This window comes from Brevibacterium sp. 239c (assembly GCF_900169365.1).
In the GTDB taxonomy this organism is placed as follows: domain Bacteria; phylum Actinomycetota; class Actinomycetes; order Actinomycetales; family Brevibacteriaceae; genus Brevibacterium.
Genome location: NZ_FXZH01000006.1, coordinates 1 through 115343, shown reverse-complemented (window position 1 = coordinate 115343; position 115343 = coordinate 1). Strand labels below are relative to the sequence as shown.

97 protein-coding genes (1 of these 97 running past the window's edge) are annotated in these 115343 nt (G+C 62.8%); 53 read left to right on the top strand and 44 right to left on the bottom strand.

Annotated features, from left to right (window positions below; genetic code table 11):
* Positions 1–590, bottom strand: the start of a protein-coding gene (locus BSP239C_RS07620; RefSeq protein WP_101571514.1) for an acetate--CoA ligase. Its footprint begins 1336 nt before the window's first position; the window shows 590 of its 1926 coding nt (coding positions 1–590); its start codon is at positions 588–590; its stop codon lies beyond the left edge, outside the window.
* 238 nt (positions 591–828) lie between these two features.
* Here BSP239C_RS07620 and BSP239C_RS07615 point away from each other — a divergent pair, with 238 nt between their 5' ends.
* Complete coding sequence (locus BSP239C_RS07615; protein WP_101571512.1) at positions 829–1575, top strand: hypothetical protein; 747 nt, start codon at positions 829–831, stop codon at positions 1573–1575.
* A gap of 39 nt (positions 1576–1614) precedes the next feature.
* On the opposite strand, the gene BSP239C_RS07610 is transcribed toward BSP239C_RS07615, so the two are convergent.
* From BSP239C_RS07610 to BSP239C_RS07595, 4 genes are all read right to left on the bottom strand, one after another.
* Positions 1615–2583, bottom strand: a complete 969-nt coding sequence (locus tag BSP239C_RS07610) for an NAD(P)-dependent oxidoreductase (RefSeq protein ID WP_101571510.1) — start codon at positions 2581–2583, stop codon at positions 1615–1617.
* A gap of 24 nt (positions 2584–2607) precedes the next feature.
* On the bottom strand, positions 2608–5382 hold the full coding sequence (locus BSP239C_RS07605) for an alpha/beta fold hydrolase (RefSeq protein WP_101571508.1): 2775 nt from the start codon (positions 5380–5382) through the stop codon (positions 2608–2610).
* 7 nt (positions 5383–5389) lie between these two features.
* Positions 5390–6418: a 3-oxoacyl-ACP synthase III gene (locus BSP239C_RS07600; protein WP_101571506.1), complete on the bottom strand. Its 1029-nt coding sequence runs from the start codon at positions 6416–6418 to the stop codon at positions 5390–5392.
* A gap of 125 nt (positions 6419–6543) precedes the next feature.
* Positions 6544–7629: a hypothetical protein gene (locus tag BSP239C_RS07595; protein ID WP_101571504.1), complete on the bottom strand. Its 1086-nt coding sequence runs from the start codon at positions 7627–7629 to the stop codon at positions 6544–6546.
* 167 nt (positions 7630–7796) lie between these two features.
* Here BSP239C_RS07595 and BSP239C_RS07590 point away from each other — a divergent pair, with 167 nt between their 5' ends.
* On the top strand, positions 7797–8600 hold the full coding sequence (locus tag BSP239C_RS07590) for a 3-oxoacyl-ACP reductase (RefSeq protein WP_219618859.1): 804 nt from the start codon (positions 7797–7799) through the stop codon (positions 8598–8600).
* A gap of 11 nt (positions 8601–8611) precedes the next feature.
* On the opposite strand, the gene BSP239C_RS07585 is transcribed toward BSP239C_RS07590, so the two are convergent.
* The 3 genes from BSP239C_RS07585 to BSP239C_RS07575 all read right to left on the bottom strand — a co-directional run bounded on the left by BSP239C_RS07585 (position 8612) and on the right by BSP239C_RS07575 (position 11381).
* Positions 8612–9181, bottom strand: a complete 570-nt coding sequence (locus tag BSP239C_RS07585; protein WP_101571502.1) for a dienelactone hydrolase family protein — start codon at positions 9179–9181, stop codon at positions 8612–8614.
* Between the two features lie 118 nt (positions 9182–9299).
* Positions 9300–10883: an FMN-binding glutamate synthase family protein gene (locus BSP239C_RS07580; RefSeq protein ID WP_101571500.1), complete on the bottom strand. Its 1584-nt coding sequence runs from the start codon at positions 10881–10883 to the stop codon at positions 9300–9302.
* Positions 10884–10958: 75 nt separating this feature from the next.
* Entirely contained in the window at positions 10959–11381 is a 423-nt protein-coding gene (locus BSP239C_RS07575; RefSeq protein ID WP_101571498.1) for a TM2 domain-containing protein, read from the bottom strand.
* A gap of 159 nt (positions 11382–11540) precedes the next feature.
* On the opposite strand from BSP239C_RS07575, the gene BSP239C_RS07570 reads away from it, so the two are divergent.
* A complete protein-coding gene (locus BSP239C_RS07570) occupies positions 11541–12800 on the top strand; it encodes an MFS transporter (RefSeq protein ID WP_101571496.1) in 1260 nt (419 codons plus the stop codon).
* Between the two features lie 32 nt (positions 12801–12832).
* Positions 12833–13711, top strand: a complete 879-nt coding sequence (locus BSP239C_RS07565) for an enoyl-CoA hydratase-related protein (RefSeq protein WP_101571494.1) — start codon at positions 12833–12835, stop codon at positions 13709–13711.
* A 65-nt stretch (positions 13712–13776) separates the two neighbouring features.
* Here the strand turns inward: BSP239C_RS07565 and BSP239C_RS07560 are convergent, their stop codons facing one another.
* A complete protein-coding gene (locus BSP239C_RS07560) occupies positions 13777–14475 on the bottom strand; it encodes an NUDIX hydrolase (RefSeq protein WP_101571715.1) in 699 nt (232 codons plus the stop codon).
* A 253-nt stretch (positions 14476–14728) separates the two neighbouring features.
* Here BSP239C_RS07560 and cls point away from each other — a divergent pair, with 253 nt between their 5' ends.
* Positions 14729–16225, top strand: a complete 1497-nt coding sequence (gene cls / locus BSP239C_RS07555) for a cardiolipin synthase (RefSeq protein ID WP_101571492.1) — start codon at positions 14729–14731, stop codon at positions 16223–16225.
* A 171-nt stretch (positions 16226–16396) separates the two neighbouring features.
* Here cls and BSP239C_RS07550 read toward each other — a convergent pair whose 3' ends face one another.
* Both BSP239C_RS07550 and BSP239C_RS07545 read right to left on the bottom strand, forming a co-directional pair.
* Positions 16397–16801, bottom strand: a complete 405-nt coding sequence (locus BSP239C_RS07550; protein ID WP_101571490.1) for a hypothetical protein — start codon at positions 16799–16801, stop codon at positions 16397–16399.
* Between the two features lie 182 nt (positions 16802–16983).
* Positions 16984–18006 carry an agmatine/peptidylarginine deiminase gene (locus BSP239C_RS07545; protein WP_219618858.1) on the bottom strand — a complete coding sequence of 341 codons (1023 nt, stop codon included), beginning with the start codon at positions 18004–18006 and terminating at the stop codon, positions 16984–16986.
* A 182-nt stretch (positions 18007–18188) separates the two neighbouring features.
* Here BSP239C_RS07545 and BSP239C_RS07540 point away from each other — a divergent pair, with 182 nt between their 5' ends.
* The 3 genes from BSP239C_RS07540 (at position 18189) to BSP239C_RS07530 (ending at position 21658) form a co-directional block, all read left to right on the top strand.
* Positions 18189–19364 (top strand): CaiB/BaiF CoA-transferase family protein, encoded by a 1176-nt coding sequence (locus BSP239C_RS07540; RefSeq protein WP_101571486.1) that lies wholly within the window; start codon positions 18189–18191, stop codon positions 19362–19364.
* 229 nt (positions 19365–19593) lie between these two features.
* Positions 19594–20385, top strand: coding sequence for a DUF5819 family protein (locus tag BSP239C_RS07535; protein WP_101571484.1), 792 nt, complete (start codon positions 19594–19596; stop codon positions 20383–20385).
* Positions 20375–21658 carry an HTTM domain-containing protein gene (locus tag BSP239C_RS07530; protein WP_257930118.1) on the top strand — a complete coding sequence of 428 codons (1284 nt, stop codon included), beginning with the start codon at positions 20375–20377 and terminating at the stop codon, positions 21656–21658. Before BSP239C_RS07535 ends, BSP239C_RS07530 begins: the two co-directional genes overlap by 11 nt.
* A gap of 395 nt (positions 21659–22053) precedes the next feature.
* On the opposite strand, the gene clpB is transcribed toward BSP239C_RS07530, so the two are convergent.
* Together clpB and BSP239C_RS07520 are read right to left on the bottom strand one after the other, a co-directional pair.
* Complete coding sequence (gene clpB, locus BSP239C_RS07525; RefSeq protein ID WP_101571482.1) at positions 22054–24654, bottom strand: ATP-dependent chaperone ClpB; 2601 nt, start codon at positions 24652–24654, stop codon at positions 22054–22056.
* Between the two features lie 167 nt (positions 24655–24821).
* Entirely contained in the window at positions 24822–26399 is a 1578-nt protein-coding gene (locus BSP239C_RS07520) for a Na+/H+ antiporter (RefSeq protein WP_101571710.1), read from the bottom strand.
* A 158-nt stretch (positions 26400–26557) separates the two neighbouring features.
* On the opposite strand from BSP239C_RS07520, the gene BSP239C_RS07515 reads away from it, so the two are divergent.
* Together BSP239C_RS07515 and BSP239C_RS07510 are read left to right on the top strand one after the other, a co-directional pair.
* Positions 26558–27337, top strand: coding sequence for an enoyl-CoA hydratase (locus tag BSP239C_RS07515; protein ID WP_101571480.1), 780 nt, complete (start codon positions 26558–26560; stop codon positions 27335–27337).
* A 77-nt stretch (positions 27338–27414) separates the two neighbouring features.
* On the top strand, positions 27415–28347 hold the full coding sequence (locus BSP239C_RS07510; RefSeq protein ID WP_101571478.1) for an NAD(P)-dependent oxidoreductase: 933 nt from the start codon (positions 27415–27417) through the stop codon (positions 28345–28347).
* 19 nt (positions 28348–28366) lie between these two features.
* On the opposite strand, the gene BSP239C_RS07505 is transcribed toward BSP239C_RS07510, so the two are convergent.
* The 8 genes from BSP239C_RS07505 to BSP239C_RS07470 form a co-directional block, all read right to left on the bottom strand.
* Complete coding sequence (locus BSP239C_RS07505; protein ID WP_101571476.1) at positions 28367–29179, bottom strand: SDR family oxidoreductase; 813 nt, start codon at positions 29177–29179, stop codon at positions 28367–28369.
* Between the two features lie 2 nt (positions 29180–29181).
* Positions 29182–30882, bottom strand: a complete 1701-nt coding sequence (locus BSP239C_RS07500; RefSeq protein WP_101571709.1) for an FAD-binding dehydrogenase — start codon at positions 30880–30882, stop codon at positions 29182–29184.
* A 211-nt stretch (positions 30883–31093) separates the two neighbouring features.
* Entirely contained in the window at positions 31094–32032 is a 939-nt protein-coding gene (gene pheA, locus BSP239C_RS07495; protein WP_101571474.1) for a prephenate dehydratase, read from the bottom strand.
* Positions 32029–32847: a glycosyltransferase family 2 protein gene (locus BSP239C_RS07490; protein ID WP_101571472.1), complete on the bottom strand. Its 819-nt coding sequence runs from the start codon at positions 32845–32847 to the stop codon at positions 32029–32031. Before BSP239C_RS07490 ends, pheA begins: the two co-directional genes overlap by 4 nt.
* A gap of 75 nt (positions 32848–32922) precedes the next feature.
* The gene (locus BSP239C_RS07485) at positions 32923–33801 is read right to left on the bottom strand and encodes a DUF5926 family protein (protein WP_101571470.1); all 879 of its coding nucleotides are present in this window, start codon (positions 33799–33801) and stop codon (positions 32923–32925) included.
* A 57-nt stretch (positions 33802–33858) separates the two neighbouring features.
* A complete protein-coding gene (locus BSP239C_RS07480) occupies positions 33859–34776 on the bottom strand; it encodes a GTP pyrophosphokinase family protein (RefSeq protein WP_101571468.1) in 918 nt (305 codons plus the stop codon).
* A gap of 121 nt (positions 34777–34897) precedes the next feature.
* A complete protein-coding gene (locus BSP239C_RS07475) occupies positions 34898–37315 on the bottom strand; it encodes a helix-turn-helix transcriptional regulator (protein ID WP_219618857.1) in 2418 nt (805 codons plus the stop codon).
* Between the two features lie 364 nt (positions 37316–37679).
* Positions 37680–38471: an exodeoxyribonuclease III gene (locus BSP239C_RS07470; protein WP_101571464.1), complete on the bottom strand. Its 792-nt coding sequence runs from the start codon at positions 38469–38471 to the stop codon at positions 37680–37682.
* Between the two features lie 135 nt (positions 38472–38606).
* Here BSP239C_RS07470 and BSP239C_RS07465 point away from each other — a divergent pair, with 135 nt between their 5' ends.
* Positions 38607–39431, top strand: a complete 825-nt coding sequence (locus BSP239C_RS07465) for a thioesterase family protein (RefSeq protein ID WP_101571462.1) — start codon at positions 38607–38609, stop codon at positions 39429–39431.
* On the top strand, positions 39428–40201 hold the full coding sequence (locus BSP239C_RS07460; protein ID WP_101571460.1) for an SDR family oxidoreductase: 774 nt from the start codon (positions 39428–39430) through the stop codon (positions 40199–40201). Before BSP239C_RS07465 ends, BSP239C_RS07460 begins: the two co-directional genes overlap by 4 nt.
* Before the next feature lie 325 nt (positions 40202–40526).
* Here the strand turns inward: BSP239C_RS07460 and BSP239C_RS07455 are convergent, their stop codons facing one another.
* From BSP239C_RS07455 to BSP239C_RS07435, 5 genes are read right to left on the bottom strand one after another with little or no spacing between them, the layout of a single operon-like run.
* Positions 40527–41120: an alkaline shock response membrane anchor protein AmaP gene (locus BSP239C_RS07455; RefSeq protein ID WP_226830934.1), complete on the bottom strand. Its 594-nt coding sequence runs from the start codon at positions 41118–41120 to the stop codon at positions 40527–40529.
* Positions 41117–41686, bottom strand: a complete 570-nt coding sequence (locus BSP239C_RS07450) for a DUF6286 domain-containing protein (protein WP_101571458.1) — start codon at positions 41684–41686, stop codon at positions 41117–41119. Before BSP239C_RS07450 ends, BSP239C_RS07455 begins: the two co-directional genes overlap by 4 nt.
* A complete protein-coding gene (locus BSP239C_RS07445) occupies positions 41683–42051 on the bottom strand; it encodes an Asp23/Gls24 family envelope stress response protein (RefSeq protein WP_101571455.1) in 369 nt (122 codons plus the stop codon). Before BSP239C_RS07445 ends, BSP239C_RS07450 begins: the two co-directional genes overlap by 4 nt.
* 4 nt (positions 42052–42055) lie before the next feature.
* Positions 42056–42238, bottom strand: coding sequence for a hypothetical protein (locus tag BSP239C_RS07440; protein WP_101571453.1), 183 nt, complete (start codon positions 42236–42238; stop codon positions 42056–42058).
* Positions 42239–42252: 14 nt separating this feature from the next.
* Complete coding sequence (locus BSP239C_RS07435; RefSeq protein ID WP_101571452.1) at positions 42253–42720, bottom strand: Asp23/Gls24 family envelope stress response protein; 468 nt, start codon at positions 42718–42720, stop codon at positions 42253–42255.
* 162 nt (positions 42721–42882) lie between these two features.
* Between BSP239C_RS07435 and BSP239C_RS07430 the strand changes: the two genes are divergently transcribed.
* From BSP239C_RS07430 to BSP239C_RS07420, 3 genes are read left to right on the top strand one after another with little or no spacing between them, the layout of a single operon-like run.
* On the top strand, positions 42883–43446 hold the full coding sequence (locus tag BSP239C_RS07430) for an RNA polymerase sigma factor (protein ID WP_101571450.1): 564 nt from the start codon (positions 42883–42885) through the stop codon (positions 43444–43446).
* A complete protein-coding gene (locus BSP239C_RS07425) occupies positions 43443–43937 on the top strand; it encodes a hypothetical protein (RefSeq protein ID WP_101571705.1) in 495 nt (164 codons plus the stop codon). The genes BSP239C_RS07430 and BSP239C_RS07425 overlap by 4 nt, the downstream gene beginning before the upstream one ends.
* The gene (locus BSP239C_RS07420; RefSeq protein ID WP_101571448.1) at positions 43930–44268 is read left to right on the top strand and encodes a hypothetical protein; all 339 of its coding nucleotides are present in this window, start codon (positions 43930–43932) and stop codon (positions 44266–44268) included. The genes BSP239C_RS07425 and BSP239C_RS07420 overlap by 8 nt, the downstream gene beginning before the upstream one ends.
* A gap of 157 nt (positions 44269–44425) precedes the next feature.
* Here BSP239C_RS07420 and BSP239C_RS07415 read toward each other — a convergent pair whose 3' ends face one another.
* Complete coding sequence (locus BSP239C_RS07415) at positions 44426–44701, bottom strand: GlsB/YeaQ/YmgE family stress response membrane protein (RefSeq protein WP_101571446.1); 276 nt, start codon at positions 44699–44701, stop codon at positions 44426–44428.
* Between the two features lie 287 nt (positions 44702–44988).
* On the opposite strand from BSP239C_RS07415, the gene pyrE reads away from it, so the two are divergent.
* From pyrE to BSP239C_RS07395, 4 genes are all read left to right on the top strand, one after another.
* Positions 44989–45555 carry an orotate phosphoribosyltransferase gene (pyrE, locus tag BSP239C_RS07410; protein WP_101571444.1) on the top strand — a complete coding sequence of 189 codons (567 nt, stop codon included), beginning with the start codon at positions 44989–44991 and terminating at the stop codon, positions 45553–45555.
* 167 nt (positions 45556–45722) lie between these two features.
* Positions 45723–46604 (top strand): ABC transporter ATP-binding protein, encoded by an 882-nt coding sequence (locus BSP239C_RS07405; RefSeq protein WP_101571442.1) that lies wholly within the window; start codon positions 45723–45725, stop codon positions 46602–46604.
* Entirely contained in the window at positions 46604–48241 is a 1638-nt protein-coding gene (locus tag BSP239C_RS07400) for an ABC transporter permease (RefSeq protein WP_101571440.1), read from the top strand. The genes BSP239C_RS07405 and BSP239C_RS07400 overlap by 1 nt, the downstream gene beginning before the upstream one ends.
* Positions 48238–48867 (top strand): TrmH family RNA methyltransferase, encoded by a 630-nt coding sequence (locus tag BSP239C_RS07395; RefSeq protein ID WP_101571438.1) that lies wholly within the window; start codon positions 48238–48240, stop codon positions 48865–48867. The genes BSP239C_RS07400 and BSP239C_RS07395 overlap by 4 nt, the downstream gene beginning before the upstream one ends.
* 335 nt (positions 48868–49202) lie before the next feature.
* On the opposite strand, the gene BSP239C_RS07390 is transcribed toward BSP239C_RS07395, so the two are convergent.
* Together BSP239C_RS07390 and BSP239C_RS07385 are read right to left on the bottom strand one after the other, a co-directional pair.
* On the bottom strand, positions 49203–50351 hold the full coding sequence (locus tag BSP239C_RS07390) for an acyl-CoA dehydrogenase family protein (RefSeq protein WP_101571436.1): 1149 nt from the start codon (positions 50349–50351) through the stop codon (positions 49203–49205).
* Positions 50352–50390: 39 nt separating this feature from the next.
* Positions 50391–51584 carry an acyl-CoA dehydrogenase family protein gene (locus BSP239C_RS07385; RefSeq protein ID WP_101571434.1) on the bottom strand — a complete coding sequence of 398 codons (1194 nt, stop codon included), beginning with the start codon at positions 51582–51584 and terminating at the stop codon, positions 50391–50393.
* Positions 51585–52067: 483 nt separating this feature from the next.
* Here BSP239C_RS07385 and BSP239C_RS07380 point away from each other — a divergent pair, with 483 nt between their 5' ends.
* The 15 genes from BSP239C_RS07380 to BSP239C_RS07310 all read left to right on the top strand — a co-directional run bounded on the left by BSP239C_RS07380 (position 52068) and on the right by BSP239C_RS07310 (position 74285).
* On the top strand, positions 52068–54608 hold the full coding sequence (locus BSP239C_RS07380) for a LuxR C-terminal-related transcriptional regulator (RefSeq protein ID WP_101571703.1): 2541 nt from the start codon (positions 52068–52070) through the stop codon (positions 54606–54608).
* Positions 54605–57202, top strand: coding sequence for a LuxR family transcriptional regulator (locus BSP239C_RS07375; protein WP_180958948.1), 2598 nt, complete (start codon positions 54605–54607; stop codon positions 57200–57202). The genes BSP239C_RS07380 and BSP239C_RS07375 overlap by 4 nt, the downstream gene beginning before the upstream one ends.
* Before the next feature lie 353 nt (positions 57203–57555).
* On the top strand, positions 57556–58929 hold the full coding sequence (locus BSP239C_RS07370) for a sugar transferase (protein ID WP_101571429.1): 1374 nt from the start codon (positions 57556–57558) through the stop codon (positions 58927–58929).
* On the top strand, positions 58926–60095 hold the full coding sequence (locus tag BSP239C_RS07365) for a glycosyltransferase family 4 protein (protein WP_101571427.1): 1170 nt from the start codon (positions 58926–58928) through the stop codon (positions 60093–60095). The genes BSP239C_RS07370 and BSP239C_RS07365 overlap by 4 nt, the downstream gene beginning before the upstream one ends.
* Positions 60092–61270, top strand: a complete 1179-nt coding sequence (locus BSP239C_RS07360; RefSeq protein ID WP_101571424.1) for a hypothetical protein — start codon at positions 60092–60094, stop codon at positions 61268–61270. Before BSP239C_RS07365 ends, BSP239C_RS07360 begins: the two co-directional genes overlap by 4 nt.
* Entirely contained in the window at positions 61248–62456 is a 1209-nt protein-coding gene (locus BSP239C_RS07355) for a glycosyltransferase (protein ID WP_101571701.1), read from the top strand. Before BSP239C_RS07360 ends, BSP239C_RS07355 begins: the two co-directional genes overlap by 23 nt.
* Complete coding sequence (locus BSP239C_RS07350; protein WP_101571422.1) at positions 62453–63895, top strand: Wzz/FepE/Etk N-terminal domain-containing protein; 1443 nt, start codon at positions 62453–62455, stop codon at positions 63893–63895. The genes BSP239C_RS07355 and BSP239C_RS07350 overlap by 4 nt, the downstream gene beginning before the upstream one ends.
* 56 nt (positions 63896–63951) lie before the next feature.
* Positions 63952–65862 (top strand): polysaccharide biosynthesis protein, encoded by a 1911-nt coding sequence (locus BSP239C_RS07345; RefSeq protein WP_257930117.1) that lies wholly within the window; start codon positions 63952–63954, stop codon positions 65860–65862.
* Positions 65859–66986, top strand: coding sequence for an aminotransferase class V-fold PLP-dependent enzyme (locus BSP239C_RS07340; RefSeq protein WP_101571418.1), 1128 nt, complete (start codon positions 65859–65861; stop codon positions 66984–66986). Before BSP239C_RS07345 ends, BSP239C_RS07340 begins: the two co-directional genes overlap by 4 nt.
* Entirely contained in the window at positions 66983–67681 is a 699-nt protein-coding gene (locus BSP239C_RS07335) for a PIG-L deacetylase family protein (RefSeq protein ID WP_101571416.1), read from the top strand. Before BSP239C_RS07340 ends, BSP239C_RS07335 begins: the two co-directional genes overlap by 4 nt.
* Positions 67678–68988, top strand: a complete 1311-nt coding sequence (locus BSP239C_RS07330; protein ID WP_101571414.1) for a lipopolysaccharide biosynthesis protein — start codon at positions 67678–67680, stop codon at positions 68986–68988. Before BSP239C_RS07335 ends, BSP239C_RS07330 begins: the two co-directional genes overlap by 4 nt.
* Positions 68978–69985 (top strand): glycosyltransferase family 2 protein, encoded by a 1008-nt coding sequence (locus tag BSP239C_RS07325; RefSeq protein ID WP_145997420.1) that lies wholly within the window; start codon positions 68978–68980, stop codon positions 69983–69985. Before BSP239C_RS07330 ends, BSP239C_RS07325 begins: the two co-directional genes overlap by 11 nt.
* Positions 69982–71013: a hypothetical protein gene (locus BSP239C_RS07320; RefSeq protein WP_101571410.1), complete on the top strand. Its 1032-nt coding sequence runs from the start codon at positions 69982–69984 to the stop codon at positions 71011–71013. The genes BSP239C_RS07325 and BSP239C_RS07320 overlap by 4 nt, the downstream gene beginning before the upstream one ends.
* A gap of 3 nt (positions 71014–71016) precedes the next feature.
* Entirely contained in the window at positions 71017–72027 is a 1011-nt protein-coding gene (locus BSP239C_RS07315; protein WP_101571408.1) for an LCP family protein, read from the top strand.
* The gene (locus BSP239C_RS07310) at positions 72024–74285 is read left to right on the top strand and encodes a helix-turn-helix transcriptional regulator (protein WP_101571407.1); all 2262 of its coding nucleotides are present in this window, start codon (positions 72024–72026) and stop codon (positions 74283–74285) included. Before BSP239C_RS07315 ends, BSP239C_RS07310 begins: the two co-directional genes overlap by 4 nt.
* On the opposite strand, the gene BSP239C_RS07305 is transcribed toward BSP239C_RS07310, so the two are convergent.
* The 5 genes from BSP239C_RS07305 to BSP239C_RS07285 form a co-directional block, all read right to left on the bottom strand.
* A complete protein-coding gene (locus BSP239C_RS07305; protein ID WP_180958947.1) occupies positions 74275–74739 on the bottom strand; it encodes a VanZ family protein in 465 nt (154 codons plus the stop codon). The genes BSP239C_RS07310 and BSP239C_RS07305 overlap by 11 nt on opposite strands.
* Before the next feature lie 37 nt (positions 74740–74776).
* Entirely contained in the window at positions 74777–76081 is a 1305-nt protein-coding gene (locus BSP239C_RS07300) for an NAD(P)/FAD-dependent oxidoreductase (protein ID WP_101571404.1), read from the bottom strand.
* 160 nt (positions 76082–76241) lie between these two features.
* Positions 76242–77963 (bottom strand): ABC transporter permease, encoded by a 1722-nt coding sequence (locus tag BSP239C_RS07295; RefSeq protein WP_101571402.1) that lies wholly within the window; start codon positions 77961–77963, stop codon positions 76242–76244.
* Entirely contained in the window at positions 77960–78976 is a 1017-nt protein-coding gene (locus tag BSP239C_RS07290) for an ABC transporter ATP-binding protein (protein ID WP_101571400.1), read from the bottom strand. Before BSP239C_RS07290 ends, BSP239C_RS07295 begins: the two co-directional genes overlap by 4 nt.
* A complete protein-coding gene (locus tag BSP239C_RS07285; protein WP_101571398.1) occupies positions 78973–79797 on the bottom strand; it encodes a TetR/AcrR family transcriptional regulator in 825 nt (274 codons plus the stop codon). The genes BSP239C_RS07290 and BSP239C_RS07285 overlap by 4 nt, the downstream gene beginning before the upstream one ends.
* 88 nt (positions 79798–79885) lie before the next feature.
* Between BSP239C_RS07285 and BSP239C_RS07280 the strand changes: the two genes are divergently transcribed.
* Both BSP239C_RS07280 and BSP239C_RS07275 read left to right on the top strand, forming a co-directional pair.
* Positions 79886–80227 carry a helix-turn-helix transcriptional regulator gene (locus BSP239C_RS07280; RefSeq protein WP_101571699.1) on the top strand — a complete coding sequence of 114 codons (342 nt, stop codon included), beginning with the start codon at positions 79886–79888 and terminating at the stop codon, positions 80225–80227.
* A 52-nt stretch (positions 80228–80279) separates the two neighbouring features.
* On the top strand, positions 80280–80768 hold the full coding sequence (locus BSP239C_RS07275) for an SRPBCC domain-containing protein (protein ID WP_101571396.1): 489 nt from the start codon (positions 80280–80282) through the stop codon (positions 80766–80768).
* Between the two features lie 135 nt (positions 80769–80903).
* Here BSP239C_RS07275 and BSP239C_RS07270 read toward each other — a convergent pair whose 3' ends face one another.
* Positions 80904–82223 carry an MFS transporter gene (locus tag BSP239C_RS07270; protein ID WP_101571394.1) on the bottom strand — a complete coding sequence of 440 codons (1320 nt, stop codon included), beginning with the start codon at positions 82221–82223 and terminating at the stop codon, positions 80904–80906.
* 199 nt (positions 82224–82422) lie between these two features.
* Between BSP239C_RS07270 and BSP239C_RS07265 the strand changes: the two genes are divergently transcribed.
* Positions 82423–84303, top strand: a complete 1881-nt coding sequence (locus BSP239C_RS07265; protein WP_101571393.1) for a BCCT family transporter — start codon at positions 82423–82425, stop codon at positions 84301–84303.
* A gap of 183 nt (positions 84304–84486) precedes the next feature.
* Positions 84487–85509, top strand: coding sequence for a class II fructose-bisphosphate aldolase (fbaA, locus tag BSP239C_RS07260; protein WP_096157663.1), 1023 nt, complete (start codon positions 84487–84489; stop codon positions 85507–85509).
* Between the two features lie 143 nt (positions 85510–85652).
* Here the strand turns inward: fbaA and BSP239C_RS07255 are convergent, their stop codons facing one another.
* A complete protein-coding gene (locus tag BSP239C_RS07255; RefSeq protein ID WP_101571391.1) occupies positions 85653–87191 on the bottom strand; it encodes a sodium:alanine symporter family protein in 1539 nt (512 codons plus the stop codon).
* A gap of 349 nt (positions 87192–87540) precedes the next feature.
* Between BSP239C_RS07255 and BSP239C_RS07250 the strand changes: the two genes are divergently transcribed.
* The 4 genes from BSP239C_RS07250 to BSP239C_RS07235 all read left to right on the top strand — a co-directional run bounded on the left by BSP239C_RS07250 (position 87541) and on the right by BSP239C_RS07235 (position 93357).
* Complete coding sequence (locus BSP239C_RS07250) at positions 87541–89172, top strand: ABC transporter substrate-binding protein (protein ID WP_101571389.1); 1632 nt, start codon at positions 87541–87543, stop codon at positions 89170–89172.
* A 248-nt stretch (positions 89173–89420) separates the two neighbouring features.
* Positions 89421–90512 carry an ABC transporter permease gene (locus BSP239C_RS07245; RefSeq protein ID WP_096157660.1) on the top strand — a complete coding sequence of 364 codons (1092 nt, stop codon included), beginning with the start codon at positions 89421–89423 and terminating at the stop codon, positions 90510–90512.
* Positions 90512–91600 (top strand): ABC transporter permease, encoded by a 1089-nt coding sequence (locus BSP239C_RS07240; protein WP_226829658.1) that lies wholly within the window; start codon positions 90512–90514, stop codon positions 91598–91600. Before BSP239C_RS07245 ends, BSP239C_RS07240 begins: the two co-directional genes overlap by 1 nt.
* On the top strand, positions 91600–93357 hold the full coding sequence (locus BSP239C_RS07235; protein WP_096157659.1) for an ABC transporter ATP-binding protein: 1758 nt from the start codon (positions 91600–91602) through the stop codon (positions 93355–93357). Before BSP239C_RS07240 ends, BSP239C_RS07235 begins: the two co-directional genes overlap by 1 nt.
* Before the next feature lie 134 nt (positions 93358–93491).
* Here the strand turns inward: BSP239C_RS07235 and BSP239C_RS07230 are convergent, their stop codons facing one another.
* Complete coding sequence (locus tag BSP239C_RS07230) at positions 93492–93731, bottom strand: hypothetical protein (RefSeq protein WP_096157658.1); 240 nt, start codon at positions 93729–93731, stop codon at positions 93492–93494.
* Between the two features lie 165 nt (positions 93732–93896).
* On the opposite strand from BSP239C_RS07230, the gene BSP239C_RS07225 reads away from it, so the two are divergent.
* Complete coding sequence (locus BSP239C_RS07225; protein ID WP_101571387.1) at positions 93897–95180, top strand: ISL3 family transposase; 1284 nt, start codon at positions 93897–93899, stop codon at positions 95178–95180.
* Between the two features lie 826 nt (positions 95181–96006).
* Here BSP239C_RS07225 and BSP239C_RS07220 read toward each other — a convergent pair.
* The gene (locus BSP239C_RS07220) at positions 96007–96669 is read right to left on the bottom strand and encodes a TetR/AcrR family transcriptional regulator (protein WP_096158891.1); all 663 of its coding nucleotides are present in this window, start codon (positions 96667–96669) and stop codon (positions 96007–96009) included.
* Between the two features lie 346 nt (positions 96670–97015).
* On the opposite strand from BSP239C_RS07220, the gene BSP239C_RS07215 reads away from it, so the two are divergent.
* Entirely contained in the window at positions 97016–97597 is a 582-nt protein-coding gene (locus BSP239C_RS07215; protein ID WP_101571385.1) for an NADPH-dependent FMN reductase, read from the top strand.
* Between the two features lie 196 nt (positions 97598–97793).
* Positions 97794–98555, top strand: coding sequence for a 3-hydroxyacyl-CoA dehydrogenase (locus BSP239C_RS07210; protein ID WP_101571383.1), 762 nt, complete (start codon positions 97794–97796; stop codon positions 98553–98555).
* A gap of 21 nt (positions 98556–98576) precedes the next feature.
* Here the strand turns inward: BSP239C_RS07210 and BSP239C_RS07205 are convergent, their stop codons facing one another.
* The 4 genes from BSP239C_RS07205 to BSP239C_RS07190 form a co-directional block, all read right to left on the bottom strand.
* Positions 98577–99245: a response regulator transcription factor gene (locus BSP239C_RS07205; protein WP_101571381.1), complete on the bottom strand. Its 669-nt coding sequence runs from the start codon at positions 99243–99245 to the stop codon at positions 98577–98579.
* Positions 99242–100612 carry a sensor histidine kinase gene (locus tag BSP239C_RS07200; RefSeq protein ID WP_101571379.1) on the bottom strand — a complete coding sequence of 457 codons (1371 nt, stop codon included), beginning with the start codon at positions 100610–100612 and terminating at the stop codon, positions 99242–99244. Before BSP239C_RS07200 ends, BSP239C_RS07205 begins: the two co-directional genes overlap by 4 nt.
* A 106-nt stretch (positions 100613–100718) precedes the next feature.
* Complete coding sequence (locus BSP239C_RS07195) at positions 100719–102761, bottom strand: sensor histidine kinase (RefSeq protein ID WP_101571377.1); 2043 nt, start codon at positions 102759–102761, stop codon at positions 100719–100721.
* Positions 102758–103687: a hypothetical protein gene (locus BSP239C_RS07190; protein WP_101571375.1), complete on the bottom strand. Its 930-nt coding sequence runs from the start codon at positions 103685–103687 to the stop codon at positions 102758–102760. The genes BSP239C_RS07195 and BSP239C_RS07190 overlap by 4 nt, the downstream gene beginning before the upstream one ends.
* A 168-nt stretch (positions 103688–103855) precedes the next feature.
* On the opposite strand from BSP239C_RS07190, the gene BSP239C_RS07185 reads away from it, so the two are divergent.
* Positions 103856–104617 (top strand): response regulator transcription factor, encoded by a 762-nt coding sequence (locus BSP239C_RS07185; RefSeq protein ID WP_257930116.1) that lies wholly within the window; start codon positions 103856–103858, stop codon positions 104615–104617.
* Positions 104618–104671: 54 nt separating this feature from the next.
* Here BSP239C_RS07185 and BSP239C_RS07180 read toward each other — a convergent pair whose 3' ends face one another.
* On the bottom strand, positions 104672–105706 hold the full coding sequence (locus BSP239C_RS07180; protein WP_101571373.1) for a nitronate monooxygenase: 1035 nt from the start codon (positions 105704–105706) through the stop codon (positions 104672–104674).
* A 301-nt stretch (positions 105707–106007) separates the two neighbouring features.
* On the opposite strand from BSP239C_RS07180, the gene BSP239C_RS07175 reads away from it, so the two are divergent.
* The 7 genes from BSP239C_RS07175 (at position 106008) to BSP239C_RS07135 (ending at position 114631) form a co-directional block, all read left to right on the top strand.
* Positions 106008–107573 carry an acyltransferase gene (locus tag BSP239C_RS07175; protein ID WP_101571371.1) on the top strand — a complete coding sequence of 522 codons (1566 nt, stop codon included), beginning with the start codon at positions 106008–106010 and terminating at the stop codon, positions 107571–107573.
* Positions 107574–108128: 555 nt separating this feature from the next.
* Complete coding sequence (locus BSP239C_RS07160) at positions 108129–109391, top strand: PLP-dependent aspartate aminotransferase family protein (protein ID WP_101571370.1); 1263 nt, start codon at positions 108129–108131, stop codon at positions 109389–109391.
* A 205-nt stretch (positions 109392–109596) separates the two neighbouring features.
* Complete coding sequence (locus tag BSP239C_RS07155; protein ID WP_101571368.1) at positions 109597–111537, top strand: sensor histidine kinase; 1941 nt, start codon at positions 109597–109599, stop codon at positions 111535–111537.
* Positions 111525–112169: a response regulator transcription factor gene (locus BSP239C_RS07150; RefSeq protein WP_009881760.1), complete on the top strand. Its 645-nt coding sequence runs from the start codon at positions 111525–111527 to the stop codon at positions 112167–112169. The genes BSP239C_RS07155 and BSP239C_RS07150 overlap by 13 nt, the downstream gene beginning before the upstream one ends.
* A 1-nt stretch (position 112170) precedes the next feature.
* Entirely contained in the window at positions 112171–113109 is a 939-nt protein-coding gene (locus tag BSP239C_RS07145; protein WP_101571366.1) for a hypothetical protein, read from the top strand.
* A 161-nt stretch (positions 113110–113270) separates the two neighbouring features.
* Entirely contained in the window at positions 113271–114044 is a 774-nt protein-coding gene (locus BSP239C_RS07140) for an SDR family oxidoreductase (protein ID WP_101571364.1), read from the top strand.
* Positions 114045–114085: 41 nt separating this feature from the next.
* Positions 114086–114631 (top strand): DUF421 domain-containing protein, encoded by a 546-nt coding sequence (locus tag BSP239C_RS07135; RefSeq protein ID WP_257930115.1) that lies wholly within the window; start codon positions 114086–114088, stop codon positions 114629–114631.
* Between the two features lie 181 nt (positions 114632–114812).
* Here BSP239C_RS07135 and BSP239C_RS07130 read toward each other — a convergent pair whose 3' ends face one another.
* Positions 114813–115151, bottom strand: a complete 339-nt coding sequence (locus BSP239C_RS07130) for a hypothetical protein (RefSeq protein ID WP_101571362.1) — start codon at positions 115149–115151, stop codon at positions 114813–114815.
* Positions 115152–115343 lie beyond the last annotated feature (192 nt).

The window sequence follows — 115343 nt, the reverse complement described above, 5'->3', positions numbered from 1 at the left end:
TTCTTCTCGGCAATGCTGATCGCCTCGTCGACCATGGGTTTGTACTCGAGGACACGGCTCTTCTCAACCCCGCACGAAGTGGAGATCACGGCCTTCGGGGAGGTGTCGTCGATGCGAACGGCCAGCTCGTTGGGGGCGAATCCGCCGAAGACCACCGAATGGATCGCGCCGATGCGGGCGCAGGCGAGCATGGCGATCGCAGCCTCGGGCACCATCGGCATATAGATGATGACGCGATCGCCCTTGACTACGCCCCTGTCCGACAGGGCTCTGGCGAAGCGGGAGACCTCGTCGAGGAGCTCCGAGTACGTGATCGTGCGAATCGTGTCGGTGACGGGCGAGTCATAGATGATGGCTGCCTGATCTCCACGCCCGGCGGCCACATGCCGGTCGACCGCGTTGAAGCACACGTTGAGCTCGCCGTCGGGGAACCAACGATAGATCGGGGCGTTCGCGGCGTCGACGGCGCGAGTCGGCTCGGTGACCCAATCGATGTGGGTCTTCGCCTGGTCGAGCCAGAACTCCTCAGGATCGGCATCGATGGCAGCGATGACATCGTCGTAGCTGGGGGACTGTGCGATCGTGTTCATAGCTCCATTGTGACTCATGGCACAGCTGAGTGCAGGGATGGGATGGGCCGATTTCCGGGTCAGCGATGGTTGCGCAGGAGGCAGATTTGGTCTATGCAGCCGGATCCGGTCCCCGTGGCAGAAACCGAATTCGAAGTTGGACAGCAGCTGGTCGGCCGTTCGGACTCCGTCTGCATACATTGTGAGGAAGCGGCGCACTAACCCCAGATTGTGTGCGCAGACAAGGCACAATGGGGGCATGAGATATCTTGTTGCCCTGATCATCGGCATTGGCGCCCTGTTCGGCGTCAACGCGTTCGCAGACCTCTTCTCCATGCCACGCCCGTGGAATTCTCTGGCGATGGGCGCCACCGTCGGAATCACGATGGTCATCGTCCTCCTGATCTGGGAAGTCGTTAAGCCCAGCAATAAGGATGCCGCACCGGCGAAGCCTGCGATGAGTGAGGAGGAGCGTGCGAAGGCACGCGCCGAGCGTCGCTCTCGATTGGCCGCCGAGGCGGGTGTGAGTCTCGACGACACTGATTCCGGCAAGGGCACCACGGAGTCGAAGGCAGATGATGCGGAGACCGAGTCGAAATCTGCCGGTCAGGATGATGCAACTGAAGCGAAGCCGGCCGAGGGCACTCCTGCGGCGGCTGCCCCGCCGAAGCGTTCGGTCAGTGAGGACGAAGAGTCGCCGGAAGCTGACGAGTCCTCGATCGAGGCGGAGCCGGAAAACGGCGGCGAATCACGATACGAGGAGAACACAGGAGACTTGGGTCAGGATCAGCCGGACCAAGATGAGCCGGACCTCCGTGCGGCCGGCGAGCCAGAGACGCTTGCGCCCGATGAGTATGACGAAGAGGCAACGGGGTCATCACTGGAGAGTCCTCCCACCGGAGAACCGGGAATCTCCGTCGACGCACTTGAAGATGCCGAATCGGCAGACACCGATGGAGCCGCCGATGACGATCCCGTCGACGACGAGACCGACTCGACGCGCTGACCAATCCGACGCGCTGAGCGCCGATAGCGCTGAGCGACCCTACTGCGTGTAGTGAGCGGCGAGGAGTTCAAGCCCCTCTTCGATGCTGACCCGCGGCTTCCACCCAAGAACCTCGTAGGTGCGGCGCTGGTCGAACCAGTGCGCCGTTGAGAGCTGCTCCGCCAAGAACTTCGTCAGGGGCGGTTCATCATCATGCTCGCCCAGATCCCATACCTTCTCCACGACCGAACCGGCCACCAGCGCGGGGCCCACGGGGATGCGCATCTTCGGCGCGTGAGCGCCACCGGCGATCGCGATCCGTGACATGAGTTCCCCGATGGGGCGCGGCTGACCGTTTGTGACCACCAACGACTCGCCGTGCGTGGTGGCCACGGCATCAACGGCGGCAACGATCGCCTCGACCGCATTGTCGACGAACAGGGCATCGACGAGCGGGGCCCCTGACCCGAGCACCGGCATTCGGCCGGCACGAGCGCGATCGATGACGCGCTCCGTCAGCTGCGTGTCACCAGGACCCCACATGAGGTGCGGGCGCAGGACGAGGACCTTGAAGTCTGTTGAATCGGCTTCCAGAGCAATGAGTTCACCGGCGGCCTTGGTCCGCGCGTACTCACCACGTGCCAGATCGGGGGAGGCAGGACCGGCACCTTCGCCGATGATCGAGTCACCGGTATGGGCCACCGACGGCGACGAGATGTGCACCATTCGCTTCACGCCAGCCGCCTGAGCGGCATCGACGAGAGTGCGGGTGCCGCCGATGTTCACGGCCTCGAACTCACTGGGGTCGCCCATCATGGACACCTTCGCCGCCAAGTGCACAACAGCCTCGGCGCCGGTGAGGGCCTGAGCCATACTGCTCGGGTCGGTAACCGACCCGATGACGTCGTGGGCGCCCGACACAGAGGAGGGGCGACGCTGCAGAGTCGTGACCTCGTGGCCTCCTGTCACAAGCGCACGAGCGACGGACGAACCCAGGAGCCCGGAGGCTCCGGTGACTGTGATCTTCATATGGACTCCTCAGACGGGCGAGATTCAGACCTTGGTGCGCACCGAACCGCCGGACAGGACATGATCGGCCCAATTGGCCAGGCGGGATCGGTCGATCTTCGAATTGTGGCGGATGTCGGTCGGGAACGTGGGAGCGACGAGGACAGCGGTGAGGTCGTGCCCCACGACCTCTGCAACCAGCTCACGCAGCCGAGACGTCAGGTCCAACGGAGCCAGACCTGGCGCGAGATCGGTTCCTTCAGCGTCGAGGACGGCCACCAGCGACTGTGTTCCCGCCGGGCCGATGCCCACGATCGACGAGCGGCTGACCTGCGCATCGGAATCGATGAGCGCCTCGAGACCGCCAGGTCCCACCGGTCCGAGAGGTGTGGTGACCACATGCTGCAGACGGCCTTCGAGCCAGACTCGTCCCTCGGCATCGATATGGCCGATGTCGTTCGTCCGGTGCCAGGTCCGACCGTCGAGGTCATCGCGAGCCGAGTCAGCCGTGGTGGCCCAGAGGTTGTCGTAGCCGGACTTGATGTGGGCGGCGCTGACGACGAATTCACCCAAACGGCCCTGCGCAGCGCTGCCCTGTTCCAGTACGTCTGCGGACGCACCGGTGTCATCAATCGGTGCCAATGCCAATTCGACGCCGTCGATGGGGCGGCCCACGCACACGCCGAGGTTGGATGTGGCATCGGCGGCGGCCACACCGGCACGGTCGATGTCGGTGAGCAAGAGGCCCTCGGTCATCCCATACGGCGAATGGATGCTCGCGTTCGGGAACACCTCGGCGATGGAATCCATCAGCTCCATAGGCACGGGCGCCCCTGCGGAGAGCACAAGTTCGACCCGTGCGCACGCGGCCTTCTGCTCCTCATCCAGCTCAGCAGCAGTGGCCGCGACGTTCTTGTACGCGGCAGGGGAGGCGAAGACCATGGTCGAATGACCGGCGATGATCGCATCGGAGATGGCGCCGGCGGTCAGCGTCTTCGGTTTGGTCACGGACATGTCCGGAGTCACCGAGGTGGCTCCGATGGCCGGTCCCAGAAGGGCGAAAGGTGGGAAGCCGGCGACCAGGCCGGTGCCTTCGCGCACGTCGAAGACTCGGGTCAGCACCGCCGCGAGTGCGGAGATGTCGCCGTGGGTGTAGCGCACACCCTTGGCCGGTCCCGTCGACCCGGAGGTGAAGAGGATCGCCGCATCGTCGGTGGCTGCCGGGAGGGGCAGCTGCGCGTGGTGGGTGGTGCGCGAGAGCGCGGTCAGGCTGGTCTCGACCTTGAACAGCTTGGCCGCCACCGTGCCCAGAGGGGACACCGAGATGCGGCGGCCGGGCCAGTTGAAGGCACGGGCGAGACCGAGTCCCGGCAGCTCTCCGATGATCCACTGCGGATCCGCCGAGGTGGTCGCCCGGGTCATGCCCTTCGGTCCCAGACCGGCGTCGGCGACGACGGCGACCGCGCCGATCTTCAGACAGGCGTAAAGGGCTGCGGTGAGGTTGTTGCCGGGCGGGACGAGCATGGAGACGCGATCGCCGGGGCGCACGCCGAGTTCGAGCAGTCCGTTGGCGATGCTCGTCGTCACATGCCAGAGGTGGCGCCAGGTGATCTGCTGCGCCGGGTTCTGGGCGAAGTCCACCGAGGCGATCGATTCGTCATCGTGGCGTGCGTCGAGGATCGCGGTCACCCCGCGCGCAGGGGCCGCGGCAGACTCGTCCTTCGAAGCGGGTGCGCGCTTTGCTGTGGCCTCGTTGTCTGCGGCCGATGAATCCGAAGCGGCGTCGGCTCCAGCACCGCGAGCAGGGAACTGTGTCCGCAGCCAGTCAGTGACGACACCGGCCACATCGTAGTCCTCGCTGACCAGGTGTGAGCCCAGCTCGAAGCGGTGCACATCGGCCTGGGACAGACGCTGACGCAGGTCACGCAGATAGCGTTCCAGGAAGACCGGGTCCTTCGGTCCCCACACGAGGAGCGCAGGATGATCGAAGGCCGCGATATCGGCGCCCACACGCTGCAGCTCGGAATAGGACGGGTGGTTCTCATCGACGGGGATGTCGGCGACGAAGCCGCCGATCCCGTGGCGTCGGGAAGAATTCTCATACGGGGACCGGAAGGCGTCCTTGATCTCGGGATCGAGATCGCCGAGGCTCATCGTCACCCGCAGGAATCCGTCCGTGACCACGGTGGCAGTCGGGAGCATGGGCCCGGCCAGTGTGGCTCGCAGCGGTGCAGGGATCGGCGCATCCTCAGGTTGGCGGACGGCCGTGTTGAGGCTGATCGAAGCGGAGACGAGGTCGGTGTTGCGTGCCGCCCATCCCAGGGACAGGACGCCGCCCCAGTCATGTCCGATCGTCACGATCGGATGATCGGAGGACGCGGCGCTGTCTGTGGGTGCGGCACTGCCGGCTGCCTCGGCGAGGAGGGGCGTGACGACGGCGTCGAAGTCGTCGATGCGCTGGGACATGCGGCGCACCTCGGCGCCGTGGGGAGTCGGCAGCGACTCATGGGCCAATCGTTCGGAGTAGCCCATGTCGAGCTGATCGGGGGCGATGAGCCGCCACACGCGACCGCCGGCGCGAGCCGTGTCCACGGTCGCCTGGGCAAGGTGTCGCCACAGGTACGACCAGGTCGGGTTGCCGTGCAGGGCAAGGATCGTGCCGCTCGGTTCGAGCCCTTCGGCACGGAGTACCTCAATGGTGTCGAGGACGTGGAAGGAATGCGGTCCCGCGGGTGTCGTGGCCTCGACGATTCGGGACCAGGCGGGGTCCCACTCGGGCAGCTTCGGGGGAGCCTGAGCCGGCCGTGCAGGAAATCTCATTGAACCTCTACCACTCGATTTCGGTCATTGCGGTGTTGAGCCCGGATCCGACTCCCATACACAGGATCCGATCGCCGGGTTTGAGGCTTGATGCCTCACGGGCGAGCGTGATCGGCAGGGATGCCGGTCCCACATTGCCCAATTCGGGATAGGTGACCGGAATTCGCTCGGAGTCGAGATTCGCGGCCTTCTTGATCGAGTTCACGTGTACGTCGGAGACCTGATGCATGACGTAGCGATCCATCTCGCGCCAGTTCCAGCCGTCCTCATGGGCTTCCTCCCACGCGGCGACGACGAGTTCCATACCACCGGCCAGCAGACCCTTGGTGTCGGTGAACATGCCGTTATGATCGCCCACGCACAGTGCGTGATGCTGGGTCGCGGCGCGGGTGATGCCGCCGAGGATGCGGTGGCCTTCCGGGTGTTTGTCCGCCGGTCCCAGGACCGCGGCGGAGGCGCCGGATCCCAGTGTGAGGGAAGCGAACTCGTTGAGGTATTCCTCACGGCTGATGCCCTCTCGGGTGAGCCGTCGCAGGGTAGCCTCCTGGACTCGGGAGGCGTCTTCGCCAGCGACGACGAGGGCGTATTCGATCTGCCCCGCGTCGATCATGCTCGCGGCCAGGGTCATGCCGTTGACGAACCCGAGGCAGGCGTTGGCGATGTCGAAGTTCATCGCCTGAGAACCAAGACCGATTCCGGCGTGAACGCCGACGGCTACGGAGGGCTCTAGGTGTTCACGCGTGACAGAGGTGTTGACCATCAGTCCGATGGAGTCGGGGGAGACCCCCGACTCTTCCAGGGCCTTCTTACCTGCGGCGATCGCACCGTCGGCGAACTGACTCGGCTGATCCCAGTTGCGCCGGGCATAGACACCGGCGACACGCTGGAGGAGTCCAGTGGGCAGGTTGAGGGTGGACAGGGTATCGGCGAGGCGCTCGTCGAATTCTTGAGAGGTCACTTCGTTCGGGGCGAGGATCTCGGTCAGGCCGAGAAGCGCCACGTTCGAGTGCCGGAATGTTGCGTTGCCATTCGCCAATTGAGGTTCTCATCCCTTTGCGGGTTGTGCGTCGTCTGCTGAGGGCCGATGCGACGCACCTTTGAGGCGTGCCACGACGGAGGAAGTCCGGAGACTATCTTATATCCCTCAGGCTGAATAGTTACTTAACGAGTGAACCAGGTGAAACCGTCGTAGGCCATTCCGGTCGCGCAGAGGACCGCGATCCCGGCCAAGATGATCGACGTCACCGTGTGCGAAACCTTCGAGGACTGGAAGCGAACGGCCCGCGAATGGGACATAGGACGGTCGGTGACGAAGCGTCCGAACTGGACGAAGATGCGCCAGTCCATGACGTCGATGAGGGACTTCGCCGCCAGTGTGAAGACGATGATGCAGCCGATGCCCATGAGGAGCAGGAAGATGAAGCCCATGAACCCGAATTCGCGGAAGAAGTCGACGACGCGGTCGGCGATGGCAGTGGCGAAGCCGGTGAACCCTTCGCTGAAGGGCAGCGCGTCGAAGGAATCGGTGATGCGGCCCAGAGTGAAGCCGTCGCGTTCGGTCCGCTCTGCGCCGATGAACATGGCGACAGCGGCGGCCAGGGCCACGAGGAGGTTGATGATCGTGATCGTCGAATTGTCGGGCCAGAATTCGAGGGACTTCAGCGTGTAGGTCGACGCCAACGCCACGCAGATGATGGCGCCGGCCAGGGCGCCGACCGTGGCGGGAAGGAGCAGATTGTTGAAGAACACGAACGCGATGACGGCGATGAGGGCGGCGCCGAAGATATAGGTGAACACCGCCAGCGTGTCACCGTTCGAAGAGGTGGCCGCGCGACGGTTCGCTTCGACCATCTGCCCCGACTGCCCGATATTGTCCCGCAGTTCTGCTTTCGTGGCACGCGTATCGGTGTCGGCTCCGGTCGCGGGCAGCACGCGGGTCTCGTCCTCGGGTATGCCGTAGAAGCGGTTGGGCTGATCATAGGCCTGCGTCGACTGGTTGTACGCCCGAGTCGACGGGTCGTAAGAGCCGCCTCGCGGTCGAGCCCCCGGGCCGGTGCCCTGCTGGCCATAGCCCGGCTGACCGTAGCCGCCCGGGCCGTAGCCCTGCTGCTGTGGCGCCTGTCCGGCCTGGGGTCGACGCTGCGGAGCCGGCTGCCATCTGCCGATCCGAGACGCGATGAGGTAGACGATGAGGACGACGAGTGCCGCGAGGACTCCGATTGAGATGCTGGCGCCGAGCTCGCTCATGAGGGACTTCCTGGGGATGGACAATGATGGTCGTGTGCTCAGTCTATGGAGGAACGGAGCGGTAATCACGTTCACACAGATGTCGTGCCGCGACTGTAGGGTGAGATCACGACCTGACCCGAGCTCTCAAGCAGTGGGGTCCGCCCAGCATTCGAAGGAGAATCGCGATGAGCAACGCCCAGGCATTCACAACAGCGGCCATGCCCCTTGACCAGCAGATCGTCCTTGTCACAGGTGCCGGACGCGGAGTGGGATCATCGATCGCGAAGGCCTTCGCACATGAGCAGTCAGCGCTCGTCATCAACTACCGCTACTCCGCTGAAGCAGCCGAGGAACTCGCCGAGGCGGTCCGTGCTCGCGGTGGGCGTGCAGTGGCGATCGAGGCCGATGTCACCGACTCACGCGCCGTCGACGCCCTGTTCGCCGCCGCGCACGCCGAATTCGGCGCTCCTGTGTCGACGGTGGTCAACAATGCTCTCGTCGACTTCTCCTTCAACGGAGAGGAGCGGCAGCCGGCAGACGAAATCGACTTCTCCGATTTCACCGACCAGTTCCGTGGAGCCGTCGGGGCCGCGCTCAACACCGTGCAGGCAGCGATGAGTGGATTCCGCGAGATCGGATCGGGACGCGTCATCAACATCGGGTCCAACCTCGTGCAGAACCCCGTCGTGCCCTACCACGACTACACCGCGGCCAAAGCCGCTCTGCTGTCGCTGACCAGGACCTTCGCCAAGGACCTCGGACCCTCGGGAGTCAGAGTCAACATGGTCTCCGGTGGGCTGCTGCGCACGACCGATGCCTCCTCGGCGACTCCGGAAGAGGTCTTCGACCAGATTGCGGCGCAGACTCCGCTGGGCCACGTGACAACTCCGGAGGAATTCGCCTCGGCGGTGGTGTTCTTCGCATCCCCGGCTTCGCGGGCGGTGACGGGACAGAACCTCGTCGTCGACAACGGTCTGGTGATGGGCTGAGGCGACTGGGGTCACACTCGGTCGAGGAACGCCAGACTGCGGTCGAGGAGCAGCTGTGCGCTGTCCTCACGGTAGTCATCGACCAGTGGGTCGCTGAACAGATGGCTCCCGCCGGGGTAGAGGAAATACTCCGCCCGTGCTCCCGCTCGCGCGGCCGACTCCATCAGAGTCTGCGGCGCACCTGAGTCTCTCCACTCATCATCGACGGAGAAGTGGATCTGGACGGGCACATTCCCCTGCCACCGAGTCGGCTTGGGGAAGCCGCCGCCGTGGAAGAGGAGCGCACCGCGTGCACGCGAATCGTTCTTGCCCATCTGCTGGGCGATGCCGGCCCCGAGTGAGAGACCGGCGAAGACGATCTCATCCGGCAGATCAGCACATGCCGCGGCAACCCGGTCGACGAGCTGCGAGAACCCGACCTCCTGTGAGTGACCGACCCCCGCCTCGGCGGTGGTGAACGTCCGTCCTTCGTAGAAGTCGGGGGTGACGACGGTGTGCCCGGCGGCGGTGTAGCGACCGGCGATGGCTTCCATACCGGGAGTCTTGCCCAGTGCGGAATGGAGCAGAACGAGGGTTGTCATGGCTGTCTCCTGTTTCGTCAGTTGAATGCAGCCGAGCCGCATCGCGACAGGAGCCGCAGCGGCTCGGCTGCCTCAGTGGCCGTGGCTCGACCGATCCAGCGGCCGTGGCTCATGTGTCTCAGCGGCTGTGACCGTGTGGAATGGCGAAGGAATCGGCGCGTGCCGTCGCCCAATCATCGGCCCACGAATCGGGAGCCCCGTTGAGCAGTTCGCCGGGCTTGAGCCAGTCGTAGAGTCTGGCATAGGACCACGACTCGGACGCCGAGACATTGCGGCGCAGCATGGTCGGCTCCAACTCATCCGGGTGCGTTGCCCCCATCGAAGCCATCAGGCGCACAGCCTCGGCGACGGTGCCCTCGTGGTAGTTCTTCACTCGGGTCGACTTATCGGGCACATCGATGGCACGTGCCCGGCGAGGATCCTGCGTGGCCACGCCGACGGGACATTTGCCCGTGTGGCAGGCCTGGGCCTGGATGCAGCCGACGGCCATCATCATGGCGCGGGCGGAGTTCGTGAAGTCCGCGCCCTGGATGAGGCGTTTGACGATGTCGGAGCCGCTCGCGATCTTTCCGGATGCGCCGATCTTGATCCGGTCGCGTAGACCCGAACCCATGAGCGCGTTGTGCACGATCATCAGGCCCTGCGTCAGCGGCAGGCCGACATGGTCCTCGAACTCCAGGGGTGCTGCGCCCGTGCCGCCTTCGGAACCGTCGACGATGATGAAGTCGGGGGTGATCCCGCTTTCGACCATCGCCTTGCAGATGGCGAGGAATTCGGTGCGCGAGCCCACACAGAGCTTGAAGCCGGCAGGTTTACCGCCGGAGAGCTCACGCATCTTCGCAATGAACTGCAGGAGTTCGATCGGTGTGGAGAACACGCTGTGGTTCGGTGGGCTGATACAGGTCTTGCCGACGGGGATGCCGCGGATCTCCGCGATCTCTTCGGTCACCTTCGGGCCGGGGAGGACACCGCCGATGCCGGGCTTCGCGCCCTGTGAGAGCTTGAGAGAGACCATTTTGACCTGTGGATCCTGGGACTTCTTGGCGAAGATGTCCGGATCGAAAGTACCTTCGGGGGTCCTGGCGCCGAAGTAGCCGGTGCCGATCTCCCAGATCAGATCGCCACCGAATTCCTGGTGGTAGGGCGAAATGGATCCTTCTCCGGTGTCATGGGCGAAGCCACCCATGGCGGCACCCTTGTTGAGTGAGCGCACCGCGTTGTGGCTCAGTGATCCGAAGCTCATGGCCGAGACGTTGAGCAGGGAGATGTCATAGGGCTGGGTGCAGTCCTCACCGCCGATGCGCACGCGTGGGGGAGTCGGAGAGTTGGTGATCGGAACCGCGGAATGCATGAGGGCCTCATAGCCCGTGCGGTTGACGTCGTGCTCGGTGCCGAAAGCATGCTCGGAGTGCTTGCCCTTGGATCGTTCGTAGATCGTCGTACGGGTATCGCGGCTGAACGGGCGGCCGTCCCAGTTGCGTTCGATGAAGTACTGCTGAATCTCGGGACGGATCGATTCCAATAGGAACCGTGCATGGCCGGCGATTGGATAGTTGCGCAGAATCGAATGTTTCTTCTGGGTCACGTCCCAGGCGGCAAGGGCGCCGAGCCCGAGGGCTGAGACGGCTGCGGCGGCACCAGCCATCTTCCTTCCAGTCGAGTGACCGGTGACCAGATGAACCCTGGGGAACTTATTTTGCATTGAGCCTCCTCGGTCGGTACTTGATGCGAGCCTAGACCGAGAACGCGGGGATTTCAGGAAAGGGTGGGCTAAATTTCAGAACAGCTGCGCCAGCAGTGCCGGGAGCAGCGAATCGAGCTGGAGCGAATAGCCGACGATGAGGAGGAACCCGGTGGTGATCCACGCGGCTTCCTTTCCGGTCTCATAGCCACGCAGGTGAGCACGGTTATAGCGAAGACCGCCGGCCATGACGATGACGAGGTCGACGATCCACCACAGGCCCAGCCCGCCCAAGGTCAGAAGCTTGAGCCCGCCGGTGGCGAAACGTCCCGTGTAGAAACGGTCGGCGCCGAGGAATCCTAATGCCAGTGACAGGATCCAGGTGACGAGGAAGGAACGGTTGGCGCGCTCCGGTGCGGCTTCGGCCTCAGCATCCGGTCGGTTCCGCCAGTCCGGTTGGTCCCGTTGGGCAGAGGAGTCGATGGGAGGCAGGTCGGGGGCCAGAGATGGCACGGACATGGTGTGCTCCTTCTCGTGCTTGCCGCTCTCCGTGATGCGATCGAAGCGATGCGGAGAGCCGGGGGATGGGCGTCAGGTGGGGGACCTGAGTACAGCCTAGGAAACCCATGGGTGTGAGCGCATTGGGGTTTTCCCCAATGTCGACATAGCGTTGGTTCCATGAGCACAGGTGAACCGAGCGCGACGAGTACTCGGCGAACCATCGTTGCAGTCTTCTTGGCTGGAGTCTCGGTCTTCCTTGTCCTCTACGAGACGCAGGGGCTTCTCCCCGCCATCCGCGGTGCCTACGACGTCGACGCTCCGACTGCGAGTCTCACGGTCTCGGCCACCAACGTCGCCATGGCGGTCTTCCTCATCCCGTTCTCCATGCTCGCCCCGCGTATCGGGCATGCCAGACAGATCGCCGGCGGCGTGGTCCTGGCCGCGCTGCTGGCACTCATTCTGCCCTTCATGCCGAGCCCCGAACTGCTCATCGCCGTCCGCTTCCTCCAAGGTGTGGCGATCGCTGCGGTACCGGCCACCGCGATGGCCTATCTGTCGCTGCGCCTGCCGGCGGCGGCGCTGCCCGGAGCGATCGGCGTCTACATCGCCGGCAACACGATCGGTGGACTCTCCTCGCGGCTGCTGACCGGCCTTGCCGCGGAGATCCTCGGCTGGCACGGCGGACTGGCGTTCACCGCAACAGTGTCCCTGCTCTTCGGACTCATCGTCGTCTGGCTGCTCCGCCATGACCTCTTCACGACGTCGAAGTCCGAAGCCGCTCGGGCGGCTGCCGAGGCTGAGCCGAAGTCCTCGCCAGCCGCGCAGCCCTCGGCTGATGCGCACACCGCATCACCACCTCGGCGAGCGATCATTCCACTGGGATCGGGGCTGTGGCGGATCTATCTCACCGGATTCCTCTGCATGCTCGTCTTCGGCGGGTCCTTCACGATGCTCGGCACCCGGCTGCAGCAGGATCCCTGGCGACTGAGCGAAGGCGCGGTCGCCCTGTTCTTCCTCATCTACCTCGTCGGCACCGTCGTCACCACGTATTACGGCCGACTGGCCACAAAACTCTCGCGCACCTCGCTGACGCTGATCGGGATGGTCACGGCGCTCATCGGTGCCGGGCTCACCCTCGTGGACTCCTTGAGCGTGATCATCATCGGCATGTCCCTGCTCACCGGGGGCTTCTTCCTCGGGCACACGGGAGCATCCGCGGCAGCGAGCGCCTCCCGTCCCGGAATCGACTCCACTCGCTCGGCGGCCATCTACCTCACCGTGTACTACCTGGGCACCAGTTTGGGCGCGTGGCTGTCGGCGGTCCTGTTCACCGATTTCGCGTGGCCGGGTGTGGCGTTCATGTGCATGAGCGCCCTGTTCGCGGTTCTGATCTTGACCCTGACCGGGGCTTCGGTAGGGTTCAAGAAGCGCAGCTGATCAAACGTTCAGCTTAAGAACCGGAGGACCTCATGCCCCACGCAGCACATTCGAATGTCACCTATGCGATCGAGCGGGGCGTCGCCCATGTGGAGATCGACCGCGCTGAGAAGCTCAACTCGCTGACTAGAGAGGTGTTCGAAGACCTCGTCGAGGTCGGCCTCGCGCTCAAGGAATCGACTGAGGTCAGGGCTGTCGTGCTCTCCGGTCGAGGACGTGCCTTCAGCGCCGGTCTGGACTTCACCGAAATGTCCCGGCTCGCCGACGAGGGCACCGCCACCACCGAGACCGGTACCGAGACCTCGTCCACCGCCGAGGCGGGTGCGGGGAATGCCTCATCGACCGGTGGCACCGTTGACGTGGGTGAGCGCCTCGGGTCCGCTCGCGCACTGGCTCAGAAGGCCGTGCACGTCTGGTCTCTGATCGAGGTTCCCGTCATCGCCGGGCTCAGAGGCCCGGCCCTCGGCGGCGGAATGCAGATTGCTCTGGGTACCGACATCCGCATCGCCGGTCCTGACGTCCAACTCTCGTTGATGGAGATCAAATGGGGGATCATCCCGGACATGTGCGGAACTCAGCTGCTGCCGCGCCTGGTCGGTCCCGGAATGTCGAAGAAGCTCATCGCCACCGGTGAGGCCGTCGGAGCCGAGGAGGCACTGCGGATCGGGCTTGTCGAAGAACTGGCCGAGGACCCAGTTGAGCGAGCACTCGAACTCGCCGGCGATATCGCTGGGAAGTCACGCTCGGCTCTCGTGTGGGTGAAGAAGCTCGTCGACCTCTCCTATGAGGCCGATCTGACCACGGGCCTCGATGCGGAGCAGGAGGCGCTCGCCTCACTCATCGGCACCGACGAACAGCGCCAGGTCGTACAGGAACGTCTGGCCGCCATGGCCAAGCGATCGAAGGGCTGACGAACAGTGGGCTGACGAACAGTGGGCCGGCGGGCAGCGGTTCAGCTGTGACGTTGGGCTGCAGTTCAGCCGTGTTTGCCGGGGAACTCCGGGCGGACCGGGTCGATGTTCCGGTCGGATCCGACCGCCTCGGCGACGGTGGCGAAGGTGTCGAGTTCGCGCAGGAGCACAAGTGTCGGACGCATCAGTTTGAGACGTTCCTCGGCCTCGGCGGTGAGGAGTTCGCGCACCGACATCCATTCGCTCGAATGTGCCTCGGTGGTCTGATGATGGGCCGACTCAAGGACGCCGCCTGCGAGCACGTAGAAGTAGGTGTCGAAGCGTTTCGGCCGTCCGACCGGGGTGACCCAGTTCGCCCACGGCTTCAGCCCGGAGGGATCGAGCACGGCTCCGGTCTCCTCTTCGACCTCACGCACGGCGGTGGCCAGCAGGACGCGCCACCCATCGCTCACCTCGGCGATGGTGGAGTCCTTCCACGCCGCCTGATGACTCTGCGGGTCGGGGACCTCGATGGATGCTGCGGTCTGCTCATCGATGGGATCGACGCGACCGCCGGGGAAGACGACGACACCGGCGGCGAAGTCCATCGTCGACACGCGATGCTGGACGAAGACCTCGAGTCCGGTGCTGCCATCGCGGATCATGAGCACGCTCACGGCGGGCTTGATCGGCACCGCGCTCGGATCGGGCACATCGGGGCCGCGGCTGGAGGAGTCGGCGAGGTCCGAACGGTCGGACCCCTCGGGGGAGATATCTCGAATCACTGTCAGCACCCTCGCTTCTGTGTCTGGTCGTCACCTCCCATTATGACGCTGAGGACTGCACCGGGCGGAGGCGGGGTGCGGTGGGGCCCGGTCGGGGAGGTGCCGGGGCGATCAGCTGAGCGAACATGCGGCAGGATACGATGGAACCAGAGCAGAACGACGGCGAATTTCTCAGGTCGACTTGAGCGCTGGAGTTTAAGAATCGGCGCACGGCACCGGGCGTCGAGAGCCCGCAGACCGGAAGAGTGCGGAAATGAGCGGACTGGAGATCTATCCTTTCTTCACGATCGACCAGGCGTGGCCCAACTGGCTGATATTCACGCTCCTGACTGTCGATATGATCATCCGCATCGTCGCTCTGGGCTGGATTCCGCACAACCGCAGACCTTCTGTCGCCCTCGGCTGGCTGCTCGCGATCTTCCTCCTCCCCTACCTCGGAATTCTCGCTTTCCTGCTGCTCGGCTCCGCCAAGCTGCCGAAGCGGCGGCGGGACAAACAGCTGCTTGTCAACGACATCTTCCGTGATCAGACCGATGACCAGGCGATCATCGGCGACTTCGCCCACATGCCCGAGCCTCTGAGCACAGCGGCACAGCTGAACTACGATCTGGGTGCTCTGCCGATGACGCATGGCAACTCCTTCGAGCTCCAGACCGACAACCACGCGTGCATGGAGGCGATGGCCGATGAGATCGACGCGGCCACGAGATTCGTCCACTTCGAGTTCTACATCGTCGCCATCGATGACACGACGAGGCGGCTCCTCGAATCGCTGCTGGCCGCGCATGAGCGCGGGGTGGAGGTCCGAATCCTCATCGACCATCTGGGCTCACTGGGATATCCGGGCTACTCGGAACTGGTCAAAAGGCTCAACTCCTCCGGAGTGGCATGGCGTCGAGCCCTGCCGATCCGCCCCTGGAAGGGCGAGTACCAGCGGCCCGATCTGCGCAACCACCGGAAGATCCTCGTCGTCGACGGATCCGTCGCCTTCACCGGCTCCCAGAACATCATCGACCGGTCCTATAATAAGCGACGCAACCGGCGGAAGGGCTTCCAATGGATGGACCTATCGCTGAAATGCACCGGCCCAGTCGTCGATGAACTCGATGCTGTCTTCATCACGGACTGGTATTCGGAGACTGGAGAGTTCTTCGAAGAATCGTCCGAAGGGGAACTTCAGGCTCCGCAGAACGGTGGCATCCAGGCGCAGGTGGTGCCCTCGGGGCCAGGATTCGAAGATGAGAACAATCTGCGCCTGTTCAACCACCTCATCTACAACGCGAACCGCAGCGTCGTCGTCTGCTCACCGTACTTCGTGCCCGACGAATCGCTCATGCATGCGCTCACGACCGAGGCCCGGTCCGGAGTCGACGTGCGCCTGTATGTGGGAGAGACAAGCGATCATTGGGTCACGCAGCGGGCCCAGCAGTCCTATTACGCCGATCTGGTGCGGGCCGGAGTCCGGATCTTCTTGTATCACGCACCTACCGTCCTGCATTCGAAGTTCCTTCTCATCGACGATGAAGTCTCGATCATCGGGTCTTCGAACATGGATGAGCGCTCGTTCGCAATGAACATGGAGGTCACCATGTTCATCGTCGACAAGGAATTCACCCAGCGCATGTATGACCTCGAAGCGGAGAAATATACTCCGAACTCTGTCGAGCTCGACGCAGACGAGTGGAACGATCGACCGCTGCTGAACAAGTATGTAGAGAACGTCGCCAGGCTCACGAGCTCGCTGCTGTGAGTTCGTGATCGCGTGATGGACTGCGCCGGAAATGACAACGTTCCCGCACACTGATCCAGTGTGCGGGAACGTTGTCGCCTACCGCCGACGGCTGCAGGACAGTCGCCGAGCGGGTCAGCCGCCTATCTGCGTAGGCGAGAGCCTCGGTGCGAGGGTCTCAGATAAAGATATTCAGGCGTCTTCGGAGAGCCCGGATGGGCCTTCGTCGTCGAAGTCGCGCATGGGATCAGCGATGACATCGTCCTTGACCTCTGGGCCACCAGCGGACTTGCTGCCTGATGTGCCGGCGGACTTATTGCCTGCAGCGCTTGCGCCGGTTCCGGCGGCTCCGGTGCCGGTTGAACCGGATCCTGCTGCGGAGTTGACCTTGTCGGCTGCGGTCTGGACAGCATCGGCGACGGCTGGCGACTTGTCGCGAATCGACTGGTTGGCCTTTTCGACGGTGTCCTGCACTCGCGGATCGGTCCAGAGATCCTGGGCCTGGGCCTTGAGCTTTTCGTAGCTCTGACGCCCGGTGCGTGATCCGAGTACGTAACCGACTCCCAGACCAGCCAGGAGAATCAAACGCTTCTTCATCTTCCTGCTCTCCTTTTCAGCTTGCCGTGACTGCATTCGACACTGTCGAGTGCTCAGACCAACGTTGAGCGTCGGTCGATTGCCTCGGTATTGTGCCCTGGTTCTCCACCTTATACTGCAGATGGTTCCGGAGTGAAAGAATATCGTCTCAGATTTGTGGAGTGGATACAGTTTTTCGGCGCTCAGCTCACCGTCGGCTGCTGCTGGGTGATGCAGTGGATTCCGCCTCCCCGGGCATAGAGTTCGCGCGCATCGACGCCGACGACCTTGCGTCCCGGGTACACCTTCTCAAGCACGGACACCGCCTCGGCGTCCATCGGGTCGTCGAAGGTGCAGGCGATGACCCCGTTATTGGTGACGAGGTGGTTGACGTAGGAATAGTCGACCCAGCCCTCATCATCGCGCAGCACCTCAGGAGCGGGAATCGCCACGACCTCGAAGGGCTGTCCCTCGGCAGTGGTCTCCGCGGTGAACTGGGTCTTGAGCGCCTGAGAGAATTCGAAGTCCGGGTGTTCGGGATTGCGCTGATCGTGGATGAGGACGACCCCGGGGCTGGGCATGGCTGCGACGATGTCGACGTGACCGCGGGTGCCGAAGGTCTGATTGTCGCGGTGGAGGCCGTGCTCGAGCCAGATGACCTTCTTGGCCCCGATCGTGCGGGCGAATTCGGCTTCCACATCGGCCTCGGTCAGGTCGGGGTTGCGTCCCGGATCCAACTGCACGCTGCGCGTGGCCAGCACGGTGCCCTGCCCGTCGACGTGGATTCCGCCGCCTTCGTTGCGCAGTTGGGAATCGATGATCGGGACCCCGGCCTGGTTCGCAACGTAGCGGCCGATGTGCTGATCGTGATCCCACGTCGCCCACTCCTGAGCGCCCCAGCCGTTGAAGACCCAATCCACTGCGTGCAGCGCTCCGTCGTCGTCGACGACGAAGCTCGGACCGATATCGCGCATCCAGGCGTCGTCGAGTTCGGCATTGACGACGGTGATCGGATGAGTGATCCCCTCGCCGAGGTGGTGGCGGGCATTGTCTGTCTGCGACGTCGAGACGACGACCGTCACCGGGGTGAACTCGCTGGTGGCACGTGCCACTGCGGCCCAGGTGCGGCGGGCCGCCTCGGCCTCTTCCTCGGTGTCGCCTAAGGCGTAGCCGGAGGACGGGAACGCCATCCAGATGCGATCGTGGGCAGCTGTTTCCGCGGGCATGTGAAACGTCATCGTTCATCCCTTCGAGTCTGACTGGTTTGTCCCGAGTGTAGCGAGGTTCTGCGCTTGGAGGTCAACGGATTCCGCACCACCCCGGGCGGTGAAAGATGAGCCCGTATAGTCTGGCGTGGAGGACAGAGCGCCTGGAAATGAGGGCTTTGACGCGCCATGGGAGGCAACACGTGGAACAGCAGGATCTGCAGGAATTGTTCGGTCGGACTGGGACCGGTCCGCTGGCGGGAGTGGTCGTCGCCGACTTCTCACGGGTGCTGGCAGGGCCCTACGCGACGATGATGCTTGCCGACCTCGGTGCCACGGTCATCAAGGTCGAGGGCAGGGCCGGTGACGATACACGGCACTGGGCGCCACCTCGGCGAGGCGATGATGCGACGTATTTCCTCACGGCGAATCGGAACAAGCAGTCCGTGGTCCTCGATTTCAAGGACGAGGAGGAGCTGGGCCTGGCACAGGAGCTGGCGCGGCGAGCCGACATCCTGGTGGAGAACTTCAAGGCCGGGGGACTGGCGAAGTACGGGCTCGACTATGACACCGTCAAGAGCGAGAACCCGAGCATCATCTATGCCTCGGTGACCGGATTCGGGCGCGACAACCCGCAACCCGGCTACGATCTGCTCATCCAGGGACTGTCCGGTTTCATGAGCGTCACCGGATCGCAGGAATCGGGCCCGGTGAAGGCCGGTGTGGCCGTCGTCGACGTGTTCACCGGTCTGCACACGACGGTCGGAATCCTCGCGGCGCTGGCCCACCGCAAGGACACCGGCGAGGGCCAGCTGGTGGAGACGAACCTCTTGTCCTCGGCGCTGTCGGGGCTGGCGAACCAGACCTCGGCGTATGTGGCCGGCGGCGTCGTTCCGCAGGCCATGGGCAACGCCCATCCGAGCCTCTACCCCTACCAGCCGATGCCCACGGCCGAGGGCCAGATCATCATCGCCGTCGGCAACGACAACCAGTTCCGGTCGCTGGCCGGTGAGCTGGGCCATCCCGAATGGGCCGAGGATGAACGCTTCGCGAACTTCTCAGACCGCAACGAGAACCGCGCCGAACTCGAGCCCGAACTCATCGAGGCATTGAGCCAGAAGACGAACCAGGAATGGTTCGACATCCTGTCCGCAGCCGGCCTGCCGTGCGCCCCGATCAACACAATCGCCCAGGGCGTCGACCTGGCCGCCTCGATGGGACTCGAGCCCGTCGCCGAGGCGGGGGCCGGGGATCGTGTGATCCCGACGGTGGCCAACCCGATCCGCATGTCCGAGACGCCTCCCAGCTACGATCTGGCACCACCGCAGTTGGGGGAGAGCACCGAAGCGGTCAAGGACTGGCTGCGCATCCGACGCTGAGAGCAGTCATTTCACCGTCATAGGCTCAGTCATGTCGGCAGTCATGCCTTCGGTCATGTTCTGAGTCGTGTTCCGAGCTATGTCCAGTGGTGTCCGGGCTGAACTTCCGGATTCACTGACGTACCCTAGAGTCTGTATGAATGCACCCTAGTCACTGGGGAGATCCTGAGCAGTCCAATTCTGGTCACGGCGGATTTCGCGTAGTGGCGCACCAGATTCCAGGACTGAGATGGACACAGACAAGACTGAGACGAAGGCCGTCAAGCGGCCGGTCGTCAAACGCGTGCTGATGGTTGTGGCCATGCTGCTGACCGCGTTTCACCTGCTCGCAAGCTTCCTTTGGATCGCTCCGTCGTCGACGGCGCGGGAGGTGATTCCGGGGAACCTTCTCTCCGAGTACATGATCCCACTGTGGGGCCAGTCGTGGAGCGTCTTCGCTCCCGAGCCGATCAACGGTGACTACTACTTCGATGTTCGCGCGGTCGTGAAGACTCCTGACGGTGGTGAAGAGGTCACGGATTGGGTGCGCGCCACCGACGTCGAACTCGACCATTCGACCTACAAGCTGTTCCCACCCCGCTCGGCCGGGCTGGGTGTCGGGGTCGCCTCTGACATCAAGGGGTCGTGGGAGGACCTTCCCAACGACCAGAAGGCGATCGTCAAGCTCGATTACTTCAAGGGCTCTGACTCCGTTGACCGCCTGACGTCGAAGTTGGGAGAGTACGACGATCCCGATAACGCCGTCACCGGATACCTGAAGAGCGAGCACCTGGCTACGGCCTATGCGACGCAGGTGGCCAAGGCGATCTGGGGTGAGGACGTCCAGCGCGTCCAGTACCAAGCGGCCCGACAGAATGTTGTGCCGTTTGCGCAGCGCAACAACGGCGACGCGAAACGGCCGAAGATCCAGCCGGTGCCGGTCGGGTGGCGAGCACTGGTGACCGAACCACACCAGTCCGATGAGGAGTTCGCGAAGTACTTCTGTGCCTCCGACAAAGTGAGGTGCGCAGGTGAGCAGTGACAGGAACACTCGGGTCAAAGGTGAAGAGATCGACGTGGACGAAACAACCTCGGAGAAGGCCGTGTCCAAGAAGAAGCTGAGCTCTGAGTCGGGGGCGACCTCTGATTCGTCGACCTCTGATTTGGCGACCTCTGATTCGGCGGCCGATTCCCATTCGGCGACAGATTCCCATTCGTCGACAGATTCCCATTCGGGTGCGACTTCCTCTTCGGGAGTGGATTCCCATTCGTGGGCGGACTCGAACGAACGTATTCCAGTCACTTCCCGCGTACTGGGCAAGATCTCTCAGGGCTGGGATTGGCTAGAGGAGATGCTCACCGGTCGCTTTCACGCGACCTACGGCCTCGCGGTGACCCGTATCCTCATCGGCTTCACCGGACTCGGGCTTCTGCTGACGAACTTCAACGCCCGGCACTATGCCTTCGGCGTGGGCAGCGCCTGGAACGGCGAGATCGCTGAACCCAAGAGCGACTTCCCGAACATCTGGCTGTTCTCACTCTTCCACCGTGCAGTGACGAATCCGCCGCTGTTCACCGCCATGATCCTCGGTCTGGCCATACTCGCCGTCGTCATCATTCTCGGCTGGCGGACTCGCATCGTTCTGCCGTTCTATCTTGTTCTGTGGGTCAGCTACATCGAGCTCAACGACGGGGCCGGCGATCAGGGCGACAATGCGTATCGCATGTTCATGATCGCCATGCTCTTCGCCGACACCACCCGCCGGTGGTCACTGGATGCCAGGCGCAAGAAGAAGCAGAACCTGAAGTTCCCCGAGACCGATGGCGGCAGCTTCCGCTGGGTCCTCATCATGGCCAACAACTTGGCGATCGTCGTGCTGGCCTTCCAGGTCTGCGCGATCTACATGTCGGGTGGTCTGTACAAGGCCGGCGGCGCTGCTTGGCAGCACGGATTCGCGGTGTACAACCCGTTGCACACCCAGCAGTTCGGAACCTGGCCTGTGCTCTCGGATCTCATGACCGCCTGGGGGCCGATGGTTGTGGCCATCTCCTGGGGCTCGGTTCTGTTCCAGTGCGCGTTCCCATTCATGCTGTTCAACAGGTACACGCGAATCGTGGGGCTGGTGGGTATCCTCTCCTTCCACCTGGGAATCGCCCTGTTGATGGGGCTGCCCTGGTTCTCGCTGACGATGATCGCCGTCGACGCCATCTTCATCCGTGATCGCAGCTTCGAAAAGGTCCACAGACTCGTGAGCCGCTGGTGGACGTCGACGACCGAGGGCATGGAACGCGCGAAGGTGAAGTCCTCGAGCTGACCGAGTACGCGCTGTTCGGTCGTAGCACCCACTGTTCGTGAGCGCCCACTGTTCGTGAGCGAAGTCGGAATATCAACTGTCGAAGTCAGGCTGAGCTGGTTTGCAACCAACTCAGCCTGACTTCGACAGTTGCGAGGTGCCTGCACACCCCGCTTCGGCTGCGCACACGACCGATCCGCGCCGTCACAACGCCGCGTCCAGGCGCTGCACCCCACGCGCCCCAGCGCATCGACGGCGCCCTAACTGCTCGCGGAGTGCATCCCGTCTGCTTCAGTCTGCGGAACAGTACACAGGTTGCAACCCGTGTACTGTTCCGCGAACTGAGGCGTTTCTGTAGTTTGAACGCCGTCAGAGGGCACCAACGCTACGGGCGCCTCACAGCACCCCGCGGAGTATCACCGCTTCGGGCGCAGCTCCAGACCGGTGGTCTCCGGGTCCTCGGGCAGGCCGATGACGATGTCATCGCCGTCCTGCACATCTCCGGAAAGCAGTGCGCGGGCCAATTTGTCCCCGATCTCGCGCTGGACCAGCCTGCGCAGCGGCCTGGCACCGAAGGCGGGATCGTAGCCCTCGAGAGCGAGCCAGTCCTCGGCGGAATCGGTGACCTCCAGCGTGATGCGCCGTTCGGTCAGGCGAGACGCCAGCCGTTGGATCTGCAGGTCGACGATCGAGGACAGCTCCTCGGTGCTCAGTGCGTCGAAGAGCACGATGTCATCGAGGCGGTTGAGGAACTCGGGCTTGAACGTCGAATGCACGATTCCCAGCACCGCGTCCTTCTGCTCCTGGGTGCTCAGTGACTTGTCGACGAGGAACTGTGACCCCAGGTTCGAGGTCAGGATGAGGATCGTGTTCCGGAAGTCGACCGTGCGCCCCTGACCATCGGTGAGTCGACCATCGTCGAGGACCTGGAGCAGGATGTCGAAGACACTCGGGTGTGCCTTCTCCACCTCGTCGAGGAGGACGACGGAGTACGGGCGACGGCGCACAGCCTCGGTGAGCTGGCCACCCTCGTCGTAGCCGACATAGCCTGGAGGGGCACCGACGAGTCGCGAGACTGTGTGCTTCTCGCCGTACTCGCTCATATCGATGCGGATCAGGGCCTTCTCATCGTCGAAGAGGAAGTCCGCGAGGGACTTCGCGAGCTCCGTTTTGCCCACGCCGGTGGGGCCCAGGAACAGGAACGACCCTGTTGGACGGTCCGGGTCGGCGATGCCGGCACGCGAGCGACGGATCGCATCGGAGACCGCGCCCACAGCACTCTTCTGGCCGATCAGACGTTTGCCCAGCACATCCTCGGCGCCCAGCAGCTTCTCGATCTCACCCTGCATCAGGCGTCCCGCCGGGATGCCCGTCCAGGAGGAGACGACCTCGGCGATGTCGTTGCTCGAGACCCGGTCGCTGACCATCGGATCGGTCTCGGTCTCCGCATTGGCCTCCTCGGCTTCGGCGAGGTCGATTTCCTTCTGCACGGCAGGGATCTCGCCGTAGAGAAGACGTGAGGCGGTCTCCAAGTCGGTGTCGCGCTGAGCCTTGTCCGCCTGCGAACGCAGCTCGTCGAGCTTCGTCTTGAGCTCACCGACCCGGTTGAGGCCGGCACGCTGGGATTCCCAGGTGGCCTCGAGCCCGTGCAGCTCCTCTTCCCGATCGGCCAGATCTGCACGCAGGGCGCTGAGGCGCTCGATCGACGCCGTGTCCGTTTCCTTCGACAGGGCCATGTCCTCCATCTTCAACCGGTCCACGGCGCGACGGAGCTCATCGATCTCGACCGGTGCCGAGTCGATCTCCATGCGCAGGCGGGACGCGGCTTCGTCGACGAGGTCGATGGCCTTGTCCGGCAGCTGGCGGCCTGTGATGTAGCGATTGGACATCGCGGCGGCTGCGATCAGGGCGCCGTCGTTGATCGAGACCTTGTGGTGGGCCTCGTAGCGTTCCTTGAGTCCGCGCAGGATCGCGACCGTGTCCTCGACACTGGGTTCGCCCACGTAGACCTGCTGGAATCTGCGTTCCAGGGCCGGGTCCTTCTCGATGTTCTCGCGGTACTCATCGAGGGTGGTGGCACCGACGAGGCGGAGTTCACCGCGGGCGAGCATCGGCTTGAGCATATTGCCCGCATCCATGGCGGAGTCTCCGGTGGCGCCGGCACCGACGACTGTGTGGAGCTCATCGATGAACGTGATGATCTGGCCATCGGCGTTCTTGACCTCCTCGAGGACGGCCTTGAACCGCTCTTCGAATTCGCCGCGGTACTTCGCACCGGCGACCATGGCTGACAGGTCCAGGCTGATCACGGTCTTGTTGCGCAGTGACTCGGGCACGTCGCCGGCCACGATCCGCTGGGCCAGTCCTTCGACAACGGACGTTTTGCCGACGCCGGGTTCGCCGATGAGGACCGGGTTGTTCTTCGTCCGGCGCGACAGGACCTGGATGACCCGTCGGATCTCCTTGTCGCGTCCGATGACCGGGTCGAGTTTGGCCTCCCGGGCCGTGGCGGTGAGGTCGACGCCGAACTTCTCCAGGGACTGCATCGTGTCCTCGGGATTCTCCGAGGTGACCTTCTTGCCGCCGCGCAGTTCGGGCAGTGCCGCCAGCAGGGCTTCACGATCGGCACCGCTGTGACGCAGCGCCTCACCTACGCCGTCCTTGCCTGCGGCAGCCGCGAGCAGCAGGTGCTCTGTCGAGACGAAATGATCGCCGAGGCTCGTCATCTCCTCCTGCGCGAGGTTCATCATCTCGAGGCCGGAGCGGGAGAGTCCCGGCTGGGCGACGGTCTGCCCGCTGACTGTGGGAAGGTCGTCGATAGTCTTGCGGACCGCGGTCAGGACGGTCCGCGGATCGGCACCGACCTTCGTCACCAGGTTCGAGGCCAGCGAGTCCGGCTGATCCAGCAGTGCTGCGACCAAGTGGGCAGGTTCGACCTGATTGTTCCGCCTGGCCACGACGTCGTTGATCGCTGACTGCAGTGTCTCGCGTGATTTGGTTGTCATCTGTGCGTCCATGCGCATCTCCTTCACAAGTGTTCCGTGAACAGTAATTGCTCTCGAAGAGTCCAACACCAACAAAGTTGAGTCTATTCCACTCAACTTTAGAATATTCAGAGAATCGACGTCACCTCAGCACGCGTCTCACGGCACGCACATCGCGATGCTGACCCGTAGCGCCCGTGTCACCGCAGCAAAACGGACTGGAGATCGAACCGACGCAGCACCCTGTCGGCGATCTCCGGATCGGTACCGCGTTCGCGTCGGGCCTTGAGCACTTCCGTGCGGGCGGACTGCAGTGCCTTGGTCTGCACCTTCGCCATGACCTCCCGGTGCTCCCGCAACGTCGTCGCCTGTTCAGAACTCGCCTGATCATCTGAGGTTCCCAGCAGCTGGGCATACAGGACCTTGAACCTGGCTCGCAACGGTTCGGCAACCTCATCGGGCAGGGAGTCGTCGTTCTTGATCTGGTGGAGGGCCGCCTTGTACGCCCGCGCCGCGATGTCCTTCGTGGCTTGGCGTTCCTTCTCCGCCTCATCGTCGATGCCGAGGACGTTGACGATAGTGGGGAAGGTGAGCCCCGCCAGCACCAAGGTGACCAGCAGGATCAAGGCTGCCGCGACGAGGATGTAGGAACGGCCGGGGAACGGTTCGCCGGCCGCGGTGGTCGCCGGAATCGACAGGGCCAGTGCGATCGTGGCCAATCCGCGCATCCCACCCCAGGTCATCAACGTGGCATCCCTGATGTTCAACGGCGCCGCATCCGGATCGTCTTCTCTGCTCTTGTTCTCCAAGACGGTCCCGATGAGCAGCCAGCCGAATCGCACTGCGATGACGATGACCGCGATGCCCAGACCGACGAGAACGGCCCGGCCTAGGTCGGCATGTTCGGATTCGACGACCATGCGCAGGTCGAGGCCTATGAGGCCGAAGGCGATGCCGGTGATGAGCATCTCGAGGACCTGCCACGTCGATGCCTGGGTGACGCGTTCGGCAGAGTTGCCTTCGACATCGCGCCGGCGCACCTCGAGCGCAGCCACGACGACGGCGATGACGCCGCTGGCGTGGAGGTGTTCGGCGATGAGGTAGACCCCGAAGGGCAGCATCAGCATCAGCGAGGACCGGGCGATCGTGTGGTCGATCTTCTCCATCACCCACCACACGATGAACACGACGACGAGGCCGACGGTGATGGCGACGACAGCGGAAAGCAGGAAGGACAGAACCAGATGTCCGAAGTTCACCTCGGTGCCGGACATGGCCGCGGCCATCGCGGTCTGGAAGATCACCAGGGAGGCCGCATCGTTGAACAGTCCCTCGCTCTGCAGCGTAGACATGATCCGCCGAGGTATCGACACGGTTCCAGCGACCGCATCGACGGCGACAGGGTCGGGTGGAGCGAGCATGGCTCCCAGTGCCACCGCGGCGGCGATGGTGATTCCGGGGATCAGGAGGACAGCGGTCCCGGCCACGGCCGCCACCGTGACCCCGACGAGCGCGACGGCCATGCCCAGGATCGTGCGCCAGCGGATGGCGAAGAGAGCCCAGGAGGTCTTCTGTGCGGCCGCGAACAGGAGGGGCGGCAGGAACAGGGGCAAGATGAGTTCGGGTTCGATGGTGATGTCGGCGAATGTGGGGATGAAGGCGCCGGCGATGCCGATGACGACCATAAGTGCAGGCCAGGGGAGACGCAGCTTCTGTCCCAGGCCAACGACCACGCTGGTCGCGGCGCCGAATCCGATGATCATCAGCAGGGTCGTCATGGCCGTCTCCTCGGTCTGGGTGGCATGTGCCGCGCACCGCAGCATTGGCATCGATGTCAGAGAACATCGTCTGCTCGAGGGGCGCCTTGCAAGGACTTCGAAAGAAATCCCTCTCAGGTTTCCGCGCCGGACCAACGATATTTTGGCAGAATGCTGTTATGTCTGACTCAATTGTATTCTCACTCTCCGACGACGCGGTCGCGACGATTGTGATCAACGAACCGGAGACTCGGAACGCGCTGTCGCGTTCGGTGATGAATGAGCTCATCGACACCCTCGCCGAGGTGAGGCGGCGCACCGATATCCGTGCAGTCATCCTGGCCACCGCAGGACACGTCTTCAGCTCCGGCCATGATCTCAAGGAGATCAGCGGGGCGAAGCTGGAAGTGCAGCAGGAGACCTTCGCCGTCTGTTCACAGCTGATGCAGCTCATTCAGTCGATCCCGCAGCCGGTCATTGCCCAAGTCCAAGGCGTGGCGACGGCGGCAGGGTGCCAGCTTGTCGCCAGCTGCGACCTGGCGGTGGCGGCGCAGTCGGCTCGGTTCGCGACACCGGGTGTGAAGATCGGTCTGTTCTGCTCCACGCCCATGGTGGCTCTGACTCGTGCGGTGCCGGCGAAGACGGCGATGCGGATGCTGCTGACCGGAGACTTCCTCAACGCCGCCGATGCCCTGACCCACGGTCTGGTCTCCGATGTGGTCGCCGATGACGAGTTGGAGGCAGCGACCGTAGAACTGGCACGGAAAGTCGCGTCCGCCTCGTCGGCTACAGTGGCAGTAGGCAAAGCAGCGTTCTATGAACAGCGTGATCTGCCTGTGGCTGACGCCTATGCGCACATGTCAGAGGTGATGGCGCGCAACGCCGTCGCAGCCGATGCACAGGAGGGGATCGACGCTTTTCTCAGCAGAAGAGAGCCTCAGTGGCAGCATCGAAACTGACAGTGTGATTTCCTATGACTGTGGACTTCTTCGGAACCACCGGATGAGACGGGTCAGACGATGATGGAGGATCAGACGTGGCGGTAATCGTGACCGGAGCCAGCGGCTTCATCGGTGGCGCCATCGCCCGTGCCCTGGCGACCAGGGATGAGACGGTCTATGCGCTGGGGCGACGCGACCCGGAGATCCCGGGTGTGAACTTCCAGGCCTGGGACCTCACCGAACCTGCGTCCGAGGCGGTGAAATCACTGGCGGCGAAGACCACAGCGGTCTTCCACTGCGCGGGCATCGCCGAAGTCAGTGCCGACGACGATGAGCTGTACAAGGTCAAGGTCACCGGGACCAGGAACGTGCTCGACGCATTCGCGAAGGCGCGCATCGTGCACATCTCCTCGACGACCGTCTACTCCACGAACACGCCTCATACGGATCTGTGGGAAGAAGCCGGCCCCAAGGACCCCAACGACTTCCACGACGCCTATTCCAAGACGCATGCCCTGGCAGAGCAGCTCGTGACACGGATCCGTCCCGACGCTGCCATCCTTCGCCCCGCCGCGGTCTATGGCCACGGCGAGACGATGCTCATGCCGTATCTGAGCCGAGTGGCGAAGAAGGGAGTCCTGCGACTTCCCGGCGGCGGCAGGCAGAAGATCACCCTGACCCACATCGACAACCTGGTGCGCGCGGCGATCGCCTGCGTCGACGTGCCGTCGGCCTCGGGCCCGTTCAACATCGGCGACCCGACCCCGTACAAGCTCAAGGACGCCGTCTCCACTCACTTCGCGCGCATGGAGTACGAGCCCGTCGTCATCGAGGCGATCGCGAAGGACAAAGCGCTGTTCACCGCGAAGCTGGGACTGAAGATCAAGACGTTCTTCAAACGGGGCAACCGCGCGGAGCTCTTCCTCGTCGAGTACCTCCAGCACGATCGCACGTACAACCTGACTCGTCAGCAGCGAGTGCTCGGAATCTCCACGACACAGTTCCTCCTGCCCTCACGATTCCAATAACCGCACAGCTACGCAGAGTTCACCGCTTGAGTCCGTGCTGGCCGGCGACGATCCGTGACATCAATCCGCGTGGGAGTGCGCGTTTGAGCAGGAACGGCAGTGGTGACCGGCTGCCCACAGCATAGAACTCGCGAGGCCTGGCCGCTTCGATGACCGTGACGATGGTCGTGGCGACGGCCTCGGGTGAGATTCCCTGCCGTTCGTTCTCGTCGAGGTGTTTCAGCATCGTGGTCACATCGTCGGTGTAGACGGAATCGGGGGAGAGGTACTTCGTCCGTCGGTTGCCGATCCCGGTGGCGATGGATCCGGGTTCGACGACGCTGAGCCACACTCCGAATGACGAGAGTTCCTGGCGCGCGGCCGTGGTGAATCCGCGCAGGGCTGCCTTGGATGCGACGTAGGAGCTGCGATGTGCCAGGGGGAAGCTGGCGAGCATGGAACCGACCATGATGATCCGACCGCGACGCCGCGTGCGCATGCCAGGCAGGACGAGTTGGCTCAGGCGGACCGGTCCGAAGACATTGATTTGAAAGAGCCGATTGATGGCCTCGGACGGCAGCTCCTCGAGGGGGCCGGATTGGCTCTCACCGGCGTTGTTGACGAGGACGTCGACGTTCGCGACTTCAGCGCCCAATGCTTCGACGCTGTCGGGATCGGCCAAGTCGAGCCGAAGATAGCGCACACCGGGAGTCCGCTCGGACTGCGGGATCCGCTCCGGGTCGCGACTCGTGGTCAGAACCGTGCACCCTCTGTCTGCCAACATCTTCACCAGTGCAGCGCCGATCCCTGAAGTGCCGCCGGTGACGAGCACCGTGAGGTTCGTGTTCGCCATTTTCAGCGCTCCGTTCGTTCCACGTCAGTTGCCTCGTACCCGCCGGCTTCCGAACGTCCCGCCACAGCTCGTCCGGCTCGCATCCCGGAGAAGATGCACCCGCCCAGGAAGGTTCCCTCCAGCGCGTTGTAGCCGTGCATTCCTCCGCCGCCGAAGCCCGTGACCTCACCGGCGGCGTAGAGTCCGGGAATCGGTGTGCCGTTTCCCCCGATCACCTGAGCGTCGAGGTTCGTCTCCAAGCCGCCCAGAGTCTTGCGTGAAAGCAGACTCAGTCGCACCGCGATGAGTGGTCCGTGACCAGGGTCGAGGATCTTGTGCGGTTTCTGAACCCGCACGATCTTGTCGCCGAGGTAGTTCCTGGCATTGTGGATGGCCTGGACCTGCGCATCCTTGGAGAATTTATGATCCATCTGCCGATCGCGTTCGACGATCTGGTGGACTAGGTGGTCATGATCGATGACGGGCCCCCTGGCCCGCTCATTCATTCCGACGACCAGTTCTTCGGTGGTGTCGGCGACGACGAAGTCGGGACCGAACCTCTTGAACGCTTCGACCGGGCCGGGAGCATCGGAGGATCGGGCGCGGTCGAGGGTCACACGCCAGTCCTTCTTCGTGATGTCGGGATTCTGCTCCGAGCCTGAGAGCGCGAACTCCTTGCGGATGATCGACTCGTTGAGCACGAACCACGAATAGTCATGCCCGGTCGAGAGAATGGTCTTCATGGTCCGGTTCGTGTCGAATCCGGGATAGTTCGGGGCCGGGAACCGATTGCCTTCAGCATCGAACCACAGTGATGAGGGTCCCGGGATGATGCGGATGCCGTGGTTCGGCCACACGGGATTCCAGTTCTCGATGCCCTCTGTATACGCCCAGATCCGATCCCGATTGATCAGGCTCGCACCCGCATCCTCAGCGATGGAGAGCATCCGACCGTCGACATGAGCGGGCACTCCGGCGAGCATCGTCTGCGGGAATTCGCCGAGGCGTTCGACCGGCCAGTACTGGCGCATGAGTTCGAAATTGTGTCCGATGCCGCCGCTGGTGACGATGACTGCGGGGGCGCGGAGTTCGAAGTCTCCGACCTCGTCACGGTTCGATGCGAGACCCCTGCCGGTGTGGCTGGGGGCGAGCGTCCGCCCGCGAACCCCGACGACCGAGGGGCTAGCACCAATGCCGCTGTCCTCGACGAGGAGCTCATCGACACGATGCCGGAATCCCATCGTCACGAGACCCGCGGATTCCGCCCGCTCCACTGGCTCGCGGAAGATCCGGACCACCTCGGGGCCGGTGCCCCAGGTGAGGTGGAACCTCGGCACGGAATTCCCGTGTTCGGAAGCGCCCGACCCGCCGCGTTCTGCCCAGCCGACGACGGGTGTCAGGCGCAGCCCTAGGTCATGGAGGTAGCGGCGCTTCTCCCCGGCGGCGAACTGCAGATAGGCCTCGGCCCACTGCCGGGGCCAGCGATCCTCATCCCGGTCGAATCTCGCCGAGGTGGCCCAATCTTGGCGCGCCAGTTCGAGCGAATCGCGGACACCGAGCCGGCGCTGCTCGGGGGAGTCGACGAGGAAGAGCCCGCCGAGAGACCAGAACGCCTGACCACCCAGGTTCGCCCGATTCTCCTGGTCGAGGATGAGTACCCTTTTGCCGGCGAGGCTGAGCTCATGGGCGGCGACGAGTCCGGCCAGACCTGCCCCGACGACGATGGCGTCATAGGCTTCGACCGGGTCAGGGCCATGACCCGTGTCAGAGTTGAGCGCCTCGTCGCGGGCAGTGGTCGGAGAGGTGGTTCCCAAGGCGACTCCTTCGTCGATGTGTGGGTGGGGCCCGGTGCTGCGAATCCTGGGGGTCGTGCGACCCGTGCCTACTCAGACTACTGCCCCCGGGACTGCTGCCTCCAAAGTCTGCAGGAGAGTTTCAGCCGTTGAGCGTCGAATCCAGCCAGGCAGCAGCAGCGGCGAAGGAATCGTCCGTCGTCGTGGGGTCCAACGGCACCGTGGTCATGGAGGCACTGGGGTAGCTGCCGAGGAAGCTCAGACTCCGCGTCACGCGGTGGACTCCCTGCAGCGCATCGGCCATTCTGGACTCGTGCACATGGCCCAGCAGATCGATCGAGAACTGGTAGAGCCCGAGCCCGTCACCGGTGGGCCGAGATTCGATGCGCGACATGTTCACACCCCGACTGGAGAACTGCTCGAGCATCTCCAGCAGGGCACCGGCGCGATCTGATCGCAGTGAGGCCACGATGGTGGTCTTATCGGATCCTGTCGGCGCGGGAACAGCACCGGGACGAGTGACGACGACGAAGCGGGTCTCAGCGTCCTGACGTTCTCCGATGTCATTGGCAAGGACCTCGAGGCCATAGCGTTCGGCGGCCAGAGCTGGGCACACTGCCGCCACATGGTCGGCGGCGTCATTGGCCAGATCTCGTGCAGCCGCGGCCGTTGACGAGGTCGGGAGGTAGACGGCATCGGGGAAGTTCGCAGCCATGAAGGAGCGGACCTGCGCCTCGCCGTGCGGGTGGGACCCGAATGAGGTCACTGTGCTGGGGTCGGTTCCCGGCTTCACCGCCAGGACGAAGCGCACGGGCACCACCACCTCGGCGATGATCTGCAGCTTGCCATGATCGGTCAGGGCATCGATCGTGGCGGGCACCCCGCCTTCGATGGAGTTCTCGATCGGCACGACCGCGGCCAGGCAGTCGCCGTCGAGGACGGACTCCAGGGCGGCGACGGCATTGCGCATGGGCTGGGTCGACGCGCTCGAGCGCAGGTCCTGGGCGTCGAGGTACTGCAGCAGTGCGGCCTCGGTGAATGTGGCTTCGGGACCCAGATAGGCGTAGCGATCGGCGCTCACTTCGAGGCTCCCTTCGAGCTGTGCGAACTAGGGCCACTCAGCGTCGTTCCACGCGGTTTCTTGGCCTGCAGGCGGCGAGTGACGATGGCACGTGCGACGTCGCGGTACTGGGCGGCACGGTGCATCTGCGCCTTGAGATCCTTGCCGGTGACGCGGTGGTGGAGGTCGCATTCGACCTCTTCGACACGCAGTCCGGCGTTGACGACGTCGATCGTCATGGCTGCTTCGACTCCCCATCCGGCGGCGAAGGGCAGTGCCGCGTCGAAGGCCTCACGGCTCAGGCAGCGCATTCCCGACAGAGGCTGGGTCGCTTCGAACCCGCTGAGTTCGGCGATGCCCTTCTTCGCGAGTCCGACGACGAAGCCGAATCCGCCGCCCTTGCGTTTCTGCGCGGGCAGGATCGCGATCGTCATATCGGCGTCACCGGCAAGGACAGGTGCGGCGAGCGGGGCCGTGCTGATTGCCGAATCTTCGAGGTCGCCGTCGATGAAGAGGAGGGCGCGGTGGTCCGGATGCTGGTCGGGATCCGAATCGGAGATCTCACGATTGCGGATCGCAAACGCGCCGGTCATCATGGCCGCGGCCTTGCCCTTGTTCTTACGGTGGGTGACCACCTCGGCGCCGGCCCGGCGAGCCAGAACTCCGGTGTCATCGGAAGACCCGTCATCGACGACCATGATGATGTCGACACCGGGAATCTGCTTGGTGCTTCTCACGGTCGCTGCGATCCGGTCGGCCTCGTTCATCGCGGGGATGATGGCGGCGATCGCTCGTGGGGCCGTCTCCGAGGACGGGGTGTTCGACTCTTCGGGCATGGAAACTCTTCTCCTGTCCGCCGTCGCCGCCGGCGAGCTCGCGCAGGGGCTCACCGGCGGACGTGACGACAGAACTCAGTGGATGGTCAGCTGACGAGCGACGATGCCTGAACGCGCACGGCGTGCCTCAGTGGTCAGAGACTCACCTGAGTTCAGGGTCGCATCGAGGCGCTTGCCGAACTCGGCGATGGGCTCTTCGATGTCGTCGACCTGTGTGCCGAATTCGAGTTCCCAGACGGGCACGATGATTCCGTGGGCCCGGAAGTATCCCAGGAAGGTTCCTGGGCCGCCGAGGTCGTTGAGGCCCTCGACCTGCAGGCTCGCGAGAGCGTCGACGATCGAATCCTCGCCCTCGGCACGAGCCCAGCGGACGTAGGTGCGGCCTGACATCTCGGTCCAGTATGCGGACTTCACCGAGGCGATCTTCTCCGTCGGTGAGATGGAGTCGTTGGCCTGTTCGAGAGCTGCGGCGACATCGGAATCCGTTTCGGCCTCTGGCAGCTTCCAGTATTCGAAGGTTTCGAGTACGCGGATGTCGAACGGGTGGTCGGTGTCGAGGATGTCTTGGAGACGCGGACCCTGACCTGGCTCGGTGGTCGCTTCGATCGTGGTCCTAGGCGTCGCCTCGGCGGCGGCGAGGATGCCGTGGGCGACGTCGCGGGAGGCATCGGTGGAGGACACCGGCACCTGCATGCCGGCCAAGAGCGCACCGTCTTCACGGTGCCAGGCTTGCCACGCGGCGGGCAGCAGCGAGGTGATGGTGATCTCCTGACCACCGAATTCCTCTTTCAGCTTCGCCGAGGCGGTCGCCGCCGGCACCAGCTCCCGCAGGCAGATGAGGTCCGCCTCGAATGGCAGGCCCTCGAACGGACGTGCAACGAAGGCCGTGGCCTGTGCACGTGCCAAACGCTTGGCAATGAGATCTTCCTTGGAACGCTTCGACTTCTTACCCATGGGAGACAAGTCTAGTCGGTCTGGCGACTCAGGACGCATCCCGTTCGCCGAGGTGAATCAGCGTTGCCCCGCGACCGGGATGAAGTAGCGGGTGGTGTTCGACTCATCCATCGTCACCTGCAGTTTGTCTCCTGGGTGCGGAAACGCTGACTTCTCGGGGTTCTCCGGTGTGAGTCCCAAGTTCTCCAGGCGGATGATCCCGTGCCGACCAACCTCATCGGCGGCGAGGACATAGGAATGATTGAGCTCACGGATGGTGACCTCGATCGACGGGACGTCGGCTGCGGCATCGAGATTCTGTATAGTCCGCGGTGGTGAGGAGTTCCCCATCCCCAAATAGGCTCCGACGTCGTCGGCGATATAGCCGGCAACCACATCGGCCTGGGCCAGGAGGCCGGAGAGGACGACGGAGAGCCGCTCCTGCTGGGCATCAGACTTCAACGCCTGACCGGGTTTGAACAGATGTTCCTCGGCGAGCACGCACCACGCATCCTGCATGACGGTGCGCAGCTGCAGTTCCACGAGCACAGACGGCTCGGCATCGAAGGGGACCTCGACGATGAGATGGCGCCCGCGGTAACCGGACGGTTTGGGCTGGGCGGAGTATTCGCGCACCTCGGCGACGGAGAGATTCGATTCGTCATTGCTGTCAGTGAGGAGATCCCAGAGCGCGCTCTGCTCGCGCTCGGTGCGGCACACGGCGCGGGCACCGACGACATCGATGACCTGGTTCTCGACCTCGACGGCTTCGTGGATCTCGTCATTGGCATCGGCAAGCTTCCGGCGCAGCTTCTCTCCGGCCCGGAGCCGATCTTTGATCCGACCGTGGCCGACGGTGACTCTGTCTCCCGACAACAGCGCGGAGCCCGAGCACGCGGCCTCGACCCAATCATTGACCGTCTCCAGGGCGGCCCTCCACGTCGACTCACGCCTCTCGTAGGCTTCGTCGACCAGTTCGCGGACTGTTGCTGACATCCTCGTCACCTTCCTAGCTCCTGATTCAACTTCACCAGAAGACGAGGTGGATGTCCATGCTTTCCTTGCGAAGCTTTCTTCGCTAATGCGCAGCGCTGTTCTCCGGAACCCTGCTCAGTGGTCAGCTCTCGGCGGGGAGGTACCCGTATTCGTAGCCGCGAGCCAGCGCATCCCGGCGATTGCGGACGCCGAGGCGCGCGTAGAGATTCGACAGCTTGTTCTTCACCGTTCCTTCGACGAGGCTCAGCTCAGTCGCGATAGCGGACACAGATGACTGGGTGTCCAGCAGGGCCAGAAGCTGCCTCTGCGATGGGTTGAGCAGGGCATGACCAGCGCGGATGTGCAGTGTCTCCCCGAGGTTCAGCAGTCGTTGGCGAAGCTCCTCGCCGGGAGTGGACCCTTCGCCGGGGTTGGGCCTCTCGTCGGGATTCGACCCCTGACTGGGCCAGCCGATGGACCCATCGCCGAAGCCGGCGCTGTCGGAATGGGGCTGGCCAGCGGAGCCGAGTGAGTCAGCGGAGTCGGGCACCTCGGTGGCGCGGCGACCCGGCGCGAAGACTGGTGCGAGCAGGTCCCACTCGGCAGCCTGAGAGCTGCGCTGGAGCAGCTGATCGCGCAACGACTTCGGAATCAGTGCCACCGGGATGAGGCTGGCGGTGATCCTGCAGTACTCGAGCGCGTCGACGAACGCGGAATCCGACTCGACAAGTTCTCCCTTGCCCAACAGACTGGCGGCCTGGACCGCCTGGGCAGAAGCCTTCGCATGCAGGTCGACCGGCTTCTGAGACAGGACCCGGTTCGCCAGGTGCGCCGCGGTGCTGTGTTCCCCGATGGTCAGATGGAGCTGGGCTCTGGCCAAGATGATGTAGGGCGCTTCGGACTCGGCGTCGAGGAGGACGTTCTGGGCGAGGTGAGTCTGGCCCTGCGCGAGATGGATGCAGACGAGGATGTGCTGCAGCGTGTGGCGGAGGATTCCGTCGGGCGGCAGGGATGAGCGGTTGGTGTCGATGACCTGCTGCAGACGTTTGCCCTCGATGCTCACCTCACTGCCCAGAATGCCCAGCAGCGATCTGTACTGAATGACGCCGATCCACGAGTGATGACCCAGCGAGGGGTCGGCCAGCCGCTCGGAGTATCGACGTGCCGCGTCGAGGTCCAGAGAGTCCATGGCGCGGATCATGCGCGCCAGAGTGTAGGCGGCGAGCGCGTGAGGGCTGCTGAACCGAGTTCGGTCCTTGAGTTCGTCGAATTGGTGCAGGTGAACGTCACTCGATGGCCCATTGCCGAGCATCGCGTGCGCCAGGGCACTGTAGGCGTGCGCCGGAAGCAGCAGATAAGGCGAGGATGCGGTTGCGAGCTCTGTGATGATGATCGACCGACGCAGCTGTTGGACACTGTCGGTGAGGTCGCCGACGAACATGGCGGTGATCCCATATTCGAGGTGGAATCGTGCTTCGCAGAGCCGACTGGGAGCCGACTGGAAACGTCGATCATCGCTGATGAGTTCCTGGGCGAATCGGGCCAGCTGAAGGCCCTGGACGGACCGACCGAGCAGCCTCTGGCGCCGCATCGACGCGATGGCCATGGTCATGATGTCATCGACGGTGAAGTCGCCGTCCTTGATTCTCTCCATCTGCGAGTCAAGGGCCGGGACAGCAGCATGCTCGAAGTTGACCTCGTTGAGGACGGTCAGAGCATCGCTGACTCCGAGGTGCCGTCTGACTTCCTCGACCTGCAGACAGTCGCCCATGGCTTCGGCCAACACTGCCGAGTTCTGCGCCTGGGCCTCAGGGACCTTCGAGAATGCCTCGATCGTCGCGTCGAAATGGTCGACCATGAGCGCATGACCCCGGTTCGCCCAGAGATCGGACAACGCGTTCCAGTCCCCGGCATCCGCGACCCGTCGGAGTGCCTCGGCGAAGCCCTCGGAGTGATAGGCGGCCGGAGCATTCAGCCATTCGGCTGCGCTCACCCCCAGTGAGCGCCGCGACCGTGATTCGCTGTGTCGATCTCTGTCATCGTAGAGCCGCCTCAAGATCGTCCTCATAACCGCCGGGATCGTGTGCTGGCCGGTGCGGTCCAGAGTGGGGAGCAGCAGACCCTCTTCGGCCAGATGCGCAGAGAGGTCCGCGATGTCGAACGGATCAGAACCTTCTGGCGCAGCCGGGACGGGGAACGACCCCAGGCATGGCATGGCACCGGCGGCGATAGCGAGGGTGTCTGCGTTGATGTCGCGCATGAAGGAGAGCAGATGGGCCAGCCGCAGCTCGGGACTGTCCGGTGCCTGATGTCTGATCTGAGCCAGCACGTCGGCGGCGAGGAGATCCGAATAATGGTCGGCATCGACGCTCGAGAGGCCATGCCCCATTGCATCGGCGCCCTGCAGAACGGCTTGGCCCGCGAGGAGGTGGCCAGACGTCTGCAGAAACAGGGCCTTCCATACGTGCTCAGGCAGATCGGGTGCGAATTCGGTCAGGCGGGTCGCGAATGAATGAGCGGTCGTTTCGCGTTCGCCGGGAAAGATTCCATCAGTGGGCAAGGGGGGTGTCGGGGGAGGGGGAACGCCCTGGTCGGCGGAGTTATACATGGTTGGGGACCTCTGGCAGTGGGGATTCAGGGATTATCTACCACTAAGTAATGTATCCGATCTCTATGCTCGAATTCTGGTTACTCAATGTAGCGTCGCTGTGATTTTCACTAAGTCTGTGTTCAGCGATGTCTTTGCTCGCTAATGGGAAATGAGCGGCGACACGTTGTTCTTAGGATCACTGGTGAAGTGGTGTTTCGTCAATGCTGCTCTGCGGCGGAGAGAGGGGATCGCGGAGACAGCTGTGGGGTCGAGGCTCGACCGGGGAGGGCGCCCGGTCTGTCTGGGGCCGCTAACGCGGTGCTGAAGCCGCGGCTCACACCTCGTAGTCGACGATGACGGGAGCGTGATCGGACGCACCCTTGCCCTTGCGCTCCTCACGGTCGATCTCTGCGCCCGTGGCCTGCGCTGCCAGGGACGGTGAGGCGAGTTCGAAGTCGATGCGCATGCCCTTCTTCTTGGGGAAGGCCAGCCGCTGGTAGTCCCAGAAGGTGTAGACCCCAGGGCCGGGAGTGAACTGCCTGGTGACCTCCGTGAGTCCTGCGTCCAGGAGAGTGTTGAAAGCCTGACGTTCAGGTTCCGAGACGTGGGTGGCTCCCTCGAATTCCTCCATGTCCCAGACATCTTCATCCAGAGGTGCGACATTGAAGTCCCCGCAGAGGACGAGTTTCTTATCGGGATCATCGCCGAGCTGTGCAGCGATATCGGCACTCAGTGCCCGATACCATTCGAGCTTATAGGCGTAGTGCGGATGGTCGACTTCGCGACCATTGGGCACATAGAGCGAATACACTCTGACTCCGCCGCAGGTGGCCGACAGGGCACGGGCCTCGACCACGGGCTCTTCACCGAACGAAGGGATGCCGGCGAACCCGATCTCGGGATCCTCAATGCCCACTCGAGAGGCGATCGCCACACCATTCCACTGATTGAGGCCGTGGAAGCTGACCTCATAGCCCCGGGATGTGAACAGGTCCCCGGGGAACTGCTCATCCTTGCACTTGAGTTCCTGGATGGCCAGGACGTCGACGTCTGAGCGATCCAGCCAAGCACCGATTCTGTCATGTCGGGCGCGGATCGAGTTCACATTCCAGCTCGCGATTCTCACGCTCCCACCCTAAGCTGTCCCGGCCGCAGGCCCAAGCTCAGAGCACAAACCAAACTCAGCAGGCCGGAGCCGGCAGATGACGCACTCACCGGCCCCATCACCTCGGCGCCGGTGAGGTACCGATAATCTGGGGTCATGCCTGAAGCACTCAATGAACACCTCGGTCACGATGGTGCCGCCTGCCCCGACTCCTACTATGTGCGCACGGCGCCGGAGACCTTCGTCTCGACGCTGCACAGTCAGGGCGCGTGGCAGCCGGGTGAGCAGCACCTGGCCCCGGCCGCCGGGCTGGTGTTGGCAGAGATCGAACGCCGGCTGCCCTCGGACAAGATGGTCTCGCGAGTCAGCTTCGACATCCTCGGCGTCATCCATTCGGGAGAATTCACCATCGACGTCAATGTCATCCGACCTGGCCGGACCATCGAACTCATCGAAGCGAGCATGCGTCACGGGGAGCGCACGAGCGTCCACGCCCGGGTCTGGCGCCTGCTCCCCAGTGACACGATGAGTGTCCTCGGCGACGAATGGCCGACGCTGCCGGAGCCCGAAGATGCTCCCGAGACCCCATTCACCGGACGGTGGGGCGGAGGATTCATCGCCTCCCTTGACGGCGGCCAATTCCCGGATGCCCGTCCCGGTTTCGCCCGGACCTGGCTCCGAACCCCGTATCCCCTCGTCGATGGTGAGGACGACCCCGCAACCGCTGCGTTCGTGAAACTCATCGACACAGCCAATGGTCTGGCCGTGAGAGAGGATCCGAAGACGACGTTCTTCCCCAACGTCGACCTGACCATCCACCTCACCCGGGTCCCCGAGTCCGGCTGGGTCGGCTTCGACACGAAGGTTGCGTTCGGGCCCACCGGGAGTGGCGCGACCACGAGTGTGCTCAGCGACATGAACGGGCCGATCGGAACCGCGGCGCAGTCGCTGACTGTGCGCGTGGGCCAAGGCGCGAAGTGACGCGACCGCGCGCACTGATCACCGGTGCCAGCTCCGGGCTGGGGCGCGGTTACGCACTCAGTCTCGCCGCCGAGAAGTATGACCTCGTTCTCGTCGCCCGGGATGAGCGCCGCCTGCGAGAGCTGGCAACGAGCATCGAAACCGAGAACGGCACCGTCGCCGAGGTGGTGGTGGCCGATCTGTCCACTCGAACCGGCATCGACGCCGTCCGCACCGTGATCGAGACCTCGCCCGTCGATCTCCTCATCAACAACGCCGGGTATGGCCTCAAGCAGGGTCTCCTCGAATCGGAGATGTCGGAACTGCACGACCAGGACATGGTGCTCACCGGGGCGGTGCGCGAACTCTCCCTGGCAGCGGTCAAGGAGATGCGTACCAGGGGCAGGGGCGGTCTGATCAACGTTTCATCGATGGCGGCCCTGACCACGATGGGACAGTACGCAGCGTCGAAGATGTCGACCCTGGTCTTCACCGAAGCCCTCGCCGGCGAACTGCGCGGCACCCCGGTCACGGTCACTGCCGTGCTGCCCGGATTCATCAGAACCGAATTCCATGAACGCCTCGGCGTCGAACGGCCGGGCCCCGGCTGGATCTGGCTGAGCGTGCAGCAGGTCGTCACCGCATCCCTGCGCGATGCGCGACAAGGCAAGGTGGTCTCCATCCCCGGCGTGAGCTACGGATTGGCGGCACGAATCGCCTGCTTCGTTCCCCGCCCTCTGGTGCGCTGGGGATCGGCCGGATTCTCTCTCAGCAGGCGAGACGATTGCTGAGCTTGCAACAGTGGATTTGCGACGCGCAGCATGAAGTTGAGTCTTGAATTATTTTGAGCTGGCCCTCTGACCTGGGATTATATCGGGTCTGAGGGGTCGCTGAACTTCCCCATCCCGATTCAGACAGGGCAGAACAATCTTTACAAGTAGGATCGAAGTGTGATCCAATAATGGTGTTCGCCCGGTGGGGATCGGGTGAACATAACGGACGTATGGGGATGCGTCCGGGTACTCGAGGGGAGTGCTGCGAGGACCCCGGGATGTCGCGATTACGCGCCCCGGGGTCTTTGTCATTCACATCTGAGACCCTGCCGTCTGAGCTTCGTCACAGCTGAACACTGCGCTGCTTTCTCTGACGTGACCTGGCGATGCCGATCTCCACTCCCACGGCGGAAAGCGGAACTCCGAGAGCCTGACTGCAGTTGTGGGTCACGCGATCGGAGATGTCGGCGACGACCGCATCGATATCTGCTCGCTCATCGACGTCGACATGGAGGAGCAGCTCGGGGCTGCGGGCTGTTCCTCGCAGAATGGCCTGGGCATCCACGACCTCGGGAGTGAGCTCGAGATCGTCGACCACAGCCGCAGCGATGACATTGGCATTGACCGTGGTCACTCCGGTCCGAGCATCTTCCTGCATGCGCAGCGGCTTTGCAGAATCTTTCCGCGGCACCTGCGCAGCAAGCCACCGGATGCCGATGACCACGAGGAGGACTGCCACCACCAGAGCGATGACAGCCGAGAACGGCAATGCGAGGACGGCGGCGACCGGCTGCAGCTGACCATCGGGGGTCAGCCCGGGTGCAAGGGCGGGGGCCAGGCCGAGGCTGATCGAGAGTACGGCGACTCCGACGATGAGGCAGAGCAGACCGACGATGATGAGGCCGGTCCTGTTGGCGCCTGCTGCCATGCGTCTCATGCTTGCCTCCTCTGTGCGCGCACCTTGACTGTCGGCGTTCGGTCGAATGCAATCTGGCTGAAGCGCTGCGAGACAGCGGCGTCGACCTCAGCACGGATCTGGTCATTGTCACGCACCGGGGTGGAGAAGGTGATGTTCGTCGACGAAGCGTTTGATGCAGCGCGCACGCTCGAGACCCCGTCGACGGAGTCCGCGGCGGCGGCCGCCAGGTTCGACAGTGCCGAGGTCGGCAGAACGACTTCGAGGCGTCCGATGTGCTCGGTCGCCTCGGCCCGGTAGCCGATGATGCGCTTGGCGCCGGGAGAGATACCAGCGATCGTGAAGATCAGGCCCAGGATCAGCAGGGCGGCTCCCACCGCGATGACCGCTGCGGTACCCCACTGTGCGGCGCCGAGGTCGGTGAACCCGGAGAACCCGGACGTAAGCGCCGAGTCACCAGAGCCGCCGACTGCGATTGCGGCGATCGCTGCCCATCCGAGGCCCACTGCAAGGGCCAGGATGATGAGGGAGACGATGACGGCAGGCATGATGCGTGCAGGGCGTGACCGAAACAAGCGTGGACTCATTGCAGATTCCTCACTGAGCTTCCGGACCCCGAGGTGTGGGGTTTGAGCCATTTGACCGTGACATCGACCTGACGGACGTTGACCCCGGTGAGTGCTTCGACATCGGTGCTCAGACGACGACGGACCGATTCGGTCGCCTCGGTGATGGGGGACGGGTACGCCAGGCCCAACTCGACCTCGAGGGTGCAGCTGCGACCCGACAGGGTCACATCCACGCTGGGGCGGCTGTCGAGGTCAGCGTTCGAACCGAACCTGAACAGGCCCGACTTCGCGCCGCCGACCCCGGGCAGGCCCTTGAGGATCTGGGAGGCCGTCTTCTCGATGACCCGGTCAGCGATCGTGAGGCCACCACGTGATGAAGCCACGATGCTACCTCCGGGTCGTCGATCGCGAACTGAGCGCGCTGAGATCGAGGCGCCCGTCGAGGACGAGGCCGATGACCAGGCCAAGTCCGCCGCAGATGGCAACGATGAGGAATGCGAGGAATCCTCCGAAGTACGCAACGATGCCCAGCGTCAGACCGACAAGCAGGCCGACGAGTGTTTTCGACATGACAATCCTTCGTTTCAGTTGAGTTCGACGGTGTCGCCGGAACTCTGCTGGTCATCGTCATCGCCCGGGAGGTGGACGTCGGTGACCTCGATGTTGACCTCGACGACCTGCAGGCCGGTGCCCTGCTCGACGGCGCGGATGACGTTGCGGCGGATCGCCTCGGCGACCTCGACGATTGAGGTGCCGTACTCGACGACGATGGTGAGGTCGATCGCGGTCTGCTTCTCACCCTTCTCAACAGAGACGCCGCCGGAGACGTTGGTCTGCGAGCCGGGGATGCGGTCGGTAAGGGTGTCGAAAGCGCGGCGGGCCGCGGTTCCCATGCTGTAGACGCCGGGAACCTCACGTGCAGCGATGCCGGAGAGCTTGGCGACGACGTTCTCGGCGATCGTGGTGTCGCCCATGTCGGTGATGAGAGGGCTGCGCACCGAATCCTCGGCCGTGGACTGCTGGGAAACGGTGGACTGCTTGGCTTCAGGCATTTCTATTTCCTTATCGTTTCGATTGCGCTTTCATCAGTACAGACGCGGACTGGCTGCGATCCTCACGCACGTGTGCAGAAAAATTCCTGTGCCGACTCCGAAGGGACATTCCGGGGCGCGGTGTTCGTCCTTATTACGGTTGCAGTCGCATACGATGTGGATATGACAAGGCACGATGATCGGTTCGATATCGTCACCCTCGTCGTGCGTGCGAGAGAGGGCGATATCGATGCCTTCGAAGCGTTGGTTGATCGATATGAGACGAAGCTCCTGCGATTCTGCCTGCGTACGCTCGGTGACCGACATGATGCGGAAGACGTTGTGCAGGACACGCTGGTCCAGGCGTGGAAGTCGCTGAATGCTCTGTCCGAGCCAGCCGCGTTCGGAACATGGATCTACCGACTGGCATCGAACAAGTGCACCGACCTGTTGCGCAGGAGGATGGCCAGGCCCTCGGATGTGCAGGACCCCGACGATATGAGCATCCACGCGGACGGGCGGGTATCGGTGGAGAAGTCCGTCGAGGCGCGTACCGCTCTGCAGCATTTCTCAGCCGTTCTCCAGACGCTCTCATCGGAACAGCGAGTAACCTGGGTGCTCCACCAGATGGAAGGCCTCAGCTACGCCGAGGTGGCCAAAACTCTGGGCATCAGCGAAGGCAGTGTGCGTGGCCGTATCCACAGGGCCCGCACTGCCATCATGGAGGGGATGGAAGGATGGACATGAACGAACATGTCAGCTCCGGCACTGAACCCGATCCGACGAGCTCCGAGTCCCACCAGGAGACAGACGACCAGCTTCGCGGTGTCATCGACGAATACATGAGCACGTTCCAACCCGAACCTGAAGACACCGCGGGTGTTCGTGAGCGCATCCTCCAGCTGGTCAGAGACGACCTGTACCGGGGCCCCTCCACCCATCTGCAGACCGAGCATGGGCATCCGTTCGCAATCTCCACCGCCTCGGTGCGGTCGATTGTGCGCAACGCCGTCGACTCGGTGGACGGGATCCGGGCCCGCAGCGTTGATGTCGAGCCCGCCGGTGTTCCCGAAGGCAGTGCGGCGACGGTGTCGTTGACAGTGGCCATGCGCGCCGGCATCTCCTTCGCCTCCACCGCCGATGTGATTCGCCGATCCGTATCCGCCGCGATCCTGGCCGAATTGGGGATCCCCGCGGCACGGATCGATATCAATGCTGAGGATGTGTACGTTGACTGAACGTGACGAGGAGATTGTGGAGTCCCTGCGGCTCGCGGACTCTGTGACCTCGATCGACGGTGTCAGGGCGCTGGCCCCGGGACTTCATGCCCTGGTCGCCACCGCCACAGCCAAGGTGCTGCGCCGCACCGGCGGTGAACCTGTGGGTGTCGATGTGACTCGGGGCGGTGACAGAGTGAAGGTAAAGATCGATGCCCACCTTGACCACACCCGCTCGGTCGCCGAGGTTGTCGATGAGATCTTCTCGGTCGTCGAGGCCGACATCGCACGCGGGGCCGTGGAGGCCGGCGGACGACTCGACATCGATCTGCGCGTCGTCAGCAGGGGCTGAGCGCAGCGTCGCCTTGTCGCCTGTCAGGCGGCTGGGTGGTGTGCTTCGGTGCGGTTCGTGAATAGCAGAGTGCCGGAGCCCGCTGACGGGTTCCGGCACTCTGTTCGGGCTCAAATGGTGTTGAGTCCCGCACGTTTCAGCGTGTGATCAAGCGTGATCAGTCGACCTTCTTCTTTCCCATCTTGTTGGTGATGAAGCCCCAGATGACGAGCACGATCAGCGAACCGCCGATTGCGCACAGCCAGGTGGAGAGCGAGAAGAACTTGTCCATTTCGGCGCCGAAGATCGCACCGCCGATCCAACCTCCCAGCATGGCGCCGATGACGCCGATGATGAGTGTGGCGATCAGGCCGCCGCCTTGCTTACCGGGAAGAATCGCTTTTGCGATGGCGCCGGCAATGAGTCCGAGTACCAAATATGCGATGAAACCCATGGGGCTCACATCCCTTCCATAGAGTTGCTGATCGGGTCTGCAAAGTCGACCTGTCATTAATCTTAGAGCCGATTCTCGTGAAACTGACAGTATCGCCCGATTCTTTATGACATCGGTACAGACGGTGGAAGTGATGAAACCTCACGGACATGTGCGATTCGAGTGCAGTGATCCCTGTCACCGCCACCTCGGCGAGGGAGCGGGTCGTGCTTGGTGACTTCGACCCGCCCCGCGCGGGAAGACGGCCCTGGTCTGCACAGCGGAGTGGGCCGTTTAGACTTGGGGGCATGACCGACAGTGCAGACACCCGCCGACAGTTGCTCGACCTCATCGACGAACTCGCCGTGGTTCGTGGCAAGGTGACCCTCTCATCAGGCAGGGAAGCTGACTATTATCTGGATCTGCGCAGGGTCACCCTCGACCATCGATCCGCTCCCTTGATCGGTGATGTGGTGCTCGACCTCCTGGCGGCCGAGGGCCTCCTGGAGAAGGTCGATGCCGTCGGCGGTCTCACGATGGGTGCTGACCCGGTCGGCACCGCAGTCATGCACCGCTCCGTCGTTCGCGGCACTCCGGTGGACTCCTTCGTCGTCCGCAAAGAGGCGAAGAAGCACGGGATGTCCCGTCGCGTTGAAGGCCCGGATGTCAAAGGCAAGCGGGTCGTGGCGGTCGAGGACACCTCGACCACGGGCGGTTCTGTGCTCACCGCGGTCGAAGCTCTCAAGGAGGCCGGCGCCGAGGTGGTAGCTGTGGCCGTGGTCATGGACCGCGACACCGGCGCCAAGGAACGGGTCGAAGCAACAGGAATTCCGTATCTCACGGCGATGACGACAAGTGATCTTGGGCTGGACTGATTCGTTCGTCCAAGCTTCTCGGACGGATCTCTGCCCGTCGATCACCAGCTGGGACTCGACTGGCAATTCTGTCGAAATCACGGTCCTGGTTTGAAACATCGTGGTCGAATCAACACGATAGATGAGACACTCCCACAGTACTGCTTCAGGAAAAGTAAGGATGACGCGTGCTCACACTGAAAGAGGTTTCCCTGCGCAAGGGAAAGCGAACTTATCTCGACGAGGTGAGTTTCACCGCGCAGGCAGGCCGGATCACCGCAATCGTCGGAACCCGTTCGGCCGGCCGGACCGAGCTGGTCCGCGTCATCATGGGGCTGATCTCGCCCGATGAGGGCACCGTCAAGCTTGAGGATTTCGAACTCGACTTCGGCGATCGTCAGAACTTCGGCTATCTGCCCTCCGAACGCGGGGGCTACCCGAACATGCGCGTGATCGATCAGATCGTCTACCTGGCACGTCTGCACGGCATCACCCTCGGCGCTGCTGAGCGCAATGCGCTGACTCTGCTGTCACGTCTAGAGCTGGCCGATCGTGGCTATGCGCCGTTGAAGAATCTCAGCGGCACGGAGATCGCCCGCGTCGACATCGCAGCGACCTTGGCCGCCGACCCCGACGTCGTCGTCATCGACGATGCCTTCTCCGGGCTCGATTCCGAGTCAACTGAACTTGTGATGTCCCTGCTGCGCGCCCACGCTGCTTCCGGGGTGCCTGTCATCCTGGCCACCGACAGTTGGGAGGCCGCGCAGGCCTATGCCGACGACGTGGTCATCCTCAACCAGGGTCGGACCAGCGTGTCCGGCAGCGTGGAGGAGCTGCGGGCGGACGTGAAGTACCGTGTGGAGCTCGCCGACGCCGAGGCGGCCGCCAAATCATTGGAGAAGCGCGCGGGCATCAGCGATGTTGCGGTCCTCGACTCCGCAGACAACGTCATCAGCTTCCGGGCTGCCGATGCCGGCTCCGCAGCGCAGACCGTGGCAGCACTGAATGGTGTGAAGAGTTTCGAGAGTGTTCGCCCGACATTGGCCGAGCAGTACAAGGAGGCTTTGTGATGGCAGGCAAGGACGAAGGCCTAGACGGGGACTCCCCGGAACCGCAGGTCTCGAAGGGCACCGCGGGCGAGAACATCGATGATCTGGGCATACCTGTCGGCGATGACGTCACAGCGACCGAGGACGATGCCGACTCGCGACAGAGCACAGAAGCGAAGTCGGCTCAGACCGCGAAGTCGGGCAAAAAGGCCAAGGGCGCGAAGTCGGCGACAACCGCCAATGGCGCCAAGGGTGCCAAGCCCGCAACGACGGCTGACGACGCTGACGACTCAGACTCGGACGCAGTGCCAGCCGATGACGGCCTCGACGAGGTTCCGTTCGAACTTGCCGAGGACAGGCCCTCGGCCGATGAACTTCCCGAGACCGGACTGGTCTCCGAGTTCGTCGACGTGAACAAGAATCAGGCCGCCTGGCTGGTGTCGAACCGGGAGAGCACGACCGCACTGCGCAGCCCTCTCTTCCTGGTCACCGGTGCCGTCATCGTGCTTGGGATCCTGGCAGCGATCATCTCCGGCGTTGTCGGGGGATCCGACTCGAAGTCTGGCACCCCGAGCATGGCCATGGTCGGTGTGGGTGAGCAGGCTGCCATGTACGAGCAGCAGCTGGGTGTGAAGATCACCGACGTCAAGGACGCTCAGTCCGCAGAGAAGCTGGTCAAGGAGGGCAAGGTCGACGCGGCCTTCATCCAGGACCCCAGCGGACAGGCAGAGCCGACCATCATCGCTTTGGACGAACAGCCCGAGGAACTGCTGGAGAAGCTTGCGCCGAAGACTGAGGCGACGCTGCTGAACTCGCCGGCAGTCGGCGACGAGGTCGCCACTCCGGTGCTGTGGGCCATGGCAGTGTTCGCGTTGCTCGTGGTGGCCACACTCGGCACCGCGCTCTATCAGAACCTGCGTCTGGAGAAGCGCAACCGGATCACTGAGATCATCGCCGCCACGATCCCGCCTCGCGCCTCGGCGTCGGGTCGGATCACGGGCATGCTCTCCCTGACCGTTGTGTATCTGGTCGTCGCGATCGTCGTGGCCGAACTCGGTCTCTCCATCACAGGCAAGACATCATTGGCATTCGCCATGCTGCCCGGCCTGGGCTGGTTCGCACTGACGCTGCTGTTCACCGCATGGACCATCTACGCACTCCTCCTGTGGGCGTCGACCGTGGCGGGCAGCAAGGGACGCAAGACCTTCGTGTCGATCATCGGCGTCATCACCGTGGCCGGCTTCATCGCTCCCGTCATCGTGGGAGCTTCGGGACTGGTCGCCAAGGTGCTGTCGTGGACCCCGTTCACTTCGCCACTGGGAATTGCCGGACGCTTCTTCGGCAGTCCACCCGCATGGTGGGAGGGCCTCGTTGCCGCCGCCATTGCTGCGGTGGTCGCACTCATCATCCACTCGTTGGCCAGCAGCGCCTACGTTCGCGCGGTGCTCACCGGCGGGGGACGCGGCGGCAAGACCGTGAAGATGAGCAAGCGTGCGCAGAAGGTCTCCGTCGGCTCCGCCGGTGAGAAGAAGACTGACGTCAAGGATGCTGCCGCAGATTCGGACTCCGACGACGCGATCGATGCGGACTCCGACGACACCTCGGCGAAGGCAGCGAAGACTGACGAGTCGGCGGATGAAACCGATGACAAGAAGTGACTGAAGACAGTACGCCACAGGTAGGGGTCGGTCCGTGGACCGGCCCCTGGCCTGTGTCTGAGCACTTTGATCCCGAGCTGCTGCGCGAGGGCGATCGTCGCAATGTCGTCGATAAATATCGTTACTGGAAGCTGGACGCGATCGTCGCCGATCTCGATACGACACGGCACGAGTTCCACGTCGGTGTGGAGAACTGGCAGCACGATCTCAACATCGGTTCGGTGGTCAGGACGGCCAACGCTTTCAACGCCGCCGCGGTGCACATCGTGGGCAGACGGCGTTGGAATCGTCGCGGTGCGATGGTCACCGACCGGTACCAGCACATCATCCATCACCCGAGCATCGACGACCTCCTGCAGTGGTGTTCTGACAATGACGTGCCGCTGATCGGAATCGACAACTTCCCGGACTCGGTGCCGTTGGAGACCTATGACCTGCCGCGGCGCAGCCTGCTGCTGTTCGGGCAGGAAGGGCCGGGCCTGAGCGAGGAAGCGCACCAGGCGAGCACTGCGGTGCTTTCGATCGCACAGTACGGTTCAACGCGGTCCATGAACGCGGCCGCAGCGGCAGCGATCACCATGCACTCCTGGGTCCGCCGTCACGTCTACGACCAGCCGGTGGCCTAAGTCCTACCAACGTGATGAGGGCGGCCGACGGGTGGGCAAGCAGCCCGTGAGTCGAACGTCGACGGGTGGGCAGGGCTGTGCTGTGCCTCCGCCGGCACTTTTGGCCCCAACGGTTGGTAAGTTCTGGTCGATCCCAGCGCTTGAATCGACCAGAACTTACCAACCGTTCGGTGGTTCATCGGTGCGGCTGCGGCAAAAGTGCAGGAAAGGACGAAGAAGGGGCGTTCCGCGTTGCTTCCAATACTGGAAGCAACGCGGAACGCCCCTTCTACTCTGCAAAGACTTCGACGCCCGACGTCAGCGAATGCTCTGCGCCTCGGTCGGGTCTTCCTGCCTCAGCTGAGGTCGGCTGCGTGTGGCTCGATGAGCCCACCGATCTCTGCCAGTTCGGCAGTCAGCGAATCAGCATCATCGAAGGTGCGGGAGATGACGGTCAGTCGCTTCGCATAGTGACCGATCGGGTACTCCATCGTCATGCCGATGCCGCCGTGCATCTGGATCGACTCCTGGCTGATCGTGCGTGCCGACTGGTCGATGATCATCTTGGCCGCGATGACATCACGGTGACGGTCCTTCTCGGAGCCGGCTTCCTCGTTCGTGACCGCCAGACGGGAGTAGAGTGCCATGCTGCGTGCATACTCGAGGTCGGCGTAGAGGTCGGCCGCACGGTGCTGCAGTGCCTGGTTCGTGCCGATCGGGGCACCGAACTGCTCACGGGTCTTGAGGTACTCGGCCGTCATCGTCAGCGAGGCTTCCATCACGCCGACTGCTTCGGCCATGATCGCAGCGTTTGCGGTGTCGAGCAGTTCAGCCACGACGGCATGCGCATCGGCAGCGCCGAGACGCTGGGCCGGCGCATTGTCGAACTTCACGCTCGCGCTTCCCTGACCGTCGGCCTGACGGTGAGCGACACGGCTGACCCCCGAAGCGGATGCCGCGACGAGGAACAGTCCCAGTTCACCGTTCTCCGAAGCGGTGACGATGAACTGGTCGGCGACGTCTCCGCCGAGCACACCGTTCTTCTCACCGCTGATCGTGAAGGCGCCGTCGGCGCCCGCCGAGGCGGTGGTGGAGGGTGTATCGACCGCGTAGCGCAGGCCGGGCTCGAGGGCAGCGAATGCGAGGAAGGTCTGGCCTTCGCAGACTGCGGGCAGGATCTCCTGCTTCTGCTCTTCGGAGCCTGCGGCGGCGATCGCGTTGGCGCCCAGCACAGCTGTGGCCAGGAACGGTTCGAGCACGAGTGCGCGACCGAATGCTTCCAGGACCACGGCAACCTCGGCGAAGGTCATTTCGGCTCCGCCGTAGTTCTCCGGGATAGCCAGGCCGAGCAGGCCCATCTCTGCGAACGCCTCCCACTTCTCGCGGGAGACGCCCTCCTCGCTGTGCAGGATGGCCTCGCGGGCCTGGGTGTCGTACTCGCTGCGCAGGTACTTGTTCAGAGTGCTGGCGAGTTCTTGCTGAATGTCGTTGAGTTCAAGATCCATGATTGTCCTCTTCTAAGATGTCCTGGGGTTGTGGAAACCTCAGAGACCAAGCAGTGCTTTCGAAATGATTCCGCGCTGGACCTCGGACGAGCCACCGTAGATGGTGACCTTGCGGGTGTTGAAGTACGCGGGCAGGGCGTCGACAGCTCCGAGCGGAAGGTCTGAGAGGCCCTCACCCTGGGTGCGGTCAGTGACGAAGTCGAGTCCCTGCGGGCCGAGGACGTCGACGAGGAGTTCGCTGATGTCCTCCTGCAGCTGTGAACCCTTGAGCTTGAGTACCGAGGAGCGTGGATCCGGCTTGTCGGACCCAGCGGCCTGGGTTGAGAGGATCCGCAGCTGAGTCATTTCGAGAGCGGTGAGCTCAGCTTCGATCCGGGTCAGGCGGGCGGAGAACAGCGGGTCATCCAGCAGCGTGCCGCGTGCCGTCTTCGTCACCGCAGCGTAGGCCTTGGCACGGGCGAGATTGACCTTCGAACCGCCGATGCGAGCAATGCCGGTGCGCTCGTTGCCGAGCAGGAACTTCGCGTAGGTCCAGCCCTTGTTCTCTTCGCCGACGAGGTTCTCGACAGGAACCTCGACATTGTCGAAGAAGACTTCATTGACCTCATGGCCGCCGTCGATGAGCTGGATCGGGCGGACCGTGACGCCGGGCGTCTTCATGTCGATGAGCAGGAAGGAGATGCCCGCCTGCTTCTTCACGTTCGGGTCGGTGCGGACCAGGTTGAACATCCAGTCGCCGTACTGGCCCAGGGTCGTCCACGTCTTCTGTCCGTTGACGATGTACTTGTCTCCGTCGCGGACTGCGGTGGTTTTCAGGGAAGCGAGGTCAGAGCCGGCATCGGGTTCGGAGAATCCCTGTGACCACCAGATGTCGATATTGGCGGTGGCCGGAAGGAAGCGTTCCTTGAGCTCCTGGCTGCCGAAGGTCGCGATGACCGGTCCGACCATGGAGACGTTGAAGGGCAGAGGCTGTGGGACGCAAGCGAGCTGCATCTCTTCGAGCCAGATGTGGCGCTGCACAGGAGTCCAGTCCTGGCCGCCCCATTCGACGGGCCAGTTCGGCACGGCGTAACCGTGCTGATTGAGGATCCGCTGCGAAGTGACCATGTCTTCTTTGGTCAGCTCCTGGCCGGTAGCGACCTTGAAGCGCAGTTCCTCGGGGATCTCCGTGCGATAGAACTGACGCATCTTCTGCGCGAACTCGCGCTCCTCTGCATTCAGCAAGGTGTCCATGAAAACTCCTGATTGATCGTTCGGTAACTTAGCTCCAATAGTACGTTTCGGTGTGCAGGCTCACAAGTGGCAGTCGCTGTGAAAGCGCCAGGGCTGGGTTGGGGGTGCGGAGGAGGGTACAGCGGCAGCGGCGCCATTCGACGCACCTGGCTCACATAGGTGGGCAGCTTGCTCGTGAGGCGAGTTGATCGGCCGCCCAGGTGAGGGCAGAACCGGGGAAAGTACGGCGCAGGGTGTCCTGTCAGCCAAAAGATTCTGGTGCGCAATCACCGTGAATAGTATAAAATAATGCGGATATAGCAGAAAGTTCATGTATTCGGTGAATGCATTTGAGAAGCGCGGCACCAGCCGAGGTTCGCTGAATGTAGAGCGGAGCGAATCGCAGGGGAAGACGCTGGTCTGCGTTGACGAGAGACTCGACGTCGAGTCAGTCTCGTCACCATTGCGTTGTCCTCGCCGAGTGGTGCAGAGAAAGCTGTGCAGATGTCAACTGCCCTTCGACCGGTCCAGCATCAGATCCTCGGATACACAGACGAAGTGGAAGCGGTGGTCGCGTCCCTCACGGACCCGGACAGATTCGGTGCGCTAGTCATCGGCGCTGCCGGAATCGGGAAAACCACGATGATGAACACGGCACTGGCGCGCATCGATAAAGACACTCCCGTTCTGCGTTTTCGCGGCTCAGAGCCACTGCGCGGTCGGGATCTCGGAATCCTTGAGATCCTCCTCTCGCAATCGGGCAGCAGTTCGAAAGTCGGGGCCGGTACGGCTTTGTCGTCAATCGGCAGACAACTGAAAGCACGGTATCCCGAAGCGACCCCCATCGTCCTCATCGACAATGCGAATCTCGTCGATGCGGTCTCTCTGTCAGTGCTGACCCAACTGGCCGTGGCGAGGAGAGTCAGACTCCTCATCGCAGCTGAATCGATTCGCCCGCCCGTCGATCTCGCAACGAGCCTCTGGCTGTCGGGACGACTCATCCGCGTCGACCTCAGCGGCCTCAACGAAGCGACCGTGGCAGCACTCGCCGAAACCTCGGGATCCAACGCATTCGAAGATCGGTCTGTCGCCCAATTGCATGCAGAGACCGGAGGGAACCCGCTTCTTCTCAGTCACGTCCTCTTCCAACACGAGCGGCTGCGGACCACGGACCGTATTCTGTGGAACATCGACCCCGAGCTCCGGCCAGTGCTCGAAACGATCGCGATGGCAGGAGCAGTCCACTATGAGACTCTCATCCAACTGTGCTCTGCCGACGGGCTCGATTCTCTGGTCGAAGCAGGGATCATCAAGATGTCCAGGGCTAGGCACGCCTCAGTGAGAATCGTCGAACCCGTGATCGCCGCGTCAATGCGGTCTCGGGTCAGGCCCTCTCACACACTGTCCCTCTGGAAGGGGCTGAGCGAAGTCGCAGATAGTGAAACGATGGAAGGACAGGCTCTGTTCGGGTACCTGTCCTGGGGGGCGAATTTGGGATATGCCCAGCCAGCGGAGAAAATCCTCGAGGCTGTGGCCTGGGCAAATCGTGAAGGAGACTACTCGGGAGCGGCAGAACTCGCTGAGCACGCCTTTGTGAAACCGGTCGACCTGCTCCTCGAGACTGTCCGCGCTGAAAAAGGCAGACGCAACATCAGAGCGGCGAACAGAGCCTTCGACCGTGTGCTTGATCTCGTAGGACAGCATTGGGAAGAGCTGAGTCCACAGCTGTTGTCGCGCGTGAGGGTCATGGACATGAGACTGACCGACCCGCGCGAACCCGACCGTCTTCGCACCGGTTGGTTGCGCGAGCATTTCGACACCACGGCTGATCAAGGCAGATTCGACGTCACCCTTGCACGGTTCGACCTCAAAGGTGGTCGGTTCGCCGAGGCGATCGAGAGAGCTGACCGGGTCTATCGGGATCACTCGTGCCTGACCCGCCACCGGCTCCGTGCCTGCGCGGTGCTCGGGACGGCTTCGGTTCTCACCGGCAAAGTGGAAGCAGGGTTGAAGTTCACAGAGCAGGCTGAACTGATGTTCGGTCTGCCAGGCATGACGAGCCTGGAACGCGAGGACGCGGCACCCCAGTTCTTCATCGCCAGGTACGTCGCGGCCGACTGGGAGAGAGCCCGAGCAGCGCTGAACTGGGCCGAAACGAGGAGCTGGAACAAGGGGCGTCCACAACTGTCCGGTTTCACCGGCGCATTGATTGACATGCGCACCGGACACCCAGCCCGGGCCCTGGCCGTTCTGGAGCGGACCAAGACGACTGTTGAAGACATCGGGTTTGAGGGCATCAACGCAGCCATTGACTATGCCCGTACGCTGTTGGGCGATGTGCCTAAGGAGAGGCGCCCGAGCCAAGCTCAACCGCCTGAGGGCGACGACTATTCCTACTGGTTGGAGTTCGAAGCTTCACTGTTCCAGCTCCAGACGCTGGCACTGACCAAGCCGGAACAGGCTGCCGAAAGTCTGTATGCGCTCGGCGGTACGGCGAGGACCCTCGGCGCGACAACATTGGCGGCCTCGGCCTGGCTGGAAGCGGCCTGCCTCGGGCATCGAGCCGCGATCGTCGAGCTGAGCGGAGCCGCGTCTGAAGTCGACGGAAAGCCAGGTCGACTCGCAGGCATCATCTCTGCCGCGATGGCCGACGGATCGCCGTCCGCGCTCATTGCAGCCAGCAGAGGCGCATCCGCGTTCGGCGCCATGGTTCTGTGTTCCGACCTGGCCAAACTCGCTCAGTCTCGTGCCATCGACACCCAGGATCAGCAGGTCGCCAAGGAGGCCCGCATCCTCATCGGCAACAGTCAGCGAAGGATCAGATTCAGCGCCTCTGGGACGAGACTGCAGACGGTGCTCTCCGACCTCGAACGGCAGCTCGTCGAGGGAGTCATGGCCGGGCAGAGCAGTCAGGAGCTCGGTGCCGTGCAGCATCTGTCCGCGCGAACCATCGAATGGCATCTGAGCAGAATCTACCGGCGCCTGCAAGTGGCCAATCGCCGCGAGCTGCGAGAAGCGATCACCTCTTGGGGCGATCAGCTGTGAGCGACCACGGTGAGCCCATCGTCTTCGGTCGCAGTCGTGAGACCGAAACCATCGAGAACTCCCTGCGCGACTCATCATCGGGTGGAATTCTCATCGAAGGGGAGATGGGCTCTGGAAAGACGCTTCTGTCAAGCTTGGTCCATCATCGTCGCGGCGGTACGGAACTGTGGCTGCGCGGTGACCGGGTATTCGAGGCAATCGATTTCGGTGTATTCGGGTTGTCCGTGGACCTCGATGAAGACCCGGCCGATCTGCTCCACCGTGTTGTGTCTGTGCTGGCAGGAGATCAGCCGAAGCCGGTGATCTTCGTCGATGATGCCCACAGAATCGACCGCCGCAGCCTGGACGTGCTGTCCCAGCTGTCCAATGACGGCGATATCAAGATTGTTGCCACACGGCGCAGGGACCCAAGCGGGCAGGACGATCCGTTCGATGACCTTGTTGCGGACGGCATCCTCGACCACATCATTCTCGACGCTCTTGATCCGGACTCCTACGCTGAAATGGTTGAGCACCAGCTCGGCGGTATCGTCTCACATGGGGTACTCGATATCATCGAATTCCACTCCGGCAGGGTGCCGGGGACGATGCTCGAGCTTCTTCGCTACACGACTCGGGCCCAGCGATTCTACGACCTCCAGGGTGTCTGGGTCCTCGACGGCCGGGATATCGACTACGACGAACGCGCCCGGGACGTCACCCGCATCGAACTCGAAGAGTACACAGCCCCGACACGAGAAGCCCTTGAACTCGTCGTCCTCGCAGGTGAGATCACCGTCGAACACATGCTCACCGCCGACCTCGGAGAAGCCGCCGATAGCCTCGTAGCCGCGGGCGAGATCCTTCTCAAACATAGGCAGGGGCGAATCTACGCCGCTGTGGAGAACCACAGGTCCGAGACGATCCGCTACACGATTCCTGATGGTCGAAGCAGACGGATGTACGACTTCGTCGTCTCCGGCGACACCTCGATCCCATCCGATCGGTCACTCATGCTGCGCATGGACTGGGCCCTAGGATGTGGCGCCGACGTCCACGTGCAAGACCTCATTGACGCCGCCCGCGTGGCCGCGCGCATCGGTGAATGGCAGCGGGCGCTGCGGATGCTCATCGAAGTGCCGACAGATTCCATGGAGGCACACGAACTCTGCGATCTTGGTCGTCTCTACTGTGAGGTGAACCAGGCTGCGCTCGGTTTAGATGTCCTTGCCCAAGCAGTGCAGAAGGCGTGCTGCGTCGACATCATCGTCGAAGCCTTCGTGGTCTGGGTCTACAGGGACTTCGACCGCACCTCACCGACCGTGAGCCTGGACAAATTCCGCATCGCCCTCGACCGTGTCGAGGGTCTTGAAGCCGAGGACGGCGCGAGTGGGACCGGCGCTGATCGCTGCCTGGACATAGGGTGCAAGGGAATCGATGGAGCGACGGCTCGGAACATCGTCGATCGATTCGGCACCAGATCGCTGCTGGTGGCAGCGACCGATGAAGAATTCCTCGCAGAGGCCATCCATGATGAGCGGCTGTCCGACTCGCTCCGAGTGCTGCTGACCGTGGCACTGGCCAGCCGGAAGATCGAGAAGGGCGAGAACGTGGAAGCACTTGAACTGCTCGATCATGAATCAGGGCGGAACTACGCCGTGGGCACAGGGCCGATGATTCTGTCCATGACCCGAGCCAGTGCCCTCGCCGGCTACGGCGACACGGAGAGGGCGAAGAGGATCCTCAATGAGCTGCCGAGCAATGACATCGCCTACCTCGCCGCCCGCAGCGGTCCCAGCGACCTCGTCTGGAGCCGCATCAATACGGAGGACGGGGCCTTGCCCGAGGCCACGCGGTCCACTCATGCTGCTGTGGAAGCGCTCGAACATTGCAACCAGACGGCCTTCCTGGCAATGGCCATCGCGCAGGCCGCGTATGTCTCTGTCCTGGGAGGCAATGTCGATATGGCCGCCCACTACGAGTCGCGTTTCGACGCTCTGCCAGTGCGCGGCCCGTATATTGAGTACCGGCGTGCGGTGATCATCCTCTACGTCGCCAGAGGTCTGCGCACCGGTGAGGCCGTCTGGGTCGAGAAGCTCAACGAACTGCTCGCCGAGGCGATGGACGACGGCTCGTTCGGGCTCGCTGCTCTCATCAGACTCATGCTCTTCAGACACTTCGACGTCGTCGAGTCCGAAGAGATGTGCGTGCTGGCAGGGCGCGGTACTGGGCGCGACTTTCGCCTGCTCGGAAGTCTCGGGTCTGCCCTGCGTGGCCGTGACGGCGCAGCCCTGCGTGACATTGCGGATGCCGAAGACAAGATCATGCCTGACCTGGCAGCTCTCTGCCGGAGATTGGCAGATCACTTCAGTGCTGGTGAGGAAGCATCCGCGACACGGACCAGCGCACCGACGAAACTCACTGCGCGAGAACGTCAGATCTGCAACCTCATCATTGCCGGCAGCACCAACGCGGAGATCGCAGAGAAGCTGGGCGTGCGAGTGAGGACCGTTGAAGGTCACACCTACAGACTATTCCAGAAATTGGGCATCACGCGTCGTGAGCAGGCTGGTCGGGCTCTGCACGAGCTGCGAGCCGAACAACGATTGGTCTGAACAGCGATAGGTCAGGTCTGAAACCGGCCGGGACGGTTGGGGCCTGCACGCCTCCAGTCTGCGCTCGGGACGCCTCCAGCCTGCGACCGAGGAGGCACAAGGCTCGCAGCCTTCGATCCACATCATGAGTAGTGCGAAGCGTTGTGACTCGGGAACTGAGTGGTCGAATTGCGCAGTCCTGGCCTGAATCGAGTAGGGGCGCATGCGTCCTTCCTCCGAGTTGAGTATGAACGAAGGAATGATCCCGTAATGACCACCTGATGATGCGAATTCGCAGTAGCCAGGATGGGAAACATGATCTTTTCTCCCATGCTCTCGGCGCGACCGGCCAAGCTGTCTCCGAGGACAGTAAGATGACCACGAGCGCATTGTCCCAGGGGGCAATCACCTATCAAGCGGCCACCTACGCTGCGCAGATCGACACCGTGTTCGCCAGTCGGCGGCGGATGTTCCTCGCGATCTCCGTACAGGTCGTCATCACGATCTTCTCCACCTCCCTTGTCTTCTCACTGACGCACGGCCCCGAGGCCGTGTGGATCCTCCTGTGGTGTCTGCTCGATGCCCTCTCCGGCGGCAGCAGCTCCCTGGGAACGCTCTCCCGCTCAGTCAGAATCCCATTGCTGTCGGCTGTCATCGTCACTGGGACTGTCGCCTTCATCGCCGCATTCACCCCCTTGAACGAAATCATGTCCGTCGGCTCGGTCACCGGCGAGGACCACAATGTCTTCCTGCTGGCGCTGTGGGGGACCGCGGGTGCCACTGCCGGTGTGCGCGTACTGATCCCAGCGCTTCTGCCCAAACGCACACTTCGCATCGTCACCGAGGCGATCGGCGGCCGAAACCCGACCACCAGTGACCTCGTCGTCAGCCGGAGAACGAAGTCGGACAGCGATGCCTTCGTCTCGGCAGTCCTCGCAGAGGTGAGGCGTCGTGATGTCGAACTCGTCGAGCTCGCCTTCGGCATCGATGCGGAGGTGCTGCGACGGCTCTGCTGGGAACTGCGTAACCGTGATGTCGAACTCTACTTTCCCCTCTTCGACCTTGGGCTCGACCCTGCCCGTGTCCACGCCCGAAGTGCCACGGACAGCTCAGGACTGCTCATCTCACCGTCGCGACCCGTACTGCTCGTGAGAGTCCTGAAGAGGATGTTCGACGTTGTGACGGCAAGCGCCCTGGTCCTGATCCTCTCCGTCCCTCTGCTGGTCGTTGCGATCGCGATCAAGATCTCCATGCCCGGTCCGGTCTTCTACACTCAGGAGCGAATCGGTCTCGATGGTCGCCCTTTCAGAATCATCAAGTTCCGCTCGATGATCGTCAACGCAGATGTACAGCTCAAGGAACTGCTCAAATCCCAGGGGACTGCAACTCAGCCACTGTTCAAAGTGACGTCCGACCCACGGATCACCCGCCTCGGGCAGCTGTTGCGCAAGTCCTCGATCGACGAGCTTCCGCAGCTGTTCAACGTCATCGGCGGCTCAATGAGTCTTGTCGGCCCCCGCCCGCAGCGGGACGGCGAGGTGGCTCTGTACCAGGGATCAGACCACCACCGCCTCGGTGTTCGTCCCGGGATGACGGGCCTGTGGCAAGTCAGCGGACGTTCCGACCTCGGTTGGGCCCAGGCCCGTGAGTTCGACCTCTACTACGCACACAACTGGAACCTGAAGAACGACCTCACAATCCTTCTGCGCACCTTCGGCGCCGTTGTGCGAGCCGCAGGTGCGCAATGATCCAGGTCGCGCATCTCATCCACACAACGGGCATCGGGGGAGTCGAAACCGCCGCCGAGCTGATGTCGAGCAGCACCACTGCTCTCGGATATCAGGTCCTCGCCTTCGAGCAGATCGACCCGGCCGGGGTCTCAGCGGATTTCGCCGGCTCGGGCGTGAACTCGCCTCGAACGGTGATCGAAATGCTCATCCGGCTGCATCGGATGAGCCCCGACGTTGTCGTCAGTTCCCTGTGGCGCTCGGTCATCGTCGGCGGTCTGAATCGGCTGTGGCATCCGCACACCTCGTGGGTCCTCTTCATCCACAACTCGCGGTACACGCACCTCATCGACCGGCTCGTCCACCGTGTGGCGTTCCGATTCGCTGATCGCATCCTCTGCGATTCCGCGGCCGCGCTCGACGCTCTCGTCCCGATGCCCCTTCGGTCCCACGCTGAGGTGGTCTGCCCGGACTCGGCACTCCTGCATTTGGCACGTGGCTGGGCCGGTGACGAGACCGGGACAGACAATGGCGAATCTCGTGTGCCTCAACGGGACAGCCGGGACGTGGCGCAGCCGGTCCGCCTCATCTACTGGGGGCGGGCGGCCGCACAGAAGAGGCTGGATCGTTCGCTCGACCTGCTCTGCGCGCTCGAGAGGCTGCGCCCAGGCGGATTCAGCCTCGAGATCATCGCGCCGAGCAGTGGGCTGCTCAACTCGATCCTCGAAACCGCCGCTGAGCGCGGCTTGCCAGTGACCTGGCATGGCGCGGCGACACCCGAGGAAATCCTCGCTCATGCCGACGGAGCCCGCTTCTTTCTTCAGCTCAGCGACTTCGAGGGACTTGCGATGTCAGTTCGCGAGGCCCTCGCGCTGGGGATCATACCGGTTGTCACTCCCGTCGGAGCGATTCGCAGCTATACCGAGGACGGCACCAATGCGATCCATCTGCGGGTTCCGAGCAGTCCGGAAATGGACTCATCGGCGGGAGGAAGCAGCGAGATCTCCGCCGAAGCATATGCCCGTGCCGCCAGCCGAATCGTCGCGACGAGTGAGGATTGTCGACGGGAATCAGCAATGGCACGTGCGGCGCGTTCGGTCTCCGGAAATGACTACATCACCGAGTTCGAGGCCGCGCTCCTGTCCGTCACCGGGCCGGCGCCCACCGCCGAGGTGAACGGGCAATGACCAGCAGTCGTTTTCCCAGTCTCGGCCAGTTCGTTCTGCTCGGCATCTGTGGTCTTTCCTTGGTCTTTGCGTCCCTGGTCCGAGGTTTTCTGCCCCCGAGGTTTCTCCTCGATGACGGCCACGTGCAACGGGTCATCTCCAACCCTGGTGTGGCGCCCGAAGACACATCGTTCCATATGCTGGCGGGCTTCTATAGGGCCCTGGGGCTTGACGCATCACCCGCTTTGGCCAGCCTCGTGTCGATCACCGTGCTCATCATCTGCGTGCTCCTGGCCATCGGCTTCGCGGATTGGAATCGGGTGGGAATGCTCGGGGCCGGCGGCCTCGTTCTGACCATGTGTCTCGGCCTGGCCTATCTTGCGCAGTACACCAAAGAGTTCGTGTCTCTGCTCATCGCGTTCCTGGTGCTCCTGGCGGTCAGATCACGCCATGAGATCGTGCGGATGACTGTCATCGTCGGAGCCTGCCTCATCTACGGAGCATTGGTGCGGCCGTACTGGCTGATCATCGCCGCCCTCGTGCCGGTCATCTACTTCACCCTGCGAAGGGTGCGGAACCCCATCGTGGTGGTTCTGGCAGTGATCGTCGCGTTCATCGGTTTGGAGCTCGCCTTCCTGCTGTTCCAGGGTGAGCACCTCGGTGCCACAAGGGAAATGGTGAATTCGGGACGCGAAGACGCCTCCGTGGCGACCCTCATCCGCAATCCCGACTTCGGGACGACCCCGATCGCGGGAGTGCTCTCGATCCTCGTCGTCGCCTTTCAGCTCCTGGTCCCGATCACCCTGTTCACCATGGGCTCGTCCTATTACCTCGTGGCCGGTGTGGTCATCGCCATGCTGTGGACCCTGGTCGCCATAGCCATCTTCAGCGGACGTGCCCGGAACGAACGCAGAACGGGATGGATCGCTGCGCTGCTGATCGCACTCTTCATCGTCCTGGTGATCTTCGAACCCGACTACGGCTCGTACCTCAAACACCTCACCCCATTCCTGCCGCTGTTCCTCGCACTTCTTCCCCACCGGCGATCCGAACGAACGCCGGGTCGAGGTGTTGGCCACCTCACACCCGAGGACACACATGTCCTCGCCGCTCGAAGCACCCACCGGTCAACACCGAAGCGCCTGCTGGCCGCCCCGAAGGAAAGGAATGGCGATGAGAATCCTCCATGTCACTGATGCTGCAGCGGCCGGTGTTCTGGCCTCGGTCACCGCTCTGGCACGTGAGCAGGCCGCGAATACGAGCGTGGACGAGGTCCGGTTCGGATACACTCCGCGACCTGATTCGCCTCCACACGAATCGATCGTGGCCGGAATGGGCGAGGGAGTCGATGTCCTCCGTTGGTCGACGACGCCCCGTACCGCACTGCTCGGCCTGATGCGGGGGCTGCTGCGAGAGCTGCGCCGAGACGAAGCAGACGTCATCCACCTGCATTCATCTCGTGCGGGATTCCTCGGTCGACTCATCGCGAGCGTGACGCCGCCGAAGGCGCACATCGTCTACAGCCCGCACGGCTTCGCATTCAATCGCACTGACTTCACTGATCTGCAGGGATCCATGTTCTTGAGAATGGAACGGTGGGCTCTGCACGGTGGGACGGACTTGATTCTGGTCTCGGACAGCGAGGCCGCACTTGCCTCCTCGAACTTGCCGCAAGCACGAACTGCCGTGCTGCCAAACGTGGTCGATACCGCGAAATTCTCACCCCCGGCCGCCGACGCTCCAGCCCAGAGTGCCATCCTCAACATCGTGCATCTGGGGCGGATCAGCGCACAGAAACAGCCTGAGCTCTTCACCGAGATCGCGGCGAGAGCCAACAGCGCCCATCCCGGTCGATTCTCATTCACCTGGATCGGTGAAGGAGACAGGCAGCTCCTGCAGAGCAGCGGCCAGCGAAACGCAGAGGTCGAAATCGAGATCACCGGCTGGCTCGACGCTGAGGGCATCCGAGTTCAACTCTCACAGGCATCCGTCCTGCTCTTCACCTCCTTCGGCGAAGGCATGCCGATCTCACTGCTCGAAGCCGCGAGCATGGGGATTCCCGCGGTCGGATCCGACGTCGTCGGAGTCCGCGACTTGATCACAGAGGGCTCCAACGGGTTCCTCTTCAGAACGGTCGCAGAAGCGGTCGCCGCACTCGAACGGCTCCTTGACACGGAAGTCAGGACAGAGCTCGGAGCGGCAGCGAGAACCCGGGCAGTCAATGAACACGGCCGAACAGGACTGGCCGAACGGTCCCTGGCCGTCTACCGAAGCTTCCTCGCAACCACGGCCGCAACCACAGCAACAGTTACAACCGCACCGTCGGTGAACGCCCACCCGGTCGAGCACATGTCTACGGACGACGCAGAAAGCAGGTCATGATGAACGGCGAACAGATTGTGAGAATCTTCCTCATCAGACGGTGGTGGATCGTCGGGTCCGTGATCCTCGGCACCCTGGTCGGTGCGGGTCTGGCAACAGCCCTCCCACACGTCTACGACGTCAAGGCTCAGGTCATCGTCTCGATGGCGGAAAGCACCGATGTCAGTGCCGTGGAATCGGGGACCTACATCGACGACCTGATGCCAAACGTGTTGGAGGTCAGCCGATCGAACGATTTCGCGCATGAGGTGTCGAAAGGCTCCGACGTCGACCGTTCGACAGCTCAGATCCGGGATTCCTTGGACTTCGTCCTCGTGCCCGACACCTCGGTGATCGAGGTGCACGTTCAGGACCAGGACCTCGGCCAGGCTCGTGTGCTGGCCGACCGAGCGGCGCAGACGATGTCGACATCCTTCCTCACCGATCGGCTGGGCACTGTCAGCAGTTTGGACGTCTCTGTCCTGCAGAGGTCCGAATCCTCCGTAGACGGTGCGTACCCTGACCTGGTCCGCTTTGTGGGCCTCGGCGCCCTGGCGGGGCTGGTCCTGGGCCTTCTCCTCGCACCGATCAGACATGGGCTCGACCCCCGTCTTCGGGACTTCGGCGACATCAGAAGGACCTTGGGAACCGAGATGCTGGCCGTGCGGATGCGCAAGCCATCAGGTGCAATACGCCGGCAGGCCGCGAACTGCGGTGCCTCCACCTCGATTTCGGGTCTCCTGGCGCGGCTCGACCTCACCGGCAGGCGCCGCGGGTCGACGGTCGTGACACTGTGCGGTGTCGGGGGAGTCGGCAATCAGCTGGCTGCAGATCTCGTCGAGACCGCAGCAGCCAGTGGGATGAGCTGCGCTCTCGTCTCCGCCGATCCTGCGGAACTGAGCACCTCCCATTACCGCGAACTCTCACAGGTCACTGGAATCAGCGTCGTCGACGCGAATTCGCTTTCCGGTGAGAGTCTCCTCATCGGCCGAGCACTTGCCGACGCCCTGTGCGCGGTGCTGGCGGACTACGACCTCGTCATCTGCCTCAGCTCCGATTTCGCAGCCCACCCACAGACGTGCAGCTTCCTCGAACTCTCGGACATCGCCGTCGTGGTCACTGCCCCTCACCCGGTTTGGGCCGATCTGCGGTCGACCCAGGAGCTACTGCGGGCCGGAGAAAGCCTGCCGGTCGGTTTCGTCCTCGTGGATCAGCCACTGGAGGCGGACTCCGACACCGGGACGACCAACCACCGGCGCGACGCTTTCAGAAAGCCGGCAGCGAACCCCGCCGGCAGCGAATCTGTGAGCAGCGCCTCGGTGGGGGCCAGCTCGGCGACGACCACCTCGGCGGGACACGACACGCCCACGAAGGAACTCGATATAGTGCCGGGGCCGCGAGCCGTCACAGCACTGGCAACGCCGACAAACGGCAACGACGCAAATGGAGGACAGTCATGACACGCCCATACTGGCCGAGGCAGCTTTCTCGTCTCGGTGTGCAGAGAAATTCGTCTGTGACACGACTATTCGTGCTCGGACTCATCGACATCGTCTCGATAGTCCTTGCCTGGATGATGATCGTGACATGGTCATCTCATATCAATGCACCAGAGGGCCTCGTCCTCCTGGGCTCGATCCTGCTGTGCCAGATCGTCGTCGGGTCCGCGTTGTCTCTCTATCGCAATCGCTACCAGATAGGTTCGGCCCTCGAACTGCGCAGACAGGGAGTCAGCGCGATCATCGTCACCGCGTTGAGCACCATCATCGCCACCCTGTCGAACCTGTCGTTCGATCTGGCATGGTTCCTGCTCGCTCTGCTGAGCGCCCAGGTGCTGATGATCTCCGGCCGTCAGGCCCTGAGGATGTGGATCGACAGCCAGTTCCGTCCCCACGTCGGCCAGAAGGTCGTCGTCGTCGGTGCCGGTGAAGTCGGGGGTGCACTCATCAGCCAGATGCTCAGCGATCCCAACGGCGACTACATCCCCGTCGCCCTGGTCGACGACGACCGGGCGAAAGGCAGATCCGTTCTGCAGGGAGTCCACGTGCGGGGCCGCATCGACGACATTCAGACCGTGGTCGACGACCACGGGGCCGATGGTGTCATCGTCGCCATCGCTCAGGCCTCCACCGAAGTGTTCACCACGATGGTCGGTCGCCTCGATCTCACCCGAACCTGGGTGCGGACGGTTCCCGCCCTGGCCGAGCTGCTCTCCGATGATCTTGACCTCGCCAGGCTGCGCTCCATGGATGTCGCTGACCTCATCGGCAGGCAAGTCGTAGATCCGGAACCGGAAACGATCGGCAGCCTCGTCGGCGGTCGAACCGTGCTCGTCACCGGGGCAGGAGGTTCGATCGGGTCCGAACTGTGCCGTCTCATCTCAAAGCACGCACCCCGTCGCCTCGTCATCCTCGACCGTGACGAATCGGCGCTGCATGCGCTGTGCCTGAGCATGGATGGCCGGGCGCTGATGGACTCCGAGGACATCATCCTCGCCGACATCCGCGACGCCGACGCTCTTGCGGCCGTCTTCGACCGCATTCGCCCGCAGCTGGTCTTCCACGCCGCAGCGCTCAAACATCTGCCGATGCTCGAAAGCTTCCCCGGGGAAGGATGGAAGACAAACGTTCACGGCACCCTCAATGTGCTGCGCTGCGCTCAGCGGGCCGGGGTCGAGCGCTTCGTCAACATCTCGACCGACAAGGCGGCCAATCCGACGAGCGAGCTGGGACGGTCCAAGTACATGGCGGAGAGGCTGACCGCTCATTTCGCCGAGGTGACAGGCCGTCCGTACGTGAGCGTGCGATTCGGCAATGTGCTGGGTTCTCGAGGATCGGTTCTCATCTCGTTCTCTGAGCAGATCAGGCGCGGTGCACCACTGACAGTGACGCACCCCGATGTGACGAGGTTCTTCATGACCATTCCCGAGGCCTGCGTCCTCGTCCTCGAAGCAGCGTCCGAGGGCGCGCCGGGGGAGACGATGGTGCTCGACATGGGGGATCCCGTGCGGATCATCGACATCGCCCTGCGCATGATGACGATCGCCGGTCGCTCCTGCCCGATCACCTACACCGGTCTGCGCGAAGGCGAGAAACTCCACGAAGAGCTCTTCACCCCTGAGGAAGGCGCGAAGAAGAGCACGAACGGACGTGCCTGGCATGTGCGGATCAGGTCGCTGGAACCCTCGTCCGTCGAGGAACCCGGTGCCGATCTCCTGCTCATCCAGGAGGCCTATCGCAAGTGCCTCGCAGAAGGCGTGGTGGATGCCGCACCCGATATCACCTCCGCGCCCACAGACATCACGGACGAGAGGATCCGGGTGTCTGGGAGATACGAGTCAGGACCACGGGTCGATCAGTCGATTCTTGTGCCCATGGAACGCACCGCCGAAATCAGCTCCCAGCTCGCGAAGGGACAGATCCGATGATCGAGCCCATCCCGCTCTGTGTTCCGAGCGTCGGTTCTGCGGAAGAAGCCGCAGTGTCACACGCCCTGCGATCAGGGTGGGTGGCACCGGCCGGGCCGCAGGTCGACCTGTTCGAAGCCGAGCTTGCCGAAGTCACAGACCGGCCCGAAGTGGTGACCGTCAGTTCGGGTACCGCCGCGCTCCACCTCGCTCTCCTCGCCGCGGGCGTGAGGCCAGGCGATGAGGTCGCAGTGGCGACGCTGACATTCGCAGCGTCGGCGAATGCAGTGGCGTATGCCGGGGCTCGTCCTCTGTTCATCGACTGTGACGAGTCGGGGCTGATGTCTCCGGAGCTTCTTCGTCTGGCGTTGAGTGAACGTGGTGCTGTCGGTCGACCGGTCCGTGCCGTCATCCCCGTGGATGTTTATGGTCGGCCGGTCGATCATCCCGCGATCGCCGAGGTGGCCCGTGATTTCGGTGCTGTCGTCGTCGCCGATGCAGCGGAGTCGCTGGGAGGCCTGCTCGACGGTCGTCCGGCAGCGTCGTTCGGAATGTTTGCCGCCGTGTCTTTCAACGGAAATAAGATCATCACCACCTCCTCGGGTGGGGCGGTGATGTGCCCCGACCAGGAGAGCGCGCAGCGCGTGCGGTATCTGGCCAGCCAGGCTCGGCAGCCCGTGCGTCACTATGAGCATACGGAGACAGGATTCAATTACCGGCTCTCGAACATTCTGGCGGCACTCGGATCGGCGCAGCTGTCTCGGCTGCCGGAGATCCTGCGCGCCAAACGCGCCCATTTCGAGACCTATCGCGCCATGGCTGAGGGCATCGAAGGCGTGAGCATCCTCGATCCTGCAGACGGGAACTGCTGGATGAACACGCTCATCCTCGAAACCGAACGCGATGCGGCCGAATTGTCGACGACATTGGCCGAGCTCGGAATCGAGACTCGTCCGGTATTCAAACCGATGCACCTGCAACCGGTGCACTCCGACTGCGATCTGTCCTTCATCACCGGCCAGGCGGAAGACCTGTATCGCAGGGGAATCGTCCTGCCGTCGAGCACGAATCTGCAGGCGGAGCAGATCGCTCGGGTCGTCGCCGGTGTCGTGGAGCTCTTCCAATCGAGGAGCAGAGTGCTGTGAACCGATTCTCACGCGCGCTCGTCATCGCACCACATCCCGACGACGAGGTCCTCGGTGCAGGCGGTACGATGGCCGCTCTCAGCGCACACGGATGCGAAGTCCACGTCCTGGTGGCATCACAGGACAAACCGCCCCTGTATCCGGCGGACACTGCGGGACTGCTCCGGGACGAGGCACAGCGAGCGCACGAACTCCTCGGTGTCGCGAGCACCGAGTTCCTCCCGCATCCGTCAGTCGAGCTGGCTCGCATGGGCGTGGCCGAGCTCAATTCCGGCATCCAGAGAGCCATCGACCGTCTGCGGCCCGATCTCGTGCTGGCGCCGTTTCCCGATCGTCATCTCGACCACAAAGCCGTGTTCGAAGCGGCCATGGTCGCTACCCGACCGCTGGGGGCCGGCGCCGGGATCATTGCTGTGGCACTGTACGAGACGATTTCGGAGACCCACTGGAATGCGCCGCACATCGAAGCGAACTTCGTCCCCGACTGGTTCGTCGACGTCTCGGATCACATCGATGCCAAACTGTCGTCCTTCGCCGCCTATGCCTCTCAGGTGCAGGACTACCCGGGACCGCGGTCGCTGCGGGCCCTCGAATCTCTGGCCATCTTCCGCGGCAGCCAGGTGAATCTCGAATTCGCCGAATCGTTCCACACGGTCCGGCGCGTCAGCAGGTTCGACGTCTGGGGCCTCGAATGAGAACCCCAGGGGCACTGGAGAGAATCGGCGGCGATGCGATGGCTGTGGGCCTCGGACAGCTCGCGGCTTTTGCCTATCCGATCATCAGCCTGCCGTTGCTGACCCGGCTGTTGGGTGTCACCGCATTCGGCCGGGTGATCATCAGCATTGCGATTCTGCAGCTGATCGTGCGGCTGTGCGACTACGGATTCTCCGTCAGCGCAGTCCGCAGGCTCGCCGTTGCGAAGACCAAGCGTGAACGATCTGAAGTCATCACCTCGACCCTGTTCGCGGTGCTGCTCCTGTGGGTGGCTGGAACCGGTGTGCTCCTGGCGATCGTGTCCGTCATTCCCTCCCTGCGCGGAGACTTCGAGCTCTATCTCATCGGCACGCTCGTTATCGCCTGTGGAATCGGATTCCCCTCATGGCTGCTCCAGGGACTGCGGAAGCTCCGCCTGTTCGCGGTGATCACAGCGGTTTCGCGCATCATCGCGTTGCTCGGACTCATTGTCACAGTGCACACCTCACACGACATCGGGTGGGCGATCACCTGGCAGTTCGCCCCTCCACTCATCGCCTCACTCATCATGTGGCCGATCCTGGCCCATCGGGAGGTGCAATGGTGCAGGCCCAGCCTGGGAGCGGCGAAATTCGCATTGACCGATGGCCGCACCCTCTTCTTCTCATCGATCGCACACAGCATCATGGGCTCGGCACCGGTCGTGGTGCTCGGAATCGCCTCTGCCCCGATTCAGGCAGCCCACTACGGTGCCGCAGAACGATTCGGAAATGCCGGGCGCGGTGTTCTCTTCGCCGTCACCGATGCTCTGCTGCCGCGCATGGTCGACGCTCACGACCCAGCACATCGAGGAATGTCCCAGTCCAAGCTCATCATGATCATGATCTTCTCGATGTTCGCATTAGGAGGAGTCACGCTCATCCTCGTCGCCCCGTGGTTCGTCCCCTGGTATCTGGGGAAGGGGTTCGGACAGGTCGTCCCGGTCGCCCAGATCATCGGGTTGGCGCTCATCGCCAGTGGTGGGGTAGCCGTGCTCATGCTCGACCTCAACTCGCAGCGACTCTACTCCCTGACCGCGACGGCCATGATGTGCGGCGCTGCCATCCACCTTGCCGCTCTCATACCTCTGGCGCTCGTCTTCGGTGCTCCTGGTGCGGCGTGGGCCCTCGTGTTCGCGGAGACCCTGATCACCGGGCTCCTCTTCCTTCTGCGTCGGCGAGCTGCGGCGAAGCGAGCAGCAGAACCCAGTCCGCCGATAGACAGTCCGTCAATAGGCATGGCACAGGAAGTCGTCGATCGTGAGATCTGAAGCAATGAGTCCGGACCAGATTCTTGAGGGCACACGCACCTACAAGGTCACCGTTGTCGTTCCCGCGTACAACAGCGCCGCCACACTCCCTCGCGCGCTGAAATCACTGCAGGCCCAGACGAGTTCTGACTTCTGCGTTCTCGTCATCGATGACGGTTCAAACGAGGAGATGCTTGAGCTCATGCCGGACGATCCCCGCTTCTTCGGGCACCGACTTCACCGGAATCAGGGGTATGCAGCTGTGACGAACCATGCTCTGGACATGAGCGCAAGCACATGGGTGCTGTTCCTTGATTCCGACGACTCCCTCGACCCTGAGTGCATCGAGGTCCTCGTTGCACGAGGTGAGGCGGAGAACTCCGATTTCGTCGTTCTTCCGCATAAGACGTTCGAGCCCACAGGTTCCGTGAGCGTTCACGGGATCGTCGCTACGACCTCACCGGTGCCCGCCGGACGAGCCCTGCGGCACTTTATCGACGGACGGGTCCACCCCAACCAGCACCACCTCTTCCGACCCAACCATGTGCGGGCGAAGCCCAACACCTACAGCGACCTCGGCTTCATCGTCAATCTGCTCGCCACGATGTCCACGGTCAGCTTCGAGCCCCGCCCCATGTACAACTATTTCCTCCTCTCTGACTCGGTGACGGCACAGCTGAGTGAACGCATCTGGGACTTGGCCACGGTCCTTGACGACTTCGAGGGCGCACTGAGAACCATGTACATCGGTCGGGAGGCGGTGGAGGCCATCCATCGCATGCGGTGGACACAGCTGAATTACATGCTCAGCAAGGCAGCCGGTGACACCTCCTCGCCCCGGCTGAAGTCGGACGTTTACTTCTGGTGTCGCAACGAGATCCGATTCTCACATGTCGTTGATGCGCTGAGGACCCGTCAGGCTGCCAGGGGCTTCTCGATGGCCCTAGCGCGGGTGGCCCCGCGAACTCACAGTTATGCCTACCGCCTGCGCGGCAGCCTCAAGGAGCGGTGGCTGTGAAGACGACATCCTCGATCTCACGGCGTCGCTGGATGATCGGCACCGGCCTGTTCGTGTCGGTCGCAGCGATCTCAGTAGTCAGCGGAAGCCAACCGACCAGGGCCATGGCCGGTAGGTTCGGCTTCACCGTGAGCTCACCCAAAGCCGGATTGCAGGAATTCGTCCGAGACGTCAGAGAGGTGAAGGCACTTGGCGCGGCCTGGGTGCGGTTCCCCGTCGTCGGGTTTCAGATCGTGAGGTCGTGGTCGGTCGAAGGGCGAGTGGACTTCGATCCCGAGCGGCTGAAGATCTATGACAAAGCCATTGCCTTCGTCGAATCCATGGGCATGAGCATCTGCCTGCTCACCGTCGATGGTGCTCCGGCAACGCGGAACACCCCACAGTATCTGACAACGATGAAGCGGTACTGGGGGCTGCTGGCTCAGCGTTACGGCTCATCGGTAGCGGTGTGGCAGGTGTACAACGAGGTCAGCGATATCGACTTCCGGACCGCAGCTGGCATCAAGGGCAGCCGCGAGGCCTACTATTCCGATCTCGATGAAGCTCTGGGAGTGGCACGAGCAGCGATTCATCAGCACGCAGCGCACGTTCGGATCACGACGAGTGCCAGTGGCTATCCGGTCGATGATGAGAAGGAGAAGGAATGGCTGCGGTTCTTCGCCGCTGTCTCCGGCCATCTCGACATCTGCACTATCGATCTCTATCCCGTCCTCTCCGCCCCTGCGATCAAGTCTCTGCCCGATCGGATCGAACGATTGGAGAAAGCCCAGGGTATGGCTGTGTCCGTGGGAGAGTTCGGGCTCCAGACAGGGCTCGGACGGTACACAGAGAATCAGCAGGTCGAATCTCTGACGAAGACGATCGGCGAATTGTCGAGAACCAGGGCAGACCCAGTATTCGTCTATCGCCTGCGCGACGACGGTGCGTACCAGGACGACGGGTTCGGTCTCTTCAACATCGATGGGACCCCGAAGTCATCCGTGTCAGATGTCGCCGCCGCCATCGCCCACTACTACCCGAATGGATGACAGATGACTGGCATTGCGAACGCCTGGAAGATCACGGGCGGGCTCCTCACCCTCCTGCTCCTGCTGGCTGCGGCCACGGTGGGAGCCTACGGGTGGTACGTGACCTCGGCCTGGAACGACAAGCGGACACTGGTCGAAGACCCGAGCATCGCCGAAGAGCTCGCGCCCGCCCCTAGGGCCCCGGGGTCCGGACATCAGACAGCGCCGAATGCTCCGATGAACATCCTCCTTCTCGGATCGGATTCGCGGCTCGAGAACGTCGACTACACCTCGGCGAGGGGATTTCGCACCGACACCATCATGGTGCTGCATATCCCCTCTGACCGGCAGGGATTCCAAGTGATCTCGATTCCACGTGACTCCTGGGTGGAGATCAAGGGGTACGGCCGGGCGAAGATCAACGCAGCAGCCGCATACGGGGGACTGGCATTGTCGATCGAGACCATCTCCGACTTCATCGATGCCGGCATCGACCACGTCGCGATCGTCGACTTCGCCGGACTCGAGGAACTTACAGATGCGGTAGGCGGGGTCGACGTGTATTCGGACACTGCCTTCACCAACGGCTCGAGCACCTTCGTCAAGGGCCCGAACCATCTCGACGGTGCAGCTGCCCTCGAATTCGTCAGGGCCCGGAAGCAATTCGCCGACGGAGACCTGCAGAGAGTCCGCAATCAGCAGGAGTTCCTCGCGAACTTCAGTTCGAAGCTGATGTCGCCAGATCTGCTTCTCCACCCGGCGAAGCTCGCTCGTTCGATCACGAACTTCAGCCAGTACGTCACGACTGACAAGGGGCTCGACTCTGCTCTCATCATCGATGTGGCCAGAGACTTCAGCGGAGGTTCGTCCGCAGCCGTCGATTACGCCACTGCGCCGATTGCGGGCGCGGGAGAAGCCGATGACGGACAGCAGTACCTCGTTGTCGATGACGAGGGTCTCGCCGATCTGCGACAGGCATTCGCCGAGGACTCGCTTGCCGACTACATCGACGAAGCGGGAGACCAACAGCTGTGAACGTCTTTGCAGGAGCCGCGAACTCGGACCGAAGCCGGAGCCCCGAGGAATACGTACGCGAGCTCGGTCTCGCCGGATCAGCTCACCCGGCTGCAATCGGGTCGCACCCGGACCGATCAGGGGCCGAATTCGCCGCTGAGCTCTACCACGCCACCGGCGGCTGGAAGAGCCTAACCCGAACGGTGCTCGAGATCGCCGAACACACCGAGCTGCCGGCGGATATGACTTCGACGAGCTTCGCTGACTATGTGGCCCAGCTGGCGTCACTTCCTGAGCTCGGGCTCACTGACAGCGATGAGAAGATTGCCTTCCTGCTATCGCAGATGACGTCTTTCACCAAGCCGACCGCGCTGCTGAGCCTCTCCTCGATACGTTCGCTGGACCTCGGTGACAGCAGTCTCCACGATGCGGAGGGGGTCCTCATGCGCCTGCAGATGGCAGGAATCCTCGTCCTCGACCGAGAAGAATCCGGCCGGAAGTATCTGCACGTACCTGTCTTTTTGGCGGCGGCACTTCGTCGCAGCGCCTCGGAATGGGAGAACTATTCAAGTGTCGTCGACGACCTCGCTGGAGCGCTGGTCGATCATCTTGAAAAGTCTCAGTCCGTCGATCCGCAGGTCCTCGCCGACGTCACCGAGCTGGCGCGAAGAAATGGCCTGTGGTCAGTCCTCGTGCGTCTGCAGGAGACTATCGGACTGCCGATGTTCCTCCTCGCCCCTCGCGCGGTATGCGCAGCCTATTCAGGTCTGCCCGCGCAGGTACTCGAGCAGGAACCCGAATTGTCCGCCCTGTCTTCGCTCGCGGACAGCTTGCTGACGCGTCAGAACAACGTCATCACGGTCGAAACGACCCGAGATGCACTCGTGGAGGAGTCTCGCAGCGGTCGGATGCGGCGCTTCTTCTCCGAAACCATCACCCCCGGCCCACCCCAGAACTTGGCCCAGGACGAGGCCGAGTCCCCGCTTGGCTGTTTCGGAAAGATCCGTCGCCTCGTCGGCCTGGCGCAGTCGGGAGATCATGCACAGGCTGCGCAGGCAGGATTGCAGTGGTCGGGAGAGCACGGTGGTCATCGTAGCCTCCTGATCATCAGACTCCTGACCGCGATCTCAATGTTCCACTCGTCCGAACCGCGCCGGGCATTGTCGATTCTGCACGAACTCGAACTCGTCGCCGACGAGCGACATGTCGATGGTGATTTCCTTCTGCCTGCGATTGGCGCGTGGACAGCACTCGTGGCGACGGTCAGCGGCGACAACGAACGAGCCGATCGGCATCTGGAATGGCTGTTCGACGAATTCAGCCTGCCCAACATCATCGGTGAAATGGTTTTCCCGGCAACCCACATCGCTGCTGCACTGCGTGCCCTCGACCGGCTCGATCTGGACCGGGCCAGGCAGGAATACGAACTGCTGGCCGCATGTGCGAACCTTGGCCCGCTGTGGGTCTACCTTCCCGTCATCAGCGTCAGCATCGCGATCCTCGGCGCGAGCACTCCTCCCGAACTGCTGCTGTCGAATGACTGCGTCGGCAGACCTCACGACAGCACTTCGATTTCGGGCAAGGGCAGAGACCTGTTGGGAGCGAGCCGAAGCATGGTCCACATCGGGCTCGGCCAGCTGAAATGGGCCGAGTCGGAGCTCGAGCACATGTCGGTGGCCTCCGATCTGCGCATCGTCCTCAGCGTTCAGGTGGAGCTCATCGCCGGCCGATATGAGAATGTGGTCGTGTTGGCGGACAAGTGGTTCTACCATCAGTATCTGACTCCGCAGAGCCGTGCATCGCTGGCGGCGCTGAAGGCGACAGCGCTGCTGCGGACCGGCCAGACCGCCGAGGCACGTGCCGAGTTCCTCACGGCCCTTGGGCTTTCCATCTGGGTGAATTCCCTGCTGCCCATCGCGTCCCTCCCGAGACCGGATCGGCTTGGTCTCCTTGATCTGACCGCAGATGCGGAGGAGTGGGACCGTGCTTTCGCGGTCTTCGGTGGATACTTCCGCAGCAAGGATGATCTCTTCTTCCGACTGCGCGAGGTCGGAGCGATCTCGGTGGATGAAGCGTCGATGCCGCAGCTGACCGACGGTGAGGCGAAGCTCCTCGGACTCCTTGCCCAAGGATTGTCGATCATGGAGATCTCTGTTGAGCTCCAACAAGTCACCGGCACGGTCAAGAATCGTCTCTCCGCCCTTTACCATAAGTTCGGAGTGACGAGCAGAGCCGAGGTCGTCGATCAGGCTCAGCTGCTCGGCTTCCTCAATAGCTGAACTGCGCTCGCTTCTTTGCGGTCCCTTCACGCCTATGGCCCCACAGCCAGCACGCCAGCGCCCCGACCAGCACGCCGAGGCTGTTTGCGAGAATATCGGCGAGGCTGGCTGTGCGGGCGGAGAGAAACAGGGCCTGCGTGAGTTCGACCGTGGCGGAGGCCACGATGCCCAAGAGCACGACCCACTCCCACCGGTGGGAACCGAAGGCAAGGACTCCGATGCAGCCGATCGGAACGAAGGCCAGGATATTCGCTGTGAACTCGACGAACGCATAGTCGACGAAGCCCGGGGCACCATGAGCCTGAGCCCAGGAGAGCCCATCGTCGAGCCCTGAAGAGAAGAGACTGTCCACGGGTATGGGAGAGAACAGGACGATGGCCAGCACCGCGGCATAAAGGAGAAGAAACCAGGTGGCCAAGCGGATCCGGGTCGTCCGTGCTCGCGCAGCTGACATTCCAGTGCCCGACCTCACCAGCGGATCGGTGACATATTCAAAACTGCTCAGGGTGCCAGTAGACAGCCTCGGGGGTGCCGTCGTAGATAGCGTCAACGGCCTGTCGGCCCTGCATGTAGGAGTAGTCCTGGTTGCACGATTCATACCGCCAGCCACCGAACCTGCCGCGACTATAGATATCGTGTGATCTCAGGTCCTCGTCGGCGGACTCCAAGATATCGTCGCGGCCCAGAGTGGGGATGGGATAGCCGCGATCGATGCGGTGGGTCCAGATCGATTCGATGGAATCCAGATCCGCTCCGATCCGAGCGAATCCCGCCAGGCACTCATCGACGGCCTGAGCGGGATCGACAGGACCCCCATTCTTGCCGGTGACCTCGAGCAGGATGTTCCAGCGCCCCTGACCAGCATTGAGGGGATCGTAGTTGGACAGCATTGTTGCCCGAAACCACGGCACGGACTTGTCCGGACAGTAGATCCAGCTCTTGTCACTGAGGACCTCAGGTGCCTGTCCTCTGAACCCGAGTCCGATCGCCAGCTGGGCACTGGCCTGCAGAGTATCTCGCTTCGCCTGCGGCGGCAGGGAGTCGATGAGCCAGGTCACCGGAGCCGAACTGATGCAGTGACGGTAGGCGATGATTTCTCCGCTTGCCAAGTGGGCTCGGTGGAGTTCAGGTTCGATCCTCTCCACATGAGCTCCGAGACGAAAGGCACTGGCATCTGCCAGATTGGCTACGATCGCTGACCACAGGGTGCCGCTGCCGCCGACTGGGTAGGGGAAAGTCTCCTGATTGGGGCGAAAGTCGTCAGCCAAACCCATCTGCGGAACGTTTCGGCTCTTGCCTCCGCTGCGCAGTGAGGTCCACTGATGATCGACCTGCGACAAAGGTACAGTCCACATCTTCTCGTTGTAGCCGGTGAAGAAAGTGTCTGTGAGTCGCTGACCGAAGGTATTGCGGTAGTACTCCGCCAGGTTTGCAGCAGGTTTGTCCGGCTCGAGGTCTGTGGGCCAGGATTCAAGCTGAGCCTGCACCGGAGTCGGAATGAATGATTTGATGTCATCACCGGACATCCACACCGCACCGTTCCTCACCACCTCGCGCATCCGAGCACGGCTGCGCGCAACAGCGTCATCGAATTCCGGGAAATGACTGTGGATGACATGCCCACCGAGATCCCACGTGAAGCCATTGTCGTCCGTGTGCGAAGCGGCCATGCCGCCGAACCGGTCTGCGGAATCGACGACGATGTGTTCGACGCCCTTTTCACGAAGCCGGACTGCGGCGCCGATCCCCGTCGGACCCGCACCGATGACCAGAACATCAGTCGTATGAACAGCCATTGTGCATGGCTCCACTCATCTTTGAGAAGGCACTCATCATATTTGAAAATAGTACTCGGCCGGTGTGGTCGATGGAATAGCGCACGCCGATTACTTGACAGTGCACATATTGGTTGAATTCGGTGGTGAGAAAGCTGAAGGCAGGCAGTCGAGGTGCCGCTCACGCCGTGATGAGGTTCCTGCGTCGAAATCCGAGCACCGCTAGGGCAACGAGAACCGCTGTGGCCGCGGTCAGGACCACAACCGCCTCGGCGGACAGATCCTGGGCTGGGTACTGCCCGATGTGGACGAACACAGAGGTGTCGAGGACTGCGTCGTCGAGGCGCATCATCTGACCGAACAGGGCCATGCCGGCACTGTAGACGAAGATGATCCAGACCAGTCCCTGCAGCCTCGGTGCGATTCCATAGAGCGCAAGAGTGAGCCCGAGCAGAACCCACACGGAGGCGGTCTGAGCGACGTGGCCGAGGACTGCCGGCCCCAGCAATGACCAGTCTCCGGTCGATGCAGCCGTGCCCAGTCCTTCGCCCACACCTGCCAGGGTCATGAGCCAGAGTGATCCGAGCAGAGTTACGAGCGTCCACGACAGCACCCACCGGCCACGCCCCACGGCCGTGGCGAGTACAGGTTCCGTGCGGAAACCCGATTCTTCGGCCCGCAGACCTGAGGCGGCGATGATCGCATAGGCGGCGACGATCATGGCGAAGTAGAGGGCCATGTAGCCGATGTATCCGTCGACGATCCCACGTGAACCACCCATGAGGTCGAGGATCTCCTTGGGCATTCCTGCTGCTCCTTCTTTCATAGCTCCGGTGAAGGATCCGAAGATCATCGCCATGACGAAGACGCCGACCGACCACCAGGTCAGGCTCGACCGCTGCAGCCGCAACGCCAATCCCAGGCTCGTAGACAGTGCAGCTGAAGCGTGGGCTCGACCGAGGCGGTCGGCGAAGATCCCCGCCGACAGGTCACGGCGGGCTTGGAAGAACAGGCCTAAAGGGACGAGGACGATCACAGCCGCGGCCGACAGCAGCAGCGGAGCCCACCTGTCGAGAGTGTACGGTGCCGTCTGCTGTGACCATCCCAGAGGGGAGAGCCAGGACAACCACGACAGATCGCCGCCAGCCACGGCCGACATGTCGCCGAGACCGCGGGTGACGAATGCTGCGGCCAGCACCGCACCTGCGATGCCCGAGGCTGCGCGGGCGAACGACGTCAGCTGCACTGTGACTGCGGAGATCGCGGCGAATACGCACCCTGCTGCGGCGATGCTTGCACCGAAGAGGAGCGCGGAGGTGAAGGGCTCCGGCTTCGCCTCGGAGAAGAAGAACGCCAGTGACATGAGGAACCCGGCCACAAGGTTCATCACCAGGGTGAGAATCAAAGCGGAGAGAAGCTGAGTATGGCGACCAGTGACATTCGCCCGAATCAGCTCCGCCCGGCCGGTCTGCTCCTCGGCGCGAGTGTGCCTGGTCATCGTCTGGATCGACATGAGGGCGGCACCGAGCATGAGGAAGACTCCGTACATGCCAACGACGAAGCGCGGAATCGTGATGTCATCCATCCCATAGCCGGGGCCGGTGATCAGCCCCATCACGGGATTCTTCGCGAACACCACCATCGATGCGAGAGTGTCGCCATCCATGACAACAGCGATCGCATTCGCGAAGTAGGCAGTCAGAACTGTGAGGCTGAGAATCCAGATGGGCGCTCGCCACCGGTCTCGTCTGACCATGAGTCTGAGCAGGGTCCACAACCCTGCCACCTCAGATCCTGAGCGATCCTCGGCATGACGGCCATAGCGGGTGTGATTGTGCACCGAGGTCTCGTGCCCCGAGGGGCCGCGTGTGGAACTGTCCCCGGAGCTCGTCTGCAGCGTCATGATTCCTCCCTGGTCAGGATTTCGTGGTCGGCGCTGCCGGCGACAGGGTTGCCACCGTCACCGGGTTTGCCACCGTCACCGGGATCGCTGTAGTGGCGCAGCAACAGCTGTTCGAGCGTCGGGGGAGTGGCCGTCAGCGATCGTATGTCGTGCTCGCCGAGGGCGCGCATGATGGCAGGAAGCTCGGCGGTATCGGCGCTGAAGTGAAGCTGTGGTCCCTCCCGGACCAGGTCGTGGACGCCGGGCATGTCAGTCAATTGCGGAATGTCCGATTCCACCTGCACTGTGACAGTCGTTCGCGAGAGGTGACGCAGGTCTGCCAGAGCACCGGACTCGACGATGGTCCCGGACCTGATGATCGACACACGATCGGCCAGCGCCTCCACCTGAGCAAGGATGTGGCTCGATAGCAGAACCGTGCGGCCTTCCTCCTTCGCCTCTCTGATGCACTGCTGGAACACGGCCTCCATGAGCGGGTCGAGGCCGGCGGTCGGCTCATCGAGGAGCAGAAGATCGACGTGGGAGGCCAGCGCGGAGATCAGCGCAACCTTCTGTCGATTGCCCTTCGAATACGTCCGGCCCCTCTTACGTGGATCGAGGTCGAAGCGCTCGATGAGTTCGTTCCGTCTGCGGGTATCGACTCCGCCGCGCAGCCGAGCGAACAGGTCGATTGCCTCGCCCCCGGTCAGGCTGGGCCACAGTTCGACGTCGCCGGGAACGTAGGCGAGTCTGCGGTGCAGAGACACGGCCTTGGACCAGGGGTCTTCACCGAGGAGTCTGATGCTGCCCGAATCGTGTTTGAGGATTCCCAACAGAATTCTGATGGTCGTGGACTTCCCCGCGCCATTCGGGCCGAGGAAGCCGTGAACCTCACCGCGGGCGACGTCGAGGGACAGTCCGTCGAGAGCGCGTACGCGGCCGTAGCTCTTGACCACATCCCGCATGGAGATGGCTGCAGTGTCGTGGGCAAGGCTCGCCGAGGCGGATGCTGGGATGTTCGTTGTCGTGGTCATAGTTGATCGCCTCCAAGGGGATCTGTGGGTTCTGAGGAATCGGATGAGTCAGGGGTCCTTGCAGCGTTCCCGTCGCTGGGGCCGTCGCTGGGGCCGTCGCTGTTCCCGTCGCTGTTCCCGTCGCTGGGGCCGGGGGCCATATCGCTGAGGTTCGCACCATCGGGGACCGTCGCGAGAGCTCCGTTGAGGTAGAGGTCGAGTAGATGAGGGGCAAGGCGCGTCATCGTCCCTGCTGTGTCGTTCGTGCCCAGTGACGTCTGCAGTCGGTGTTCGAGGAGAGATGGGGCCAGAGCCAGGGTCGCGATCGTTGCTGCTTGGCCCCGGCGGTCATCGCTTTGTCGAAACGTGTATCCGGCGAAGCCGTGGGCGATGTAGCTCTCGACAAGGTCGATGTAATGCTCGAAATAGCGCTGCCCGTGTTCACTGGGATCGAGCAGGGACTTCATGAGGTAGCTGAGGTTGGTGGTCATGGCAGGGTCCTCGAACATCGCCTGCACAGCAAAGGAGGCATATTCGACATTGCGGGACTTCGTATCGGTGATGGCTTCGAACACGTGGTCATCACAGGCCGTGCGAAGACCCTGCTTTGAGCCGAAATGGTGGATGACGAGGCCGGGAGAGACCTCAGCCGTCGAAGCGATGGAACGGATCGTCGTCTTCGCAAATCCGTGCTCGGCGAACTCCTGGATGGCGGCCGTGAGGATACGCTCCGCTGTCTCGGGAGACGAATTGGGAGAGCGGCTTGAACGCGCGCCAGCCGGGTCCGGCTCCTTCTCTGTGCCAGACTTCTTCGAGTTCGAATCACCATGTGTTGAACGCATGTTTAATATTAAACGCGTGTTCAATCATCAAGTCAATAGGTTCCGGAGGGTTCTTGACATACAACTAACTGGTTGTACGATTGGAGGCATGGAAGATCTTCGTGATGATCAGGTGGATGCGATGTTTCACGCATTGGCCGATCGGACGCGACGGGACATTGTGCGGCGTGTCATGGATGAAGAGCTTTCGGTGTCCGAGCTCGCTGGCTCCTATGAGATGAGCTTCGCGGGGGTGCAGAAGCACGTTGCCGTGCTTGAGCGCGCGGGACTTGTGTCGAAGCGGCGGGTCGGCAGGGCGCAGATCGCTCAAGTCGAGATGAGAGCGATCCGTACCGCGGCGTCGCTGCTGAACGAGCTCGAGGACATGTGGCGTGCGAGAGTCGCGCGCATCGATGACCTGCTTGCCGACGACGAGGCTGCCGGTCGATGAAGTGACCCGATCCCGTCAACTGGGCGGGAGATGAGACATTCGAGGAGAAGCCATGCCAGTTCTAGACACCACTCATGATGAAGAGACACTGACCCTGACGTTGGTCGCTGAGTTTGCGGCGACGCCGGAGCGAGTCTGGGAGGTCTACGCCGACCCGCGCCAGTTGGAGCGAGTCTGGGGGCCACCCACCTATCCGGCCACGGTCGTCGACCACTCGCTGACTCCTGGCGGCAGGGTCACCTACTACATGACCAGCCCAGAGGGTGAGAAGTTCTGTGGGCTCTGGGAAGTCTCCTCGGTGGAGGAGCCTGCACGCTTCGTCTTTCGCGACTACTTCGCAGATGAAGACTTCAACGCAGTCGATTCGATGCCGGGTAGCACTAACACCTACACCTTCGAAGCGATCGAGGGCGGCACTCGCGTCACCTACGAATCGTCCTTCGACTCCCTTGAGGGTCTGAAGACCGTACTCGACATGGGCGTCGTCGAAGGCTCGACCGGAGCGATCAACCAGATCGACGAGCTGCTGGTCAAAGTCTGAAGCAGGCGACCGAAGCAGGCCGGTGCGGGATGCGTAAACGATTGGTATGTTCTCTTCGATCGTCGTGCTCAGATCGAAGAGAACATGCCAACCGTTTGCCTTCCAGCACAGAGGTCCGAGCCCGCGGCCCCGTTCTCACCCTTCGACTTGTGCCTGCATCGACTTAGCCGGGGCATCGGGCCTGACCCGGATGATGAGGAGCAGGCCGATGAACAGCACAACGAGGATACCCAGGGTGCCGGCCCGCTGGAATCCGAAGATCGAGATCGAGACGGCGAACATGGCCGGACCCAGGAAACTCACGGCGCGACCGGTCGTGGCGTAGAGTCCGAAGTTTTCTCCGGCTCTCTCAGGCGGAGTGATCCTGGCCAGGAACGACCGACTCGAAGACTGCACCGGCCCGACGCAGAAGCTGAGCACCAGTGCGCAGACCCAGAACACGACCGGGGCATCGCTGAAGAGGATCGGCATGCCGCCGAGCAGGATAATGATGAGTCCGGCGATGATCACCGGTTTTGGCCCGAGCCTGTCATCGAAGACTCCGGCGATCATGGCGCCAGCACCGGCCGCGACGTTGGCTGCCACACCCAGGATGATGATCTCGGCGGGGGAGAAGCCGTAGCTGCCCGCCGCGAGGACACCGGCGAAGGCGAAGATTGCGGCCAGTCCGTCACGGAACACTGCCGAGGCGATGAAGAACCGCAGCGTCTGGTGTTCCTGCTTCCACATCCGCACGAGCCGACGCACAAGTGCGCCGTAGTCGGCGATGAATGCCTTGATCGGATGTCCGCCCGAAGGTTTTGAAGCCTTGGCGCTCGGTGCTGTGAACATCACCGGGACAGCGAAGATGGCGAACCAGACTGCGGACAGAGCGGCGACGACGCGGAATCGCATTCCACCTTCATCGCCGGCGCCGAAGAGCCCCACCTCGGGCTGGATGACGAGGACCAGCAGGATGACGAGCAGCACGAGGCCACCGGCGTAGCCCATGCCCCAGCCGAAGCCGGAGACTTTCCCGACATTGTCGGGCTGGGTGATGCGGACCATGATGCCGTTGTAGGACACCTCGGCGAATTCGAAGAACACGCTGCCCATGGCGATGAGGAGGAGACCCAGCCACAGATATTCGGGGGAGTCGCGGACGAAGAAGAGGCCGAACATCGTGAGAATGACGATCCCGGTGTGGACTCCCAGCCACAGTTTGTGCCGCCCGCCGGAGTCTGCCCGAGTGCCGGCTGCCGGTGCTACTAGCGCGATGATGAGTCCGGCGGCAGCCGTCGACCAGCCGAGGGCAGAGGAGCCTGCCTCCTCGGTCGCGGCCACGCTCTTCGTCAGGTAGGGGGCGAAGACGAAGGTGATGATGACGGCATTGAACGATGCCGATCCCCAGTCCCAAAGGGCCCAGCTGAGGATGCGAGAACTGGGACTCAGCCGGGTGCTGCCTTGTGTCTCCATGGTTGCACTGTACGCAATCTTCGCGTCTGCCGGTGCCTGCCCCCTCTTTGTGCCGGTGGTGGTCGCCAGTGCTGCTATCAGCCAGAGGAGCGGTGCTCATGGTGAGTTTCCCGCATGATTCCTGAGAGATGGCTTGATAGCAATGGTGTATTGCGGCAGAGTGGGTAGTCGTTCACGACCGCTCGAATCGAAAGGCCTCATGGATACCTCCGACGAAGCAGAGGGCAATGAGGTGGGAGAAACGACCTCCTCTGCGCCGAAAAACGACATAGACAATCCTCACCTGTTGGTCAAAGGACCCGATCCGATCAGATTGCATCTGTCGCGCGATGTGTCGCTGGCAGAAGCCGACACTGATGATGAGATCACTGCCAAGTTGAAAGCGCAGGGGGTGCGCCTCGGCAAGGGCCTGATCGCTCCGGCCGTGTTCTGGCCCGCGCTGATCACCATTATTCTGGTGGCACTGCTGGCGATTCTCCTGCCCAAGGGCACGGACACGGTTCTTACCAACGTCAACGATTGGATCGTGGCCAACCTCGGCTGGTACTACATGCTTGTTGTGGGCGGATTCGTCCTCTTCTCAATCGTTCTCGGATTCTCGAAATTCGGAAAGATCACGCTCGGTCGCGACGGGGAGAAGCCCGAATTCGGCGTCTTCTCCTGGTTCGCGATGCTCTTCGCCGCTGGTATGGGCATCGGTTTGGTCTTCTACGGCGTCGGCGAGCCCCTGTCGTATGCCACAGCTGATCCCAAACCGGGCTGGTCGGGTGACGAAGCGACCATCGCCAAATTGTCAATGGCTCAGACCTTCATCCACTGGGGACTGCACCCCTGGGCGATCTACGCGGTGATCGGTCTGGCACTGGCCTATGCGATCCACCGCCGCGGACGTCCTGTTTCGATCCGGTGGGCACTTGAGCCGTTGCTCGGGCACCGCGTCAGGGGATGGATGGGTGATGTCATCGATATCCTCGCCATCTTCGGCACGGTCTTCGGCATCGCGACCTCGCTCGGGCTGGGAGTCAAACAGATCTCGTCGGGGCTCAAGGAGATCGGACTCGTCGGCGAATACGGCGACGGGTTCCTTGTCATCCTCATCGTTGTCATCACGTTCCTGGCCACGATGTCCGTCGTCTCGGGAGTGGGCGCGGGAATCAAGTGGCTCTCGAACATCAACCTGTCGATGGCCGGGCTCCTCCTGATCTCGATTCTGCTATTGGGCCCCACGCTGTTCCTGTTCCAGAACCTCATCGAATCCCTCGGTGTGTACCTCGCGAACTTCTTCAATATGACATTCGATGTCGGTGCCTACACCGGTGATGAAGGCAACACCTGGGCATCGACGTGGACGATCTTCTACTGGGGTTGGTGGATCTCGTGGGCACCTTTCGTGGGCGTATTCATCGCACGTATCTCTCGCGGTCGGACCGTGCGGGAATTCATCGCCGGTGTCCTGCTTGTACCGACAGTAGTCGGGTTCATCTGGTTCGCCGCGCTCGGCGGAACAGGAATCTTCCAACAGCTCTTCGGATCCGGCGACCTGGTCGACCCGGATGAAGGAGTCGTCGCAGAGAAGGTGCTCTTCGATGTGCTCGGATCACTTCCCTGGGGTGGGATCCTCTCTGGAGTAGCCATCATCCTGGTGGCGATCTTCTTCATCACCTCCTCGGACTCGGGCTCGCTCGTCGTCGATATGCTCGCCTCCGGCGGGCACCCGAATCCACCGATGTGGTCACGCGTCCTGTGGGCCGGGCTTGAGGGTGTGCTGGCGATCGGTCTGCTCTTGGCGGGCGGACTCGGAGCGCTGCAGGCGGCCGCTTTGGCCACGGCGCTGCCCTTCAGCATCATTCTCATATTGATATCGATCTCCACCGTTCGTGCATTCCAAATTGAAGCCGCCCGGACGCGCGAGATCGAAACCGGTCAGCGCTACCATGAGGTCGGTGAGCACATCGCTGAAGACTTCGACGAGTACCTCGGCGATAAGGTCGATGCCCGTATCGACTACCGTTTGTCGCGGACCAAGGGTGTCCTGGGCAGGGCGTCCAAGGAGGACCGGAAGTCCAAGGGCGTTCACTAGGCAGCCGGCACTGCCGAAACGACAGAGGCGACTTGGGGTGGAACCCGGGTCGCCTCTGTCGTTGCACATGCCATCGACGAGAATTTGGTGTGCACGGCGGGGAGTGCTTCTGTCGCCCGCCGGTGACCGAGTAACCTGGGATCAACCGATAAGCGCACCACCCCGAACGACCAAGGAGCCCATATGCCTATTGCAAGCCCCGAAGTGTATGCCGAGATGATCAACCGGGCGAAGTCAGAGGGCTTCGCGTACCCCGCGATCAACTGCACCTCCTCCCAGACGATCAATGCGGCCATCCGCGGCTTCGCTGAGGCCGGATCCGATGGAATCGTTCAGATCTCGACCGGCGGTGCCGAATACATGTCCGGCCCGACGATCAAGGACCGTGTGCGCGGTGCCATCGCGTTCTCTGTCTTCGCCGCCGAGGTGGCCAAGAGCTACGACGTCAACATCGCACTGCACACGGACCACGCCCCGAAGAAGGAGGTCGAAGAGTGGGTGAAGCCGCTGCTGGCTCTGTCGACCGAACGTGTGAAGAATGGTGGCGAGCCCTACTTCCAGTCGCACATGTGGGACGGTTCCGCTGTCCCGCTGAACGAGAATCTCGTCCTCGCCGAGGAGCTGCTTGAGCTCTCGGCGGCCGCGCACTCGATCCTCGAGATCGAGGTCGGCGTCGTCGGCGGTGAAGAGGACGGTGTCGAGAACGAGATCAACGACAAGCTCTACACCACGGTTGCCGACGGCCTGGCTACGGTCAAGGCCTTGGGCTCGGGCGAGAAGGGTCGCTACCTCACGGCTCTGACCTTCGGAAACGTCCACGGTGTCTACAAGCCGGGCAATGTGAAGCTGCGCCCGGAACTGCTCGGTGAGATCCAGACCGATGTCGGCGCCGAGGTGGGCAAGGACAAACCCTTCGACCTCGTCTTCCACGGTGGTTCGGGTTCGAGCGCCGAAGAGATCGCCGAGGCGGTCCGTCACGGTGTCGTGAAGATGAACATCGACACGGATACCCAGTACGCCTTCACCCGTCCGGTCGTCGAGCACATGTTCCGCAACTACGACGCGGTGCTCAAGATCGACGGTGAGGTTGGGAACAAGAAGATCTATGATCCGCGCGCCTATGGCAAGGCGGCCGAAGCCGGCATGGCTGATCGCATCGTCGAGGCCTGCCAGAACCTCGGTTCCGCAGGCACCAGCCTGAAGTGATCGGCACACTCAGGATCAGTGCAGCAAGTTGAAGTGACAGCACACCAGCACTAACAGCTCAGCAGTACGACGCGAGGTCCGGGACGCCATTGTCCCGGACCTCGCGAGCATTCACTGACTTGTATTCAATTATTGAGTTGTGCTCAGCCTTCCGAGACCGCTTCGCCCGCATTCACACGGGCGGATCGTTTGTCCCAGAAGTCGGCATTTCTGATATTCAGCGCCTTGGGATCGAAGACCGGATCCAGGCCCTGCTTCTTCTGACGTTCGAAGTCCCGGAGGAGCTTGAACGCCGGGCCCTGCAGGAAGAGGATCGCGATGATGTTGAGCCATGCCATGAGCCCCACACCGATATCGCCGAGCGCCCAGGCGCTGCCGGAGGTCGACATTGCACCGACGGCGACCGCGACGAGGATGAGCACCTGCAGGACGCGTGTGCCGATGGTCAGCGCCAGGGGGTTCTTGAACCGTCCCAGCAGGTAGACCAGATTGGTCTCGGCCATGTAGTAGTACGCGACGATAGTCGTCAGTGCGAAGAGGAAGATCGAGATCGCGATGAAACCAGCGCCGAAGCCGGAGATCATCGTGTCGAGACCGGCCTGTGGCCACTTCTCGCCCGGAGTCGCAGCGATCGACTCGACCATCTGACCACGGCCCGTTCCGATGATCGTCTCACCATCATCACCGAAGACCTTGTACATGCCGGTGGAGAGGATCATGAACGCGGTGGCGGAACACACGAACAGAGTGTCGATGTAGACCGAACCGGCCTGGACGAGGCCCTGCTTCGATGGGTGTGAGACCTCGGCGGCCGCAGCCGCGTGAGGTCCGGTGCCCTGACCGGCTTCGTTCGAGTAGATTCCGCGCTGGACGCCCCACTGGACGGCCATGCCGATGATTCCGCCGAAGGCGGCTTCTGGACCGGCATCGATGCCGAAGGCCGACTTGAACACGAGCTCGAAGACCGGGACGATCTGGTCGGCGTTGATGAGCGTGACGGCGATCGCGGCGATGATGTAGATGACGGCCATGAAGGGTACGGCCAATGAGGCGAAGTGCGCGATGCGCTTGACTCCGCCGATGACGATGAAGCCCATGATGATCGCGAGGATGACCGCCGTGATCCAGGTCGGAGTTCCCCACGCGTTCTCAACGGCACCGGAGATCGCGTTGGACTGAATGCCGGGAAGCATGAAGCTCATGGCCAAGACGGTTACAGCCGCGAAGACCATGCCGTAGACCTTGAACAGTCCCTTGGCCTTGGTATGACGATAGGCCTTCTCGATGTAGTAGGCCGGACCACCGCGGTACTCGCCGGTCTTGGGGTCCTGCTCCTTGAACACCTGACCGAGCGTTGATTCGACATAGGAGGTCGACGCGCCCAGCAGCGCAGAGATCCACATCCACACGATCGCTCCGGGGCCGCCGAAGCCGATGGCGGTGGCGACGCCGGCGATGTTGCCGACGCCCACACGACCGGCCAGCGACATCGCAAGTGCCTGGAATGAAGAGACACCCTCATCGGAGCTCTTGCCGCGGAACATCTGCGTGAAGATGGCTTTGATCTGTCGGATCTGGACTGCGCGCGAGCGGATTGTGAAGTAGACACCGGCACCGAGGCACAGGTAGACGAGGGCAGATGACCAAATGATGTTGTTGAGCCAGTCGAGGACTGCGGACATGCTTCTCCAATCAGGGAGGCAAACAATGGAATCGAACAGTGAGCGGAATCCAGCAAGGAGCCGGACCAAGCATTTGCATGGGCGATCACGGAAGGGAGCATGGGATTTCGCTGTGACCGACCTCATAAGTCAAACGGATTGTGACCCGCGACGCAAATCTCGTAGTCACAGCCCGAGAAATCAGGCCGGTCTCCGTTTTCGGTGGAGCCATCGCCATGTTTCAAAGTGATGACAGAGTGGGCCGAATCATAGTATTCGGTTCACTATTTGGGACGGCCGCCGTAGGATGTGGTGCGGATCTCTTCGAGCAAAGACGACACGGAGAGCACTTTGGATGACAAGGAACACAATGAAAAGTCGAACTGGTGCAAAGGCAGTGGCCATCGCCGCTGCCGGCGCTTTGCTACTCTCGGCATGCTCTACCTCGGCCACCGACAAAGACGGCAAAGAGGGCGGTGGTTCCCTCACAGTGGGCACCACAGACAAGGTTGTTGCTCTCGACCCGGCCGGTGCCTATGACAACGGAAGCTCGCTCGTCGAGCAGCAGGTCTACCCGTTCATCCTGGCGTACAAGCCGGGAACCGCGGAGCTCAACCCCTCCATCGCAGAATCGGCGGACTTCAGCGAGCCGACGAAGTATGAGGTCAAGCTCAAGGACGGACTGAAGTTCGCCAACGGAAACGAACTCACCTCCTCGGATGTGAAGTTCTCATTCGATCGACAGCTGAAGATCCAGGATCCGAACGGACCGTCGTCCCTCCTCGGCGGCCTGAAATCAGTGGAGACCCCGGATGACTCCACGGTCATCTTCAACCTCAAGCGCAAGAATGACCAGACCTGGCCAGGCGTGCTGGCCAGCGCCGTGGGGCCGATCGTCGATGAGGACGTATTCGAACCGGACAAGATCACCGAGAACCAGGACATCGTCGACGGCAAGGCCTTTGCAGGTCCGTACACGATCGACGGCTTCAAGTTCAACGAACTGATCACCTACAAGGCGTACAAGGACTACGCGGGCTACCTCGAGCCTGCGAAGACCGACACCGTGCAGATGAAGTACTACTCGGACGCCAACAACATGAAGCTCGACGTCCAGGAAAACACGATCGACGTGGCCTGGCGTTCGCTCTCGGCCACCGATGTCGAAGACCTCGGCAAGAACGAGGACCTCAAGGTCCACAAGGGCCCTGGCGGCGAGATCCGCTACATCGTCTTCAACATGGACACGATGCCCTTCGGTGCCAAGACCGATGACGCGGATAAGAAGAAGTCCTTGGCCGTGCGTCAGGCCATGGCAGACTCGGTCGATCGCCAGGCCATTGCCTCCCAGGTGTACAAGGACACCTTCACTCCTCTGTATTCCCACGTTCCCGACGGACTGCCGGGAGCCGATGAACCGTTGAAGTCGGAGTACGGAGACGGTCAGGGCGGTGCCGACGTCGACAAGGCCAAGAAGGCTCTCAAGGACGCCGGCGTCAAGACCCCTGTCACGCTCAACCTGCAGTACAACCCCGACCACTACGGTCCTTCCTCGGGCGATGAATACGCTCTGGTCAAGGATCAGCTGGACAAGACGGGGCTGTTCAAGGTCAAGCTGCAGTCGACCGAATGGGTGCAGTACAACAAGGACCGCACCGATGACGCCTACCCGATGTACCAGCTGGGTTGGTTCCCCGACTACTCGGATGCCGACAACTACCTGGTGCCGTTCTTCTACGACACCGACGAGACGCCCAGCTTCCTGGCGAACCACTACCGTGACAAGACGATGAACAAGGAACTGAATGCTCAGTCCTCCATCGACGACGAGGGCAAGCGGGCGGAAGCGCTGAAGAAGATCCAGGGTCAGTTGGCCGATGAGCTGCCGTCCCTGCCGCTGCTTCAGGGCAACCAGATCGCGGTGTCAGGCAAGGATGTCAAGGGCGTCGACGACACCCTTGACCCGGCGTTCCAGTTCCGGTTGGCGCTGCTGAGCAAATGAGAGCGCGAACCACGCACGTCGCCATCGACGTGAGAGTGCGCAGGGCTCTGCCCCGACGATCACCGAACTGATCGTCGGTACGAGGTGCAGGTGAGCCGCCCGGCCCACCTGCACCTCGTGGTGCGTTCGCGCCGGCCTCTCGGTCTGCCCGCACCCGCACCCCATCGTGCCCGCGCTCTGTGGCATCGAACGAGAACCACGTCGACACTCGAGATCATCGAGCTTCGACGCCAGCAATGAAGGAACACATGTCTGCAGCCATCAGCGAACCAGGGGCAGAAGCCGCCGAGACCTCGGTCGCGGTGAAGAAGCCCTCGGGGGGCGGATTGGGACGCTACGTCGTCATCCGATTCCTCCTCATCATTCCGACCATCTTCATCCTCACCACTCTGGTCTTCTTCCTCATGCGGATCACCGGTGACCCGATCACCGCATCCCTGGGCGGGCGCCTGACCCAGTCCCAGCTGGCCGAGCGTATCCACGCCGCCGGCTACGACCGGCCGATCCTCGTCCAGTACTTCGAATACATGGGCAATCTGCTCAAGGGCGACTTCGGCACCGCGGTCTCCGACGGCCAGCCCGTGTCGTCTATCCTCCTCAACTACGGAACCGCGACCGTCGAGCTCGTCTTCTACGCCCTCATCGTCGCGTTCATCCTCGGAATCCCACTCGGAATGCTCGCCGCCTACCACCGGGACAAGGCGCCGGATGCCGCACTGCGCATCCTCGCGATCCTCGGCTACGCCACCCCCGTGTTCTTCGCCGGCATGATCCTCAAACTGATCTTCGGCGTCTTCCTGCCCATCCTGCCCGTCGCAGGACGCGGCACGACCCAGACCGAATACATCATGTCGGGCGTGGTCGGGCCCACCCGGTTCTACATCATCGATGCGATCCGCATCGGCAACTTCGAAGTTCTCGGAGACGTGCTCGCCCACGCGGTTCTGCCCGCGATAGCCCTCGGCGTGCTCACCGCCGGCGTCTTCCTCCGGCTCGTGCGCACGAACCTCATCGGCACCCTGGGCCAGCAGTACATCGATTCGGGCCGATCGCGCGGAATCTCCGAATACCGCCTGGTCACCAAGCACGCCTACCGTCCCGCGCTGATCCCGATCATCACGGTCATGGGCATGCAGATCGCCCTCATGCTCGCCGGTGCCGTGCTCACGGAGACGACGTTCGAGTGGAAGGGGCTCGGTTTCAAGCTCGCCGAGTATCTCACCGCTCGTGACTTCGTGGCCGTCCAAGGAATTGTGGTATTCCTCGCCATCATCGTGGCGCTGACTAACTTCCTCGTCGACGTCATCGCAGCCTTCATCGACCCCCGAGTGAGGTACTGATGTCCACTGAAGACAACACATCACAGGCTCCAGACAATAACGAGATCTTCGCCGAGGCGGTCCCGGGCTCCGGCGTCCCCGCCATCGCGTTCGACGACAGAGCTAAGAAATCCTGGTTCTCCCGTCTGCCGATCGTCTCCCACCTGCGGCAGTCCGTCGGCCTGCAGCGCGGGATGCTCATCACGGGTCTCATCCTGTGTGGCATCGTCCTCATCAGCGCGATCTTCGCCCCGCTCATCGCCCCCTACGGGTTCAACCAGCTCGGCACCGCCGATGGGAACTTCGGGTCGAAGCTGCCACCTGGCGGCTCGCACATCTGGGGCACCACCGTCGGCGGCTACGACGTCTTCTCCCGTGTGGTCTGGGGAGCCCAGACCGCGGTCGCCGTCATCATCGTGGCCGTGGTCATGTCACTCTTCGCCGGTGTCATCCTGGGACTCGTCTCGGGCTACCTCGGCGGCTGGCTCGACCGGATCCTCGTCGTCATCGCCGACGCGGTCTACGCCTTCCCGACTCTGCTGCTCGCCCTCGTCATGTCGATTGCGATCTCCGGTGGCCAATCCAGTGCCTGGGGCGGCATCGCCGCAGCCGCGTTCTCGATCACCGTGGTCTTCATCCCGCAGTACTTCCGCGTCGTTCGCGCGGAGACCCTGCGACTCAAGGCAGAGCCCTTCGTCGAATCGGCGATCGTGCTCGGCGCCTCGAAGACCCGGATCATTTCGAAGCACATCTTCCGCAACGCCACCCGCACACTGCCGCTGATCTTCACTCTCAACTCCTCCGAGGCGATTCTGACTCTGGCCGGACTGGGGTTCCTGGGCTTCGGAATCGAACCCACCTCGGCGTCGGAATGGGGCTACGACCTCAACAAGGCACTGCCGGATGTGACCAGCGGTGTGTGGTGGACCTCGGTCTTCCCCGGCCTGGCAATCGTACTCACCGTTCTGGGCATCACCCTGGTCGGCGAATCGATGAATGACCTCAACGATCCGCGGCTGCGGGTCCGTCGCAAAGCGAAGACGAAGACTGCCAAGCCCGCGAAGGAATCCGCGAGTGCTGGCGTGACCACAGGTGTGGAGGCCAAGTGATGAGTGAGAACGTGAACACAGCGAAGAACATCCTCAACGTCGAGGGCCTCAACGTCACCTTCTCCACTGACGGCGGCGACGTCCACGCGGTGAAGAACGTGACCCTTTCGGTCACCCCGGGGGAGGTGCTCGCGATCGTGGGCGAATCCGGTTCCGGCAAGACCGTGACCGCGCGCAGCATCCTCGGTCTCCTGCCCGAAACCGCGCAGCGATCGGGCGCGGTGATCGTCTCCGGCAAGGACGTGCTCACCGTCTCCGGAGAGCAGCTGCGCAAGATGCGTGGAACCGATGTGTCGATGGTGTTCCAGGAGCCGTCGACGGCGCTCAACCCCGTCTACACAGTGGGATGGCAGATTGCGGAGGGTCTGCGCGCCCACCACAAGCGTGCCAGCAAGGCCGAGCTCAAAGCCAAGGTCATCGCCGCGATGGAACAGGTCGGGATTCCCGATGCGCAGAACCGCTTCGACTACTTTCCGCATCAGTTCTCCGGCGGGCAGAAGCAACGCATCGTCATCGCCATGGCGCTTGCCCTCGGCGCCGAGCTCATCGTCGCCGATGAGCCGACGACCGCCCTCGACGTCACTGTTCAGGCCGAGATCCTCGACCTGTTGCGGGATCTGCGCGATCAGACGGGAACAGCGATCGTGCTCATCACCCACAACATGGGCGTCGTCGCCGACCTGGCCGACCGGGTGGCCGTGATGTACCGCGGAGACCTCGTCGAAGTGTCCTCGGTCAAACAGCTCTTCAGTGACCCGAAGGAGCAGTACACACGCGACCTCCTCGGTGCCGTCCCCCGATTGGGTTCGACGGTTGCAGGCAGCCGAAAGGCCGCTGCCGCCTCGGCGAAGCAGGATCGCGCAGGCGAATCCACCGGCGAATCCGCAGGCGCTGATGCGGACCCCGGCAAGCCTCGGGACGAACGCGATTCCATCGTCGTTGCTCGCAACCTCGACATCGTCTATCCGGGAGGATTCGGACGGTCGGACTTCCAGGCGGTGTCCTCGGTGAGCTTCGATATCAAGGCCGGCGAGGTCTACGGACTGGTCGGCGAATCCGGATCGGGCAAGACCACTATCGGGCGTGCCATCGCAGGCCTGACCAGGGCCAGCGGAGGCAGCCTCCAGGTGCTCGGGCACGAGATGGTCGGATTCAAAGAACGCGCCTTCTCTCCGGTCAGGCGCCGAATCGGGTTCGTGTTCCAGGACCCTGCGGCCTCATTCAACCCGCACTTGACGGTCGGTGAGTGTGTGGCGGAGCCCTTCGCCATCCACCAGCGGGACATGTCACCCAGGGACCGTGAGCAGCGAGTGCGCGAACTGCTCGATTCGGTGCAGCTGCCCAGCGCCTACGGTGCCCGGTACCCGCATGAACTCTCGGGCGGTCAGCGTCAGAGAGCATCCCTGGCCCGCGGTTTGGCACTCGATCCGGAGCTGCTCGTCGCCGATGAGCCGACCTCGGCCCTCGACGTGTCGGTGCAGGCCAAGGTGCTTGAGCTGTTCGTCGAGCTGCAGAACAGATTCGACTTTGCGGCCCTGTTCATCAGCCACGACCTGGCCGTCGTCGACATGCTCTCCGATCGCATTGGGGTGCTCTTCCATGGTGAGCTGCTGGAAGAAGGGACGGGCGAACAAGTTCTCGGCTCGCCGAGCAACGACTACACGAAGCGACTCATCGCTTCACTGCCGGTGCCCGACCCGGACGAGCAGGCCAAGCGCCGCGAACTTGCACGCAGCCTGCGCAGCTCCGTCGGCTGAGCCACGCGGTACCGTGTCGGGCCACAACTAACTGACGGCGGCCCACGCTACCTCGCGCGAGGTAGCGTGGGCCGCCGTCAGTTAGTTTTGAGGGGGTGTTTGCGGAGCCTGGCAGGAAGAACTCATTCTGGACTTCAGGCTGCGTCTTGTGCTTTGCGTTTACGTATCCGGTTGACTCCCGCAACGGTCGCGCCCACAACGACCAGAATGACTCCCACGATGGCTATTGGCAAACCAGCGAGGGAGAGAATTCCAGCTCCGATGTCGGCGTCGCCAGGCTCGCCCGTATAAGTGTTAAGGAACCACCCCAGAGCCCAAATGGCAAGGCCGAACGCGGTAATCACGAGCCCGCCGATCCAAGTCAGTTTTGTCATATCTGTCCTTCCGCGCTCGTCGATTATGCCGGGTTGCCTGATCCTGCGTAATGTGGCTCTTCATAAATAGGGCGGTGCGGTAGCCACCCTCAAGCAGCACAAGAAACGGGACCCTGGGTGCAATGATGTAGGTGTTCAAGACTCCATCACGACCCAAGGTCCCTGATGCACAACTTTACCCCGCCATGCCTTGACACCACACTCCGTCTGAACGAACTCGGACTCACCGCCATCGGCCAGCACCACACCGGCAGGCATCTGACCGTGTTGTGCCTGATCACCGACGACAACTCCGAATGCCGCGACTGCGCCCAGCAGCGGGGACGAGTCCGATCGACGAGGATCCGCCGGCTCGTCCATCCTCCGATCGGGCTGACTGCAGTGACGCTGGCCATCCGCATCCGTACGTTCCAGTGTCCGAACTGCCGCCAGCGCTGGTCGCAGTCGCCAGCGAAGGCATGCGTCGGCCGGTCGAAGCTCTCCCGCACCGCTCGCCTGTGGGCGTTGAAGTCCGTTGTCATCGACAAAATGAGTATCCACGTCATCGCGCAGAACCTCGCAACCTCGTGGAACACCGTGTGCACGGCTGTCCTCGACCTCGGCGCCACGTTGTTGCTCGCCGATGCCACCAGGCTCGATGGCGTATCCACGATCGGTGTCGATGAACACTGTTGGTCCCACCGCGGCATCGACCGATGGGTCACTGTCATCGTCGATCTCTCCAGCCAGCCAGCGCGGTTGCTTGACATTGTTCCCGGACGCTCGGCCGAGGTGTTTTCCGATTGGCTAAACAACCAGCCTGATAAGTTCCGGACTGGCATTGATCACGTCGCCATGGACGCGTTCGCCGGGTACAAGAAAGCCGCTACCGACGTCCTCCCCGACGCCACCACGGTCATGGACCCCTTCCATGTCGTCGCTCTTGTCGGGACCAAGCTCGATGAGACGAGGAGGAGACTCCAAACCGAGATTCACGGGCGCAGGGGCCGATCTGGTGACGCCTTGTACGGGATTAGGAAAACCATACGCACCCGCGTCAGTCTCCTTTCAGACAAGCAGAAACACCGACTCAACACGGTCTTCGCAGGCGACGATCATGCTGCCTTGGTGGTGTGTTGGCAGTTCTACCAAGACACGATCGCCGCCTATGCTGCGGCACCGGCGAAGGGCAAGGCAATCATGGCCGGGCTGATCGACAAGCTGGCCGGGATGATCCCGGATGAGTTGAAGGAGCTACGGAGCCTACGGACAACGTTCCAACGCAGGCGTGCCGATATTCTTGCCTACTTCGATCACCCAGGAACCTCGAACGGGCCCACGGAAGCGATCAACGGCAGGCTGGAGCATCTGCGTGGGATCGCGTTGGGATTCCGTAACCGGAGCAACTACCTCATCCGATCACTGCTCCACGCTGGCGGAATGAGTAGGCTCCTACAGCCCTATTTATGAAGAGCCCGTAATGTTTCTTTCCGAACTTTCTTACACCGTCGTAGTAGACGGTCGACATAGCTATGCACTTGTTGTATTCATCGGCGACCGTCGGCAGCGTTAGGGTGGGGTATCCTGCTTTGCATGCAGCCTTCAAGTTGGACCGAAGCTTCTTGTCGCAGCTGATTCTGTCAGTCGACGACCCATAGCAAATATCAGGTTTGTCGCATGCAGGTTTGAAGTTTGCGGCGCCATAGCCGTCTGGGACCTTTGTGCAATCATTTGGACTCCCCATTGCAGTTGATTTGCCTGGGTCTCCGTATGTGTTGACCCAGGTGTCAATGACCAGTTACCTATCTCTGCGTCTCTGGCGTCAGTCTTTGAGGGAGCCTTTCCTGGAGTCTTGTTAATTTGAAGATCGTCATAATCCGACTGGCTCCATGTGGCAGTCCAGCCGTTGTGAGTATATGAATGCTGCGCTGACGCTGCGACTGCTTGTGATGGTTGAACTGTGGCAATTATCGCCAAGTGCAAGGAACAGACAAGCCGTGATGGATTGCCTGGTGGATGCGTAATAGCTTTGTGTTTCTCCTTCTTCGTTGGTGCACTGTGAGGTGCATCGCTCAAGGAGCCTAGATGTACAGATCTATGGTTACATGGGTGGTTGTAATAAAAATACTTTTGACCGAGCAGGCCAAGCGCTGCGACCTCGCCCGCAGTCTGCGCACCTCCGTCGGCTGAGTCGGGGGAGGGCCTAAAGATACCCGAAGGTGCTAATTACGCGCGGCGCCGCGCGTAATTAGCACCTTCGGGTATCTGCAGTGAGGTTGTTGACGCTGCGGAGCGCTCAGTCCTTGTCGTCGGAGATGAAGTCGAGCATGCCCGCCTGGTTGATCGGCAGCGCCATCAGATGGTCAAGCTCTTCGGGGCTGGGATCGAGGCCGAGCATGCGCAGCGAATACTGAGTGAAGTCTCGTTCGATGACATCGGGTGTCAGGTCGCCGGTGGGTCGGTACCAGAGCGAGAGCGAATTGCAGATCGAGTGGATCGCACGAGTCACGAGCTGAGCACTGTTGACGTGGAATGTTCCGGCGTCGATGCCTGATTGGACGATGTCGCCCATGATGACTCGCGCCTCGTGCTGGAGTTCCTTGACGCGGGCGGCGTTGTCACCGGTCAGTCGCTCCGTGTCGCGCAGCAGCACTGTGGACACCGATACGTTTTCCATGCGGTAGCGGGACAGGTAGCGCACGGCCACGGTTAGCTGCTCGGTTGGGTCGTCACCCACCTCGGCGATGACGGCTCGGCTGTGCTCGCTGTACCAGGTGTAGGCCGTGTGCACGAGTTCGTACAGTGCTTCCTGTTTGGACGGGAAGTAGTAGTAAAGTGCGGACAGGCTCAGCCCGGCCGCCTGCGCAATATCGCGGATGGATGCGCCGTCGAATCCCTTTGCCGCGAAGGTGTCCCGAGCCGAGCGGAGGATATTGTTGCGGCCGTTGGTTGATCTCACGGTGCCTGTGCTTCCTGTCGGTCGGATATCGAACAATCTTTCACTTGCCAACCGAGAATACATGACGTTGCCCTGTCAATGGCCGTTTCCGGCCAGAATTCGGGGATCCCTGGTTTGTCGAAGGACGTGTTTCCACTGTTCGCCAGACGTCCGCCTATCCCGGGCCGTCGTCTGGTCCACCCCGGACGGTCATGTGAAAGTAACGGCGATCACTCCACGAATCGGGAATGATTGACGGTTCAATCATGTTGAGCAGGTGTGAGTCGCACGGCGGGAGACCGCCAGTGCCGATCACCTGAAACCAGCATCACTGACATTGCACCCTATGAACTAGCTGAGGACGAACATGCTCAACATCGCCATCATTCCTGGAACCTCGCGCCCGCAGGCACTCAACCCGCAGATCGTCTCCTGGGCCAAGGACCAGTTGGCCGGCCGCGAGGACGTGCGCGCCGAGGTCGTCGACTTCGGTGATTTCAACTTGCCGCTGCTCGATGAGGTCATTCCGGCCGGCGCGAACATGTACGAGAACGACCACACCAAGGCCTGGGGTGCCAAGCTCGCCGAGTTCGACGCATTCATCTTCGTCACCCCTGAGTACAACCACTCGATCTCCGGATCGCTGAAGAACGCCCTGGACTTCGTGGCCAGCGAGTTCAACCACAAGGTCGCCGGAATCGTGAACTATGGCGCCGACAAGGGTGTGCGTGCCGCCGAGCACCTGCGCCACATCCTCGCCAACTACAAGCTCGCCGTGGTCCGCGACCAGGCCTCCTTCAGCCTCTTCACCGATTTCTCCGACGGCACCTTCACCCCGACCGAGGTCTCCGCGGTCCCGTTCGCATCGATGGTGTCCGACCTTGTGAGCTGGGGCGAAGCCTTGAAGTCCGTGCGTGAGGATGCTGCTTCCGAGGATCAGGCTGCCTGATCTTCACCCGACTGCTGATCTTCACCCGATTGCCTGATCGTCAGCAGCGCACACTGCGGATGAGGCAGCGCCTCCTCAGCAGCTGACACGTCCGAAGCCCGCCGCACCCGATGGTCGGCGGGCTTCGTCGTGCCCACAGCCCTGCGTTAAAGTCGAAGCAACTCAAACTTTCATTTCAGTGATGCGAAGGATACTCATGGATCTCAACAACACAGTCGCACTCGTCACCGGTGGAGCCTCCGGGCTCGGCCGCGCCACCACGGAACGGCTCTTGGCCGCCGGCGCCCAGGTCGTCATGATCGATCTCAACGCCGAGGTGGGTCAGCAGGTGGCATCGGAACTGGGCTCCAGCGCCCATTTCGTCTCCGCCGATGTCACCAACGAAGAGCAGGTTCAGGCGGCCATCGACACGGCGACGGGCATCGGCCAGCTGCGCGTGGTCGTCAACTGCGCGGGCGTCGCGACCCCCGGCAAGCTCGTCTCACGTAAGGGACCGCTGGCCTTGGATGCGTTTGCGAAGGTGCTCAACATCAATGTCGTCGGCACCGTCAACGTGTGCCGCCTGGCCGCGGCCGCAATGCAGGCCCAGGAGAGCGCCGGTGAAGAACGCGGTGTCATCGTCAACACCGCCTCGGTCGCGGCCTTTGACGGTCAGATCGGACAGATCGCCTACTCCGCGTCGAAGGGCGCCATCGCCTCGGTGACCCTGCCGATGGCACGCGAACTCGCATCCTCCCAGATCCGCGTGGTGACGATCGCGCCGGGCATCTTCGAGACCCCGATGATGGCCGGTCTGCCCGAAGAGGCCCAGGAGTCCCTGGCGAAGTCGATTCCCCACCCCTCTCGACTGGGCAAGCCAGCCGAGTACGCGCAGCTCGTCGAATCGATCGTCGCCAATCCGATGCTCAACGGCGAGACCATTCGCCTCGACGGCGCCATCCGCATGGCCCCGAAATGATCTGAGTCCGTCCCTCGAGGCTCAGCGCCGTTCGTTGACGAGCAGGGCCAATTGCACGCGGGTGCTGACGTCGAGTTTGTAGAAGATGCGCGCCAGGTGGGTCTTCACCGTGGCCGTGGAGACGAACAGCGCCCGCGCCACCTGTGCATTCGTCATCCCCTGAGCGACTGCCTCGGCGATCTCCCGTTCTCGTGTGGTCAGGGGCTCCAGGGGATCAGGTCCGATCGGGGTGCTGTTCCAATTCGAAGCACCAGCCACCCCTGTCGCCGAGGTGGTGTCACGTCCCAGCAGGGACTCGACCGCACTTGGTGACAAGGTTCGTGTGCCGTTCGCGGCTGCCCGAACCGCGTGGATGAGATCTTCTGGCGGAGTGTCCTTGAGGATGTAGCCGGCCGCTCCCGAGCGCAGTGCCTGAAGCACGAATTCGTCGGTGCCGAAGGCCGTGAGGATGAGAACCTCCGGATGAAGAGTCTGAGCCACGAGGGCACGGGTGGCCTCGAGTCCGTCCATGACCGGCATGCGGATGTCCATGAGGATGAGGTCTGGACTCAGCTCTCGGGCGAGCTCGATGGCCTCGGCACCGTTGGCCGCCTCGGCGATGATATCGATGTCATCGGCCGCGCCGAGGAGCAGGCGCAGACCCGAGCGCATGAGGGACTCGTCGTCGGCGATGATCGTTCTGATGCTCATGCGCTGATCTCTTCCGTGTTCTGGACGGGGATGCGAGCTCGCAGTTCGAAGTCAGGATAGTGGCTGACCTCGAGGTCACCGCCCATCGCCTCCACTCTCTCCTTGATGCCCAGAATCCCCAGGCCGGAGCCGGCGATGTACTGCTTGCGGTGGGGTTCGCCGTGTGCCGGGGCTCCGAGGAGGCTGTCCGGGTAGTGATTGTGCGCGGTCATCGTGATATATCGAACGGCGTCATCGCCCTCGTCGCCGATGGTGATGGTGAGCATCTCACCGAGCGCGTGTTTGAGGGCATTGGTCATGGTCTCTTGGACGAAGCGGTAGATCGTCATTCGTTCGAGGCTGCCCAGGGCGTGCAGTGATTCGGAGGTGAGCGGTTCGGAGTAGATCAGGGTCACCGACTCCGGGCGGTCGGCGACGAGGCGGTTGAGATCGGGGTCGATCACTGTGCCTTGGTCGTCTCCGCGCAGCATCGTCAGAACCTCTCGCAGCTCGATTCCCGAGCGGCGGGCGCTGCTGGCGATGAGTCGGGCGCTTTCGTGGACGGACTCGGGGTCGAGGTCTCGCCTGACGGACAGTGCACCGGAGTACATGGCGATCACGCTGAGGTGGTGCGAGAGGGAGTCGTGCATGTCGCGGGCGATGCCGCGCCGCACCTCAGCGACGGCACGGTCCTGGCGCGAGCGTTCGCGCAGAAGCGTCTGCGCGGCGGTGTCGATGAGCCCTTGTTCGCGGGATCCGCGGATGACGCCGATGACGACGATCATTGCGTAGACGGTTCCGTTGACGAGGAACAGTGGAAGTTCGAAGGCTCCGACCGCCGTCGGGGTGAGCGTGTACGTCAGGCCCTGGGAGATGATCGCGGCAGCGAGGCAGGTGAAGTCGAGTGACCAGCTGCGTCGAGACGTGAGGGTGATGAGGATGAGCAGTCCGGCGAATGCACCGAGGACGCCGATCGTACCGGTGACGATGCCGAGGAATCCGACCGACACCGGAACCCAGCCGCCGGGCCGACGCTGCAGGGATTCTACGGAGCCGTCCGAGGCGAGGAATTCTACGCCGCCGCGACCAGTGTTCGTGAGGAAATCGCGCAGCTTTTCGGCCGCAATCACCTTGGGGCGCAGTGATCTGCGGGGGATCGTCCGTCCGTCGAAGGCAAGGACGATGGGCAGGCAGGCCAAAGAGATGAGGCCGAAGAGGATATGGATGAACAGTTCGGCACTGAGCGCTCCGGTGCGGGCACCCGCCTCCTCGAAATCCGGCCATTCGGTACTGACGATGACGATGAGCGCGAACACGCCGATGGCCGTCGAGATGCCCGTCCAGAGGAGGGCATGGGTCAGGGCGCGCCGGTCGGGTCGAAGTCTCACTCTTCGAGGCTACCGCTCACGCTCGCTTGACGCTGTCGCCCGAAAGGATGAGATCAACCGCCCGGATGGCCAACGGCCCTCGCCGACTCCCATCCGCCCCGAGGCTTCAGTCCGCGGGCAAGGTCGCGAGTACCTCGAAACCGCTGTCGACAGTCGGGCCCACGTGCAGTGTTCCGCCGAGGGCCTCGACCCTCTCGCGCATGCCTTTGAGGCCGAATCCACCGCTGAGGTGGCCCGCAGCGGGGTTGTCCCGATCGGGTTCGGGCCGGTCTGATCGGTGCCGGTCCGGCGCCCCATTGACCACGGCCACCCACAGCTGCGAGTCATCGGTGCGAACGGATACCCTCACTGGTGCACCGGGAGCATGGCGCAGAGCATTCGACAGGGCCTCCTGGACGAGGCGGAAGGCGGTCAGCCCGGTGGTCGGGTGCAGGGGGAGCGGAGCTGCGGGGAAGTCGAGTTCCACCTCGGCGCCCGAACCGCGCGTGGCCTCGACGAGGTCGGGAATGCCATCGATCATCGGCTGCGGAGCCAGATCGGCATCACGGCCACCGCGCAGAATCGCCAACAGACCGCGCATCTCATTGAGCGCCTGTCGAGCGGAGCCGGCGATCGAGTCGAACTCCTCAACGCTTCGGGTATCGAGTTCGGGCAGTCGGTAGCGGGCCGTGGTTGCCTGGACGCTGATGACGGACATGCTGTGAGCGACGACGTCATGGAGCTCTTGTGCGATCCTGTTGCGTTCCTCGAGCTCTTGACGCTTGGCCAGCTCCTCGGCACTGAGCTGTCGCTCAGTGGCCAGCTGAGTGCGACCGCGAATCCACAGATTGCCGATCACCGCGACGATCGAGATCCCTGCAGTGAGCGAGACCGTCGTGATGACGTTCGCCAGCGCCCCCGACAGCCCACCCGCATGGGGCATGGTCAGGCTCAGCACGCCGAGCACCGTGGACAGTGACCACAGGATGACGAGGTGGTACCAGCTGTGGCGCAGGCCGATGATGAGGTGGAGGAAGAGCAGTGAGAGGATCGACGTCGCCGTCCACGGCCACACCAGCCCGGTCGTATCCGCGGTGAGCACGATTCCAGCCGTTGCAGAGGCCAGCCCGACGATGATCGCGGTGACCGGTCTGCGCACGGCGAGCACCAGGGCGCCGCTCTGGCCGAGGGCGACGAGCATCGCAATGACGGTCGACGATTCATACAGCGCTGCAGTCACTGGCCATCCGACGGCCACGAGCACCACGCCGACGAAGATGCTGAGCAGCCAGAACCAGCCCTCGCCGGCGGCCCGTGTCAGGAACGAGTTGGCTGCCGGCAACCCCAGAGCTCTCGATCCCGAGGAAGTCGCCGTGGCGGTCCCGTCGGGAGCGTGGCTCGTGGAGTCACCGGTTCGTGCTTTTCCCGCCGAGGTCACCTCATCGTGGCCGGGCGCCAGCCCTGCCGTGATCGCTGCGATCTCCAACCGGGCCATGGCATGCAGGACGAAGGGGAAGGTGACGAGGAGGATGAGTCCCGCGATGAACTGGAAGGTCGCCTCAGCGCCGAATCCCAGAGCCACCACGGAGGTGTCGTTCCACCAAGCTGCGATGAAGCTGATGAGATCGGTGTTGTCGTTGGGAAGGAAGCGTCCCCAGATGAAGTAGGTCATCCCGCCCAGGGCACCGAAGAACCAGGGGATCACCACGGAGAAGGTGAAGAGCCGGATGGGCAGGGCGAAGACGGCTTCGAACAGCAGGTCGAGCCAGCGCCGTCCTTCGGCCATGACACCGAACCACCCGCTGATTCCGTGTCCACGGGGGCGACGGACCACCTCGGCAATGGGGGCTCCCCACTGCCGGGCGCGGGCCCGGGAGAGGTTCGCGAACCCGGTCGCGACGTAGAGAGTCACAGGCAGGAGCAGGGCGCCTATCCAGATGACGATGGTGGAGATTGAGACCGAGAACATCGTGATGAGTACGACGAACCCGATGAGGGAGATGAAGAATCCGGGGAGGACGAGGATGGCGTCCCGGCCCAGGTTGTGCCACATCCGCGACCACCATGACCGGGTCTGCGGCGGCGTATCTGGGAGACGGGGCACGTTCTCAGAATACGTGCTCGGCCACGAAGGCGCATCAGTGTATGAGGATTCGAGGGTTTGGTTCATGATCGGATTCCTTGGCTGTTGTGAGCCGGTGTTCGCGACTCTGGTGAGAGGTGTGCGGGACCGTCTGCTGAGATGCGCCCTGTGGGGACCGATTTCGATTCGAGGACGCGAGGATGGAACTGCGAGAGCATCCAGACTCCGGCGATCCCACCACCGGCGGCGAGCAGCAGCAGGCCGATGGCTATGGGGGTGAGGCCCGCGTACTCGCCGAAGAAGGCTGCGCCGATGACCACCGCCACGATCGGGTCGATGACGGTCAGCCCCGCGAGCACCGTCTCTGGAGGACCAGAGGCGTAGGCGGTCTGGACCAGCCAGAATCCCACCGCCGAGGCGAGGGCCACGGCTGCCAGCATCATCCACCACTGCGAGTCCGATGTTCCGAAATCGGGCAGGCCCTCGGTCACGACGGTCCTGGCGAGGACGTGGGTCGCAGCGGCGACGGTGCCGAAGATGATGCCGGTCATGATGACTCGTGGAATGTGCCCGGCACGACTGAGTGCGAAGAGTGCGCCGAAGAGGCTGAGAGCGACGAGGAGCGCCAGCAGCCAGGTCAGCGATTCCTCGGTGGCGACTAGTTCGTGGGAGAACTGCGCCGAGGTGGTCACGAAGGCGAAAATCGAGAACATCGTCACCCCGATGCTGATGAGCAGTGGGGCGCCGAGCTGCAGGCCGAAGTACCGGCGGCTGATGAGCGCGGCGAAGACGAGGGAGATCGCGCCGATGGGTTGGACGATGGCAACAGGGCCGAGTCCCAGGGCGATGACGTTGAGGACGGTCACCATGCCCATCAGCCCCAGGCCGGTGACCCAGGTTGTCCGACGTTTGGGCCCGGGTGTCATGGTGGCGACGGCGTACTGCTGGAAGTGCGTGCCGAGTGCCAAGCAGAAGGCTGCGAGCGTGGCGAGTATTATCGCGGTGATGATCATGGTGTGCACGCTAAGGACCCGGTGTCATGGGGCGCATCATACGAAGGAGTGATTGTGCTGACGGAGGAGTGCTACTTGAGGATGAAATCGGCGCAGGCAGGGAGCCGTTGGCTTGATTTCACGGGTTTTCGAGGGGCTTTGGCAGTGCGGGTCGGGTAGCGTAAGAGCATGCCAGAAGCAGGAGCGCCAGGTTTGAGTCCGACACCGCGCCCAACGCCGAGTCCCGCGCCGGGATCGATTGCGCGCGACGGTGTGCCGCCGCCCTCGTCCGAGACGACGCGGGTCGCCATCGTTGATGACCAGGCCATGGTTCGCCAGGGGTTCGGAGCCCTTCTCGATGCGCAGCCGGACATGAGTGTCGTCGGCAGTGCTGAGGACGGTTCGCAGGTCGTCGACCTCGTGCGCAGAACCTCGCCCGACGTCATCCTCATGGACATCCGTATGCCGAAGCTCAACGGCTTGGATGCCACCCGCGCGGTGTTCTCGATGCCGGGGGACCACCCGAAGGTCATCATGCTCACCACCTTCGATGCCGATGAGTACGTGTTCTCGGCACTGCGCGCGGGAGCGAGCGGGTTTCTGCTCAAGGACGCCACAGCCGAAGACATGATCACCGCTGTGCGCGTGGTCGCCGACGGCCAGTCGCTCTTGGCGCCGTCCGTGACCCGCCGCCTCATCTCCGAGTACGTGAGCGGGCCCAGAGTCACCAAGGACACAGCCGTGCTCGGGCAGCTGACCGACCGTGAGATCGACGTCATGACGTTGGTGGCCAAGGGTCATGCCAACGCCGAGGTGGCTGCGCACCTGTTCCTGGCCGAGCAGACGGTGAAGACCCACGTGTCCCGGATCCTGTCGAAGCTGGGACTGCGCGATCGCACTCAGATCGTCGTCGCCGCCTACGAATCGGGTCTGGTCATCGCCGGCAGCTGAGCGCAGCAGCGTCGGACCTCGGACGGCAGTGCCGCCGCGGGGAGGAGCGGGTGCCTAGTTCCGGGTGAAGGGGGCGCCGAGTTCTTTGACGATCGTCTCCGCTGAGCATGTCTGGGCGCTGCGATAGCCGGTGCCGGCCCACAGGTGCAGGCCGTGCGGGTCATCATCCTTCTTCGCCTGGGCGCGGAATGACTTCGTCAGGTGATGAAGAGCCGGGTAAGCATCGACCGCGATCGGATCGAACTTCCGTACAAAGTCATTGACCAGCGCACGAGCTGGTCGGCCGGTGAATGCCCTGGTCAGCTGTGTCTCGTCGAAGTCCGCGGACTGCAGGGCCGCCCGATGAGTCGGCGCAGTGCCTGCCTCATCGCTCAGCAGCAGAAGAGTGCCCACGACCACGGCGCTCGCCCCAGCCTGCAGCAGCTCGTCGACAGACTCCTGGCTGTCGACTCCACCTCCGGCAGCCAGCGGCAGATTCACCTCGGCGATGACATCTTTCACGAGATCGACGGTGGCCCGATCCTCGATGGACCGTGTCGGATCGGCGGTGCCCGAGTGCCCGCCGGCGCGGGGGCCCTGAACGATGAGGGCGTCAACGCCGCGGTCGGCAGCGGTGCGCGCCTCGGCGGCGGTCGTCACGGTGGCCACGACCTGAGTGCCGACGGAATGGAGACGATCGACCACCTCGGCGGTGGGGATGTTGAACGTCATCGACACCAGGGGCACGGGGTTGTCGACGAGGTAGTCGACCTTGTCGGTGTAATGATCGTCGTCACCTACGGGCTCGGGATCGATGGCGACGCCGCGATCGGCCGCGACAGGCTCGAGTGCCGAGACGAAGGCGTCGAAGGCACCGCGATCGATGGGCACAGAGTTCGGGGCGAAGAGATTGACGCCGAAGTTCTCGGTCGTCTCCCGCATGCGCTCGACCAGAGGGGCCAATGCTTCGGCGCTGAGATAGCCGCCGGCCACGAAGGAGAATCCGCCGGCACGGGCGACCGCGGCTGCGAGCTCGGGCGTCGTCGTTCCGCCCGCCATCGGGGCTCCGATGATGGGCAGGTCGGTGGTCTCGAAGGCGATCGTCGTCATCGTTGCGCACTCCTCAATAGGACGTTCCTCAATAGGACGTTCGGGACGAGTCGGGTCCCTGAGCTGGTGATGCTCTCGTTGCCATTCTTACACTCACGTTGGGCCGAGGCTCTCGGGGCGGGGCCGATGAGGGTACGGAGTCGGAGCGTCCAGACTCACCCGAAAGTAGTGCTCGGGCGGGCTCAGGTCGGAACTCAGAGGTGATGTGTGGGCGGCGATCGCGCCCATAGCTTCGGATATATCGAACGACGAGCTCCGCACTCCGTGCAGTCAACGGAGCTCAATCCGACAAGGAGCCGACATGTCACTGACCCTCAGCAGGCCGCCCGAGGCCGGGGCGAACCACCTGCCCATCCCGTCCAGCGGCACCACTGGTCGACCGCACCGGGACCGGGCGATCGATCTGATCCGCTTCGGCTGCCTCGTCGTCGTGGTGATCCTGCATTCGATGATGAGCGCAGCCGTGCTCGGAGCAGACGGTGACGTTATGCCCACGGTGGCGCTGCTGCATACCGCAGGCTTCACAGCCGCATCGTGGTTCTTCCAGATCATGCCGCTGTTCTTCTTCATCGGCGGATACGCCGCTATCAACGGATGGCGACGCACCCAAGCTACCGGAGGCACCTGGGCCGACTATATTCGTGCCCGTCTGCGCCGCCTCGTCATTCCGGTCGCCACCCTCATCGGCCTCGCCGGCGCAGGACTGTCGATCGCCTCAGAACTGGGAGTTCCCGCAGACCTGCTCGCCGAGGCGAGCACTCGCATCGGGCAGCCTCTGTGGTTCCTCGCCGTCTACGTCGGGCTGACCTCCCTGGTTCCCCTGGCGGTGCACTTTCACGAAAGGGCGCCGAAGCGGACGATCGCTGCGCTCGCCGGTGCTGTGATCGCGGTGGATAGTTTGGTCGCACTCACGGGAGTGACTGGACTGGGGTATCTCAACTTCCTCTTCGTATGGCCCCTGATTCAGCAGTTCGGCTTCTTCTACGCCGATGCCATTCATCGTCCCGTGCGGGCCTGGTCGGCCTGGACCGTGATGGTGCTGTCCCTGGTGAGCCTCGGATTGCTCGTCGAACTCGGGGTCTACAGCCCGAATATGCTCATCAACCTCAACCCACCGACCGGGGCCTTGGTGCTGCTGGGAGTGGCGCAGATGAGCGTCCTGCGGCTGAGCCATTCGCGTCTCAACGAGATCGTGTCCGGTGGTTCGGATCGGACTACGGCCGGACACGAGTACCGTGCTCGCATCTGGGAGCGTGTCATCTCCTGGGGCAACTCCTACGGCATCCAGGTCTACCTGTGGCACATGCCGATCGTCATCACCCTCATCGGAGCTCTGGGCTACGCAGCTCAGCTGCTGTCTGGGGTGCAGGTGGGGGATGGACTCTCGGCGGCCGGGATAGTACTCCCTGAGATCGAATCGAATTGGTGGTGGCTGACTAGGCTGCCATGGCTGATCACGGTGATGGGGCTGGCTGCGGTTTTGGCCATGGCCTTGTCGAAGGTCCCGTTTCCCAGCGAGGCGAGGTTGGCCAGATTCGGGAGTGCAGCGGCGAGGGTTGTGAGGGAGAGTTTCTCGACTTCCGAGCCTCGAGTCGAGTCCTCAGCTCTCGAAGTGAGCGAGGTTCCTGGTGCCGGTGAGCGCCTGTCGAGTTCAGTTCCTCGGGCACTCACTGCAGTCACTTTGGCAATGGGTGGCATCGCGATTGCGCTTCTCATCGGCATCGCTCCGCTGATCTGGACGCTCGTCTCTGTCGCGGCGCTCCTGGCTTCGCTGGTGCTGGCCGCCACCATGAAGGCACAGATTCCAGTGGGGAGCGAAGTGCCGACGGTGGCGGATCGTGGCAGGGCGCTGGCCAGCCTCGGCTGAGGCTGGCCAGCGCCGCCGCGTGTGCCCCTGCACGCGTCCTCAACGGCGAGGAAGACCGCACCTACGTGCGGCGCAAACAATTCGCCGACTTCGCTCATCATGGTGACGAAGGCACCTCCGGGGCGCAGCTCCAGCGCGTCGATGCGGAGGGTGAGCGGTGTGGGGATCCACCACTTCGCCAGCTTGTCGGGATCCGTTGTGCCGGGTGCGCGACCGACAGCGGCTCTGCCGATTCTCCGACGCTTGCCGGTCCGCTGCCCAGGCGATGGACTACGAAGCGACGTGCGGGATCGGCAAGCCCAGTGAACATCGCATCGAGCTCATCCGAATACTGAGCCATGGAGTTCAGCATCCCAGGTGTGGTGTGACAGGCGTGATGACCTGAGCAGTTTTTGTGCTCGAATGCATTCATGACGAATAGTGACGCCGGAAGACCGTCATATGACGACCAGTGACACCCGAGGTCATGACCGAAGCCGGCGCCCCGATGCTCCGCTCACACTAGTGATACTTCGGCAGCGAAGTCGAAGGTCACCAGTGAAGGAAGGACCCGCCATGAGCATCACCCACATCGGAATCTCGACCCGTTCGGTGCATTCGGGCGCCAACCCTGAATCGCATACCGGTTCGGTTGTCGCCCCGATCTTCCAGACCTCGACCTTCATGATGGATACTCCGGGCCAGACCCGCGCCGGCTTCGACTACGCGCGAACCGGCACCCCGAATCGCAGCGACCTCGAACAGGTGCTGTGCGAACTCGAGAGCGCGAGTTTCGCAGCGGCAGTGAACTCCGGCACCTCGGCCGAGGTCGCGGTCTTCTCCGCATTGCTGGGTCCCGGCGACGAGATCATCATCCCCCGCGACATCTATGGCGGCACCTACCGGCTGCTGAAGAACGAGTACGAGCGCTGGGGCATCAGCATTCGCACCGTCGACCTCACCGACGCCGAGGCGCTGGCCGCCGCGATCTCGGAGAAGACCGCGATCGTGTGGGTCGAGACCCCAAGCAACCCAGGCCTCGACATCGTCGACATCGCGGAGACAGCCAAGCTGGCTCACGCCGCCAACGCGATCCTCGCCGTCGACTCCACCTTCGCCACCCCGATCCTCCAGCGGCCGATCGAGCTCGGCGCCGACGTCATCATCCACTCGACGACGAAGTTCATCAACGGCCACTCCGATGTCATCGGTGGAGCCGTCCTCGCCGGTGACGGCTCCACCTGTGCCCGTGCCGCCGAGGTGGTTCCTCGTCTCGAATCCCACCTCGCATCCGTGGGGTTGGGCATCGCCCCGTTCGACGCGTGGCTGACCCGGCGCGGCATCAAGACCCTGCCGGTGCGGATGGCCAAGCACTGCGAGAACGCACAGGCTGTGGCCGAATGGTTGGAAGCCCGCCCCGAGATCGCCGAGGTGCACTACCCAGGGCTGCCGTCACATCCCGGTCATGAGGTGGCGAAGAAGCAGATGAGCGGCTTCGGGGGAGTTGTCTCCTTCAGCACCGACACCGAGGCGCGTGCTCTGTCACTGGTGCAGAGCACCGAACTTATCACCCTGGCCGAATCGCTCGGGGGAGTCGAGTCCCTCATCGACCATCCGGCGACCATGACTCATCTGGCGGTTGCAGACTGCGAACTCAGCGTCTCGCCGACGTTCATCCGGCTGTCCCTGGGTATCGAGGATATCGCCGATATCCTCGCCGACCTCGAGTCAGCGCTCGCCGCGACGGCAGAGATTCCGGATGGTGTGAGATCTGGCGTGGAGGCTTCGGCATCGGCCCACTCACCGTCAGCTCTTGAACACCCTGTTGCAGTGGTATGAGTTGAGGCTTGCAGTTCCGCTCACCGGACCAGTGGTCGCGCGTGGATGTGCAGGCGCGGATCATGGTGGGTCGTGCTGGGGCGGCGTTGGTGCCCGAGAGTGCGCTGAGTGTGTGCGTGCTCACGTGGTGTGGGGGGAAAACCCGATGCTGGGTAGGTGGTCAACGTGCTGTCGGCGACGCGCGGACTCCCGTAGCGTAATTGCTATGAGTGAGAACACCCCCACGAACCCGAATAAATCGGAGCCGCAGGGCGCCGATTCTTTGGAGTCCCAGACGCCAGAAGAAGCGCCGGAAGTGACACGAGAATCCGAGACGTCTTTCGGAGCCGAGGCAATTGTCAACGCGCCCCCGACCACTGAAATCTCCGACCCGCCTGCGGCGACGGAGGCCGGACAGTTCCGGACAGCTCCCATGGACATGAACCTGCCCTTCAGCGCCGGTGCTGAAGGGCAGTCGTCGGCGGGTAACTATCCGACACAGCAGAACACGCGGGCATACCCTCAGACCCGCGTGATGAACACCAACCCACCGCAGGCACCCTCCTCGCAAGGGTCCTCGCAGCAATCACCCTCGCAGCACTTTTCTCAGGCGTATCCTCCCCAGCCGCCACATTTCTCAGGACCAGGCAATCTTCCGCATCCCGGCTACCAGCCGCGCACGTACGCCAGCCAGTACGGCCAGCACACTAACCATTACAATCAGCACCCCAAGCAACATCCTGCGCCCGCAGCCGTGCCTGGACCCAACGGACAGATGCCGATGCTCCCGATGCAGCCGATGCAACCACCTCGGCGGAAGAAGCCGAGCGCCGAGAACATCACCTACGCACCGGTGACAGGGGCAATGCCTCTCACTCGCGACGCGGTCACCGAGATCCCGGCCGACGGGCCGATCGAATGGCCGAACAGGCGAGTCGGAATAGTCGGCGTCGCGAACCTCGTGCTCTCTGCCGTGATGGCGGTGGTCTGGGCCTGGATCCCACTCGGTCTGCTATTCACCGGTTTCGGCGGTATCTTCGCGCTCGGTCTCGGCGTACTCGCTCTCGTCGCCTGGGTCCTCGTCCAGCAGGGTGCGAACGTGTTCGAACGCTACCGGGCTGAACTCATCTACGGTGATCGCATCCCGGTTCCGAAGATCGCGCGCAGCACCCGCGAATCAGGTTTCGGCCGCTTCTTCCACAACCGCTGGCTCCACGTGAAGTCCGGCTCGTTCTGGCGCTCGACCGCCCACCACTATGTGAAGATGCTGCTCGGTGCGATCGTCGTATTCGGCACCATCGCAGGCATCTGCGGGGCAATCATCGGCATCTTCAGTGCCATCAATCCTGAGGGCATCACCGACTTCTTCTTCCGTGGGACCACCGGCGGACTGGGACGCATCGGCGTTGCCATCGGCTCCCTCATCGTCCTCGCCAGCTCCGTGGCTATCCTCTGGTTCGCCCCGTACCTCGACAGGGCACTCGACCGCAGCCTCCTCCCACCCGCACGGACCGCTGCTCTGCAGGCCGAGGTCACCGATCTCGACCGGGCCCGCATGGCCGGGATCGAGGCCGCCGGTGCAGAGCGTCTGCGCATCGAACGTGACCTCCACGATGGAGCACAGCCCCGGCTGGTCGCCCTGAGCATGACTCTGGGCATGGCGAAATCGAAGATCGACACCGACCCCGAACGGGCCAAGGAGCTGGTCTCCGAAGCCCACGCCGAGGCGAAGGGCATCGTCAATGAGCTGCGTCAGTTGGCGCGGGGGATCCACCCCGCAGTGCTCACCGACCGCGGTCTCGACGCGGCTGTCTCCGCTCTGGCCGGACGCTCGACGATCCCCGTCGAGGTTGATGTCCGCCTGGCCGGACGCATCGACCGAGAGGCCGAAGCTGTGGCGTACTTCGTCGTCGCCGAATGCCTGACCAACATAACCAAGCATTCGGGTGCGACACATGCCCGTGTCTTCATCGCCCCGATCGAGACCGGAGTCCAGATCGTCGTCACCGACAACGGTCAGGGTGGTGCGCGCATCGACCGTTCAGGCCGTCACACCGGGATCGCCGGATTGGTCGATCGTGTCGAAGCCGCTCGTGGGACACTGAACCTGACCAGCCCCGCAGGTGGGCCAACTACTGTCGTTGTGGAGGTGCCATGCGCATCGTAATTGCCGAAGACTCTGCCATCTTGCGAGCCGGACTCGAGAGGCTTCTGGTCGATGCCGGGCACGAAGTGATCGCCGCCGTCCCCGATGCCAACGAGCTCCTCGCGACAGTTCACAACACTCCGCCGGATCTTGCCATCATCGACGTGCGCATGCCGCCGACGTTCACCGACGAGGGCATCCGCGCCGCAGTCCTCATCCGCAAACAGAACCCTGACGTCAAGGTGCTCGTCTTCAGCCAGTATGTGGAGGAGCAGTACGCATCCGAGCTCATCGCGGAGAACACCGGCGGCTTCGGATATCTGCTCAAGGACCGCGTCGCCGATGTCGAGGATTTCCTCGCAGCCGTCGACGAGGTCGCCTCCGGCGGCACCGTCCTCGACCCGGAGGTCGTCTCGCAGATCCTCGTGCGCACCCGCAAGAAGGACGGGCTGTCCACGCTGAGCCCGCGCGAGCTCGAAGTCCTCCAGCTCATGGCCGAAGGCAAATCGAATGCGGCGATCGCCCGCACCCTCTACCTCAGCGCGGGAGCGGTTGAAAAGCACATCAGTTCGGTCTTCACCAAGTTCGGTCTCACGGCCGACACCTCGGACAATCGACGGATCCTCGCCGTCCTCACATTCCTCGGAGCCTAGAATGCCTGCCACAGTCCACGTCAGCGAATCCACCCGCACGAGCCTGCGCGTGATCATCACGATCGCCGCTCTCGTCGTCCTCCTCGTGCCCATCGCCTTCAGCGTCGCGCATGGAGCCTCACGACTGAACTACACGAAGCTCGAAGTCACGGAGCCGCTGTCGACCTCCATCACGGATCTGAAGTTCGACCTCGACACCAGTGCTTCGGTGGTCGTCAAGACCAGCGACACGGATCAGCCCTCCGTCAGGCTCAACGCCACCGGGCCCCGTGATGAGATACCGAAGCTTCAGGTGAGAAAGTCCGGCCCCGCCTCGACCATCTCTGTGGACGATCACAAACAGCTCGAGAACTCCCAGATCGAGGTCATCCTCCCCGCCGAGACTTCGAAGAAGATGAAGCTTGACTTCAAGGGCGGCTTCGGCGCCATCAACATTGCGGGTGACTACCAGGAGATCGTCGCAAAGACAGACGGAGGGTCTGTTGAGGTCAGCGGTTCGGCAGAGTCCGTGCAGACTTCGACGGACTACGGGATGACGGAACTGAGCGGAACTTTCGGCACCGTCGAATCCAAGACCGGGGTGGGCACCATCAACGGCACGAACCTCAATGTTCGTGAACACGTCGACGCCGTGACCTCGACGGGGACGATCGACCTCGACTTCTCCAATGACACGGTTCCGATGTCTGGCATCGTGGCCAAGGCCGATGAGGGCACGATCGACCTCCGGCTGCCGCGTCTGGACCTGGCACAGGAGAAGATGGACGCCAAGGACCTCTTCTATCGCATCAACGCGAACTCGAATCAGGGCGGCGTCGATCTGGCCAAGGACCTCAAGAAATACGATGCCTCGAAGAATTCCAAAGATGACGAGGACAAGACGATCATCCCGGTCGCGGTGAGTGCCGACACCGGCACGATCACCATCGAACAGAACTAGCTCAAGCAGAGCCAGGCAGGACACAACCGGGGCCGCTGGAACTAGACTGGCACATAACGGTGCCCGTCGGTGCAACCGCCGGCGGGCACTGACCTTCGGTCTGTGGTCCGCTGGTCCTGCGACTCGAAGGCCGCCGATCCACCGACATCAGGGGATGAGACATGCAGATCACCGTTTATGGAGCCACAGGAACCTTCGGCAGCAGGCTCGTGGCACACCTGCGCGAACGTGATCACTCGGTGATCGCTGCCCACCGAGGCATCGGAGTCGACACCTACGCCGGCGAGGGAGTCACCGAGGCGGCCGAAGGCAGCGATGTCCTTGTCGACTGCGTCAATTACATGAGCAACAATCGGCACAAGGCCCTCGACTTCTTCTCCCGCAGCTCACGTTCGATCGCCCTGGCCGCTGCGGAGAATCCCGGTGCCGCGATGGTGTGTCTGTCCATTGCGTTTCGTCCCGAGGTCGCGAAGTCCAAACTGCTCGGCTACTACCAGGCCAAAGAACTGCAGGAGCGGGTCTATAGCAGGCTGGTCCCCGCCGATCAGCTGCTGATGTTCCGATCGACCCAATGGTTCGAACTTGTCGAGACGATGACGTTCAATGCAGGTCCGCTGGCGTTCGTTCCGAAGATGCGAGTCCAAGCTCTGGCCGCGGACGAAGCCGCACGAATGATGGCCGAGGCCATTGATGCTTCAGAGCGGGGCACCCTCGAAGTCGCCGGACCTGAGATCAGTGACTTTCCGACCATCGCCGGCAAGATCGCTGCGAGGAAGTCGACTGCAGATGCGACGGTGAGCGTCGGTGCACGCTCGCCCCGGCCCACGAAGATCGTTCCTATTCCGATCCCAGGTCCGATGTCTGCAGAAGGACTCATCCCCGATTCGCCGAGGCTGTCGGCCGTCACCATCGATGACTGGTTGCGAGAGAGCTGAGCCCAGCCCTGAAGTTGTAAGATCCAGTCGGGAGGAAAGACATGGACTTGAACTGGATGGAATTCGGACTCGACGGCATCGATGCGGTGCGGATCATCGTGTCCTGCATCGTGTTCTATCTGGGCATCATCATCCTCGTCCGCGTCTTCGGCCAACGCACGCTTGCGAGCCTTTCGAGCTTCGACCTGGCCGCCATCATCGCCCTCGGCGCGATCATCGGCCGTGCGATCCTAGGAGACACCCCGACTCTGATCGCCGGTCTGTTGGGACTGGCTACTCTGCTGGTCCTGCAGGCACTGACCGGGAAGGCCCGTCGCGTTCACCGAATCGCCGGCATCGTCAACAGTCCCGCCGTCGTGCTCATGGCCGGCAGCGAGCTGCTGATCGATAATCTTGCCCGAGCTCATGTCGACTCCGCCGAGGTGTATTCGAAGCTGCGGATGGCAGGCATCCGACAGCGCGCCGAGGTGGCATGCGTGATCCTCGAGCCGACAGGTCAGATCAGTGTGACTCGGAGAGGTGTGCCGATCGACGAAGAGCTGCTGCGCGGTGTCATCGGCGCCGAGCGGATTCCCCGCGAGGGCTGAACTCACTCACAAAAATTATTAATTCGACTCCGGCCTCTCTGCGTCGAAGCGCAATTAGAATCGAAGGATATTATTTCCAGCCGATATTCCATATGATTTCGCAATAACTTCGAAAAATCGCGCTTCCTCTTGATAGGGATCAGCAGAAGAAAATGCATATGCCGTTCGACAATGGGCACGGCTATTGGTCATGGATGTTTATCCATGATTTTGCTGCTGATTCATCAAAGTCGCCGTCGGTAATTCCGATGTCATTATCCGCCAGAAAGGCAGCCAGCTGGGCTCCGTCCATGCTGACTACTCCGCTAGCCTTTAGGAGCTTATACCCATCAAGAGTTATTGTTCCCGTCGTAAAAAATAAATAGAAAACTGGGTCACATGCCCTTAGGTCAAGACCTTGAAGCGCTCGGCCATCATCTGCGAACGCCTTGGCCCGCGCCAGCTGCACCGATCCGACGAGCTCACGAAGATCCGGCGTGGAAACTTTGGTCTTTTGATAGTGCTTTGCCTGGCCAACCATCCATATATCCGGCTCTTCGCAAACGAGAGTGTAGGTCGGTGAATCTGAAATAGGGCGAGTCGCTGCCCGGATAGACGTCGAGGTCTTCCGATGATGGAAGTTCTCACACTGCCCATCCGAAAGACCTCGACGTGGACAAGCCTACTTTCTCGACGCCTGACCTCACGACATTCTGCCGACTCGACACCCTTG

Excerpts from the sequence above, each read along its gene's own strand:
- BSP239C_RS07610 (WP_101571510.1), bottom strand. The coding sequence starts at position 2,583 with ATGAAGATCACAGTCACCGGAGCCTCCGGGCTCCTGGGTTCGTCCGTC.
- BSP239C_RS07585 (WP_101571502.1), bottom strand. The coding sequence starts at position 9,181 with ATGACAACCCTCGTTCTGCTCCATTCCGCACTGGGCAAGACTCCCGGT.
- BSP239C_RS07415 (WP_101571446.1), bottom strand. The coding sequence starts at position 44,701 with ATGGGTTTCATCGCATATTTGGTACTCGGACTCATTGCCGGCGCCATC.
- BSP239C_RS07285 (WP_101571398.1), bottom strand. The coding sequence starts at position 79,797 with ATGCGTTCAACACATGGTGATTCGAACTCGAAGAAGTCTGGCACAGAG.
- BSP239C_RS07425 (WP_101571705.1), top strand. The coding sequence starts at position 43,443 with ATGAACGAACATGTCAGCTCCGGCACTGAACCCGATCCGACGAGCTCC.
- BSP239C_RS07490 (WP_101571472.1), bottom strand. The coding sequence starts at position 32,847 with ATGCCCGAAGAGTCGAACACCCCGTCCTCGGAGACGGCCCCACGAGCG.
- BSP239C_RS07485 (WP_101571470.1), bottom strand. The coding sequence starts at position 33,801 with ATGGGTAAGAAGTCGAAGCGTTCCAAGGAAGATCTCATTGCCAAGCGT.
- BSP239C_RS07135 (WP_257930115.1), top strand. The coding sequence starts at position 114,086 with ATGGACTTGAACTGGATGGAATTCGGACTCGACGGCATCGATGCGGTG.
- BSP239C_RS07280 (WP_101571699.1), top strand. The coding sequence starts at position 79,886 with ATGGAAGATCTTCGTGATGATCAGGTGGATGCGATGTTTCACGCATTG.
- BSP239C_RS07605 (WP_101571508.1), bottom strand. The coding sequence starts at position 5,382 with ATGAGATTTCCTGCACGGCCGGCTCAGGCTCCCCCGAAGCTGCCCGAG.
- BSP239C_RS07225 (WP_101571387.1), top strand. The coding sequence starts at position 93,897 with ATGCACAACTTTACCCCGCCATGCCTTGACACCACACTCCGTCTGAAC.
- BSP239C_RS07180 (WP_101571373.1), bottom strand. The coding sequence starts at position 105,706 with ATGACGACGATCGCCTTCGAGACCACCGACCTGCCCATCATCGGAGCC.
- BSP239C_RS07330 (WP_101571414.1), top strand. The coding sequence starts at position 67,678 with ATGAGAACCCCAGGGGCACTGGAGAGAATCGGCGGCGATGCGATGGCT.
- BSP239C_RS07250 (WP_101571389.1), top strand. The coding sequence starts at position 87,541 with ATGAAAAGTCGAACTGGTGCAAAGGCAGTGGCCATCGCCGCTGCCGGC.
- BSP239C_RS07205 (WP_101571381.1), bottom strand. The coding sequence starts at position 99,245 with ATGAGCATCAGAACGATCATCGCCGACGACGAGTCCCTCATGCGCTCG.
- BSP239C_RS07440 (WP_101571453.1), bottom strand. The coding sequence starts at position 42,238 with ATGTCGAAAACACTCGTCGGCCTGCTTGTCGGTCTGACGCTGGGCATC.
- BSP239C_RS07265 (WP_101571393.1), top strand. The coding sequence starts at position 82,423 with ATGGATACCTCCGACGAAGCAGAGGGCAATGAGGTGGGAGAAACGACC.
- BSP239C_RS07595 (WP_101571504.1), bottom strand. The coding sequence starts at position 7,629 with ATGAGCGAGCTCGGCGCCAGCATCTCAATCGGAGTCCTCGCGGCACTC.
- BSP239C_RS07465 (WP_101571462.1), top strand. The coding sequence starts at position 38,607 with ATGCCTGAAGCACTCAATGAACACCTCGGTCACGATGGTGCCGCCTGC.
- BSP239C_RS07275 (WP_101571396.1), top strand. The coding sequence starts at position 80,280 with ATGCCAGTTCTAGACACCACTCATGATGAAGAGACACTGACCCTGACG.
- BSP239C_RS07360 (WP_101571424.1), top strand. The coding sequence starts at position 60,092 with ATGACCAGCAGTCGTTTTCCCAGTCTCGGCCAGTTCGTTCTGCTCGGC.
- BSP239C_RS07545 (WP_219618858.1), bottom strand. The coding sequence starts at position 18,006 with ATGCCCGCGGAAACAGCTGCCCACGATCGCATCTGGATGGCGTTCCCG.
- BSP239C_RS07140 (WP_101571364.1), top strand. The coding sequence starts at position 113,271 with ATGCAGATCACCGTTTATGGAGCCACAGGAACCTTCGGCAGCAGGCTC.
- pyrE (WP_101571444.1), top strand. The coding sequence starts at position 44,989 with ATGACCGACAGTGCAGACACCCGCCGACAGTTGCTCGACCTCATCGAC.
- BSP239C_RS07315 (WP_101571408.1), top strand. The coding sequence starts at position 71,017 with ATGACTGGCATTGCGAACGCCTGGAAGATCACGGGCGGGCTCCTCACC.
- BSP239C_RS07435 (WP_101571452.1), bottom strand. The coding sequence starts at position 42,720 with ATGCCTGAAGCCAAGCAGTCCACCGTTTCCCAGCAGTCCACGGCCGAG.
- BSP239C_RS07590 (WP_219618859.1), top strand. The coding sequence starts at position 7,797 with ATGAGCAACGCCCAGGCATTCACAACAGCGGCCATGCCCCTTGACCAG.
- BSP239C_RS07195 (WP_101571377.1), bottom strand. The coding sequence starts at position 102,761 with ATGAACCAAACCCTCGAATCCTCATACACTGATGCGCCTTCGTGGCCG.
- BSP239C_RS07390 (WP_101571436.1), bottom strand. The coding sequence starts at position 50,351 with ATGGATCTTGAACTCAACGACATTCAGCAAGAACTCGCCAGCACTCTG.
- BSP239C_RS07535 (WP_101571484.1), top strand. The coding sequence starts at position 19,594 with ATGGACACAGACAAGACTGAGACGAAGGCCGTCAAGCGGCCGGTCGTC.
- BSP239C_RS07340 (WP_101571418.1), top strand. The coding sequence starts at position 65,859 with ATGATCGAGCCCATCCCGCTCTGTGTTCCGAGCGTCGGTTCTGCGGAA.
- BSP239C_RS07615 (WP_101571512.1), top strand. The coding sequence starts at position 829 with ATGAGATATCTTGTTGCCCTGATCATCGGCATTGGCGCCCTGTTCGGC.
- BSP239C_RS07145 (WP_101571366.1), top strand. The coding sequence starts at position 112,171 with ATGCCTGCCACAGTCCACGTCAGCGAATCCACCCGCACGAGCCTGCGC.
- BSP239C_RS07370 (WP_101571429.1), top strand. The coding sequence starts at position 57,556 with ATGACCACGAGCGCATTGTCCCAGGGGGCAATCACCTATCAAGCGGCC.
- BSP239C_RS07270 (WP_101571394.1), bottom strand. The coding sequence starts at position 82,223 with ATGGAGACACAAGGCAGCACCCGGCTGAGTCCCAGTTCTCGCATCCTC.
- BSP239C_RS07240 (WP_226829658.1), top strand. The coding sequence starts at position 90,512 with ATGTCCACTGAAGACAACACATCACAGGCTCCAGACAATAACGAGATC.
- BSP239C_RS07520 (WP_101571710.1), bottom strand. The coding sequence starts at position 26,399 with ATGACGACCCTGCTGATGATCATCGGATTCGGCGCCGCGACCAGCGTG.
- BSP239C_RS07210 (WP_101571383.1), top strand. The coding sequence starts at position 97,794 with ATGGATCTCAACAACACAGTCGCACTCGTCACCGGTGGAGCCTCCGGG.
- BSP239C_RS07580 (WP_101571500.1), bottom strand. The coding sequence starts at position 10,883 with ATGCAAAATAAGTTCCCCAGGGTTCATCTGGTCACCGGTCACTCGACT.
- fbaA (WP_096157663.1), top strand. The coding sequence starts at position 84,487 with ATGCCTATTGCAAGCCCCGAAGTGTATGCCGAGATGATCAACCGGGCG.
- BSP239C_RS07295 (WP_101571402.1), bottom strand. The coding sequence starts at position 77,963 with ATGACGCTGCAGACGAGCTCCGGGGACAGTTCCACACGCGGCCCCTCG.
- BSP239C_RS07550 (WP_101571490.1), bottom strand. The coding sequence starts at position 16,801 with ATGAAGAAGCGTTTGATTCTCCTGGCTGGTCTGGGAGTCGGTTACGTA.
- BSP239C_RS07380 (WP_101571703.1), top strand. The coding sequence starts at position 52,068 with ATGTCAACTGCCCTTCGACCGGTCCAGCATCAGATCCTCGGATACACA.
- BSP239C_RS07185 (WP_257930116.1), top strand. The coding sequence starts at position 103,856 with ATGCCAGAAGCAGGAGCGCCAGGTTTGAGTCCGACACCGCGCCCAACG.
- BSP239C_RS07305 (WP_180958947.1), bottom strand. The coding sequence starts at position 74,739 with ATGTCAGCTGCGCGAGCACGGACGACCCGGATCCGCTTGGCCACCTGG.
- BSP239C_RS07155 (WP_101571368.1), top strand. The coding sequence starts at position 109,597 with ATGAGTGAGAACACCCCCACGAACCCGAATAAATCGGAGCCGCAGGGC.
- cls (WP_101571492.1), top strand. The coding sequence starts at position 14,729 with ATGAGCGGACTGGAGATCTATCCTTTCTTCACGATCGACCAGGCGTGG.
- BSP239C_RS07570 (WP_101571496.1), top strand. The coding sequence starts at position 11,541 with ATGAGCACAGGTGAACCGAGCGCGACGAGTACTCGGCGAACCATCGTT.
- BSP239C_RS07215 (WP_101571385.1), top strand. The coding sequence starts at position 97,016 with ATGCTCAACATCGCCATCATTCCTGGAACCTCGCGCCCGCAGGCACTC.
- BSP239C_RS07430 (WP_101571450.1), top strand. The coding sequence starts at position 42,883 with ATGACAAGGCACGATGATCGGTTCGATATCGTCACCCTCGTCGTGCGT.
- BSP239C_RS07130 (WP_101571362.1), bottom strand. The coding sequence starts at position 115,151 with ATGGTTGGCCAGGCAAAGCACTATCAAAAGACCAAAGTTTCCACGCCG.
- BSP239C_RS07235 (WP_096157659.1), top strand. The coding sequence starts at position 91,600 with ATGAGTGAGAACGTGAACACAGCGAAGAACATCCTCAACGTCGAGGGC.
- BSP239C_RS07565 (WP_101571494.1), top strand. The coding sequence starts at position 12,833 with ATGCCCCACGCAGCACATTCGAATGTCACCTATGCGATCGAGCGGGGC.
- BSP239C_RS07350 (WP_101571422.1), top strand. The coding sequence starts at position 62,453 with ATGATGAACGGCGAACAGATTGTGAGAATCTTCCTCATCAGACGGTGG.
- BSP239C_RS07450 (WP_101571458.1), bottom strand. The coding sequence starts at position 41,686 with ATGAGTCCACGCTTGTTTCGGTCACGCCCTGCACGCATCATGCCTGCC.
- BSP239C_RS07505 (WP_101571476.1), bottom strand. The coding sequence starts at position 29,179 with ATGGCGAACACGAACCTCACGGTGCTCGTCACCGGCGGCACTTCAGGG.
- BSP239C_RS07455 (WP_226830934.1), bottom strand. The coding sequence starts at position 41,120 with ATGAGACGCATGGCAGCAGGCGCCAACAGGACCGGCCTCATCATCGTC.
- BSP239C_RS07515 (WP_101571480.1), top strand. The coding sequence starts at position 26,558 with ATGTCTGACTCAATTGTATTCTCACTCTCCGACGACGCGGTCGCGACG.
- BSP239C_RS07190 (WP_101571375.1), bottom strand. The coding sequence starts at position 103,687 with ATGATCATCACCGCGATAATACTCGCCACGCTCGCAGCCTTCTGCTTG.
- BSP239C_RS07150 (WP_009881760.1), top strand. The coding sequence starts at position 111,525 with ATGCGCATCGTAATTGCCGAAGACTCTGCCATCTTGCGAGCCGGACTC.
- BSP239C_RS07175 (WP_101571371.1), top strand. The coding sequence starts at position 106,008 with ATGTCACTGACCCTCAGCAGGCCGCCCGAGGCCGGGGCGAACCACCTG.
- BSP239C_RS07355 (WP_101571701.1), top strand. The coding sequence starts at position 61,248 with ATGAGAATCCTCCATGTCACTGATGCTGCAGCGGCCGGTGTTCTGGCC.
- BSP239C_RS07245 (WP_096157660.1), top strand. The coding sequence starts at position 89,421 with ATGTCTGCAGCCATCAGCGAACCAGGGGCAGAAGCCGCCGAGACCTCG.
- BSP239C_RS07160 (WP_101571370.1), top strand. The coding sequence starts at position 108,129 with ATGAGCATCACCCACATCGGAATCTCGACCCGTTCGGTGCATTCGGGC.
- BSP239C_RS07365 (WP_101571427.1), top strand. The coding sequence starts at position 58,926 with ATGATCCAGGTCGCGCATCTCATCCACACAACGGGCATCGGGGGAGTC.
- BSP239C_RS07400 (WP_101571440.1), top strand. The coding sequence starts at position 46,604 with ATGGCAGGCAAGGACGAAGGCCTAGACGGGGACTCCCCGGAACCGCAG.
- BSP239C_RS07385 (WP_101571434.1), bottom strand. The coding sequence starts at position 51,584 with ATGGACACCTTGCTGAATGCAGAGGAGCGCGAGTTCGCGCAGAAGATG.
- clpB (WP_101571482.1), bottom strand. The coding sequence starts at position 24,654 with ATGGACGCACAGATGACAACCAAATCACGCGAGACACTGCAGTCAGCG.
- BSP239C_RS07480 (WP_101571468.1), bottom strand. The coding sequence starts at position 34,776 with ATGTCAGCAACAGTCCGCGAACTGGTCGACGAAGCCTACGAGAGGCGT.
- BSP239C_RS07230 (WP_096157658.1), bottom strand. The coding sequence starts at position 93,731 with ATGACAAAACTGACTTGGATCGGCGGGCTCGTGATTACCGCGTTCGGC.
- BSP239C_RS07575 (WP_101571498.1), bottom strand. The coding sequence starts at position 11,381 with ATGTCCGTGCCATCTCTGGCCCCCGACCTGCCTCCCATCGACTCCTCT.
- BSP239C_RS07255 (WP_101571391.1), bottom strand. The coding sequence starts at position 87,191 with ATGTCCGCAGTCCTCGACTGGCTCAACAACATCATTTGGTCATCTGCC.
- BSP239C_RS07290 (WP_101571400.1), bottom strand. The coding sequence starts at position 78,976 with ATGACCACGACAACGAACATCCCAGCATCCGCCTCGGCGAGCCTTGCC.
- BSP239C_RS07300 (WP_101571404.1), bottom strand. The coding sequence starts at position 76,081 with ATGGCTGTTCATACGACTGATGTTCTGGTCATCGGTGCGGGTCCGACG.